The sequence below is a fragment of the Cupriavidus sp. UGS-1 genome, assembly GCF_021213615.1.
In the GTDB taxonomy this organism is placed as follows: domain Bacteria; phylum Pseudomonadota; class Gammaproteobacteria; order Burkholderiales; family Burkholderiaceae; genus Cupriavidus.
In genome coordinates this window covers 1-102,239 of the sequence record NZ_JAJQJF010000019.1, presented here as the reverse complement: position 1 = coordinate 102,239, position 102,239 = coordinate 1, and the positions used below count along the sequence as shown (strand labels likewise).

At 67.0% G+C, this 102,239-nt stretch carries 94 protein-coding genes and 1 pseudogene; 55 read left to right on the top strand and 40 right to left on the bottom strand.

The window, feature by feature from the left end; genetic code table 11:
- The 3 genes and pseudogenes from LRR16_RS20810 to map all read right to left on the bottom strand — a co-directional run.
- Positions 1–797: pseudogene (locus tag LRR16_RS20810) on the bottom strand (16S rRNA pseudouridylate synthase); the annotation flags it as partial.
- Between the two features lie 20 nt (positions 798–817).
- Positions 818–3,403: a [protein-PII] uridylyltransferase gene (locus LRR16_RS20805; RefSeq protein ID WP_232206977.1), complete on the bottom strand. Its 2,586-nt coding sequence runs from the start codon at positions 3,401–3,403 to the stop codon at positions 818–820.
- A 139-nt stretch (positions 3,404–3,542) separates the two neighbouring features.
- Positions 3,543–4,361: a type I methionyl aminopeptidase gene (map, locus tag LRR16_RS20800; protein WP_006578104.1), complete on the bottom strand. Its 819-nt coding sequence runs from the start codon at positions 4,359–4,361 to the stop codon at positions 3,543–3,545.
- Between the two features lie 304 nt (positions 4,362–4,665).
- Between map and rpsB the strand changes: the two genes are divergently transcribed.
- The 16 genes from rpsB (at position 4,666) to LRR16_RS20720 (ending at position 21,088) form a co-directional block, all read left to right on the top strand.
- Positions 4,666–5,409 (top strand): 30S ribosomal protein S2, encoded by a 744-nt coding sequence (gene rpsB, locus LRR16_RS20795; RefSeq protein ID WP_006578103.1) that lies wholly within the window; start codon positions 4,666–4,668, stop codon positions 5,407–5,409.
- Positions 5,410–5,699: 290 nt separating this feature from the next.
- Positions 5,700–6,578, top strand: a complete 879-nt coding sequence (gene tsf / locus LRR16_RS20790) for a translation elongation factor Ts (protein ID WP_232206976.1) — start codon at positions 5,700–5,702, stop codon at positions 6,576–6,578.
- Between the two features lie 318 nt (positions 6,579–6,896).
- On the top strand, positions 6,897–7,607 hold the full coding sequence (gene pyrH / locus LRR16_RS20785; protein WP_006578101.1) for a UMP kinase: 711 nt from the start codon (positions 6,897–6,899) through the stop codon (positions 7,605–7,607).
- 110 nt (positions 7,608–7,717) lie between these two features.
- On the top strand, positions 7,718–8,278 hold the full coding sequence (gene frr, locus LRR16_RS20780) for a ribosome recycling factor (protein WP_006578100.1): 561 nt from the start codon (positions 7,718–7,720) through the stop codon (positions 8,276–8,278).
- A 69-nt stretch (positions 8,279–8,347) separates the two neighbouring features.
- The gene (locus tag LRR16_RS20775) at positions 8,348–9,118 is read left to right on the top strand and encodes an isoprenyl transferase (RefSeq protein WP_006578099.1); all 771 of its coding nucleotides are present in this window, start codon (positions 8,348–8,350) and stop codon (positions 9,116–9,118) included.
- 44 nt (positions 9,119–9,162) lie between these two features.
- Entirely contained in the window at positions 9,163–9,984 is an 822-nt protein-coding gene (locus LRR16_RS20770) for a phosphatidate cytidylyltransferase (protein WP_232206975.1), read from the top strand.
- Between the two features lie 19 nt (positions 9,985–10,003).
- A complete protein-coding gene (gene ispC, locus LRR16_RS20765; RefSeq protein ID WP_232206974.1) occupies positions 10,004–11,218 on the top strand; it encodes a 1-deoxy-D-xylulose-5-phosphate reductoisomerase in 1,215 nt (404 codons plus the stop codon).
- A 14-nt stretch (positions 11,219–11,232) separates the two neighbouring features.
- The gene (gene rseP / locus LRR16_RS20760) at positions 11,233–12,648 is read left to right on the top strand and encodes an RIP metalloprotease RseP (RefSeq protein WP_232206973.1); all 1,416 of its coding nucleotides are present in this window, start codon (positions 11,233–11,235) and stop codon (positions 12,646–12,648) included.
- Between the two features lie 129 nt (positions 12,649–12,777).
- Entirely contained in the window at positions 12,778–15,078 is a 2,301-nt protein-coding gene (bamA, locus tag LRR16_RS20755; protein WP_043438778.1) for an outer membrane protein assembly factor BamA, read from the top strand.
- Positions 15,079–15,091: 13 nt separating this feature from the next.
- Complete coding sequence (locus LRR16_RS20750; protein ID WP_006577559.1) at positions 15,092–15,619, top strand: OmpH family outer membrane protein; 528 nt, start codon at positions 15,092–15,094, stop codon at positions 15,617–15,619.
- 34 nt (positions 15,620–15,653) lie between these two features.
- The gene (gene lpxD / locus LRR16_RS20745) at positions 15,654–16,760 is read left to right on the top strand and encodes a UDP-3-O-(3-hydroxymyristoyl)glucosamine N-acyltransferase (RefSeq protein ID WP_006577560.1); all 1,107 of its coding nucleotides are present in this window, start codon (positions 15,654–15,656) and stop codon (positions 16,758–16,760) included.
- Positions 16,757–17,209, top strand: coding sequence for a 3-hydroxyacyl-ACP dehydratase FabZ (gene fabZ / locus LRR16_RS20740; protein WP_006577561.1), 453 nt, complete (start codon positions 16,757–16,759; stop codon positions 17,207–17,209). The genes lpxD and fabZ overlap by 4 nt, the downstream gene beginning before the upstream one ends.
- A 96-nt stretch (positions 17,210–17,305) precedes the next feature.
- The gene (gene lpxA / locus LRR16_RS20735; RefSeq protein WP_023264058.1) at positions 17,306–18,109 is read left to right on the top strand and encodes an acyl-ACP--UDP-N-acetylglucosamine O-acyltransferase; all 804 of its coding nucleotides are present in this window, start codon (positions 17,306–17,308) and stop codon (positions 18,107–18,109) included.
- Positions 18,110–18,216: 107 nt separating this feature from the next.
- A complete protein-coding gene (lpxB, locus tag LRR16_RS20730; RefSeq protein WP_231906596.1) occupies positions 18,217–19,350 on the top strand; it encodes a lipid-A-disaccharide synthase in 1,134 nt (377 codons plus the stop codon).
- A gap of 158 nt (positions 19,351–19,508) precedes the next feature.
- On the top strand, positions 19,509–20,264 hold the full coding sequence (gene rnhB / locus LRR16_RS20725; protein ID WP_232206983.1) for a ribonuclease HII: 756 nt from the start codon (positions 19,509–19,511) through the stop codon (positions 20,262–20,264).
- Positions 20,265–20,308: 44 nt separating this feature from the next.
- A complete protein-coding gene (locus LRR16_RS20720; protein ID WP_006576532.1) occupies positions 20,309–21,088 on the top strand; it encodes an RNA methyltransferase in 780 nt (259 codons plus the stop codon).
- Positions 21,089–21,193: 105 nt separating this feature from the next.
- Here the strand turns inward: LRR16_RS20720 and LRR16_RS20715 are convergent, their stop codons facing one another.
- On the bottom strand, positions 21,194–22,045 hold the full coding sequence (locus LRR16_RS20715; RefSeq protein WP_064577108.1) for a pyruvate, water dikinase regulatory protein: 852 nt from the start codon (positions 22,043–22,045) through the stop codon (positions 21,194–21,196).
- A 259-nt stretch (positions 22,046–22,304) separates the two neighbouring features.
- Between LRR16_RS20715 and ppsA the strand changes: the two genes are divergently transcribed.
- The 3 genes from ppsA to LRR16_RS20700 all read left to right on the top strand — a co-directional run bounded on the left by ppsA (position 22,305) and on the right by LRR16_RS20700 (position 26,367).
- On the top strand, positions 22,305–24,689 hold the full coding sequence (gene ppsA, locus LRR16_RS20710) for a phosphoenolpyruvate synthase (protein WP_006576530.1): 2,385 nt from the start codon (positions 22,305–22,307) through the stop codon (positions 24,687–24,689).
- 190 nt (positions 24,690–24,879) lie between these two features.
- Complete coding sequence (locus LRR16_RS20705) at positions 24,880–25,305, top strand: NfeD family protein (RefSeq protein WP_064577107.1); 426 nt, start codon at positions 24,880–24,882, stop codon at positions 25,303–25,305.
- A 129-nt stretch (positions 25,306–25,434) separates the two neighbouring features.
- On the top strand, positions 25,435–26,367 hold the full coding sequence (locus tag LRR16_RS20700) for an SPFH domain-containing protein (protein WP_006579357.1): 933 nt from the start codon (positions 25,435–25,437) through the stop codon (positions 26,365–26,367).
- Between the two features lie 120 nt (positions 26,368–26,487).
- Here the strand turns inward: LRR16_RS20700 and smpB are convergent, their stop codons facing one another.
- A complete protein-coding gene (gene smpB / locus LRR16_RS20695) occupies positions 26,488–26,940 on the bottom strand; it encodes an SsrA-binding protein SmpB (RefSeq protein ID WP_006579356.1) in 453 nt (150 codons plus the stop codon).
- Positions 26,941–27,167: 227 nt separating this feature from the next.
- Between smpB and LRR16_RS20690 the strand changes: the two genes are divergently transcribed.
- Together LRR16_RS20690 and LRR16_RS20685 are read left to right on the top strand one after the other, a co-directional pair.
- Positions 27,168–27,605, top strand: coding sequence for a type II toxin-antitoxin system RatA family toxin (locus tag LRR16_RS20690; RefSeq protein ID WP_006579355.1), 438 nt, complete (start codon positions 27,168–27,170; stop codon positions 27,603–27,605).
- Positions 27,592–27,978 (top strand): RnfH family protein, encoded by a 387-nt coding sequence (locus LRR16_RS20685; RefSeq protein ID WP_232206972.1) that lies wholly within the window; start codon positions 27,592–27,594, stop codon positions 27,976–27,978. Before LRR16_RS20690 ends, LRR16_RS20685 begins: the two co-directional genes overlap by 14 nt.
- 16 nt (positions 27,979–27,994) lie before the next feature.
- On the opposite strand, the gene LRR16_RS20680 is transcribed toward LRR16_RS20685, so the two are convergent.
- The gene (locus LRR16_RS20680) at positions 27,995–29,053 is read right to left on the bottom strand and encodes a DMT family transporter (RefSeq protein WP_232206971.1); all 1,059 of its coding nucleotides are present in this window, start codon (positions 29,051–29,053) and stop codon (positions 27,995–27,997) included.
- Positions 29,054–29,189: 136 nt separating this feature from the next.
- On the opposite strand from LRR16_RS20680, the gene guaB reads away from it, so the two are divergent.
- From guaB to guaA, 3 genes are all read left to right on the top strand, one after another.
- A complete protein-coding gene (guaB, locus tag LRR16_RS20675; protein WP_006575929.1) occupies positions 29,190–30,653 on the top strand; it encodes an IMP dehydrogenase in 1,464 nt (487 codons plus the stop codon).
- A gap of 149 nt (positions 30,654–30,802) precedes the next feature.
- Positions 30,803–31,417, top strand: coding sequence for a hypothetical protein (locus tag LRR16_RS20670; RefSeq protein WP_232206970.1), 615 nt, complete (start codon positions 30,803–30,805; stop codon positions 31,415–31,417).
- Positions 31,392–33,011 (top strand): glutamine-hydrolyzing GMP synthase, encoded by a 1,620-nt coding sequence (guaA, locus tag LRR16_RS20665; protein ID WP_232206969.1) that lies wholly within the window; start codon positions 31,392–31,394, stop codon positions 33,009–33,011. The genes LRR16_RS20670 and guaA overlap by 26 nt, the downstream gene beginning before the upstream one ends.
- Positions 33,012–33,171: 160 nt before the next feature.
- Here guaA and LRR16_RS20660 read toward each other — a convergent pair whose 3' ends face one another.
- Entirely contained in the window at positions 33,172–33,894 is a 723-nt protein-coding gene (locus LRR16_RS20660) for a PA1136 family autoinducer-binding transcriptional regulator (protein ID WP_006575932.1), read from the bottom strand.
- Positions 33,894–34,736, bottom strand: coding sequence for a glyoxalase III HchA (gene hchA / locus LRR16_RS20655; RefSeq protein WP_006575933.1), 843 nt, complete (start codon positions 34,734–34,736; stop codon positions 33,894–33,896). The genes LRR16_RS20660 and hchA overlap by 1 nt, the downstream gene beginning before the upstream one ends.
- Before the next feature lie 271 nt (positions 34,737–35,007).
- Here hchA and LRR16_RS20650 point away from each other — a divergent pair, with 271 nt between their 5' ends.
- Positions 35,008–35,913, top strand: coding sequence for an arginase family protein (locus LRR16_RS20650; protein WP_232206968.1), 906 nt, complete (start codon positions 35,008–35,010; stop codon positions 35,911–35,913).
- Positions 35,914–35,955: 42 nt separating this feature from the next.
- Here LRR16_RS20650 and LRR16_RS20645 read toward each other — a convergent pair whose 3' ends face one another.
- The 5 genes from LRR16_RS20645 to LRR16_RS20625 form a co-directional block, all read right to left on the bottom strand.
- Positions 35,956–36,942, bottom strand: a complete 987-nt coding sequence (locus LRR16_RS20645; protein WP_006575935.1) for a tripartite tricarboxylate transporter substrate binding protein — start codon at positions 36,940–36,942, stop codon at positions 35,956–35,958.
- 88 nt (positions 36,943–37,030) lie between these two features.
- Complete coding sequence (locus tag LRR16_RS20640; RefSeq protein WP_232206982.1) at positions 37,031–37,858, bottom strand: enoyl-CoA hydratase-related protein; 828 nt, start codon at positions 37,856–37,858, stop codon at positions 37,031–37,033.
- Positions 37,859–37,896: 38 nt separating this feature from the next.
- The gene (locus tag LRR16_RS20635) at positions 37,897–39,114 is read right to left on the bottom strand and encodes a CaiB/BaiF CoA-transferase family protein (protein ID WP_232206967.1); all 1,218 of its coding nucleotides are present in this window, start codon (positions 39,112–39,114) and stop codon (positions 37,897–37,899) included.
- Positions 39,115–39,260: 146 nt separating this feature from the next.
- The gene (locus LRR16_RS20630; RefSeq protein ID WP_023264346.1) at positions 39,261–40,145 is read right to left on the bottom strand and encodes a LysR substrate-binding domain-containing protein; all 885 of its coding nucleotides are present in this window, start codon (positions 40,143–40,145) and stop codon (positions 39,261–39,263) included.
- A gap of 60 nt (positions 40,146–40,205) precedes the next feature.
- A complete protein-coding gene (locus LRR16_RS20625; protein WP_232206966.1) occupies positions 40,206–41,585 on the bottom strand; it encodes an NAD-dependent succinate-semialdehyde dehydrogenase in 1,380 nt (459 codons plus the stop codon).
- Positions 41,586–41,824: 239 nt separating this feature from the next.
- Between LRR16_RS20625 and LRR16_RS20620 the strand changes: the two genes are divergently transcribed.
- A complete protein-coding gene (locus LRR16_RS20620; protein WP_370646867.1) occupies positions 41,825–42,748 on the top strand; it encodes an AraC family transcriptional regulator N-terminal domain-containing protein in 924 nt (307 codons plus the stop codon).
- On the opposite strand, the gene LRR16_RS20615 is transcribed toward LRR16_RS20620, so the two are convergent.
- The 4 genes from LRR16_RS20615 to LRR16_RS20600 all read right to left on the bottom strand — a co-directional run bounded on the left by LRR16_RS20615 (position 42,737) and on the right by LRR16_RS20600 (position 45,404).
- Entirely contained in the window at positions 42,737–43,003 is a 267-nt protein-coding gene (locus tag LRR16_RS20615; protein ID WP_006575941.1) for a hypothetical protein, read from the bottom strand. The two genes, LRR16_RS20620 and LRR16_RS20615, sit on opposite strands and share 12 nt — an antisense overlap.
- An 82-nt stretch (positions 43,004–43,085) precedes the next feature.
- Entirely contained in the window at positions 43,086–43,589 is a 504-nt protein-coding gene (locus LRR16_RS20610) for a hypothetical protein (RefSeq protein WP_232206964.1), read from the bottom strand.
- A gap of 120 nt (positions 43,590–43,709) precedes the next feature.
- Positions 43,710–44,324, bottom strand: coding sequence for a TetR/AcrR family transcriptional regulator (locus LRR16_RS20605; RefSeq protein WP_232206963.1), 615 nt, complete (start codon positions 44,322–44,324; stop codon positions 43,710–43,712).
- Between the two features lie 138 nt (positions 44,325–44,462).
- A complete protein-coding gene (locus LRR16_RS20600; protein WP_232206962.1) occupies positions 44,463–45,404 on the bottom strand; it encodes a LysR family transcriptional regulator in 942 nt (313 codons plus the stop codon).
- A gap of 113 nt (positions 45,405–45,517) precedes the next feature.
- Here LRR16_RS20600 and LRR16_RS20595 point away from each other — a divergent pair, with 113 nt between their 5' ends.
- A complete protein-coding gene (locus LRR16_RS20595) occupies positions 45,518–45,838 on the top strand; it encodes a nuclear transport factor 2 family protein (RefSeq protein WP_232206961.1) in 321 nt (106 codons plus the stop codon).
- On the opposite strand, the gene LRR16_RS20590 is transcribed toward LRR16_RS20595, so the two are convergent.
- Positions 45,835–46,803, bottom strand: a complete 969-nt coding sequence (locus LRR16_RS20590; RefSeq protein WP_006575945.1) for a LysR family transcriptional regulator — start codon at positions 46,801–46,803, stop codon at positions 45,835–45,837. The two genes, LRR16_RS20595 and LRR16_RS20590, sit on opposite strands and share 4 nt — an antisense overlap.
- Before the next feature lie 137 nt (positions 46,804–46,940).
- On the opposite strand from LRR16_RS20590, the gene LRR16_RS20585 reads away from it, so the two are divergent.
- Together LRR16_RS20585 and LRR16_RS20580 are read left to right on the top strand one after the other, a co-directional pair.
- A complete protein-coding gene (locus tag LRR16_RS20585) occupies positions 46,941–48,131 on the top strand; it encodes a serine hydrolase (RefSeq protein WP_232206960.1) in 1,191 nt (396 codons plus the stop codon).
- Entirely contained in the window at positions 48,128–49,342 is a 1,215-nt protein-coding gene (locus LRR16_RS20580; protein ID WP_232206959.1) for an MFS transporter, read from the top strand. Before LRR16_RS20585 ends, LRR16_RS20580 begins: the two co-directional genes overlap by 4 nt.
- A gap of 15 nt (positions 49,343–49,357) precedes the next feature.
- On the opposite strand, the gene LRR16_RS20575 is transcribed toward LRR16_RS20580, so the two are convergent.
- Positions 49,358–49,804 carry a helix-turn-helix domain-containing protein gene (locus LRR16_RS20575; protein ID WP_232206958.1) on the bottom strand — a complete coding sequence of 149 codons (447 nt, stop codon included), beginning with the start codon at positions 49,802–49,804 and terminating at the stop codon, positions 49,358–49,360.
- A 183-nt stretch (positions 49,805–49,987) separates the two neighbouring features.
- On the opposite strand from LRR16_RS20575, the gene LRR16_RS20570 reads away from it, so the two are divergent.
- The gene (locus LRR16_RS20570) at positions 49,988–51,181 is read left to right on the top strand and encodes an MFS transporter (RefSeq protein ID WP_232206981.1); all 1,194 of its coding nucleotides are present in this window, start codon (positions 49,988–49,990) and stop codon (positions 51,179–51,181) included.
- A 43-nt stretch (positions 51,182–51,224) separates the two neighbouring features.
- Positions 51,225–51,494 carry a hypothetical protein gene (locus tag LRR16_RS20565; protein ID WP_232206957.1) on the top strand — a complete coding sequence of 90 codons (270 nt, stop codon included), beginning with the start codon at positions 51,225–51,227 and terminating at the stop codon, positions 51,492–51,494.
- A gap of 19 nt (positions 51,495–51,513) precedes the next feature.
- Here the strand turns inward: LRR16_RS20565 and LRR16_RS20560 are convergent, their stop codons facing one another.
- Positions 51,514–52,131 (bottom strand): LysE family translocator, encoded by a 618-nt coding sequence (locus tag LRR16_RS20560; RefSeq protein WP_232206956.1) that lies wholly within the window; start codon positions 52,129–52,131, stop codon positions 51,514–51,516.
- A gap of 79 nt (positions 52,132–52,210) precedes the next feature.
- On the opposite strand from LRR16_RS20560, the gene LRR16_RS20555 reads away from it, so the two are divergent.
- The gene (locus LRR16_RS20555) at positions 52,211–53,158 is read left to right on the top strand and encodes a LysR family transcriptional regulator (protein ID WP_232206980.1); all 948 of its coding nucleotides are present in this window, start codon (positions 52,211–52,213) and stop codon (positions 53,156–53,158) included.
- A 63-nt stretch (positions 53,159–53,221) separates the two neighbouring features.
- Positions 53,222–53,656 carry a nuclear transport factor 2 family protein gene (locus LRR16_RS20550; RefSeq protein ID WP_232206955.1) on the top strand — a complete coding sequence of 145 codons (435 nt, stop codon included), beginning with the start codon at positions 53,222–53,224 and terminating at the stop codon, positions 53,654–53,656.
- 40 nt (positions 53,657–53,696) lie between these two features.
- Here the strand turns inward: LRR16_RS20550 and LRR16_RS20545 are convergent, their stop codons facing one another.
- The 3 genes from LRR16_RS20545 to LRR16_RS20535 are packed head-to-tail and all read right to left on the bottom strand — an operon-like array spanning position 53,697 to position 55,323.
- The gene (locus LRR16_RS20545) at positions 53,697–54,350 is read right to left on the bottom strand and encodes an FMN-dependent NADH-azoreductase (protein WP_232206954.1); all 654 of its coding nucleotides are present in this window, start codon (positions 54,348–54,350) and stop codon (positions 53,697–53,699) included.
- Positions 54,350–54,823 (bottom strand): GNAT family N-acetyltransferase, encoded by a 474-nt coding sequence (locus tag LRR16_RS20540; RefSeq protein ID WP_232206953.1) that lies wholly within the window; start codon positions 54,821–54,823, stop codon positions 54,350–54,352. The genes LRR16_RS20545 and LRR16_RS20540 overlap by 1 nt, the downstream gene beginning before the upstream one ends.
- 20 nt (positions 54,824–54,843) lie before the next feature.
- On the bottom strand, positions 54,844–55,323 hold the full coding sequence (locus LRR16_RS20535; RefSeq protein ID WP_006579176.1) for a carboxymuconolactone decarboxylase family protein: 480 nt from the start codon (positions 55,321–55,323) through the stop codon (positions 54,844–54,846).
- Between the two features lie 67 nt (positions 55,324–55,390).
- Between LRR16_RS20535 and LRR16_RS20530 the strand changes: the two genes are divergently transcribed.
- On the top strand, positions 55,391–55,867 hold the full coding sequence (locus LRR16_RS20530) for a MarR family winged helix-turn-helix transcriptional regulator (RefSeq protein WP_006579175.1): 477 nt from the start codon (positions 55,391–55,393) through the stop codon (positions 55,865–55,867).
- A gap of 52 nt (positions 55,868–55,919) precedes the next feature.
- Here LRR16_RS20530 and LRR16_RS20525 read toward each other — a convergent pair whose 3' ends face one another.
- The 3 genes from LRR16_RS20525 to LRR16_RS20515 all read right to left on the bottom strand — a co-directional run bounded on the left by LRR16_RS20525 (position 55,920) and on the right by LRR16_RS20515 (position 57,654).
- Positions 55,920–56,489: an HD family hydrolase gene (locus tag LRR16_RS20525; protein WP_232206952.1), complete on the bottom strand. Its 570-nt coding sequence runs from the start codon at positions 56,487–56,489 to the stop codon at positions 55,920–55,922.
- Between the two features lie 139 nt (positions 56,490–56,628).
- Entirely contained in the window at positions 56,629–56,952 is a 324-nt protein-coding gene (locus tag LRR16_RS20520; RefSeq protein WP_006579173.1) for a multidrug efflux SMR transporter, read from the bottom strand.
- 3 nt (positions 56,953–56,955) lie between these two features.
- Positions 56,956–57,654, bottom strand: coding sequence for a glutathione S-transferase family protein (locus LRR16_RS20515; protein ID WP_232206951.1), 699 nt, complete (start codon positions 57,652–57,654; stop codon positions 56,956–56,958).
- 111 nt (positions 57,655–57,765) lie between these two features.
- Between LRR16_RS20515 and LRR16_RS20510 the strand changes: the two genes are divergently transcribed.
- Positions 57,766–58,941: a pyruvate dehydrogenase gene (locus tag LRR16_RS20510; RefSeq protein WP_232206950.1), complete on the top strand. Its 1,176-nt coding sequence runs from the start codon at positions 57,766–57,768 to the stop codon at positions 58,939–58,941.
- A gap of 16 nt (positions 58,942–58,957) precedes the next feature.
- Here the strand turns inward: LRR16_RS20510 and LRR16_RS20505 are convergent, their stop codons facing one another.
- On the bottom strand, positions 58,958–59,419 hold the full coding sequence (locus LRR16_RS20505; protein ID WP_232206949.1) for a MarR family winged helix-turn-helix transcriptional regulator: 462 nt from the start codon (positions 59,417–59,419) through the stop codon (positions 58,958–58,960).
- 167 nt (positions 59,420–59,586) lie between these two features.
- On the opposite strand from LRR16_RS20505, the gene aceE reads away from it, so the two are divergent.
- Positions 59,587–62,259 (top strand): pyruvate dehydrogenase (acetyl-transferring), homodimeric type, encoded by a 2,673-nt coding sequence (gene aceE, locus LRR16_RS20500; protein ID WP_232206948.1) that lies wholly within the window; start codon positions 59,587–59,589, stop codon positions 62,257–62,259.
- 48 nt (positions 62,260–62,307) lie between these two features.
- Here aceE and LRR16_RS20495 read toward each other — a convergent pair whose 3' ends face one another.
- On the bottom strand, positions 62,308–64,551 hold the full coding sequence (locus tag LRR16_RS20495; protein WP_232206947.1) for a TonB-dependent receptor: 2,244 nt from the start codon (positions 64,549–64,551) through the stop codon (positions 62,308–62,310).
- A gap of 122 nt (positions 64,552–64,673) precedes the next feature.
- Positions 64,674–65,585, bottom strand: a complete 912-nt coding sequence (locus LRR16_RS20490) for a LysR family transcriptional regulator (RefSeq protein WP_232206946.1) — start codon at positions 65,583–65,585, stop codon at positions 64,674–64,676.
- Between the two features lie 247 nt (positions 65,586–65,832).
- Between LRR16_RS20490 and LRR16_RS20485 the strand changes: the two genes are divergently transcribed.
- The gene (locus LRR16_RS20485; RefSeq protein WP_232206945.1) at positions 65,833–67,035 is read left to right on the top strand and encodes an MFS transporter; all 1,203 of its coding nucleotides are present in this window, start codon (positions 65,833–65,835) and stop codon (positions 67,033–67,035) included.
- A gap of 43 nt (positions 67,036–67,078) precedes the next feature.
- Here LRR16_RS20485 and LRR16_RS20480 read toward each other — a convergent pair whose 3' ends face one another.
- From LRR16_RS20480 to LRR16_RS20470, 3 genes are all read right to left on the bottom strand, one after another.
- Positions 67,079–68,125 (bottom strand): nucleotidyl transferase AbiEii/AbiGii toxin family protein, encoded by a 1,047-nt coding sequence (locus LRR16_RS20480; protein WP_064577074.1) that lies wholly within the window; start codon positions 68,123–68,125, stop codon positions 67,079–67,081.
- Between the two features lie 6 nt (positions 68,126–68,131).
- Positions 68,132–68,725, bottom strand: coding sequence for a DUF6088 family protein (locus LRR16_RS20475; protein WP_053821699.1), 594 nt, complete (start codon positions 68,723–68,725; stop codon positions 68,132–68,134).
- Positions 68,726–68,846: 121 nt separating this feature from the next.
- Positions 68,847–69,632 (bottom strand): TetR/AcrR family transcriptional regulator, encoded by a 786-nt coding sequence (locus tag LRR16_RS20470; RefSeq protein ID WP_232206944.1) that lies wholly within the window; start codon positions 69,630–69,632, stop codon positions 68,847–68,849.
- Between the two features lie 56 nt (positions 69,633–69,688).
- On the opposite strand from LRR16_RS20470, the gene LRR16_RS20465 reads away from it, so the two are divergent.
- The 6 genes from LRR16_RS20465 to LRR16_RS20440 all read left to right on the top strand — a co-directional run bounded on the left by LRR16_RS20465 (position 69,689) and on the right by LRR16_RS20440 (position 75,905).
- Positions 69,689–70,432 (top strand): SDR family NAD(P)-dependent oxidoreductase, encoded by a 744-nt coding sequence (locus LRR16_RS20465; RefSeq protein ID WP_006578675.1) that lies wholly within the window; start codon positions 69,689–69,691, stop codon positions 70,430–70,432.
- A gap of 316 nt (positions 70,433–70,748) precedes the next feature.
- On the top strand, positions 70,749–71,651 hold the full coding sequence (locus LRR16_RS20460; RefSeq protein WP_006578676.1) for an amidohydrolase family protein: 903 nt from the start codon (positions 70,749–70,751) through the stop codon (positions 71,649–71,651).
- A gap of 55 nt (positions 71,652–71,706) precedes the next feature.
- The gene (locus tag LRR16_RS20455; RefSeq protein ID WP_006578677.1) at positions 71,707–72,621 is read left to right on the top strand and encodes an amidohydrolase family protein; all 915 of its coding nucleotides are present in this window, start codon (positions 71,707–71,709) and stop codon (positions 72,619–72,621) included.
- 76 nt (positions 72,622–72,697) lie between these two features.
- Positions 72,698–74,146 carry a UbiD family decarboxylase gene (locus tag LRR16_RS20450; protein ID WP_232206943.1) on the top strand — a complete coding sequence of 483 codons (1,449 nt, stop codon included), beginning with the start codon at positions 72,698–72,700 and terminating at the stop codon, positions 74,144–74,146.
- Positions 74,143–74,766 carry a UbiX family flavin prenyltransferase gene (locus LRR16_RS20445; protein WP_006579564.1) on the top strand — a complete coding sequence of 208 codons (624 nt, stop codon included), beginning with the start codon at positions 74,143–74,145 and terminating at the stop codon, positions 74,764–74,766. The genes LRR16_RS20450 and LRR16_RS20445 overlap by 4 nt, the downstream gene beginning before the upstream one ends.
- Before the next feature lie 83 nt (positions 74,767–74,849).
- A complete protein-coding gene (locus LRR16_RS20440) occupies positions 74,850–75,905 on the top strand; it encodes a GTP-binding protein (protein WP_232206979.1) in 1,056 nt (351 codons plus the stop codon).
- 96 nt (positions 75,906–76,001) lie between these two features.
- On the opposite strand, the gene LRR16_RS20435 is transcribed toward LRR16_RS20440, so the two are convergent.
- Positions 76,002–77,051, bottom strand: a complete 1,050-nt coding sequence (locus tag LRR16_RS20435; RefSeq protein WP_006579566.1) for an AraC family transcriptional regulator — start codon at positions 77,049–77,051, stop codon at positions 76,002–76,004.
- A 383-nt stretch (positions 77,052–77,434) separates the two neighbouring features.
- Between LRR16_RS20435 and LRR16_RS20430 the strand changes: the two genes are divergently transcribed.
- Positions 77,435–78,781 carry a nucleobase:cation symporter-2 family protein gene (locus tag LRR16_RS20430; protein WP_232206942.1) on the top strand — a complete coding sequence of 449 codons (1,347 nt, stop codon included), beginning with the start codon at positions 77,435–77,437 and terminating at the stop codon, positions 78,779–78,781.
- Positions 78,782–78,864: 83 nt separating this feature from the next.
- Entirely contained in the window at positions 78,865–80,208 is a 1,344-nt protein-coding gene (locus LRR16_RS20425; protein ID WP_232206978.1) for an amidohydrolase family protein, read from the top strand.
- 63 nt (positions 80,209–80,271) lie between these two features.
- Here the strand turns inward: LRR16_RS20425 and LRR16_RS20420 are convergent, their stop codons facing one another.
- Both LRR16_RS20420 and LRR16_RS20415 read right to left on the bottom strand, forming a co-directional pair.
- Positions 80,272–80,772, bottom strand: coding sequence for a hypothetical protein (locus tag LRR16_RS20420; RefSeq protein WP_232206941.1), 501 nt, complete (start codon positions 80,770–80,772; stop codon positions 80,272–80,274).
- A 222-nt stretch (positions 80,773–80,994) separates the two neighbouring features.
- Positions 80,995–82,200 (bottom strand): MFS transporter, encoded by a 1,206-nt coding sequence (locus tag LRR16_RS20415; RefSeq protein ID WP_064577065.1) that lies wholly within the window; start codon positions 82,198–82,200, stop codon positions 80,995–80,997.
- Between the two features lie 183 nt (positions 82,201–82,383).
- Between LRR16_RS20415 and LRR16_RS20410 the strand changes: the two genes are divergently transcribed.
- The 8 genes from LRR16_RS20410 (at position 82,384) to LRR16_RS20375 (ending at position 92,580) form a co-directional block, all read left to right on the top strand.
- Positions 82,384–83,322 carry a LysR family transcriptional regulator gene (locus LRR16_RS20410; protein WP_023263505.1) on the top strand — a complete coding sequence of 313 codons (939 nt, stop codon included), beginning with the start codon at positions 82,384–82,386 and terminating at the stop codon, positions 83,320–83,322.
- A gap of 180 nt (positions 83,323–83,502) precedes the next feature.
- Complete coding sequence (queE, locus tag LRR16_RS20405; protein WP_232206940.1) at positions 83,503–84,138, top strand: 7-carboxy-7-deazaguanine synthase; 636 nt, start codon at positions 83,503–83,505, stop codon at positions 84,136–84,138.
- 33 nt (positions 84,139–84,171) lie between these two features.
- Positions 84,172–84,648, top strand: a complete 477-nt coding sequence (gene queD, locus LRR16_RS20400) for a 6-carboxytetrahydropterin synthase QueD (RefSeq protein WP_232206939.1) — start codon at positions 84,172–84,174, stop codon at positions 84,646–84,648.
- Positions 84,649–84,714: 66 nt separating this feature from the next.
- On the top strand, positions 84,715–85,344 hold the full coding sequence (tadA, locus tag LRR16_RS20395) for a tRNA adenosine(34) deaminase TadA (RefSeq protein WP_232206938.1): 630 nt from the start codon (positions 84,715–84,717) through the stop codon (positions 85,342–85,344).
- Positions 85,341–86,282, top strand: a complete 942-nt coding sequence (gene ldcA / locus LRR16_RS20390) for a muramoyltetrapeptide carboxypeptidase (protein ID WP_232206937.1) — start codon at positions 85,341–85,343, stop codon at positions 86,280–86,282. The genes tadA and ldcA overlap by 4 nt, the downstream gene beginning before the upstream one ends.
- Positions 86,283–86,573: 291 nt before the next feature.
- Complete coding sequence (locus LRR16_RS20385) at positions 86,574–88,196, top strand: ABC-F family ATPase (RefSeq protein ID WP_232206936.1); 1,623 nt, start codon at positions 86,574–86,576, stop codon at positions 88,194–88,196.
- Positions 88,197–88,503: 307 nt separating this feature from the next.
- Positions 88,504–89,937, top strand: a complete 1,434-nt coding sequence (locus tag LRR16_RS20380) for an aldehyde dehydrogenase family protein (RefSeq protein ID WP_006578737.1) — start codon at positions 88,504–88,506, stop codon at positions 89,935–89,937.
- A gap of 150 nt (positions 89,938–90,087) precedes the next feature.
- Positions 90,088–92,580, top strand: coding sequence for a penicillin acylase family protein (locus tag LRR16_RS20375; RefSeq protein ID WP_232206935.1), 2,493 nt, complete (start codon positions 90,088–90,090; stop codon positions 92,578–92,580).
- 23 nt (positions 92,581–92,603) lie between these two features.
- On the opposite strand, the gene LRR16_RS20370 is transcribed toward LRR16_RS20375, so the two are convergent.
- Entirely contained in the window at positions 92,604–92,873 is a 270-nt protein-coding gene (locus LRR16_RS20370) for a DUF1289 domain-containing protein (RefSeq protein ID WP_370646865.1), read from the bottom strand.
- Between the two features lie 186 nt (positions 92,874–93,059).
- Between LRR16_RS20370 and LRR16_RS20365 the strand changes: the two genes are divergently transcribed.
- Positions 93,060–93,530 (top strand): PaaI family thioesterase, encoded by a 471-nt coding sequence (locus tag LRR16_RS20365; protein WP_064577058.1) that lies wholly within the window; start codon positions 93,060–93,062, stop codon positions 93,528–93,530.
- A gap of 149 nt (positions 93,531–93,679) precedes the next feature.
- Here LRR16_RS20365 and prpF read toward each other — a convergent pair whose 3' ends face one another.
- The 4 genes from prpF to prpB all read right to left on the bottom strand — a co-directional run bounded on the left by prpF (position 93,680) and on the right by prpB (position 99,747).
- Complete coding sequence (gene prpF, locus LRR16_RS20360) at positions 93,680–94,879, bottom strand: 2-methylaconitate cis-trans isomerase PrpF (RefSeq protein WP_006578723.1); 1,200 nt, start codon at positions 94,877–94,879, stop codon at positions 93,680–93,682.
- A gap of 41 nt (positions 94,880–94,920) precedes the next feature.
- On the bottom strand, positions 94,921–97,542 hold the full coding sequence (gene acnD, locus LRR16_RS20355; RefSeq protein ID WP_064577057.1) for a Fe/S-dependent 2-methylisocitrate dehydratase AcnD: 2,622 nt from the start codon (positions 97,540–97,542) through the stop codon (positions 94,921–94,923).
- Between the two features lie 107 nt (positions 97,543–97,649).
- The gene (prpC, locus tag LRR16_RS20350) at positions 97,650–98,810 is read right to left on the bottom strand and encodes a 2-methylcitrate synthase (RefSeq protein WP_023263919.1); all 1,161 of its coding nucleotides are present in this window, start codon (positions 98,808–98,810) and stop codon (positions 97,650–97,652) included.
- 28 nt (positions 98,811–98,838) lie between these two features.
- Positions 98,839–99,747 carry a methylisocitrate lyase gene (gene prpB, locus LRR16_RS20345; RefSeq protein WP_043438308.1) on the bottom strand — a complete coding sequence of 303 codons (909 nt, stop codon included), beginning with the start codon at positions 99,745–99,747 and terminating at the stop codon, positions 98,839–98,841.
- A gap of 295 nt (positions 99,748–100,042) precedes the next feature.
- Between prpB and prpR the strand changes: the two genes are divergently transcribed.
- The gene (gene prpR / locus LRR16_RS20340) at positions 100,043–102,013 is read left to right on the top strand and encodes a propionate catabolism operon regulatory protein PrpR (RefSeq protein ID WP_232206934.1); all 1,971 of its coding nucleotides are present in this window, start codon (positions 100,043–100,045) and stop codon (positions 102,011–102,013) included.
- The last annotated feature ends 226 nt before the right edge of the window (positions 102,014–102,239 follow it).

Below are 102,239 nucleotides of genomic sequence, written 5' to 3'. Positions count from 1 at the left end.
CGGCGGGGACGATCGCGCGATTCGGCTGCGGCCAAGCGCGGCGGACGTTCGCCGCGCTCGCCCGGACGGGCACGCTGACCACGGCCGTCCCGCTCGGCGCCGAATTCGCGACGCGGGCCGGCGGCGCGCTCGGTACGCTCACCACGCTCGAAGCGCTGCGGCCGCTCGGTACGTTCGCTGCGCTCGAAGCGCTGCGGCCGCTCGGTACGCTCACCACGCTCGAAACGCTGCGGCCGCTCGGTACGTTCGCCGCGCTCGAAACGCGGTGGCCGTTCGGTGCGCTCGCCACGCTCGAAGCGCTGCGGCCGCTCGGTACGTTCGCCGCGCTCGAAACGCGGCGGCCGCTCGGTACGTTCGCCGCGCTCGAAACGCGGTGGCCGTTCGGTGCGCTCGCCGCGCTCGAAGCGCGGTGGCCGTTCGGTGCGCTCGCCACGCTCGAAACGCTGCGGCCGTTCGGTACGCTCCCCGCGCTCGCTGCGTTCTCCCCAACGTGCCGGCCGTTCGCGCGCTTCGTCGCCGAAACGGCGCGGGCCGCGTTCGTCGCCACCGGGCCGGCGCAGGCCGCGTCCTTCCGGCGTGGAGCGGCCGGCGCCTTCCTTGCGCGGCTTGCCGCCGGCCTCGGCGCGTTGCTGCGCGGCGCGCACGCCTTCGGCGACCGTCTGGACGCGGCGCCGGTTCAGATCGGACACGCGTACCGGCCGGGTGGCGCCGCTCTTGCGGGCCGCGCCGGTACCCGTGCCGGCCGCGGCGGATTTCAGTCCCAAGGTCTTGCGCTTGGGGGAGGGTTGATCGCTCATGGTTTCAATGGTGTCGCGGCTCAGATGTCGAGCGCCGCGAGCAGGTCCTGTTCAAGCTGGATTTCGAGCCGATTGTCGGCGGCGAGGCGGCTGCCGTCGACCAGGAACATGTCCTCGACCCGTTCGCCCAGCGTGTTGATGCGTGCGGTATGCACGGAGATATGGTGGCGGCCCAGCACGCGTGCGATCGCGTACAGCAGGCCGGTGCGGTCGTTGGCCGACAGCTCCAGCAGGAAGTACTGCCCGCGCTCGTCCGGCCGCAGGTCGACGCGCGGCTTGATCGGAAAGCTGCGCGACTGGCGCGACAGCCGGCCCTGGGTCGGCTCGGGCAGCGGCGCCTGATGCGTCAGCCGCTCGCACAGCTCGTGCTCGACCAGCGCGATGATGTCGCGATAGGTGTCGCGCCCGCCGCCGACGACGCCCGGATCGAAGACCTGGAAGGTATCCAGCGCGTAGCCATGCCGCGTGGTGTGGATCTTCGCCTCCTGGATCGAGAAGCCCTTGCGCTCGAAATAGCCGCAGATGCGCGCGAACAGGTCGGGCTGGTCCTTGGCGTAGACCGCGACCTGCAGCCCTTCGCCGGCCGGCGACACGCGCGCCTTGACCACCGGCTGCTCGCTGTCGACGCGGTGGGCGAGATGGCGTGTCAGCCAGGCGATGTCGCGCGCGTCGTGGCGCAGGAAGAAGGCCACGTCGAGCCGTTCCCACAGCGCCTCGGCGCGGGCCGGATCGAATGCCTGCAGCCGCAGCGCCGCGATCGTTTCGTCACGCCGCTGCGCCCACAGCGAATGCGGATCGACGCGGGCGCCGCCGAGCACGCGCAGCGTGATGCGGTACAGGTCCTCCAGCAGCTTGCCTTTCCACGCGTTCCAGACCTTGGGGCTGGTGCCGCGGATATCGGCCACGGTCAGCAGATACAGCGCGGTCAGGTAGCGCTCGTTGCCGACCACGCGGGCGAAGGCATGGACGACCTCGGGATCGGTCATGTCCTGCTTCTGCGCGACGTGGCTCATCGTCAGGTGGTGCTCGACCAGCCAGGCGATCAGGTTGGCATCCTCGCGCGCGATGCCGTGCTGGCGGCAGAAGCGGCGCGCATCGGCGGTGCCGAGCTTCGAGTGGTCGCCGCCGCGGCCCTTGGCGATATCGTGGAACAGCGCGGCCAGCCACAGCACCCACGGCTTGTCGAAGTTCGCCATCAGCTGGCTGCAGAACGGGAACTCGTGGGTGTGCTCGACGATCGCGAAACGGCGCATGTTGCGCACGACCATCAGGATGTGCTGGTCCACTGTATAGACGTGGAACAGGTCGTGCTGCATCTGCCCGACGATGCGGCGGAAGTTGATCAGGTAGCGGCCCAGCACGCTGGTCTGGTTCATCAGCCGCAGCGCATGCGTGATGCCCTGCGGCTCCTGGATGATGGCCAGGAACTGCTGGCGGTTGAGCGGGTCGTTGCGCCAGCGCGCGTCCATGACCGTGCGCGCGTTGTACAGCCCGCGCAGCGTGCGCGGCGACAGGCCCTTGACGCCCGGGGTGCGCTCGTACAGCAGGAACGTTTCGAGGATCGCGTGCGGATTGCGCTCGTACAGGTCGTCGCTGGTGATCTCGAGCATGCCCTGGCGCTCGACGAAACGCTCGTTCAGTACGCGCGTGACCTTCGACTCGCTGGGAAACAGCATCGCCTCGATATTGAGCAGCAGCACGCTGTTGAGCTGCGTCACGGCCTTGGCGGCCCAGTAGTAGCGCCGCATCAGCTGCTCGCTGGCGCGCTTGTTGGCGTTCTGCCGATAGCCGAAGGCCTCCGCCAGCGCGGTCTGCAGGTCGAACACCAGCACGTCCTGGCGGCGGCCGGCCAGCAGGTGCAGGCGCGCGCGGATGGTCTTGAGCAGGCGTTCGTTGCGCGTCAGCTCCTGTGCCTCGCGCTCGGTCAGCAGGCCCTTGTCGCGCAGCTCCTTCCAGCTGTCGCCGTAGCCCGCCGCCTGCGTCATCCACAGGATCACCTGCAAGTCGCGCAGGCCGCCCGGACTCTCCTTGCAGTTCGGCTCGAGCGCGTAGGGCGTGTCCTGGTACTTGGCGTGGCGCTGGCGCAGTTCGAGCAGCTTGGCCTGGAAGAAGGCGCGCGGGTCGAGCTCGGCGCGATAGCGTGCCTGCAGCTCGGCGAACAGCGTGCGGTTGCCGGTCACCAGCCGGGCCTCGAGCAGCGCGGTGCGGATCGTCACATCCGCGCGCGCCTCGCGCATGCAGTCGTCGACGGTGCGCACCGACGAGCCGATCTCCAGCCCCAGGTCCCAGCACAGGCCGATGAACTTCTCCATGCGGCCGACGGTGTCCGCGTCCGGCTCGGCCGGCAACAGCAGCAGCACGTCGACGTCCGAATGCGGGAACAGCTCGCCGCGGCCATAGCCGCCGACGGCCACCAGCGCCATGCCGGCCGGCAGGCCGAGCCCGCGCCAGCACTCGACCAGCGCGTGGTCGACCGCCTGGCGCAGCCGCGTCAGCAGCGAGCCGACCTGGCCGCCGCCGGTGAAGGCATCGAACAGCGCCTGCTTGTCGGCCTTGAGCCGGTCGCGCACGCGCGTGGCGAGCAGCAGTTCCGGAGTGGTATCCATGGCTGGGACGGGTTGGGTCGACATGAGGGGCAGGGTGGGCGGCGAGAAGCTGCGAGGGCTGCGAGGGTGCGTTCAGTCGGCGAACGGGCGCGATCGGCGCGGCCCCAAACGACAGGGGCGCCTCCCGGCGCCCCTGCGATCAGGCCGCGAGCGTGTCGGTGATGAAGGCGGGCGGCGCCTGCGTGCCGGCCGACACCGTCAGCACCTCGTAGCCGGTGTCGGTCACCAGCACCGTGTGTTCCCATTGCGCCGACAGGCTGCGGTCGCGCGTCTTGACGGTCCACTGGTCGGGCATCGTGCGGATGTCGCGCTTGCCCGCGTTGATCATCGGCTCGATCGTGAAGATCATGCCGGCCTGCAGCTCCATGCCGGTGCCGGGGCGGCCGTAGTGCAGGATCTGGGGATCCTCGTGGAAGTTCTTGCCGATGCCGTGGCCGCAGTATTCGCGCACCACGCTGTAGCCGGCCGCTTCCGCATGCTGCTGGATCACGTGGCCGATGTCGCCGAGCTTGGCGCCCGGGCGGACCTGGGCGATGCCCTTCCACATGCATTCGAAGGTCACCTGGGCCAGGCGCTTGGCCAGGATCGAGCCCTCGCCGACGATGAACATGCGGCTGGTGTCGCCGTAATAGCCTTCCTTGGTGATCACGGTGATGTCCAGGTTCACCGCGTCGCCGTTCTTCAGCACGCGGTCGCCCGGGATGCCGTGGCAGATCACGTCGTTGACCGAGGTGCAGATCGCGCCGGGGAAGGGTGGGTAACCCGGGGGCGCATAATTCAGCGGCGCAGGGACCGTGCCTTGTACGTCACGCATATAGGCGTGGCACAGACGGTCCAGCTCGCCGGTGGTGACGCCGGGCTTCACGAACGGCGTGATGTAGTCGAGGACTTCGCTGGCCAGCCGGCAGGCGACGCGCATCTGGGCGATGTCTTCGGCGGTCTTCAAATGGATGCTCATGCTGCGACGCGGAAAAAGTGTAACGGGCGGCACGTGGGGCCGGCGCCCGTTTCTGGATTGGCAAACCGGGATTATCGCACCATCGGCAGCCTGCCGCACCCCGCCGCGGCGACAAGCCCGCGCCGCACCGGGACGGTGCCCCCCGAACGGCCGGCCTGCGGCGGGCTTGAGCGATGGCCGGGATGTTGCTACAATCGCGGGCTCGCTTGGTTTTGCCTTGCGAAATCGCGAGTCCGCCCATCCGGGGTGTTCCTGTTCAGGAATGTCGGGGCGGACTTCAGACCGAACCCTTTTGGAGAATTCAATGTCCGTCACCATGCGTGAAATGCTGGAAGCCGGTTGCCACTTTGGCCACCAGACCCGCTTCTGGAACCCCAAGATGGCCCCGTTCATCTTCGGCCATCGCAACAAGATCCACATCATCAACCTGGAAAAGACGCTGCCGATGTTCCAGGACGCGCTGAAGTATGTGCGTCAGCTGGCAGCGAATCGCGGCACCATCCTGTTCGTCGGCACCAAGCGCCAGTCGCGCGAGATCCTGGCCGAGGAAGCGGGCCGCGCCGGCATGCCCTACGTCGACGCCCGCTGGCTCGGCGGCATGCTGACCAACTTCAAGACGGTCAAGATCTCGATCAAGCGCCTGAAGGACATGGAAGCCGCCAAGGAAGCCGGCGCGCTGGACACCATGAGCAAGAAGGAAGCGCTGATGTTCGAGCGCGAGATGGAAAAGCTCGAGAAGTCGATCGGCGGCATCAAGGACATGGGCGGCATTCCTGACGCGATCTTCGTGGTCGACGTCGGCTACCACAAGATTGCCGTGACCGAAGCCAACAAGCTGGGCATTCCGGTGATCGGCGTGGTCGATACCAACCACTCGCCGGACGGCATCGACTATGTGATCCCGGGTAACGACGACTCGAGCAAGGCGGTTGCGCTGTATGTGCGCGGCGTCGCCGACGCGATCCTGGAAGGCCGCGCCAACGCGGTGCAGGACGTGGTCGAAGCGGTCCGCGGCAGCGACGACTTCGTCGAAGTCGAGGAAGCCTGAGGCCAGCCCCGCCCGCAGGCGGGACGGCCCGGACGGCCCTGACAGACCCGTGGCGCGCGCCGGCATCGCCGGCCGCGTGACCACCAGAAAAGGGGGCGACATGGTACGCCCCCTTTTTTGAATGCGCGCGGTGCGCGCGCAGCAAGCAGAGAAGAAGCAAGCAGGAATGATTGTCATCCGATGTGGCTACGATCACGGCGGGTGAGTCTTTGAACACCACGCGGCTGGCCGCGGCGCGGGACACCCAGGTCCGGCGGGCGGCGGTGCGTGAACCAATCAAGGAGTGACAAATGGCGGCAATTACCGCAAGCATGGTGGCTGAACTGCGCGCGAAGACCGACGCGCCGATGATGGAGTGCAAGAAGGCCCTGACCGAAGCGGACGGCGACCTGGCCAAGGCCGAGGAGCTGCTGCGCGTCAAGCTGGGCAACAAGGCCAGCAAGGCCGCTTCGCGCGTGACCGCCGAAGGCGTGGTCGCCGCCTTCATCGACGGCACCACCGGCGCGCTGGTCGAGCTGAACTGCGAGACCGATTTCGTCTCGAAGAACGACGACTTCCTGGGCTTCTCGGCCAAGGTCGCCGAGCTCGTTGCCAAGCAGAACCCGGCCGACGTGGCCGCGCTGTCGGCGCTGCCGCTGGACGGCCAGACCGTCGACCAGGTCCGTGCCGCGCTGATCGGCAAGATCGGCGAGAACATGACGATCCGCCGTTTCGCCCGCTATGCCGGCGGCGGCAAGCTGGTCTCGTACCTGCACGGCACCCGCATCGGCGTGATGGTCGAGTTCGACGGCGATGAAGTCGCCGCCAAGGACGTCGCCATGCACATCGCCGCGATGAAGCCGGTGGCGCTGTCGTCGGCCGACGTGCCGGCCGAGCTGATCGCCAAGGAGCGCAGCATCGCCGAGCAGAAGGCCGCCGAGTCGGGCAAGCCGGCCGAGATCACCGCCAAGATGGTCGAAGGCTCGGTGCAGAAGTACCTGAAGGAAGTCTCGCTGCTGAACCAGCCGTTCGTGAAGAACGACAAGCAGACCGTCGAGCAGATGCTCAAGGCCGCCAACACCACGGTCAAGGGCTTCACGCTGTACGTGGTCGGCGAGGGCATCGAGAAGCGCCAGGACGACTTCGCCGCCGAAGTGGCCGCGCAGGTCGCCGCCGCGCAGAAGGGCTGATATCCCGGGCGGGAGGCAGGCGCCGGTCTGGCGCGATGACGGCCCGCCGTATAATCCCGAGGGGCACCGCGAGGTGCCCCTCGGCACAAGAAGAGAGAACAATGGCGCGTGCCGCCCGAACGGCCGGTGCATGCGTCCAGCGTGCCGGCCCGCGAGCCGGACGCGGAGCCCGTTTTCGCCGTCGCCCGTTTTGACTGGCATCGCCCTCCGGGCCCTGCCGACGCGCCCGGGCCACGGGGAAAGCCGGCTTGGTCCCGGCGGCATCCGCCCTCCGGGGCGAGGCCCAGATCGAAGACTCGAACCAGCCCGAGGGTGAATATGCCAGCCTACAAGCGCGTCCTTCTGAAACTGTCCGGTGAGGCCCTGATGGGCGACGATGCCTTCGGCATCAACCGGTCCACGATCGAAGGCATGGTCAATGATATTGCCGAGATCGTGAAGCTCGGCGTGCAGGTGGCAGTGGTGATCGGCGGCGGCAACATCTTCCGCGGCGTCGCCGGCGGCGCCGCCGGCATGGACCGCGCGACCGCCGACTACATGGGCATGCTGGCCACGATGATGAACGCGCTGGCGCTGCAGGACGCGATGCGGCACGCCAATATCGAAGGCCGGGTGCAATCGGCGCTGCGCATGGACCAGGTGGTCGAGCCCTATATCCGCCCGCGCGCGATCCGCCAGCTGGAAGAGGGCAAGGTCGTGATCTTCGCCGCCGGCACGGGCAACCCGTTCTTCACCACCGATACCGCGGCCGCGCTGCGCGGCTCCGAGATCGGCGCCGAGGTGGTGCTCAAGGCCACCAAGGTCGACGGCGTCTATACCGCCGATCCGAAGAAGGATCCCAGCGCCACGCGCTACACCACGATCAGCTTCGACGAGGCGATCTCCCGCAATCTGCAGGTGATGGACGCCACGGCCTTCGCGCTGTGCCGCGATCAGAAGCTGCCGATCAAGGTGTTCTCCATCGTCAAGCCGGGCGCGCTCAAGCGCGTGATCCTGGGCGAGGACGAGGGTACGCTGGTCCACGTTTGAGGCGCCGTGCGGGCCCGCCGCGAGGTGGCGCACGCAACGGCACAGAGTAGAATGATTCGTTTTCGGCCCCGTCCGCCGGGGTCATGGCAGCCAGTTTTCCGGAGGTTATGATGAGCGTCGCCGACATCAAGAAGAGCGCCGAGCAGAAGATGCAGAAGACCATCGAAGCGTTCAAGGCCGATCTGGCCAAGATCCGCACGGGTCGTGCGCACACCGGTCTGCTCGACCATGTCCAGGTCGAATACTATGGCTCGCCGGTGCCCATCAGCCAGGTCGCCAATATCGGCCTGGCCGATGCCCGCACCATCAGCGTGCAGCCGTGGGAAAAGAAGATGGTCGGCGCGGTCGAGAAGGCCATCCGCGACGCCGACCTGGGCCTGAACCCCGCCACCATCGGCGAGGTGATCCGCGTGCCGATGCCCCCGCTGACCGAGGAGCGCCGCAAGGAGCTGACCAAGGTGGTCAAGGGCGAGGGCGAGAGCGCCAAGGTGGCGGTGCGCAATCTGCGCCGCGACGCGAACGAACAGTTCAAGAAGCTGGTCAAGGACAAGAGCATCTCGGAAGACGACGAGCGTCGCGGACAGGACGAGGTGCAGAAGCTGACCGACCGCTATGTCGCCGAGATCGACAAGCTGGTCGCCGAGAAGGACAAGGAGATCATGACGGTCTGAGCCGCGGCGCCGCTCGCCGGTCCCGCTGCGGACTGGCGCGATGACGCCGCCGGGGACCCGTCCACCATCATGCACATCAGTTCCACACTCGCCATCCCCGAGACCGGTTACGTACCGGCCCACGTCGCCATCATCATGGATGGCAACGGGCGCTGGGCCACGCAGCGGCATCTGCCGCGGGTCGCCGGCCATAGCCGCGGCCTGGATGCGGTACGTACCGTGGTGGAGGCGTGCGCGGTGCGAGGGGTCAAGTACCTGACGCTGTTCGCCTTCAGTTCGGAGAACTGGCGGCGGCCGGCCGACGAGGTCACCTTCCTGATGCGGCTGTTCATGATGTCGCTGCGGCGCGAAGTGGTGAAGATGCACGCCAACAATATCCGCCTGAAGGTGGTCGGCGACCTGACCCGCTTCAGCCCGCGCATCCAGCAACTGATTGCCGACGCCGAACGCCGCACCGCGGGCAATACCGGCCTGACGGTGACCATCGCCGCCAACTATGGTGGCCGCTGGGACCTGCTGCAGGCGGTGCGCAAGATGCTGCTGCAGCAGCCGATGCTCGACCCCTCGACGATCGAGGAATCGACGCTGGCGCCGCACCTGGCGATGGCCTACGCGCCGGAGCCGGACCTGTTCATCCGCACCGGGGGTGAGCAGCGCATCAGCAATTTCCTGCTGTGGCAGCTCGCCTATTCCGAGCTCTATTTCACCGACGTGTTCTGGCCCGACTTCGACGCGGCCGAACTGGACAAGGCGTTCGCCTCGTACCGGCAGCGCGAACGGCGTTTCGGCCGCACCAGCGCGCAGGTCGTGGCGCCGTCCGGCCTGTCCGGCACCGCTTGAACGCGCCGGCCGCTCGCCATCGAACCAACCCGGACTCGCAGCGCATGCTTCTTACCCGTGTCATCACCGCCCTGTGCCTGTTGCTGCTGATCCTGCCGATCCTGTTCCTGGCGCCGCCCGCGGCGCTGGCCGGCCTGATGGCGGTGATCGTGGCGCTGGCCGCCTGGGAATTCGGCCGTCTGCTCGGCCTGCGCGGCGCGGGCCCGTGGATCTACGCGATCGCCTGCGTGGTCGCGATGATCGCCTGGCATGACCTGCCGGCGCGCGGCGCGATGCTGTGGCTGCTGCAGGCCTCGGTGGTCGCCTGGGGCGTCGCCATCGTGCTGCTGGCGCGCGGCGTGCGCAAGGCCACGCCGGCCTTCGCGATCGTCGCCGGCCTGGTCGGCCTGGTGATCCTGCCGGCGTTCGGCCACGCCGCGATGCTGCTGCGCGGCCTCGGCGTCGGCGTGCTGCTGTCCGCCGCGGCGCTGGTCTGGGCCGCCGATATCGGCGCCTATTTCGTCGGCAAGGCGATCGGCCGCCGCAAGCTGGCGCCCAGCATCAGCCCCGGCAAGTCGTGGGAAGGCGCGATCGGCGGCTGGCTGTTCGCGCTGGCCGTGGCGCTGTCGCTGGCGGCCACCCATGCGTTCGCGCCGACCTGGTTCGACCGGGTGGCGGACCGCAACGGCATGCTGATGGTGGCGCTGCTGACCACGCTGATGGTGATCGCCAGCGTGGTCGGCGACCTGTTCGAATCGCTGCTCAAGCGGCAGGTCGGCAAGAAGGACAGCAGCCGGCTGCTGCCCGGCCACGGCGGCGTGCTGGACCGCATCGATGCGCTGCTGCCGGTGTTGCCGCTGGCCGCGCTGCTGATCCTGTATCTCTGATTTTCCCCAGGCCTTTTTCATGCGTCGCATTACCGTCCTTGGCGCCACCGGCTCGATCGGCGACAGCACGCTGGACGTGATCCGGCGCCATCCCGAGCGCTATGCCGTGCATGCGCTGACCGCGCATCGCCAGATCGACAAGCTGGCCGAGCGCTGCGCCGAGTTCCGTCCGGCGCGGGCGGTGGTCGGCAGCGACAGCGCCGCGGCCGAGCTGCGCGAGCGGCTGCGCCTGGCCGGCGTCGGCACCGAGGTGCTGCACGGCGACGCCGCGCTGGCCGAGGTCGCCGCGGACGCCGAGGCCGATACGGTGATGGCGGCGATCGTCGGCGCCGCCGGACTGCGGCCGACGCTCGCCGCGGCGCAAGCCGGCAAGCGCGTGCTGCTGGCCAACAAGGAGGCGCTGGTGATGTCCGGCGCCATCTTCATGGACGCGGTGCGCGAGCACGGCGCGACGCTGCTGCCGATCGACAGCGAGCACAACGCGATCTTCCAGTGCCTGCCGTTCGACGATCCGCGCTATCGAGCCGGCGTCGCCCGCGTGGTGCTGACAGCGTCCGGCGGGCCGTTCCGCACGCGCGATCCGGCCTCGCTGCACGACATATCCCCGGACGAGGCCTGCGCCCATCCGAACTGGGTGATGGGGCGCAAGATCTCGGTCGATTCGGCCACGATGATGAACAAGGGCCTGGAGGTCATCGAGGCCCACTGGCTGTTCGGCGCGCCCGCCGAGCGCATCGACGTGCTGATCCACCCGCAGAGCATCGTCCATTCGATGGTCGCGTATGCCGACGGCTCGGTACTGGCGCAACTGGGCAATCCCGACATGCGCACGCCGATCGCTTACGGTCTCGCCTATCCCGAACGAATCGATGCCGGCGTCTCGCCGCTCGATCTGGTCGCGGCCGGCACGCTGGCCTTCGAGACGCCGGACCTGCAGCGCTTCCCGTGCCTGGCGCTCGCCTTCGACGCGCTGCGCGCCGGCGGCGTGGCGCCCGCGGTGCTGAATGCCGCCAACGAGATCGCGGTCGACAGCTTCCTGCACGGCGCGATCCGTTTCACCGATATCGCCAACGTGGTCGCGCGCGTGCTCGAGCAGGGCCCGCGCCATGCGGCCGACTCGCTCGACGCGGTGCTGCAGGCCGACCAGCAGGCCCGCGCGCTGGCCCGGACGCTGGTGCAAGCGGGCAGCCAGGCAAGCGCCGGCGCCAGCGCCGGCGCGGCCACGCCAAGCTGAACCTGACCGCCGCCATGCAGACCATTCTCGCCTTCATCGTTGCGCTCGGCATCCTGATCTACGTGCACGAGATGGGCCACTACCTGGCCGCGCGCGCGTGCGGCGTCAAGGTGCTGCGCTTTTCGATCGGCTTCGGCCGTCCGCTGCTGCGCTGGGTATCGCGCCACCGAGATCGCACCGAATGGACGCTCGCGGCGATTCCGCTGGGCGGCTATGTCAAGATGCTCGACGAGCGCGAACGCGATCCCGAGCGCGACCCTCCCTACGATCCCGCCGACCTGCCGCGCGCCTTCAACCGGCAGCCGGTCGGCAAGCGCATCGCCATCGTCGCCGCCGGGCCGGTCGCCAACTTCCTGCTGGCGATCGGGCTGTATTTCACGCTGTTCGCCGGCGGCATGCAGGAGCCAGCGCCGGTGCTGGCAACCCCGGTGGCCGGTACCGCCGCGGCCCAGGCCGGCGTGCGCGACGGCGACCGCGTGCTCTCGCTGACCGCCAACGACGAGACCGAGACGGTGCGCTCGTGGAACGACCTGCGCATGGCCGTGATGGCGCAGGGATTCGACGGCGCCGGCGCGGTGCTGCGCGTGCGCGGTGCCGACGGCGCGGAACGCGACCTGACCATCGCGCGGCTGCCCAGCACCGGCGGCGATCCCGAGCGCGATCCGCTGGCCACGCTGGGGCTCGCGCTCAAGGGCGGGCCGGTGACGATCCGCGAGGTACTGCCCGATTCGGCCGCCGAACGCGCGGGCCTGCGCGCCGGCGACCGCGTGCTGGCGTGGCAGGGCGAGCCGATCCGCCAGGCCGATCAGCTGATCCGCGCGGTGCGCGCCAATCCGGGCGCGCAGGCGACGCTGTCGATCGAGCGCGAAGGCAGCACGCTGCAGGTGCCGGTCAAGGTCGACGCGGTGCCGGACGACAGCGAAGGGGCGCAGCAGAAGACGAAGGAGGGCGGCGGCAAGGCGGCGACCGCCGGCAAGCTCGGCGCGGCGCTGACGCAGGCCGTGCAGATGGAGACCGTGCGCGATGCCCCGCTGCAGGCGCTGGCCCGTGCCGGACAGCAGGTATGGGACACCAGCGTGCTGTCGCTCAAGCTGCTCGGCCGCATGCTGATCGGCCAGGCTTCGCTGCAGAACCTCAGCGGTCCGCTGACCGTCGCCGATTACGCGGGCAAGGCCGCGAACCTCGGCTGGCAACCGTTCGTCGGCTTCCTGGCGCTGGTCAGCGTCAGCCTCGGCGTATTGAATTTGTTACCCATTCCGGTATTGGACGGGGGGCATTTGCTGTATTATTGCGTTGAATTTTTGACTGGCAGGCCCGTTCCAGACCACTGGCAGGCTGTGCTGCAGAAGGTCGGCATTGCCTGCATCTTGCTCCTGACTTCGCTCGCCTTGTTCAACGACGTCAGCCGCCTGTTTCTCGCGCGCAGCTAGAATCCGGTGCGCAACGACGTAGCGGCGTGCCGCGGCACCGGCCACGGCGACCGTTGCGGACCTCGTCGCGAGGCCGCTCGGCGAAGCATCAGAGCCCAATCCTGCATGGAATCAAAGAGGGGATCAAGATTGATCAGACATAAGCGCATCTCGCTTAGCATGCTGGCGAGTGCCATCATCGCGGCCTGGGCACCGGCGGGCTGGGCCGCGGATCCGTTTGTGGTCAGGGATATTCGGGTAGAAGGGCTGCAACGGGTCGAACCCGGTACGGTCTTCGGCTATCTGCCAGTCAAGGTAGGCGAGACCTTCACCGACGACAAGGGCGCCGACGCGATCCGCGCGCTCTACAACACCGGCTTCTTCAAGGACGTACAGATCCGCGCCGAGGACGGCGTGCTGGTCGTCCATGTCGAGGAACGCCCGGCCATCTCGCAGCTCGAGTTCGTTGGCATCAAGGAATTCGACAAGGACACGCTGCGCCGTTCGCTGCGGGCCGTCGGCGTGGCCGAGGCGCGCTACTACGACCGCGCGCTGATCGACAAGGCCGAGCAGGAACTGAAGCGCCAGTACGTCGCGCGCGGTTACTACGCGGCCGAGGTGCAGACGACGATCACGCCGGTGGACCGCAATCGCGTCTCCGTCGTGTTCAACGTCGACGAAGGCCCGATCGCCAAGATCCGGCAGATCAATATCGTCGGCAACAAGGCCTTCAAGGAAGGCACGCTGCGCGACGAGATGCAGCTGTCGACGCCGAACTGGCTGTCCTGGTACACCAAGAACGACCTGTACTCGAAGCAGAAGCTGACGGCCGACCTCGAGGCGCTGCGCTCGTTCTACCTGAACCGCGGCTATCTCGAGTTCGCGATCGAATCGACCCAGGTGTCGATCACGCCGGACAAGAAGGACATCTACCTGACGCTGAACATCAAGGAAGGCGACCAGTACAAGGTGTCGGACATCCGCCTGGCGGGCGAGCTGCTCGGCAAGCAGGAAGAAATGGAGAAGCTGCTGACCCTGAAGAAGGGCGACATCTTCTCGTCGGAAAAGCTGACGCAGAGCACCAAGGCCATCACCGACCTGATGGGCACCTACGGCTATGCGTTCACGACGATCAATCCGCAGCCGCAGATCGACCGCGAGAAGCGCGAGGTCGCGCTGACGCTGATGGTCGACCCGGGCCGCCGCGTCTACGTGCGCCGCGTCAACGTGGTCGGCAACAGCAAGACGCGTGACGAGGTGGTGCGCCGCGAGATGCGCCAGATGGAAAGCTCGTGGTTCGACAGCGAGAAGCTGACGCAATCGCAGGCCCGCATCAACCGCACCGGCTACTTCACCGACACCAACATCACCACCGAGGACGTGCCCGGCGCGCCCGACCAGGTCGATGTGAACGTCAACGTCACCGAGAAGCCGACCGGCCAGATCAGCCTGGGCATGGGCTTCTCGTCGACCGACAAGCTCGTGCTGCAGGCCGGCCTGCGCCAGGACAACGTGTTCGGTTCGGGTACCAGTCTGGGCCTGGACGTCAACACCGCGAAGTCGTTCCGCACGATTGCCCTGACGCAGTACGACCCGTATTTCACCGTCGACGGCATCAGCCGCTCCACCGACATCTACTACCGGACCTCGCGCCCGCTGTACTACATCGGCGACCAGGACTACCGGATCGTGTCGACCGGCGGCGGCTTCAAGTTCGGCGTGCCGTTCTCCGAGAACGACACGGTGTTCTTCGGCATCGGCTACGAGCGGACCGAGCTGACGGTGTCGAACAACACGCCGATCCAGTACCAGCGCTGGGTGCGCGAGAACGGCGACGTCACCAACAACTTCCCGTTCACGATCGGCTGGGCGCGCGACCGCCGCGACAGCGCGCTGATCCCGACCAAGGGCCCGTACACGCAGGCCAACCTTGAAGTCGGCCTGCCCGGCATCGGCGACACGCAGTACTACCGCGCCACGCTGCAGCAGCAGTACTACTATCCGCTGTCGAAGGCGTTCACGCTGGCGTTCAACGGCGAAATCGCCTACGGTCACGGCTATGCCGGCAAGGACTTCCCGGTCTTCAAGTACTTCTACGCCGGCGGTATCGGCTCGGTGCGCGGCTACCAGACCAGCACGCTGGGCCCGAAGGACCAGAACGGCAACCCGATCGGTGGCGCGTCGAAGGTGATCGGCAACGTCGAGTTCATCTTCCCGCTGCCGGGCTCCGGCGTGGACCGCACGCTGCGGCTCTTTACGTTCTTTGATTTCGGTAACGTGTACCAGGAAGGCGAGGCGCCGCGCTTCAGCGACCTGCGGTATTCGACCGGTCTCGGCCTGTCGTGGCTGTCGCCGATCGGTCCGCTGAAGGTCAGCGTGGGCTTCCCGCTCAAGCGCGAAGAGGGCGACCGCACCCAGCGCTTCCAGTTCCAGATCGGTACCGCGTTCTGACAGAGGTCGATTCATGAAAAATACAACCCGCATCATCCAGTCGTTCGCCGTCGCCGCCGCAGCGGCGGCCGCGCTGACGGTGGCCGCGCCCGCCGGCGCGCAGGAAACCCGCATTGCCGCCGTCAATTCCGAACGCATCCTGCGCGATTCGCAGCCGGCCAAGCAGGCCCAGGTCAAGCTGGAGCAGGAGTTCTCCAAGCGCGACCGCGAGCTGCAGGACATGGCCCAGAAGATCAAAGGCATGGCCGACCGGCTCGACAAGGACACCGCCGTGCTGGCGGACGCCGACCGCCAGCGCCGCCAGCGCGAGCTGGCCGACCTGGACCGCGAATTCCAGCGCAAGCAGCGCGAATTCCGCGAGGACCTGAACCAGCGCCGCAACGAGGAACTGGCGCAGGTGCTCGAGCGCGCCAACCGCGTGATCCGGCAACTGGCCGAGCAGCGCAAGTACGACCTGATCGTGCAGGAAGCCGTCTACGTCAATCCGCGCATCGACATCACCGACGATGTGATGAAGGCCCTGAACGCCGGCGGCAAGTAAGCCGTCCGCGTTCGTCGTTCCAGGAAGTACCGCGATGAAGACACCCACACTGGGTCAGCTCGCCACGGACACCGGCGCGCAAGTTGTGGGTGATCCCACGCTGGCCGTGCGCGGCCTCGCGCCGCTCGATCAGGCAGGGGAAGGGCAGCTGTCCTTTCTGTCCAATCCGCTGTATCTGCCGCAGGCGCTGACCTCGTCGGCCACCGCGGTGATCGTCTCGCCGGCCGACCTCGACCGCATTCGCGAGCAGGGCCGCGCCGACGGCCGCAACTGGCTGGTCGCGCGCAATCCCTATGTCTGCTTCGCGCGCATCGCGCAGCAATTCGACCGCGCCGCCAACCACGACCCGCGCACCGGCATCGATCCGCGCGCCAGCGTCGCGGATGATGCGGTGGTGCCCGCCTCCTGCTATATCGGCCCCAATGTCGTGATCGAAGCCGGCGCCCGGCTCGGCGAGCGCGTGCGCGTGCTGGCCAATACCTATATCGGCGCCGGCGCGCAGATCGGCGACGACACGCTGCTGTACGCCAACGTGTCGATCTACCACGGCTGCGTGGTCGGGCAGCGCTGCATCGTCCACAGCGGCGCGGTGATCGGGGCCGACGGTTTCGGTTTTGCGCCGGACATTCGCCCCGACGGCGTCGAATACGTCAAGATTCCGCAGACCGGCCGCGCCGTGCTCGGCGACGATGTCGAGATCGGCGCCAACACCGCGATCGACCGCGGCGCGATGGGCGATACCGTGGTCGAGGACGGCTGCAAGATCGATAATCAGGTCCAGATCGCGCATAACGTGCGCGTCGGCGCCCATACCGTGATCGCCGGCTGCGCCGCGATCGCGGGCAGCACCAAGGTAGGCCGCTTCTGCGTGATCGGCGGCTCGGCCAATTTCGCCGGCCATCTGCAGATCGCCGATCGCACCACGGTATCGGGCGGGACCTCGATCACCAAATCGATCGCGAAGCCGGGCCAGCATTTCACCAGCGTGTTTCCCTTCCTGCCGCATGGCGACTGGGAGCGCAACGCCGCCATCGTGCGGGGGCTATCCAAACTGCGCGAACGCGTGGTGCAACTGGAGAAGCGCCTGCGCGGGCAGGGCCCGGACGCCACGACAAAGAATACGGAAGAGAAATCATCATGACCGCCACCGACATCGACATCCGCCAGATCCTGAAGCTGTTGCCGCATCGCTATCCGATCCTGCTGGTGGATCGCGTGCTCGAATTCGAACCGCAGAAACGGATCAAGACGCTGAAGAACGTCACCATCAACGAGCCGTACTTCCAGGGGCATTTCCCCGGCGCGCCGGTGATGCCGGGCGTGATGATCCTGGAGGCGCTGGCGCAGTCGGCCGGCCTGCTGACCTTCGGCGCGGACATGGAGCGCAAGGAAGGCTCGCTGTACTACTTCGTCGGCATCGACGGCGCCCGCTTCAAGCAGGTCGTCTACCCCGGCGACCAGCTGCATATGCATGTCTCGGTCGAACGCTATATCCGCGGCATCTGGAAATTCAAGGCCCACGCGACCGTCGACGACAAGGTCGCCTGCGAGGCCGAGCTGATGTGCACCGTCAAGCAGGCCGACGCCTGACGCCACGGCGCCAGGCGCCGTCTTGACGCGGCGCCCGCGAACGTAGAGGCGAACGCGGGCGCGCCGCCCACCACAAGATCGATAGGACTTTCACGCATGACGCAAATCCATCCCACCGCCCTGGTCGACCCGAAGGCCGAACTGGCGGCCGACGTCAGCGTCGGACCGTTTTCCATCGTCGGTCCCCATGTACGGATCGGCAGCGGTACCGTGATCGGTTCGCACACCACGATCGAAGGCCACACCACCGTCGGCGCGGACAACCGCATCGGACCGTACGCGTCGGTCGGCGGCGCGCCGCAGGACATGAAGTACCGCGACGAGCCGACCCGGCTGGTGATCGGCGACCGCAACCGCATCCGCGAATTCACGACGATCCATACCGGCACGGTGCAGGACGAGGGCCTGACCAGCATCGGCAACGACAACTGGATCATGGCGTACGTGCATATCGCGCACGATTGCCGCGTCGGCAACCACACCGTGTTCTCGAGCAATGCGCAGATCGCCGGACACGTGCAGGTCGGCGACTGGGCCATCCTCGGCGGCATGAGCGGGGTGCACCAGTTCGTGCGCATCGGCGACCACGCGATGCTGGGCGGCGCCTCGGCGCTGGTGCAGGACGTGCCGCCGTTCGTGATCGCGGCCAGCGACAAGAACGGCAACAAGGCCACACCGCACGGCATCAACGTCGAAGGGCTGCGCCGGCGCGGTTTCGACGCCGGCCAGATCGCCGCGCTGCGCCAGGCCTACAAGCTGCTGTACAAGTCGGACCTGGGCTTTGACCAGGCTCAGGCCGAAATCGGCCAGATGCTGGCCCAGGCCGACGCGAGCACCGCCGTGCCGCTGCGCGCCTTCCTGGAATTCATCGCCGCGACCAAGCGCGGCATCGTGCGCTGAAGCCCGGCGTCGCCATGGCCGACGCGAAAATGCAGCCGATTCCGGTCATCGAACCCCAGGCCGCCGCCGCGCCGTCGGCGCTGCCCGGATTGCGTGGCGAGATCGCGATGGTGGCCGGCGAGGCCTCGGGCGATCTGCTGGCCTCGCTGCTGTTGTCGGGGCTGCAAGCGCGGCTCGGCGACGCGGTGTCCTACTCGGGCATCGGCGGGGCCCGCATGATGTCCCAGGGCTTTGTCTCGCATTGGCCGATGGAGACGCTGTCGGTCAACGGCTATGTCGAGGTGCTGGGCTCGCTGCGCGAGATTCTGGCGACGCGGCGCGCGATCCGCGACCGCCTGCTGGCCGATCCGCCGCTGTGCTTCATCGGCGTCGACGCGCCGGACTTCAACTTCGGCCTGGAAGTGCCGCTGCGCCGCGCCGGCATTCCGGTGGTCCACTTCGTCAGCCCCTCGATCTGGGCCTGGCGGGGCGGGCGTATCCGCACCATCGCGAAGGCCGTCGACCATATCCTCTGCCTGTTCCCGTTCGAGCCGGAGATCTACGCCAAGGCCGGCATTGCCGCGACCTATGTCGGCCACCCGCTGGCCGACGTGATTCCGATGGTGCCCGACGTCGAAGGCGCGCGCGCGAAGCTGGGCCTGCCGGCGGGGCGCCGCGTGGTCGCGGTGCTGCCGGGCAGCCGGCAGTCCGAAGTCCGGCACCTGGGCGCGACGTTCTTCGCCGCGATGGACCAGATGCGGCAGATGGACAACGCGCTGGCCTTCGTGGTGCCGGCGGCCAATGCGTCGCTGCGGGCTGTGATCGAATCGCATGCCAGCGAGTATCCTGAACTCGACGTGACCATCGTCGACGGCCAGTCGCATCTGGCGATGGAGGCGGCCGACGTGGTGCTGCTGGCCAGCGGCACCGCGACGCTGGAGGCGGCGCTGTACAAGAAGCCGATGGTGATCTCGTACAAGGTGCCCTGGCTGACCGCGCAGATCATGAAGCGGCAGGGCTATTTGCCCTACGTCGGGCTGCCGAATATCCTGTCGGGACGCTTCGTCGTTCCCGAGCTGCTGCAGGACGACGCCACGCCCGAGGCGCTGGCGCGCGAGACGCTGCTGCAGTTGAACGACCAGGACAACACCGCCTTCCTGTACGAGCACTTCACGCAGATGCACCAGACCCTGCGCCGCAATACCGCCGATATCGCCGCCGACGTGGTGGTCGATCTGCTGCGCAGCCGGAGGGCCGGCTGATGGCGCGGCTGCCTGCGCGCAAGCCCGCCACCGCCGCCGGTGTCGCCAGCGGGAAGGGCGGCAAGACGACGGCCGCCAAGGCGGGCAGGGCGGGCAAGGCCGCCCGCGCGGCCGCCGCCGAGGCGCAGCTGGGCCTGTCGCTGTCGCCTGCCGCCGCGATGGCGCAGCGGCTGTGCGGCGTCGACGAGGCCGGACGCGGGCCGCTGGCCGGCCCGGTGTTCGCCGCGGCGGTGGTGCTCGATCCGGCCCGGCCGATCGAGGGCCTGGCAGACTCCAAGATCCTGACCGCGGCCCGGCGCGAGGCGCTGTTCGACGAAATCTGTTCGCGCGCGCTGGCCTGGCATATCGCCTTCGCCACGGTCGAGGAAATCGACACGCTGAACATCCTGCACGCGACGATGCTGGCGATGCAGCGCGCGGTGCACGGCGTCGCCGCCTGCGGCATCGCACCGGACCTGGTGCAGGTCGACGGCAACCGCTGTCCGCACGTGCCGTATCCGGTCGAGGCGGTGATCAAGGGCGATGCCACCGTGCAGGCGATTTCCGCCGCATCGATCCTTGCCAAGGTCGCGCGCGATCGCGAGCTGGTCGCGTTGCACGCCCAATTTCCCGAGTACGGTTTCGACAGCCACGTCGGCTACGGCACGCCGCAGCATCTGCTGGCGCTGGCGCGCTTCGGCGCCACGCCGCATCACCGCCGCTCGTTCGCGCCGGTGCGCGAGGCGCTGGTGCGTGGACCGCTCGGGCCCGACGCGTTGCTGCCGGCCGGCGCGCTGGATGGCGCCGCGGCGGGCTTGGGGCCTTCGCCGGACGAGCTGGCCGAGACCATCGATGCCTTCGATGCGCTCGATGCGATCGATGCGATCGAGGACGCCATCGGCGCGGCCATCAGCCCCGGGCCGGCACTGTCCTGAGCCGCTGCATCCTTGCGGCATAACGTAGAACAACGTGGATTAACGTGAAGCACGTCAGCTCGCGCGACAACGCGCTGTTCAAGCATCTGAAGGCCCTGACCGGCTCGACCCATCAACGGCGCAAGGCCGGGCAATCGGTGCTCGACGGGGTCCATCTGGCCGACGCCTATCTGGCCGCGCTGGGCCAGCCGGTCAGCTGCGTGGTGTCGGAGCGCCACCTCGACCATCCCGAGGTCGCCGCGCTGCTGGCCCGCATCGACGATCAGCGCATCGTGGTGCTGGCCGACGCGCTGTTCGCGCAGATCACCGGCGTGGTCAACGGCATCGACCTGATGCTGGTGATCGATACCCCGGCGGGCCATCTGCCGGCCAGCATCGACACCGACTGCATCGTGCTGGACGGCGTGCAGGACGCCGGCAACGTCGGCTCCATCCTGCGCAGCGCCGCGGCGGCCGGCATCCAGCATGCGTTCCTCGGTACCGGCTGCGCGTTCGCGTGGTCGACCAAGACGCTGCGCGCCGCGATGGGCGCCAACTTCCACCTGAATATCGTCGAGCACTGCACGGTCGAGATGCTGGCGCCGCGGCTGGCGGTGCCGCTGCTGGCCACCTCGTCGCACGCGGATGCCGCGCTGTTCGACACGGACCTGCGTGGGCCGGTCGGCTGGGTGGTCGGCAACGAAGGGGCAGGGGTCAGCGCGGAATGGATGGCGCACGTGCAGCGCACGGTCGGCATTCCGCAGCCCGGCGGCCTCGAATCGCTGAACGTGGCCGCGGCTACCGCGGTGTGCCTGTTCGAGGCGGTACGGCAGCGGCGGGGGTAGGGCTCTCGCCCGCGACAGGTCTCGTAGACCGGCATCCCGCTCCCGTCTCCCGCCCGGCGGGAGAGGGGAGAAACCAGGGAGGGGAGCCAGCGAAGGAAACGCCCCTCAATAATTGTCCCGATCGACCTTGATCTCCTGCAGGATCGTCGTGGCGATTTCCTCGATCGACTTGTGCGTCGACGACAGCCATTTGATCCCTTCGCGCCGCATCATGATCTCCGCTTCATTGACCTCGTAGCGGCAATTTTCCAGCGACGCGTATTTGCTGCCGGGCCGGCGCTCATTGCGGATCTCGGACAGACGCTGCGGATCGATCGACAGGCCGAAGATCTTCGCCTTGAAATCGTACAGCGCCGACGGCAGCTTGCCGCGTTCGAAATCGTCCGGAATCAGCGGGTAATTGGCCGCCTTCAGCCCATATTGCATCGCCAGGTACAGGCTGGTCGGCGTCTTGCCGCTGCGCGACACGCCCACCAGGATCACGTCGGCCTCGGCCAGATTCTTGTGCGACTGGCCGTCGTCGTGGGCCAGCGAGAAATTGATCGCCTCGATGCGGTTCTTGTACGCCTCGGTATCCGCATTCTGGTGAAAGCGTCCGATCGCATGGGTCGATTTCAGCCCCAATTCCTTTTCGAGCGGCTCGATAAAGGTCTGGAACATGTCCAGGATCATGCCCTTGGCGCGGCGCAGCGCCTTGTTCGACTCGGCATTGACCAGCGTGGTGAAGACGATCGGCGGGACCCCTTCGGCATAGAAGGCCTCGTTGATCTTGCCGACCGCCATATGCGCCTTTTCCGGCGTATCGATAAAGGGCATTCGCACCTTGCGAAAGCGCATCTCGAACTGGGCCAGGATCGAATGACTGAAGGTTTCGGCGGTGATCCCGGTGCCGTCCGAGACGATAAATACGGTGCGGACGGCCGGCTTGTCGGCGCGCGGCGCGGCGGGGGAATCCATGTCTGAACAATTATTTTGGGGCCTGCCGCACGCGAAAGTGCGGTGCGGCACGGTAGAATAGCGGCGATCTTTTCGCTAAGCAATTGCACGGCGCGCCACGCGCGGGACGATTCGGCGCGGGATTGTCGACAAATGGGCTCGACAGCATTCCGCCATTCCCAGGCGCCCGGATTGTTTAGCAAAGCGATCCGCCCGGTAGCAGAACTCCAACGACATTCCGGCGTGAGCGACAGGTTTCCTACTTTGTTTTGAGGCTTTTATGACCAACCTGGCAAATGACGGCGCCTACGTGCTGCCGTTCGAGCAGCTGCGCATGGCGGATGTGGAAGTGGTGGGGGGCAAGAATTCGTCGCTCGGCGAAATGATCTCCCAGCTGGCAGGCGCCGGCGTGCGCGTGCCCGGCGGCTTCGCCACCACCGCGCTGGCCTTCCGCGACTTCATCGCCCACAACAACCTGACGCAACGCATCTCCGACCGCCTGAAGGCGCTCGACGTCGACGACGTCAAGGCGCTGGCCGAGGCCGGCGCCGAGATCCGCAACTGGGTCGCCACCGCACCGTTCCAGCCGCGCCTGGAGCAGGAGATCCGCGAACACTACGCCCGTGTTGCCGAGCGCGAGGGCGCCGAGGCGTCCTTCGCGGTGCGCTCGTCGGCGACCGCCGAAGACCTGCCCGACGCCTCGTTCGCCGGCCAGCAGGAGTCCTACCTGAACGTCAGCGGCATCGACGACGTGCTCGACAAGATCAAGCACGTGTTCGCCTCGCTGTACAACGACCGCGCGATCTCGTACCGCGTGCACAAGGGCTTCGCCCACGACGTGGTGGCGCTGTCGGCCGGCGTGCAGCGCATGGTCCGTTCGGACCTGGCCGCGTCGGGCGTGATGTTCACGATCGACACCGAATCGGGCTTCCCTGACGTGGTCTTCATCACCTCCAGCTATGGCCTGGGCGAAACGGTGGTGCAGGGCGCGGTCAATCCGGACGAGTTCTACGTATTCAAGCCGACGCTGCAGGCCGGCAAATATCCGATCATCCGCCGCTCGATCGGCTCGAAGCTGATCAAGATGGAATTCACCGCGCCGGGCGAAGCCGGCCGCGTCAAGACCGTCGACGTGCCGAGCGAACTGCGCAACCGCTACTCGATCACCGACGAGGACGTCAGCGAGCTGGCGCGCTACGCGATGATCATCGAGAAGCATTACGGCCGCCCGATGGACATCGAGTGGGGCAAGGACGGCAAGGACGGCAAGATCTACATCCTGCAGGCGCGTCCCGAGACCGTGAAGAGCCAGTCGGCCGGCAAGGCAGAGCAGCGCTTCAAGCTCAAGGGCACGTCCGCGGTGCTGGCCACCGGCCGCGCGATCGGCCAGAAGATCGGCACCGGTCCGGTCCGCGTGATCAACGACCCCAGCGAGATGGAGCGCGTGCAGCCCGGCGACGTGCTGGTCGCCGACATGACCGACCCGAACTGGGAACCGGTGATGAAGCGCGCCTCGGCCATCGTGACCAACCGCGGCGGCCGCACCTGCCACGCGGCGATCATCGCGCGTGAGCTGGGCGTGCCGGCCGTGGTCGGCTGCGGCGACGCCACCGATGTGCTGAAGGACGGCACGCTGGTCACCGTCTCGTGCGCCGAGGGCGACGAGGGCCGCATCTACGATGGCCTGCTGGAGACCGAGGTCACCGAGGTGCAGCGCGGCGAGATGCCGGAGCTCGACGTCAAGATCATGATGAACGTCGGCAATCCGCAGCTGGCCTTCGACTTCGCGCAGATCCCGAACAGCGGCGTGGGTCTGGCCCGTCTCGAATTCATCATCAACAACAACATCGGCGTCCACCCGAAGGCCATCCTCGACTATCCGCAGGTCGACTCCGACCTGAAGAAGGCGGTCGAGAGCGTGGCCCGCGGCCATGCCAGCCCGCGCGCGTTCTACATCGACAAGCTGGCCGAGGGCATCGCCACGATCGGTGCCGCCTTCTATCCGAAGCCGGTGATCGTGCGCCTGTCGGACTTCAAGTCCAACGAGTACAAGAAGCTGATCGGCGGTTCGCGCTACGAGCCGGACGAGGAAAACCCGATGCTGGGTTTCCGCGGCGCCTCGCGCTATATCGCCGAGGACTTCGCCGAAGCGTTCGAGATGGAATGCAAGGCCATGAAGCGCGTGCGCGACGAAATGGGCCTGACCAACGTCGAGATCATGGTGCCGTTCGTGCGCACGCTGGGCCAGGCCGAGAAGGTCATCGACCTGCTGGCCAAGCACGGCCTGAAGCGCGGCGAGAATGGCCTGCGCGTGATCATGATGTGCGAGGTGCCGTCCAACGCGATCCTGGCCGAGGAGTTCCTGCAGTACTTCGACGGCTTCTCGATCGGCTCGAACGACCTGACGCAGCTGACGCTGGGCCTGGACCGCGATTCGGGCATGGAACTGCTTGCCAAGGACTTCGACGAGCGCGACCCCGCGGTGCGCTTCATGCTGTCGCGCGCGATCTCGACCGCGCTGCGGCTGAACAAGTATGTCGGCATCTGCGGCCAGGGCCCGTCGGACCATCCGGACTTCGCCGCGTGGCTGGCCAAGGAAGGCATCAAGTCGATCTCGCTGAATCCCGATTCGGTGATCGACACGTGGCGGCAGCTGGCGTCGTAATTTGAAACGACGACAGGCTCGGTGCCGTCCGCTGCGCCCTACCTCGGTAGGGCGCGGCCATGCCCCCGCAGGTGCTCCGGCGCCGCGGGGGTTTTTCGCTTTGGCAGGGCGCGGCCGCGGTCGACACAAGAGGCCCGCGCCTGTGGATCAGAACTAAAACAGCAACAACGAGATCGAGGGGTGAATCGCCATGGCGGACTACCACATCTGGTTCGGCCTTGCGGTACTGCTGGTCATCGCCGAACTGGCCAGCCTGACGCTGTATCTGCTGATGGTCGCGCTGGCGGCCGTCGCCGCGGGCATCGCGGCGCTGTCGGGGTTGGGTATCGCGGCGCAATTCGGCGTCGCGGCGGTGATCGCGCTGGTGGGCTTCGCGGCGCTGCGGCGCTCGCGCTATGGCCGCGCGCGGCGGGGTGCGGCTGCCACCGATCCGAACGTCAACCTCGATATCGGCCAGGAGCTCGATGTTCCGGCCTGGGGCGCCGATCGCCGCGCGCGTGTGCCGTACCGGGGCGCGCAGTGGCAGGTCGAACTGGGCGCGCCCGGCGAGGCCTTGCCGGGCCGCTATCGCATCGTCGAGGTCCGCGGTAACACGCTGGTCGTGGTGCCGCGCTAGCCTGTCGCCGGCGCGGAGCCGCGCCGCCTCGTGCAGGCCGTGGCACGGCCTGCCGTGGGCGCAAAGCCGCGCGCGGCTTCCTTCCTTTGTCCTTCTGTCCTTTTCCCTGCAACAACCGATGGAGTCCCCATGCTAGATGTCGCCGGCAGCGTGCTGCCTCTCCTGGTCCTGATCGCCGTGATCGTGCTGCTCGCGCAGAGCTTCAAGATCGTGCCGCAGCAGCACGCCTGGGTGCTGGAGCGCCTGGGCAAATACCGCGCGACGCTGACGCCCGGGCTCAACGTGGTGCTGCCGTTCATCGACCGCGTGGCCTACAAGCACATCCTGAAGGAAATCCCGCTCGACGTGCCCAGCCAGGTCTGCATCACCAAGGACAACACGCAGCTGCAGGTCGACGGCGTGCTGTACTTCCAGGTCACCGACCCGATGAAAGCGTCGTACGGCTCGAGCAACTTCGTCGTCGCGATCACGCAGCTGGCGCAGACCACGCTGCGCTCGGTGATCGGCAAGCTGGAACTCGACAAGACCTTCGAGGAGCGCGAGTTCATCAATCACAGCATCGTCAATGCGCTGGACGAGGCGGCGTCGAACTGGGGCGTCAAGGTGCTGCGCTACGAGATCAAGGACCTGACCCCGCCGAAGGAAATCCTGCACGCGATGCAGGCGCAGATCACGGCCGAGCGCGAGAAGCGGGCGCTGATCGCGGCCTCCGAAGGCCGCCGGCAGGAACAGATCAACCTGGCCTCGGGCGCGCGCGAGGCGGCGATCCAGCAATCCGAGGGTGAACGCCAGGCCGCGATCAACAAGGCGCAGGGCGAGGCCGCGGCGATCCTGGCGGTGGCCGAGGCCAATGCGCAGGCGATCGAGAAGATCGGGCGCGCGATTCGCGCCGAGGGCGGTGTCGAAGCGGTCAATCTGAAGGTCGCCGAGGAATATGTCGGCGCCTTCGGCAATCTGGCCAAGACCGGCAATACGCTGATCGTGCCGGGCAATCTGGGCGAAATGAGCTCGATGGTCGCGTCGGCGCTGCAGATCGTCAAAAGCCAGAAAAGCGCGGGCTGAGCGATCGCGCTTGGTGTCCCGTCGTCCCCGCGGAGGCGGGGACCCAGCGGCTTTGAACCACCCCTGAAAGACGCTGGATTCCCGCATTCGCGGGAATGACAACCTGGCGCAACGGGGGCGTTATTCCTTGCCGCCGCTCTTGATGATCCGCGCCTTCTCGCGCTGCCAGTCGCGGTCCTTCTCGGTCTCGCGCTTGTCGAACAGCTTCTTGCCCTTGGCCAGGCCAATCTCGCATTTGACGCGGCCGCGCGTGTAATGCAGGTTCAGCGGCACCAGCGTATAGCCGCGCTGCTCGACCTTGCCGATCAGCTTGCGGATCTCGTCGGCCTTGAGCAGCAGCTTGCGCGTGCGCACGGGGTCGGGCTTGACGTGCGTGGAGGCGCTCTGCAGCGGGCTGATATGCGCGCCGATCAGGAACAGCTCGGCGTCGCGCACCACCACATAGCCTTCCTTGATCTGCACGCGCCCGGCGCGAATCGCCTTGACCTCCCAGCCTTCGAGCACGATCCCGGCTTCGTATCGCTCCTCGATGAAATAGTCGAAGAAGGCCTTCTTGTTGTCTGCGATGGTCATGCGTGGTGGTGGATGGTAGGGTGCGGCGGCGCCGTCGTGCGGGCCCCGCCGGTTCGGCGGACGCCGTTGGCGGCCGCTGGTACGATGACTGGCGCCGGGCTAGATGCCGGCGTCCCGGCCGGAGCGTGCGCCAGGGCAGGCGCGCGTCGGCTAAAATCCGGATTCTAGCAAACAGACCGGCCCCGGTTGTCGCCCGTGGACAGCCATCGGCCCAGAATCGTCAACTCATGGCAGACGTCCATAAAACCGTGCTGCTCGGTTATTCGGCCGAGCGAATGTACGACCTGGTCACGCGCGTCGAGGACTACCCCAAGTTCCTGCCCTGGTGCGGCGGCGTGGAAGTGTTCGAGCAGACCGAGACGTTGCTCGACGCCAAGCTGCATATCCATTTCAACGGCATCAAGCAGTATTTCCATACCCGCAATACGCAGCATCGGCCGACCCGCATCGACATGAACTTCGCCGATGGTCCGTTCAAGACCTTCAACGGCTACTGGAATTTCATTCCGCTGCGCGAGGACGCCTGCAAGATCGAATTCCATCTGCATTACGAGTTCTCCAGCATCATCCTCGAGAAGATCATCGGGCCGGTGTTCAGCATGATCGCGAATACCTTCGTCGACGCCTTCGTCAAGCGCGCCGAGGTCGTCTATGGCAACAGCTGAAACAGCTGAAACGGCTGGGCAGGAGGTGGCCACCGTGCGCGTGGCCGTCTGCCACGCGAAGCCGGACACGGTCTTCCTGAAGGAAATCGAACTGCCCGCCGGCGCCACGATCGCCGCGGCGATCGAGGCCAGCGGCGTGCTGTCGGCCCATCCGGAGCTCGATCCGGCGACGCTGCGCGTCGGCATCTTCGGCAAGCTGAAGACGCTGGAGACGGTGGTGCGCGAGGGTGACCGCATCGAGCTCTACCGGCCGCTGGTGGCCGATCCCAAGACCGCGCGGCGCCGCCGCGTGCAGAAGGCGCGCGAGGCCGGCACGCGCGAAGGGCAGAAGTGGATGCGCGGCGGCGGCGACAGCGAGGCCGGGGACCGCTGAGCCGTCGATCGGCGCGTCAGGCCGGCCGCTGGCCCGCCTGGCCAGGCTCGGTGGCCGCGGTGGCTGCGGTCGCTTCGATGGCTTCCGCGTTCGCCGGCTCGTCCGCCGCTGGCGCCGCGCGCTTGTCGCCGGCATGCAGCCGCACCGACCAAGCCACGCCGATCATCAGCAGCACGATGGCCGCCAGTTCGAGGCCGCGCGGCCAGCGCTGCTCGTAGAGGAAGCCGTAGGCCAGCGCGAACAGCGTCTCGAACACGATCATCTGGCCCGACAGCGTCAGCGGCAGCCGCCGGCTGGCGATATTCCACAGGTTGTTGCCGATCAGCGAGGCGCCCAGCGCCACCGCCGCATTGACCCACCAGAACCATTGCCAGTCGCGCCCGCTGCCCGGCGCGGTCAGCACGTCGCGGAACAGCAGCCAGCCGATCAGCGCCAGCAGCGCGGAGACGATGCCGGTCGACAGCCCGTACAGCGCCGACCATTCGTTGCCGCTGTATTGCGGATTGCGCTGCAGGTAGCGGGCGTTGTCGACTGCGTACAGCGTCCAGCAGACCAGCGCGCCCGCCGCGCAGACCACGCCGGCCAGCTTCTGCCAGACCGGCCGCGCTGCTTCGGCGGCGGCCGCGCCGTGGGCGCCGTGCCCGCCGCCGGCGAACAGGTCCAGGTTGATGCAGGCGATGCCGACCGCGACCACCAGCAGCGGCAGCAGCAGCCGCGACAGCGGCACCGCGCCGTGGTCGCGCCGGCCCATCACCGTGACGGAAATCGGCAGGATGCCGATGATCAGCGAGGTCGGTCCGACCCCGGCCAGCTGCACGCCGAAGGCCAGCAGCACGTAGTACAGCAGGTTGCCGGTGAAGGCCTGGCGCAGCAGGGCGATGCAGTCGGCGCGGGTCAGCTTGCGGGCGATGCGGCGCATCAGCGGCGCCGCGGCGATCGCGGCGACCAGCCCGTAGGCCAGGTAGCGGCCGATCGCCAGCTCCCACGGCGAAAACACCGGCAGCAGCTTGGGCGCGATGAACACCATGCCCCAGAACGCGCCGGCCAGCAGGCCGCACAGTACGCCGATCCCCATCCGTTTTGCCGCGCTGGACGCGCCTCCGCTCAGAAAAGCCTCAAAGCATAGCATTGGCCCGGCAGATTCCGAGCACGCGCCCATCATGAAAGGGGCGGTTCCTGTATAATTCGATTTTGCGCCTAGAGGAATCGCTATGCGTCTTGTCCAGAAAGCACTCACGTTCGATGATGTGCTGCTCGTCCCGGCCTATTCGGCCGTCCTCCCCCGGGATGTCTCCCTCCGCACCCGCCTGACCCGCTCGATCGAATTGAACATTCCGCTGGTTTCCGCCGCCATGGATACCGTGACGGAGGCGCGTCTGGCCATCGCCATGGCACAGGCGGGCGGCATCGGCATCGTTCACAAGAACCTGAAGCCGGCCGACCAGGCGCGGGAAGTGGCGCGCGTCAAGCGCTACGAATCGGGCGTGCTGCGTGATCCGATCACCATTTCGCCGGACATGAAGATCCGCGACGTGATCGCGCTGTCGCAGCAACACGGCATTTCGGGCTTCCCGGTGCTGGAAGGCAAGACCGTCGTCGGCATCATCACGAACCGCGACCTGCGCTTCGAGGAAGAACTCGACGCCCCGGTGCGCGCCAAGATGACGCCGCGCGAGAAGCTGGTCACGGTGGCCGAGGGCGCCAGCCTGGACGAGGCCAAGCGCCTGATGAACCGCCACCGCCTGGAGCGCGTGCTGGTCGTCAACGAAGCCTTCGAACTGCGCGGCCTGATCACCGTCAAGGACATCCAGAAGGCGGTCGAACACCCGCTGGCGAGCAAGGACGACCACGGCCAGCTGCGCGTCGGCGCGGCGGTCGGCGTCGGCCCGGACAACGACGAGCGTGTCGAGCTGCTGGTCAAGGCCGGCGTCGACGTGATCGTGGTCGACACCGCCCACGGTCATAGCCAGGGCGTGCTGAACCGCGTGCGCTGGGTCAAGGACAACTTCCCGCACGTGCAGGTGATCGGCGGCAACATCGCCACCGGCGAAGCCGCCCGCGCGCTGGTCGAGCACGGCGCCGACGGCGTCAAGGTCGGCATCGGCCCGGGCTCGATCTGCACCACGCGTATCGTCGCCGGCGTCGGCGTGCCGCAGATCACCGCGGTGTCGAACGTGGCGGAGGCGCTGGCCGGTACCGGCGTGCCCCTGATCGCCGATGGCGGCGTGCGCTATTCCGGCGATATCGCCAAGGCGCTGGCCGCCGGCGCGCATACCGTGATGATGGGCGGCATGTTCTCGGGCACCGAGGAAGCGCCGGGCGAAGTGTTCCTGTATCAGGGCCGCTCGTTCAAGAGCTACCGCGGCATGGGTTCGGTCGGCGCGATGAAGGACGGCGCGGCGGACCGCTACTTCCAGGAAGACAACACCGCCAACGTCGACAAGCTGGTCCCCGAAGGCATCGAAGGCCGCGTGCCCTACAAGGGCTCGGTGATGGCCATCATCCACCAGCTGACCGGCGGCGTGCGCGCGTCGATGGGTTATTGCGGCAGCAGCTCGATCGCCGAATGGCACGAGACCGCGCAGTTCGTGCAGATCACCGCCGCCGGCATGCGCGAGTCGCATGTCCACGACGTGCAGATCACCAAGGAAGCACCGAACTACCATATCGACTAACGTCAGCGACGGACCGGCGAGCGCCGCGCCATGCGCGATGCCGGTGATGCGCGGCTGCACGGCTTCAGGGCGGTGCGGCCGCGCTTCATATCGGGGCCGCGTATCGGCTCCGGCCGTCGGTGCACCCCTGAGTCCGCCAAGGAGATTCGATGAAGGTCCTGCTCCGCGCCGTGTTGTTCTTCGACGCCCTGTTCGATCTTGCGCTCGGCGCCGTGCTGCTGCTCGCGCCGTTCGCCACCTTCTATGCCGCGCTGCAATTGCCGCAGCCGCAGCCGGCGCTGTACGGCCAGCTGCTAGGCTTCACGCTGCTCGGCGTGGCCTGGCTGCTCGCTCAGGCCGCTTTCCGCGGTCAGCTGACCGTACCGGTGGCCCGCATGGCGGGGCCCGTCAATCTGGCGTGCGCGTTGCTGATCGCCGCGTGGCTGATCTTCTTCGATCTGCCGGCGCAGGGCGCCGGCAGGATCTGGCTCGGGCTGCTGGCGGCGATGCTGGCCTTCTTCGCACTGGTGCAGATTCCGCTGGCCAAGCGCATCCGCAATCGCGAGCGCGAGGAACTGCTGCGCCGCGAGTCCGAGCTGGCCGCGGCCAACCTTCCGGTTCCCGCTGCGCCGACCGTTCACCCATCCCCATCCCCCGAAGTCCGGCGCGAGCCGGTCATCACGCCGCCGCCCGGCTACGGTCCCGGCACCGAAGTGGTGACCGATGTCGAACCGGTCGACACGTCAATCGCTCCCCATCATGCACGACAAAATCCTCATCCTTGATTTCGGCTCGCAAGTTACGCAGCTGATCGCGCGACGCGTCCGCGAGGCGCACGTCTATTGCGAGATCCATCCGAACGACGTGTCGGACGAATTCGTGCGCGAGTTCGCGCCGAAGGGCATCATCCTGTCGGGCAGCCACGCCAGCACCTATGAAGACCATCAGCTGCGCGCGCCGCAAGCGGTGTGGGATCTGGGCGTGCCGGTGCTCGGCATCTGCTATGGCATGCAGACGATGGCCGTGCAGCTGGGCGGCAAGGTCGAGTGGAGCGACTCCCGCGAATTCGGCTACGCCGAGGTGCGCGCGCACGGCCATACCGAGCTGCTGAAGGACGTGCAGGATTTCGTCACGCCGGAAGGCCACGGCATGCTGAAGGTCTGGATGAGCCACGGCGACAAGGTCACCGAACTGCCGCCGGGCTTCAAGCTGATGGCTTCGACGCCAAGCTGCCCGATCGCCGGCATGGCCGACGAAGCGCGCGGCTACTACGCGGTGCAGTTTCACCCCGAGGTCACGCACACGGTCAAGGGCCGCGACATGCTGGAGCGCTTCGTGCTGAAGATCGCCGGTGCGCGCCCGGACTGGGTGATGCGCAATCATATCGACGAGGCCGTCGCGAAGATCCGCGAGCAGGTCGGTGACGAAGAGGTAATCCTGGGCCTGTCCGGCGGCGTCGACTCGTCGGTCGCCGCGGCGCTGATCCATCGCGCGATCGGCGATCAGCTGACCTGCGTGTTCGTCGACCACGGCCTGCTGCGCCAGGACGAGGGCAAGCTGGTGATGGAAATGTTCGCCGGCCGCCTGCATGCCAAGGTCGTGCATATCGATGCCTCGGAGCAGTTCCTCGGCCATCTGGCCGGCGTCACCGATCCCGAACAGAAGCGCAAGATCATCGGCCGCGAATTCGTCGAGGTGTTCCAGGCCGAGGCGAAGAAGCTGACCCGCGCCAAGTGGCTGGCCCAGGGCACCATCTACCCGGACGTGGTCGAGTCGGGCGGCACCAAGACCAAGAAGCAGACCACGATCAAGAGCCACCACAACGTCGGCGGCCTGCCCGAGACGCTGGGCCTGAAGCTGCTCGAGCCGCTGCGCGACCTGTTCAAGGACGAAGTGCGCGAACTCGGCGTCGAACTCGGCCTGCCGCCCGAAATGGTCTACCGCCACCCGTTCCCGGGCCCGGGCCTGGGCGTGCGGATCCTCGGCGAGGTCAAGCGCGAATACGCCGACCTGCTGCGCCGCGCCGACGCGATCTTCATCGAAGAACTGCGCGGCACGATCGCCACGGCGCAGGACGCGGCTGCGGGCCTGTGCAGCGAAGACCAGGTCGGCAAGAGCTGGTACGACCTGACCAGCCAGGCCTTCGCGGTCTTCCTGCCGGTCAAGTCGGTCGGCGTGATGGGCGACGGCCGCACCTACGACTACGTCGTCGCGCTGCGCGCGGTGCAGACCACCGACTTCATGACGGCGCACTGGGCGCACCTGCCGTATGCGCTGCTGGGTCGCTGCTCGAATCGGATCATCAATGAAGTGCGGGGTTTGAACCGCGTCGTCTATGACGTTTCGGGCAAGCCGCCGGCGACGATTGAGTGGGAGTGATTTGGTATCTGGCACCGGCAGGTGCCAGGTAGCACCAGGACCAGCTAGGCCCGCGTCACTGCGGGCTTTTTTCTTGCCGAGAAACGAGGCCAACGCGAACCCGGCCGTTGCGCCGGTGCAGAGAGCGGTCTTGCCCAGCGCGATTGCCCGAACAAGATGCTTACGCGACGATCTCGCCGTTTCGGATCGCCACTCGGATCGCCTGCGCTGTCGTTGCGACGCCGAGGCGTTTGCGTATGCGGCGCAGATGGTTCTCCACCGTGCGTTCGGAAAGACCGAGGGTCGCGGCGATGTCGACCTGCCGTCGGCCGGCAGCCGTCCACGCGAGCACTTCGCGTTCACGGTCGGACAGCGATCTGTTGCCATGATCTTGGGGCAGCTCCAGCAGTCTACGCGCTGCCAGAAACGCCGATTCGGCAATGAGCCTGAAGGCGAGACGCGCCAGCGGTGAAGCATCGATCCGCTCCCCGCCAAGGCTCATCGCGCCTTCCAGGCCCAACGGGCCGAATATTGGAACCTGTAGTCCGTGAATGCCACGGCCCATGGGCGTACGGACAACCCGATAGCGTTCGCCTTCTCTTCCTGTCGTCTTGGTCCAGAAGAATGGCTCGTTGGTATCAAGAATGTGACGCGTCACCGGACAGCGCCGCACATAGGTCTCGGCATTGATCGGCTCACCGGTGCCGAACCAGTCGCCTTCCACCCAATAGATGCGGTCGACAATCTCATCCCGCGCGGCGGACGCCGAGAACAGCATGAAACGGTCGTAACCGAGCGGACCGCCAAGCGCGCGAACCTCGTTCTTGATCGCCGCAAGGGATCTGGCGCCCTCGATGGTCAGGGCGCTCCGGAAGGCCGCTTCCATCACGACCGTATTGGCCATCAGGCCGTGACTTCGTTGAGCAACGTCTGCGCTGCGAGCTTGCCCAGGTTGTTGCCCGCCAGCGGGCTGTCACCGGTCAGCAGCTTGCGATCCCTGTGCACTGCACCCGAGATGTTGTCATTGATGATTTCGAAGCCGAGGGCTTTCAGCTTCTCGCCGAACTTCCAGGTCAGGTGGCCAGGCATGTACCCGATATCCGGTGTCTGCGCGTCCATGGCATCAGGGAACGCGCAGATCTTGTAGCCCCTATAGATGTCGCTGTCACCGACCGCGAGAAAGCCTGCTGGGCCGTGGCAGAGCGAGATCACGAACTTGTCGTTCGCTGCCGCCCACTTCAACGCGTCGCCAACGTCCTTGCTCTCCGGAATGCCGATCAGCGCACCATGCCCGCCAGGAATGAAGATCGCCGCATAGGTATCAAGCCCGCCGGCGACCACATCGGCTAGCTTGAGGGGCTTCTGGAATTGGGGGCGGTACTTGTCGAAAAAGCCGTTCACCGCCTCGTCCTCGGACGGCATCGCCCAGAACTCGAACTTGACCGGATTGCCCGAAACGGTCGCCACATCGAAGGCGAAGCCTGCCTTGTCAAGGTGATACATCGGCAGCAGCGTTTCTACCGGATGGTTGCCGGTCGAGAAGAAGGTGCCGTTGTCGGTCAGCAGGTAGCGCTCGTCGGCACCGATCATCAGGATCTTCTGGCCGCCCGTGTAGGGCGTGGGGTAATCGGCCCCGCTCAGATCGGACTTCGGCGAAGTGAATTGGCTCAGAGAAAAGCTCGAGGGAAAGAATGCATTCCTCTCCGCTGGATCGGGTTGCGGCTTCCTGGCGGTTTGATCGGACATGTCGAATCTCCTTGTTCGTTTGTTGACAAGCTCAAAAATAGCTTCTCCAGAAAGCCCGATGCAATGAGGGATTTCCGTCAACGCCATACGCAATCCAGGTACTGTAGATACCGGCGCGGTGGCCGACCGTCGGTGTGTCCCCGCTGAACCAGCTTGTCCAGGACCGGGGTCAACCGCCCGGTATCGGCTGCGTGCGGGCCGGACGTTAAGGCAGCCGTCCAGGACCGCGCGACCTCGCTGCTCATCGCGATCAACCCGGACGGAGGCCCCCATGCCGACCTTTCCCTATGCAATTCTCGATGCCCCTTCCACGTTGGGCCTGGCGACGGACGGCGTGGAGCGCTTGCCCGATCGGCTGCTGGATCACGGTCTTGCGCAGCGCATCCATGCGCGCCGCGCCGGCCGGCTGGCGGTGCCTCCGAAGGATCCGGCGCGCGATCCCGAGACAGGCATCCTGAATGCCGCCGCTATTGCCGCATGGTCACCCAGGCTCGCCGATGCGGTGGAAGCGGTCCTTGATGCGGGCCAATTTCCGGTAGTCCTCGGCGGCGATTGCACGATCGTGCTGGGGTCGATGCTCGCGTTGCGACGGCGCGGCCGCTATGGCCTGCTTTTCATCGACGGCAACGCCGATTTCTTCCAGCCGGAGGCGGAACCCAATGGGGAAGGCGCTTCGATGGACCTGGCCCTGGTGACCGGCCACGGTCCGTCGCTGCTGACCGACCTCGAAGGCCGCGGTCCTCTGGTCCGTCCCGAGGATGCTGTCGCGTTCGCCTATCGGGATCACGAAGATCAGCAAGAGTACGGAAGCCGGCCGCTTCCCAAGACGCTCAGGGCGATTGACCTTCCCGCCGTGCGGGCGATGGGCATCGAGGCCGCCGCGCGCGCAGCGGTCGACCACCTGACCCGAGAGGAACTGGACGGCTTCTTCATCCATGTGGACGCCGACTGCCTCGACGACGCGATCATGCCGGCTGTCGATTTCCGCGTACCGGGCGGGTTATCGCGGGACGAGCTGGGGACCGCGCTGCGGGTAGCGCTGGCGAGCGGCAAGGCCGTCGGCATCGAGATCACCATCTACAACCCGCGCCTTGACGAGGACGGCAGCGCCGGTCGCGGGCTGGCCGACGTGCTGTCCAACGAACTGGCCGCGGCGCGCGGAACAGCAGCGCCCTGATACGGGCGCAACTGCTTTTCAGCGTGACTGTTGCTCCGGCTGTCACTCCGGCTCAATCCCGGCCCCCTTGACGACACGGCCCCATTTCTGGATTTCGGCGTTCTGGAATGCCCGTAGCTCCGAGGGCGTCGTAGTCCAGGCCTGTGTCGCGGAATTGCGGTAGAAGGCGCGGGCTCCCGGGCTGTCGACCGCGGCAATCAGTAGCTGTCGCAGCCTGGCAGCCGCCGGGGCGGGCGTTCCTGCCGGCACGTAGGCGGCGAACCAATACCCCATGTCGTAGCCTCTGATGCCGGCCTCATCCAGGGTCGGGACGTCCGGAAGCTCGGGCAGCCTTTCCCTGGTGGACGCGCCTAGCGCGCGGAGCTTGCCCGATTTGATCTGCGACAGGCCGGTGACCGTGTCGATGACCATCATGTCGATGTGGCCGCCAAGCAGATCGTTAAGGGCGTTCGGATTGCTGTTGTATCCGACCCAGACGATGTCCGTACCGGTCAGTTGCTTGAGCATTTCGCCGGCGATTCGGCTGGACGAATTCCCGCTGCCGAAGCTCAGTTTTCCTTTCGCCTTCCTGGCGGCCTGCACCAGATCATCGACGGTGCGGAAAGGAGAGTCGGCGCGCACGACGAGCACCTGACCGCCACGCCCCAATGCTGTCAACGGCAGGAAATCCGTGATGGGGTCGTAGTGCAGTTTCTTGAACAGGTGCGGATTGGCGGCTTGCGTCGTGTTCGTGGTAATCAGCACGGTGTAGCCGTCCGCAGCGGCCCGGGCCACATGCTGCGCGGCGATCATGCCGCTGGCACCTGGGCGGTTTTCGACGACGACGGCCTTCCCGGTCTGCTGTGCCATCGACGCCGACAGCGCGCGCGCGAGCAGATCGGTCGCGCTGCCCGCGCCGAACGGCACGACAAAGGTGATTGGCTTTTCCGGAAAACCTGCCGCCGGTGCCGATATGGCCCAGATCAGGCCAATGACGGCCGATGCCATCGCCGCTGCCAGACGGGCGATGCGCGTTGTAGTTCCGATCATGGTGTTTGTCTCCTGTTTTATGGGGACGTGGCGTCAAGCGGCTTCACTGGCCATGCCACCGTCCCGGGCGAGCGCTGTGGCCGCGCCTTCAGCCGGGTTGGGCCTGGAAGTCGCGTCGCGCGCGGCGCTCCAGAAAATGGCGCACGGCAGCCTTGTGTTCGTCCCCGCAAAGCAGGATCGCCTGCATGGCGGCCGCAGTCTCCAGCGCCACGGGCAACGTCGTCTCGGCCGCGTCCAATACCAGGCGCTTGGCCATGCGCAGGGCCTCGGGCGGGCTGGAGGCGATCCGGCGCGCCAAGGCGGTACTTGTTTCGTCCAGTGCCTCGGGCGAAACGACACGGGACACCATGCCGAGCTGCAACGCGGTGGCGGCATCGATAAATTCGCTGGTCAGCGTCAGTTCCAGTGCCTTTGCCGTTCCGACGAGCCGGGTCAGGAACCATGCGCCGCCGATGCCGGACACTAGCCCCAGGCGTAGAAAGCTCTCGGCGAAGGTGGCCTGCTCGCTCGCGATGCGCAGATCGCACATCAGTGCCAGGTCGCAGCCGGCGCCGATCGCAGCCCCATTGACTGCGGCAATTGACGGCACCTGCAGTGCCAGCAGGGCATGAGTAATTCGGTGCAATGTTGTCTTCAGCCGAACCCGTACCTGTGCCGCGGAACCCTGCATCAGATCCGATCCGCTCTCCATGTCCTTGACGTTACCGCCGGTGCAGAAGTACTTGCCGGTGGAGCGCAGCAATACGCAATGGACGTCTGGCAGGCGATTGGCCCTCTCCAGTGCCTCGGCTAGCGCCTCGGCCATGGACACCGACATGGCATTGCCCGTGCCCGGGTCATTGAGGCTCAACGTGAGGACGCCTTCGACGATGTCTTGTCGGACCAGCGTGTCAGGCTGGTCAGTGGCGGGGCGCATTGCGCCGGCTTCATCAGGTTTCATCGACGTATCCTGGGTCAGGTAGATGAGTTTGGAGGAACGACGAGGACGCCGCGTTCGAGCATGGCGTCGATTTGCGGCCGGCTATAGCCGAATTCCTCAAGGACTTCGCGGCCGTGCTGGCCCAACGCAGGCGCGGGCATATCGCGATCCTGCGCACTCGTCGCGTGAGTCGGTCCGGGTGCGAAGCCTGGCATGCGCACCTTTCCGGCGAGCGGATGGTCAACCCAGCTGTCGATGCCGCTGGCCGTGTACTGCGGGGATCGGAGGACATCCTGGTAGCTGGCAATGGGCGCGCACAGGATGTCGTGCGCAGCCAGCCGCTGTATCCACGCTTCGGTGGAGCGCTGTTGGAACAACGGCGTCAGTGCCTGGCGCAGCGCGTCGCGATGGGCGACGCGGTCGGCGTTGCGGGCGAAGCGCGGATCGTGCTCCAGGTCCGGTGCACCCAGCACGGCGCATAGCGCTTGCCAACGCTTCGGCTGGTAGGCAGCTACCATGAGCCAGCCATCACGCGTCTGGTACGCTTCATTGGGCGCGGCGTACGGGGCTGCGCTGCCGGTCCTGGCAGGCACGGCATTGGTGGCGAAGTAGGACGCGTAGCCGATCTGCTGCAGCATCAGCGTGGCGTTGTACAGACTGATGTCCAGGTACTCGCCTTGTCCGCTTTGCCGAGCGGCGTTGGCCGCGGCAAGGATCGCAATCGTCGCCAGATAGCCGGCCACCATATCCGCGACCGGAATCGCGACTTTGATGGGCTCGCTGTGCGCTGTGCCAAGCGTACTCATCAGGCCGCTGGCTGCCTGGATGATGCCGTCCACACCGGCGCGCTCGCGCATCGGCCCGGTTTGGCCATAGGCGGAGATGGAGCAATACACCAGCTTGCGATTGCTGCCAGCCAGCGTGTCATAGTCCAGGCCCAATGTCCGCATGACGCCTGGCCTGAAATTCTCGACCACGACGTCCGCATCCTGAATCAGTCGACGGGCGACTTCGCGGCCGTCCGCGCATTTCAGATTCAATGCGATGCCGCGCTTGTTGCGGTTGACGCTCAGGTACACCGCGCTTTCGCCCGCGATCCACGGCGGGCCGATCTGCCGCGCCAATTCGCCATCGGGCGGTTCGACCTTGATGACATCGGCACCCATGTCCGCAAGCATCATGGTGCAAACGGGCCCCGCGAGTACATGCGAAAAATCGATTACCCGCAGTCCTCTCAAGCTGCGCTTCAACATATTCCGGCTCCCGGATGACGCGGCTTCGCTGGTGGCCGCGATCACTTGTCATGGGCGCAGAATAGGCAGGGGCACCCGAGCCGGCAATCGACTTTATGGGCCGTACGCTTTGACTTTTTGTAAAAGGGATCGATCGCTCGAGCGGATCAGATCGCGACTAGCGTCGATAGCCAATCGCGAAATGCGCGCAATGCGCTTGACTGCGGTTTGCCTGTCGGCCATGCGAAGTAGTATGTGTATTCGCCGCGATCGAGCGTCGGACCGAGGGGCGCCACCAGCGTCTGGTCCGCCAGTTCCTTTTCGATCAATGCTTTCTGCGCGATGGCGACGCCATGCCCCTCGATCGCCGCTTGATAGGCAAGCAACGATGTTTCGTATTTCATGCCATCGGTGGGACTGACATTGCGCAAGCCTGCTGCGCGCAGCCAAAGCATCCAGTCGTCGGGGCGCGCCATCGAATGCAGCAAGGTTTGCGTGGCGAGCTGCTTCTTGTGTGTCAGGTGCACGGCAGGCGAGGCCACGGGCACAAGCTCGTTGCGAACGAGCTGCAACGTTCGCATTCCCGGCCAACGGCCATCGCCCAGCTGTATGCCTGCGTCAATATCCTCGTGCTCGAAGTCCAGCGGCGCGAACGAGGTCATGACCTGAACGTCGATGTCCTTATGCAACCGGTGAAAGCTCGCCAGCCGGGGGATGAGCCACCGTACGGCGAACGTGGCGGGCGATCGTAATCGCAAGGTGTTTCGGCCGGGGCTGCTGTTGGTCACCGCCAGGGTGGCTTCCCGCAATGTCTCGAACAGGGGGATCAAGTCGGAAAGGTAACGCGCGCCGGCCGGGGTCAGCTCCAGGCCGCCGTGTGCGCGGACGAACAGCGGCGTTCCCAGGTAGCTCTCCAGCGCGCGCACCTGCCGGCTGACCGCGGCGGGCGTGACGCACAACTCATCGGCGGCCTTCGAAATGCTGAGCAGCCGCCCGGTCGCTTCGAATGCTCGGGCGGGATTGAGTGGGGGGAGTAGGGCGCGACGCACCATGGCAATAACAGAAGGCGTAGGCTGGGTGGACGTCGCCATGATGCCCTATCTCCCATGGAGTCAGCGTGCCAAGCCCCCCATCAGTACGTACTTGACCTCGACATACTCCTCGATCCCGTAGTAGCTGCCTTCGCGCCCGTAGCCCGAATGCTTGACCCCGCCGAATGGCACCGAGGCGGTGCCGACTGAACCGGAATTCAGGATCACCATGCCCGCCTCGATATCGCGGGACAAGCGAAACGCTCGGCCAAGATCGCGCGTGTAGGCGTAAGCCACCAGTCCATATTCGGTGTCGTTGGCCCTGTTGACGACTTCGGCTTCATCACGGAAGCGGTAGAACGCGAAGACCGGCCCGAAGATTTCGGTATGGGCGATCGGCATATCGTCATCGAGGTCGGCGAGGACGGTCGGTTCGTAGAACAGTCCGCCTTTCTCGTGCGGTTTGCCTCCGAGCAACACGCTCCCGCCGCGCTGCTTCGTGTCTTCGACGAGGTGAACGACCTTGTCGAAGCCCGCTTGATTGATCAGCGGCCCCACGACGAATCCGGGCTGCAGTCCCTGGTCCACGCGAAATTCGGAGACCCGTTCAACGACGGCCCGGACAAGGCGATCGTAAATCCCATCCTGCACGTAGATGCGGTTGGGCGAAATGCAGACCTGGCCGGAATTTCGCAGCTTGGCGGCCACCAGGCCGGTGACGGCCTGATCGAAATCGGCATCATCGAACACGATGAACGGGGCATTGCCTCCCAATTCCAGTGTCATCTTTTTCAGCGCGCGTCCGCTGGCTTCGGCCAGCAGTTTGCCGACGGCGGTGGAGCCGGTGAACGAGATCTTCCGGATCCGATCGTCGCCGGTAAAGAGCGCACCGATCTGTTGTGGGTTGCCGGTGACCATCTCGAACACGCCCTCGGGAATGCCTGCCCGGCGCGCGTACTCGAGCAGCTTGTACGCGGTCAGCGGCGTCTCTTCGGATGGCTTGATGACCATGGTGCAACCGGCCGCCAGTGCGGTCGCGACTTTGCGCGTGATCATCATGAAGGGGAAGTTCCAGGGCGTGATGGCCGCAGTCGGTCCAACGGGCTCCTTGACGACGATCACGGCGGCATGATCTGCGTGGGACGGGATGGTGTCGCCATAGACCCGCCTGGCTTCCTCGGCATACCACTCGATAAAGCCAAGCCCGTAGTCGATTTCGCCCAGCGCTTCGGCCAGGCACTTGCCGTTTTCCTTGACCATCAGTTCGGCAAAGACCTGCTTGTCGTCTCTGACGAGTTCGAACCAGCGGCGGAGCAACTCGCTGCGTTCCTTGGCGAGCTTTCGCGACCATGCCGGAAATGCGTTGCAGGTTCTGTCTATCGCCGCTTTCACCTGGGCTTCGTTCATCTGGGGCGCCGCCCCGATGCGCGATCCGTCTGCAGGGTTCAGTACGTCAATCATGGATATTTACCGCTCCAGTTGGGTGCAATGCGCGCCGTGTCACCACGACAGGGCTTTGCGCTGCGGATTGAATAATGGAATCCAATCCTGCATGCCACCATGGCAACGGGTCTCAAATGATTGCCTGATCCTATGAGCAGCAAGAGCTCCGGTAATGGTGCTGGTAAGCTATGCCGCAGTGCAGACAAGAGGGCTCGGCCATGACTCGATCTGGCAAAAACGAGGCGCCAAGCCAGGCGATGCTGGCGCGGCGCATGGTGTCCATGCTGGCAGCGTTGGCGCCGCGCGAGGGATATAACTTGTCGGCGTTGCCCGATGTCAGATTCCTGCGTTCGAATCGCCCGTTGAAAGCGGTGCCGGTGCTCTACGATCCCGGCATCGTGATCGTTTGCCAGGGCAGGAAACGTGGGTACTTCGGCGATCAGATTTACCTGTACGACGACCGGCATTACCTCGCGGTTTCGGTGCCCGTGCCATTCACCATGGAAACGGACGCCAGCGAATCCGAGCCGCTGCTGGCCATTTACATGCACCTCGATTTCAAGCTCGCTGCCGATCTGATGCTGCAGATCGACCAGCATGGCGGCATGGAGCCGACCGGGCCGCGCGGCATGATGTCCACCCCGATGGACAGCCGGCTATGCGAATCGCTGGTTCGATTTCTGGAGGCGATGAGCCGCCCTGTGGAAGCCCGGATTCTTGGCCCGGCGCTCGTGCGGGAAATCTACTTCCATGTTCTGACGGGCGAGCAAGGGGCATCGATGCGCGCCGCGCTCGCCATGCATGGGCAGTTCGGCAAGATCGCGCGCGCGTTGCGCCGGATCCATGCGTCCTTTCATGTCGACGTCAGTGTCGAACAGCTGGCGCGCGAAGCCGGGATGAGTGTGCCGAGCTTCCACGCCCACTTCAAGGCCGTCACCAAGACCTCGCCGGTGCAGTACCTGAAGTCGATACGGTTGCATCAGGCACGCCTGCATATGGTCCGTCACGGCATGACCGCGGCCGCCGCAAGCGCGGAAGTTGGCTATGACAGCCCCTCGCAGTTCAGCCGGGAATTCAAGCGCCTTTTCGGGCGAAGCCCGATCGAAGAGGTCAAGCGGATGAAGGCGGAATTTGCCGTGCCGCCTCCGCATGCCGCCTCGCCGTTCGTGTCATCGCACTGACGCCACTGATCGCCCTTGTTTGGGCGCCACCAGCGCCGAGCGCGCATGGCGGACCAGGCGTAGCAGCCAACCGGCCGACGTTTCGATCGTCGCGCCGCCTGCAAGGTCCTGTCCGCGCGGGCCGGCATGAATCGTCAGTTGCTGTCGGCTGAGCCAGGCCTCGATGCCCTCCAGGGCTTCATCGTCGGCCAGCATGCTCTCCAGATCCTCGACGCTCGATTCTGTTTCGGAAAAAGTGTCCAGCGGGAATGCCATGCTCCATCTCTCCTGATTTGAACAGTGATGCCGAGGCGGGCCAGCGCGGCCCACGCGACATCCGCGGGCCGCGTACCCGGAATCAGGGGAGGGGCGCGCGCCGCCGTTGCAAATGCATCCACCGGGCCTGCAATGCGGAGCCGAGCAGAAAGACGACCAGCCACGCGGCAAGCGTGCCGCGTACCACAGGCGATTGCGGGCCATCGGCGACAGGATGGGCCACGGGCAATCGTGTCAGCGTTTCGTTGATTCCGGGGACGAGCAGCAGGAAAAAGCTGAACGTGAATCCGAACTGGGACAGGTAGGGTTGGGCGCGGGGAAAGACCGGAATCCGGGGCAGCACCAGCGCGCCGAAGATGGCAAGGAGCGCCACGATGCCGAGCGCATGGCCGACGTTGAAGCCCCCGCTGCTGGACAGCCCGAATGACGTCAGCACCGACAACAGCAGCCCACCGAGGTAAATCCGGCCGGCATGCGTGTCGCTGTCGATCCTGAAGTAGCGCGCAAAGCTATAGACGCCCGCGATGACGGGGACGATGCTGATCAGGGTGTGCCCAGATCCCAGAGCGGAAATCGGATGTGGCATAGGACGATGGCTCCTTCAAACCATGGGTTGAAACACGGGATTTCACATGCTGGACAACCAACTAGTTGGTCGGTATCCCCGGTGAAAAAATAGCCGGCTCGCGGCCGGTAAAAAAAGCGATTAGTTCGACCCGGTCAGCCGTCTGATCGCCGCTTGCGAGATGGAGGCAAATGCCTCGGGATTGTCGAAAGCCCGTGCGGTCAACATTGCGCCGTGCACCGTGGACATGAAGGTCTGTGCCTCGACAAGCGCCGTATCGCGCAGTTGCAGTTGTCCTTTCGCGGCACCTGCCTCCAGGACCGTGGCCAGCCATGCGGTCAGGTCCTCGAAGTAGGCTCGAACCTCGTTCGCGATCTCTTGCGGGATGATCGGCAATTCGGCAGCCAGCATCGCGCAAATACACATCGACGACGTGCCGTCGCGTATGCACCGCGACCAGTAATCGATATAGGCCGTCAGCCGCGCCAACGGATCGCCGATCTGGCCATCGAGAGCGGCCAGGCCTTGCCGCGTCTGCGCGCGGTGTAGCGCGACCACGGTCAGGACCAGGTCCGCCTTGCTCGGAAAATGATGATGGATGCTCGGCTTGCCGATACGCACGCGCTCGGACAGATCCGCATAACTGAATCCGTGATAACCGCCAGCGGCCAGCAACAGCTTCGTATGCTCGGCGATTTCGGCCGCGCGGGGGGAAAGTTCCATAGGTATCAATAAGCGGGATTGCGGCACACGCATGCAAGACACCGCTCGTGCACTGCCGGGATGCCGCGCGTGGCATTCAATACGTTGACCAATCTACTAGTTGGTTGGTTGTGTTGTCAAGAATTTCCGCTTGCGACATGGCATCACGCATTCGGCAACGCGATCGGCTGCTCAATGCCGACGGCGGTTTCGTCCGGCCGGCGATTGGCGGTCCGGCTCCCGCTCGGCCACCTCACGGGCCAACGCGAGGAATGCCTTCATTCCGGCAGAGTGGTGGCGCCGGCCCGGGTAATAGAGGCAGAGCCCGGGCAAAGGCGGTGTCCAATCCGCCAGCACGCGAACCAGGCGTCCTGCCTCGATATCGGGCAGCACGTCCTGCTCCATGAAATAGCCCAGGCCGATATTCCCGATCACGGCGGCCCGCGCCAGGCTCGCTTCGTCGAGCGTGATCGGGCCGCGCACGTCGATCTGCGCTGTGTCGCCGGCCTTCTCGAATTGCCACCGATACAGCGTCCCGTCGGGCAGGCGGACACGCACGCACTGGTGCTTCAGCAGATCGGGCGGGACGCGAGGCTTCCGATGGTTCTCGAAATACAAGGGCGATCCCACGACGGCATAGCGTTGGGGCCGGCCGAGCGGCACGGCGATCATGTCGCTGGGAACAAGGTCGGCGATTCGAACGCCGAGATCGAAACCCTCGGCGACGATATCGACCAGCCGTCCTTCGGTCACCAGGTCGACATTCATGTCCGGGTAGCGGCGCAGGAATTCGAGCACCAGCGGGGACATGATGTCTCGCGCCGCAAATGCCGCGGCATTGATCCGCAGTGTTCCGGATGGCGTTTTCTGCTGCGACCGCACTGCCTCCAATGCGCCGTGAATATCGTGAAGCGCGGGCCCGACCTGCTCGACAAACTGTCGACCGGCATCGGTCAGCGAGACACTGCGCGTCGTGCGATTGAACAGGCGGATGCCAAGATTGGTCTCGAGCTTGCCAATGGCATGGCTCAGGGCCGTGGTCGACATCCCGAGATCGATCGCCGCTGCGCGGAACGTTCCACGGCGGGCAATCGCGATGACGGCTTCGAGGTCGTGAAGGGAGGTTTTTTCCATTGTCCTGTTTTTTTCATCGACACATCCAGCGTTATCGTGTTTATCACAACAATGGTCAAGCCTAAACTTGCGCTGCAACATTGACAGGCAAGCACAGATCAGGAGCAGAAGGAATGGATATTCCGACCGTTGTGGACGCGTATTTCGAAGCGGACAAGGGCGACGATGCCGATGCGCTTGTTTCGCTTTTTCTCCCCAATGCCGGGGTCAACGACGAGAGTGCGCGGCATCAGGGAAGGGAGGCGATACGCGCGTGGTGGCAGGCGGCCAAGGAAAAATACCGCCACGTCGCCGAGCCAGTCGAAGCCGCTGGCAACGACACCGAGGTCCGTGTTCGCGCCAGGGTGAGCGGGCAGTTCCCGAATAGTGCTGTCACGCTGCAATTTGTCTTCACGATCGAGAAAGGCAAGATCGCCGAATTGAGCATCCATTAAGCGCGGCGAACGTGCGATTGCGCCTGGCGCCGCGGGCCTTTCGCCGGCCGCTGGCGCTTCGCGGCACGCCGTGTTTCCGCCGAAGGAAATACGCGCGCACTAAGAAAATCGACAAATGCGCGCACCTTGGGAGAGGGGTGCTTGCTGGCCGGCCACAGCACGTAGAACGGGTTTTCCCACTCCAGATGGCTGTCCAGCACGCGTGTCAATTGACCGCTGGCGACCAGGTCCGTGACCGAAAAGTCCGGCACGAACGCGACGCCCAAGCCTTGCAGCGCAAAGCAAACGCGCGTCTCGATGTTGTTGCAGATCATCGATGTTGGAAGCTGCAATTCCGGTTGGCCTGGCGCGCGACGGAGCGGCCACGGTTCCAGCTTGCCGCTGTTGGGGAAGCGATAGTGCAGGCAGGCATGGTCCAGCAGATCGGCGGGTACTTTGGGTGTGCCGCGTCGCCCCAGATAGTCTGGTGAGGCCACCAGCATCCCTTCGAAGATGCCGAGCCGGCGGGCTGACAGGCGGGAATCGGTCGGTTCGCCGGTTCTGACCACCGCGTCGAAGCCTTCCTCGATCACGTCAACCATCCGGTCGGTGAAATCCAGATCGAGCTCGATGTCGGGGTAGTCGCGCATGAAGTCCGCAAGCACCGGCAGCAGCAGCGAACTGACCAGCGGCAGGCTGACGCGTAGCCGGCCTCGCGGCGCCTTCGTCGCTTCTGACAACTCCGATTGCGCGGCTTCGATCTCGGCGAGGATGCGGCGGCTGCGTTCGAGGAACCGTGTGCCTTCGGCCGTCAGCGTGATACTGCGCGTGCTGCGGTGGAACAGGCGTACTCCAAGCTTGTTTTCCAGCCTGGCCACGGTTTTGCCGATGGCGGAAGCGGATACGCCGAGCATTCGCCCGGCCGCGACAAAGCTGCGCGTTTCGGCGACCTGCACGAAGACCATGAAGCCGTTCAGACTGTCCATGTCGCGATCTCCATCCTTATCCTGATCTTCATCCGATTGCGGACATATTTGTCCGCATAAACCGGAAATCTACCCCACTTTTTCTTCAATGCGGGGCTCTCTATCGTGACAGCGTCATTCCTCCAAGGAGAATTGCGTTGTCCGATTCCACACTTGCATGGCGCCAGGAGGCTGGTGCAGCGTGCCTTTCCGAATGCGTCGACACGGTTGTCCAGCAGGCGCTGGACGAACGCCGCCTAGTTGGTGCTGTCGTGCTGGTCGCCAGAGACGGCGAGCTCGTCTACCGCAAGGCGGCTGGCCTGGCCGATCGTGAAGGCCAGCGGCCGATGGCGGTCGATACGGTGTTCCGCCTGGCTTCTGTCAGCAAGCCCATTGTTTCCGCCGCAGCGCTGGTCCTGGTCGCGCGTGGGCAGATCGACTTCGATGCGAGTCTCGACCGCTGGCTGCCGGAATTCCGGCCACGCCTGGCCGATGGACGCGTGCCGCGGATCTCGATCCGCCAGTTGTTGAGCCACACCGCGGGCCTGGGCTACCGCTTTCTCGAGGCTGATGACGATGGGCCGTATGCGCGGGCTGGCGTATCGGATGGCATGGACGAAGCGGGCATCGATCTGGACGAGAGCCTGCGGCGCATTGCCAGCGTGCCGCTGCTGTACGAACCCGGCACGGGTTGGGGCTACTCGGTGGCGATCGACGTGCTCGGCGCCGTCATCGAGCGGGCCCATGGCGCTGCGCTTGGCGAGGCGGTGCGTCAGCTCGTGACAGGGCCGCTCGGCATGGTCGATACCGACTTCGTCGTCCGCGATGCGCAGCGGCTTGCCACCGCCTATGTCAACGACCGCCCGCGGCCGCATCGCCTACGCGAAGGCGAGATCGCGCCGGTCTTCGACGGTACGGTCGGCATTCGGTACAGCCCCGCGCGCATCTTCGACTCACAGGCCTTTCCGTCGGGCGGTGCCGGCATGGCGGGCACCGCGGAAGACCTGATGCGCTTGCTCGAGGCGTTGCGTCAGCGGAACGGCAAGCTATTGCCTGCCGAGCTGGTTGCCGAAATGGCCCGCGACCAGACCGGTGGTTGCGAACTGCCTGGCGCGCCGGGGTTCGGCTTTGGACTCGGCTTCTCGGTCCTGCGCGATCCGGCGCGCGCGGCGTCTCCGGAATCGGCGGGGACGTGGCGCTGGGGAGGCGCCTATGGTCACGCGTGGTTTGTCGATCCGCTACAGCGGCTCAGCGTGGTGGCATTGACCAATACGCTGTACGAGGGCATGACAGGCCGATTCGTCAACGATTTGCGCGACGCGATCTATGGCGCGCTGGAGTCCGTATGAGCGCGCATGGCGAAGGCCTTTCTCTCGATGCGGGCGCGGCCACGGTGCGTGCGAGCGAGAAATTACCGCTGGGCGCGCTGTTGGCGCTTGCGATGGCGGCGTTCATCACCATCCTGACCGAGGCGCTGCCGGCCGGACTGTTGCCGCAAATGGCCGGGAGCCTGGCGGTTTCCGAAGCCATGGTCGGGCAACTCGTCACGGCCTATGCGGTGGGCTCGCTGGTCGCCGCGATGCCGCTGACCGCCGCCACGCAAGGGGTTCGGCGCCGGCCGCTGTTGTTGTTCGCCATTGCGGGCTTCGCCGCCGCCAATACGGTCACGACCTTCTCGGCAAGCTATGCATTGACGATGGTGGCGCGGTTCCTGGCCGGCGTGTCTGCGGGGCTGCTATGGGCGCTGTTGGCAAGCCATGCGGCGCGCATGGTGCCCGAGTCCCAGAAAGGACGCGCCATTGCGGTCGCGATGGTTGGTACGCCATTGGCGCTGTCGCTCGGCGTCCCGGCCGGCACCTTGCTCGGCACGCTGGTGGGATGGCGCGTCTGCTTCGGCATCATGAGCCTGTCGGCCTTGATCCTGATGATCTGGGTGCGGTTCAAGGTCCCGGACTTCGCCGGGCAGGCCAGCGGCAAGCGCTTGCCGCTGGCAGCCGTGATTGCAATCCCGGGCGTTGGCGCCGTGTTGATCGTGGTGCTGGCGTTCGTGCTGGCGCACAACATCCTCTACACCTATATCGCACCATTTCTCGCCACGGCCGGCATGGTGGCGAGCACCGGCCGCGTGCTGCTGGTGTTCGGCATTGCGTCGCTGATCAGCATCTGGATCGTGGGTGTTCTGATCGACCGTCATCTGCGCGCGCTGACGCTTGCCAGCACGCTGCTTTTCGGTCTGGCTGCAGCGGTGCTCGGCGCGGCCGGACAGACGCCGCTCGTGGTGTATGCCGCGGTCGGTGTCTGGGGACTCGCGTTCGGCGGCGCAGCGACGCTGTTTCAGACCGCGTTGGCAAAGACGGCCGACGACGCGGTCAACGTAGCGCAGTCGATGTTGGTGACCGCGTGGAATGCAGCGATCGCGGGGGGCGGCCTCATCGGTGGCGTGCTGCTCGACCGGTTTGGCACCGGCGCTTTCTCGGCCGCCTTGCTGGTGCTGCTCGGTACCGCGCTGACGGTGACGTGGAGGGCCAGGGAGCGGGGCTTTCCGGCATCGGTGAACTGATGCGCGAAGACCGGCTTACCGCGGCAGCTTCACCGTGGTCTCCCATGGCCGCACGACCTTGCCGTCGGCGGAGCGGGGCTCCATCACCGTGAGCGGTTTTCCGGAGCCCTTGTCCACCAGCACCGAATGCGCGTCCCGCGGACCGAACAGATGCTGCTCGCCCCATTGCCGGAAGGCCACGATCACGGGAAACAGCCGCTCTCCCTTGGGCGTCAGCACATATTCCTGATACGACGTGCCGTCCGATGCCGGGCTGATCTCGAAGATGCCGGCTTCGACCAGCAGGCGCAGGCGGTCGGCCAGGATACTGCGGGCCACGCCCAGGCGCCGCTGGAATTCGCTGAAGCGGCGCACGCCATCGAAAGCATCCCGCACGATCAGCAGGCACCAGCGGTCGCCGATCAGGTCGAGCGAGCGGGCGACCGGACAGGTTTCCGTCTCGTTGTCGCGACGTTTTGCCATCAATGCTCCTTTGGTAAAGGCATGAGCCAGATGTGGGTTTGTCTTGGTGGTTTCATTTTAAGACTAGTTTGCCTACAATCAAACCGGTCTTGATTTGAAACTACTTTGATGAAGGGAAAATCCATGCCAGGCGAATCATCGACAGGGCCCTTGCCCAAGTACCCAACGCCGTCCGCGGGCTCGATGCCAGGCGCACTGGTCGCGCTGTTCGCCTGCGCCTGCGGGCTCAGCGTGGCGAACGTCTACTACGCGCAGCCCTTGCTCGACGCGCTCGGCGGGGAGTTCGCGCTGGATCATGCCGCGGTAGGGGGCGTGATCACGGCCACGCAGGTCGGCTGCGCGCTGGCCTTGCTGCTGCTGGTGCCGCTGGGCGACCGCATCGATCGGCGGCGCCTGATGCTGTGGCAGGCGGCTGCACTGGTGGGGGCGCTGATTGCCGTGGCCGCGGCCGCGTCGGCGGCGGCCTTGCTGGTTGGCATGCTGGCCGTCGGTCTGCTCGGTACAGCGATGACGCAGGGACTAATCGCCTACGCGGCGACCGCCGGCGCGCCATCGGAGCGCGGACGGGTGGTCGGTGCCGCGCAGGGCGGCGTGGTCATCGGCCTGCTGCTGGCGCGCGTGCTGGCCGGTCTGATTGCCGATATGGCCGGATGGCGCGGCGTGTATCTGTTCTCGGCGCTGGCGATGCTGGTGCTGTCGCTGATCCTGTGGCGCCGTCTGCCGGCGCAGGCCCCAGCGAGTTCACGGCTGAGCTATCCGAAGCTGATCCTGTCGATGCTGACGCTACTGCGGCAGCAACGCGTGCTGCAGATCCGCGGCACGATCGCGATGCTGATGTTCGCGGCGTTCAGCGTGTTCTGGAGCGCGCTGGTGCTGCCGTTGAGCGCGCCGCCGTACGCGTTCTCGCACACGGCGATCGGGGCATTCGGGCTGGTCGGCGTGGTCGGCGCCTTGGCGGCCGCGCGCGCCGGGCGGCTGGCCGACCGCGGCCTGGGGCAGCGGGTCACCGGCGGCGCGCTGCTGGTGCTGCTGGCCTCGTGGCTGCCGCTGTGGTGGTTCGATGCGCACGGGCTATGGTGGCTGGTGATCGGCATCATCGCGCTGGACCTCGGCGGCCAGGCCATCCATGTCGCCAACCAGAGCATGATTTTCGCGGCGCAGCGCGATGCGCACAGCCGGCTGGTGGGTTGCTACATGCTGTTCTATTCGGTGGGCAGCGGGATGGGCGCCATCGCGTCGACATGGGTCTATGCGCTGGCCGGATGGCAGGCGGTCTGCCTGCTCGGCGCCGGCATCAGTGCCGCCGCGCTGGCGTTCTGGGCGCTGACCCTTCGCCATATGCCGAAGATCTCCGCAGCTTGCGCGCAGCCCGCCTAAGCTGAAGGTTTCGACAAAGCCAACCGACACGCAGGAGGGCACCATGGACGACGACGTCGACACGATGAGCCGCGACCAGCTGATCGAAGAAGTGAAGCGCTTGCGCGCCGGCATCCGCCGCCATCGGGATGCGTCGGGCCACGATCTGTGCTGGCATCACCCGGACCTGTGGGCCTTGCTGCCCGACGCGGCCACGCACACGCCGGCGGTGCCGGACTGGCCGCAGTTTCTGCGCGGCTGCGTCAAGTATCGGGAGTCGCTGGATCGGCAGTGTCCGCAGGCGCCGCGCATCCAGCAGGAATTCGGCGAGTAGTCCGGCGCAGGATTGCGCCTCAACGCGCGCCGCGCGCCGCCGCCAGCAACACGCCAAACGAGACCAGCAGCCCGCCGAAAATCCGATCGATCCAGTGCCGCACCGACAGCAGCCGCTCGCGTACGGCGCCCGTCGACAGGCACACCGCGACCAGGCTGAACCAGCCGATATGGGCGGCTGCGATGAAGGCGCCGTAGCCGATCTGCGTGGCCAGCGGCGTATCGGGGCGCACTACTTGCATGAACAGGCTGACGATAAAGACGGTGGTCTTCGGGTTCAGCGCATTGGTCAGCAGGCCGGTGCGCAATGCGGCGAGATCCGACAGCGGGGCGGTGCGGCCTTCGGCCAGCGAGCCGCCCGGCCTGGCGCGCAGCATGACGATACCCAAATAGACCAGATAGATCGCGGCAATCCATTTGGCCGTGTGGAACAGCCATAGCGACTGCTGGATCAGCACGCCGACGCCGAGGATGGTGTAGCTGACGTGGATCAGTACGCCAAGCCCGATCCCCAGTGCCGTCAGCACGCCGGCGCGGCGCGACAGCACCAGGCTGTTGCGGGTCACCATGGCAAAGTCCGGTCCAGGGCTGATCACGGCGAGCAGCGTGATGGTGATCACGGCTAACAGTTCGGTCATGGTTTACTCTGTCGATTCCTGTGGCAAGCACCACGAATGGTTGCCCTATGTTAGGGGACCTGACGATCGACGAATAGCGATGTTTACTGACCACCATGGTGAGTCCCACTCACCATCGGGCGACGCCCGTCTGCCTTCACTGCTGGCACTGCGCTGCTTCGAGGCGGCGGCGCGGCTCGAGAACTTCAGCCGCGCCGCCGACGAATTGCACCTGACGCATGGCGCGGTCAGCCGCGCGGTGCGTACGCTTGAGGACGACCTTGGTGTGGCGCTGTTCGAACGGCGCAGCCGCCGCGTCTTCCTGACCGATGCAGGGCGCAGGCTCGCGCAGGCGGTGCGCGATGGCCTCGGCGTGATTCGACAGGCCACACGCGAGCTACGCGCCAGTGCGAGGCAAGCGCGGCAATGGGTGCTGTCGTGCGAGCCGACGTTGCTGATGCGCTGGCTGATTCCGCGCTGGCCCGATTTCAAGGCGCGGCATCCCGAATTCGACGTGCACCTCGTTGCCGGCGGCGGGCCGGTCGAATTCGACAGCGGCATCGATCTCGCGCTTCGGCGCGATGACTTCGCCTGGCCCGACAGCGTCCACGCGGTGCCCTTGTTCGTCGAACGGATCGGTCCGGTGTGCCGGCCGGACCAGGCCGGCGCGTGGTTTGCGGCACGCAAGGGCAAGGCATCCCTGCGTCCTTCCGCACCGCGCCTGCATACGCGGACAAGGCCGAACGCCTGGCGGACCTGGGCCGACATCACGGGACAGACGCTATCGCGCGCGCCGGAGCAGAGCTTCGAGCATTTCTACTTCAGCCTGCAGGCGGCGGTCGCGGGCCTTGGCGTCGCCATCGGGCCCTGGCATCTGGTGCAGGACGATATCGCCAACGGCATGCTGGCCGCGCCGATGGGCTTTGTCGAGGACGGTTCACGCTATTGTCTGTTGTCTCCGGTGCATATCCAGGCCGGCACGCCCGCTGCCGCGGTGCTCGAGTGGCTGAAGACAACGGCGGCGCTCGACCGGTTGCGTGCGGGTTGAGCCGGGTTTGACTATCTTGTCCGAAGGGAATGGGGAGGGAAGCACGCATCGAGGAGCAGACCCATGCAGCAGCACATCGAGCAGCTATTCCAACGGTACCAGCAATGCTTCGTCCAAGGCATCCAAGACGAGGCCGATCTGGAGACGGTCGCCGGCTTCTTTGCCGAGAGCTTCATCACCGCCTGGCCCGGCGGCGTGATGACCGGCAACAACGACGACCAACTGCGCGGCGTGATGGGCAAGGGCTTCGAGCACTATCGCGCGATGGGCATGCGCGATATGGCCGTCGACCATGTGGCGGTCCACCCGATCGACCCGATGCATTGCGTTGCCAGCGTGGCCTGGGCGTCCACCTTCGAGCGCTCCGGCGAGGCCGCGCGCGTGGTGCGGTTCACCGTCCACTACCTGATCCAGCTACGCGAAGGCAGCGCCAGGATATTCGGCTGGATCGCTGGCGACGAGGAAGCGGAACTGCGCGCGCAGGGGATCATGTCGTAGTGCGTCTCGGCTGAGCCGACCCCTTGCCGTGGGCCGACGCTCACGCTTCGACCGGCGCCGCTGAGCCGGGCGATTGCTGCGACAGCGCGGCGATCTGGTGCGCGATCCACGCATCGGCCAAAGCATGCGCGCGCTCGAGATACGCCGGTCCGCGCCGCAGATTGTCGAGCCGCAACACCGACAGGTCGTGAAGACCCGCGGTGGCCAGCGCGTGACGCAGATAGGGCGTCAGAAAGTCCGGCTGGCCCATGCCGTCATCGCCGAGCGGTCCGCCGCTGCCGACGATCAGGTAGACGGGGCGGCTGGCCAGCAGCCCCTTCTTGCCTTCCGGCGTGCGCGCGAACGTGCGGCCGGGGCGCAGGATCTGATCGATCCACGCCTTCAGCGTTGCCGGCACCGTGAAGTTGTGCATCGGCGTCGAAACCACGATGCGGTCCGCGGTTTCCAGTTCGGCGATCAGCGAGGCCGACAACGCGAGCACGCCCGTGTCGCCGGCAGCGTCGGCCGATTCGGCCGCAAGGCTGGCGTGCGCGAACGCCTCGTCGACGAGCGGCGGCGGCCGGCGCGCCAGGTCTCGGTCGATCACGCGCAGCGCTTCGCGCTGGCCCATCCGTTCGATCAGCGCGGCGGCCGTGCGCCGGCTGTTCGAGGCCTCCCCATTGGGACTGGCGCTGATATGGAGTACGGTTTTCATCATAGCTCCCGCTGCCCTGCGTCCGCGATCGGCAGATTGAATCGAAGCGCCGTTGCCAGCAGCCCTTGCCGATAGTAGAAGCGGTGGCCCAGCGTATTGGTCAGTGGCGTATCGAGGATCAGTTTGGCGCAGCCGAGGACGCGCGCTTCCTCGCTCAGTCGCTCCATCAGGCGTTGGCCGTAGCCGCTGCCGCGCAGCGCCTGATCGGTGACCAGATCGTCGACATAGAGATGCACGCCGTGCATCAGATTGTCCTGCACGCGAAAGCCGGCCAGTGCCACCGGCCGATCCTGCCGCCACAGCGCCAGCAGCCGGTACCCGACGGCGGTCTGCCGCCGCCAGCGCGTGATGAATTCCCGCTCCCCATCCAGATGTGGACGGAGCTGATGCATCAGCGGATAGCAGGCGCGGGCGTCCGCTTCAGTTTCGACAGCGCGCAGCTCCTCGATGTCGTGTGCATCGGACGGCTGCATGCCGATTCCATGGTCGCCCATCACAGCTTGCCCTGCGAGGCCGGGAAACGCAGGCTTCCCGCGATGCGGTTCCACGCGTTGATGGTGCCGATCGTCACGGTCAGTTGCACGGCTTCTTCTTCGGAGAACTGCTCGCGCAGCGCCGCGTAGGCGTCGTCGGGAATCGGGGCCTGTGCCATCCGGGTCAGATGCTCGGCCCACGCCAGCGCCGCCACGTCGCGCGGCGAGAATTCGCCCGCGTCGCGCCATGCCGCCAGCAGATCCAGCTGGACCTGCGGCACACCAGCCTTGCGCGCGATATTGGCATGCAGCGCGGTACAGAACGCGCAGCCATTGAGCTGAGAGACGCGCAGCTTGACCAGCTCGGTCAGCCGCTTGTCGAGGCCCGTGGCGTCGACCGACTTGCCGATTCCAAGCAGATGAGCGTGCGCATCGGCGGCGAGTCCGCGGAAGGCGGGATAGTCCGGCGGTACGGGGTGGTGATCGCGTCTGTCCGACATGGTCGCGGCTCCTGAGAAGTGGAATGATAAGATCAGAGTTCGAACAATATATCAGAGTGCTGATAATATGAGCAAAACCCCCAAGGGAACCGCCTTGCCGAAGGCGGGCGAAGGCAAGCGCGGGGAAGCCGGCTATCTCGGCTACCTGCTGCGTCAGGCGGCCAGCGCCTGGCGCAATCGCGCCGAACGCGCCCTCGGCGATATCGGCGTGACCCAGCCGCAGTTTTCGGTGCTGACGATGCTTGCCGCCTATCCCGGCAGCTCGAACGCCGATCTGGCGCGCATGGCGGTGCTGACGCCGCAGACGGTCAATGTGATCGTCGCCAACCTGGAAAAGGCGGGCGCCGTTACCCGTAGCCCGCACGCGGTACACGGCCGCATCCAGCAGATCGAACTGACCGAGCATGGGCGCTCGCTGCTGGCGCAGGCGCGGACGCGGATCCAGACGCTGGAACGGGAACTGAGGAAGGGGCTGTCCGCGGACGACGAGCGGGCGGTGCGGTCGTGGCTGGTGGCGGTCGCGGCCGAAGCGGAGCGGGATTGACGGGAAGGACCGTGAGCCTGCCATGGCTTTCGCCTATGCGAGTGCCTGGGCGTTACGCATCGCCGATGCGAGCGCGCGTGTCTTCGTCGATCAGATCGCGCATCGCCCGGAACAGCGCATGCGTATCGGTGTGCCGCTTGCCGTAGTCAAGGTTGAAGCGATAGTCGAAGTCCGGCGGATTGTTACCCTGGTTGTGCTGGAGCAGCGTTTCCAGCTTGTCGAGCGCCTTGACGGCCTTGGCTTCCGGCGATGCCGCGGCTTCGTATTCGTCCCAGAGTGACAGGATGCTGTCCCGCATCGAGGCATCGAGCACGCACGTCAGCGCCAGCAGATCGTGCCGTTCCTGTTCGCTCTTGCCGGGGCTCGCCGACTGTTCGGTGGCGGGAATGTCCCCGTGGATCGCCTCGCCAAGGTCGTGGACGATGCAGAGCTTCAGTACCTTCAGCCAGTCGAGTTCGGGAAGCTGATCGGCGAACACCATGGCCATCAGGCATAGCCGCCAACTATGTTCGGCGGTGCTTTCCGGGCGGCCCGACGACGTGCGCGCGCTGCGCAGCACGTCCTTCAGCCGTTCGGCCTCGCGCAGGAAGTCGAGCCTGCCCTCGATCAGTGCGGTATCCATCTGTTGCGGTGTCCTGATGCAGTGTCCTGATGCAGTGCCGGCGGTCAGCGTAAGGGGAGCCCGTGGCGCGGTCTGCGCATCCATTATGCGTCGTGCCTACTATAGCGCCATGGCCTGGCCGCGTGACCGTAGCCCTTCGTCAGCCCACCGCCTCCGAAAACCGCAGCCCGATGATGCCGACCACCGTCAACGTCAGGAACAGCAGCCGCTGCCACTGCACGCCTTCGCCGAAGCTGACGATACCGATGGCGACGAGGCCCAGCGTGCCGATGCCGGTCCAGATCGCATACGCGGTGCCGACCGGCAGGTTGCGCAGCGCCTTGGCCAGCAGGTAGATGCTGGCCAGTCCGGCGGCCACCGCCACCACGCTGGGCAGCAGCCGTGTCCAGCCCTGGTTCAGCTTCAGCGCGACGCCCATGACGATCTCCAGCGCGGCGGCGATAAAGAGAAAGGTCCAGGCCATCGCTCAAGCCTCCGCCGCGTCCTGCGTGGCGTCCTGCCTCGCACCCAACGGCGGACGCAAGGCCGCCAGACCGCGCTGCACCGCCGGACGCTCCGCGATGCGATCGAGCCAGCGCAGCACGTGCCGGTATTCGGCGATGTCGAGCTGCAGTTCGTCATGGGTACGCACCCAGGGAAACGCGGCGATGTCGGCAATGGTGTAGCGGTCCAGCGCCAGGTATGCCGATCGGGACAGCTGGCGCTCGACCACGCCGTAGAGCCGATGCGCCTCCTTGGCATAGCGTTCGATTGCCTCGCGATTGCCGCTGCGCGAGCCATGCCGGAACCACCATAGCTGCCCCAGCATCGGCCCAATGCCGCCGATCTGGAAATGCAGCCATTGCTGGATCTGCCATTGCTCGCGAGCGTCCGCCGGATGCAGCGCGCCGTAGCGGCTGGACAGATAGCTGAGGATGGCCCCGGATTCGAACACCGTGATGTTTTCGCTGTGATCGACCAGCGCCGGGATCTTGCCGTTCGGGTTGATCGCCAGATATTCCGGGCGCTTCTGCTCGCCCTTGTTCAGGTCGATGTCGACCTGCCGGTAAGGCAGCCCCGCTTCCTGCAGATAGATGCTGACCTTCTGGCCATTGGGGGTATTGGCCGTATAGAAGGTCAGGGTGGGGCTGGCGGTGTCGTTCGCGTTGGCTGATTCGGCTGACATGATGGATTCCCTCCGATAGAATGCCGATGAATTGCAATTGCAATCGTTGCTGTTGCAACTCTAATCGACGGCGCGGCATTCGGCAAGCGCCGCCATTACTGGAGCGAATCCATGGGCCATTCAAGGACGCCGGCCGCCTTTGGTTCCATCGCCGCGACGCGAGCGGCGGCGATGGCCTGCATCACACGGATCGAAGCGGAAAGTGGGGCGAAGGCGGGTGCTTCGCCCGCCGCGACGGTCGCTCAAATTGCTGGCCAGCTGGCCGAGGCCGCGGCGGCCACGACCGGCGCGGCTTCGCTCGCATGGGTCGTGCGCAGGCCCGACGCTATCGACATCGGCGATGCCGGCGAACGCAGCGCGGACGGGACAGGCGGCGGCCGCTACGCGGCCAGTGCCTGGCGCTACTGGCTCGGCGCGCGGCGCCAGGCCGCACAATGGCCGCTGTTGTACCTGCTGCGCAGCGGCCGCGCGGATGCCGTACGGGCATCGGCTCTGGAAACAGGGGAACGCGGCATCTTCTGCAACGACATCGAAACGCTGCCGTCGCCGTGGCCCAAGGGCGCAAGGCCTGAGCTGCCGCTATGGCTGGCGTCGCACGGCCGCTGCCTGCCCTATGACCCGGCTTCGGGCGAGGAGGCGAGGGCCATCGTGCTGCAAGCGCTGCGCAGCCTGTATCTGCAGGGGCGTTCCGGCTTCGTCTACCTGAGCGCGCACGGCGAGGAGTGGCCGGCATGGCCGCAACTCGATCGCCGTCGCGCGGTGGCTGCGGCCAAAGGGATGTATCTCCTCGAGACGGCACGTGAGCGGCAGGGGCCGTGCGTTCGGCTGCTTGGCGCCGGCAAGGCCTTGCGCGCGATGTCGGAAGCGGCGCAGCGCTTGCGGGCAGACTGGCACGTCGACGTCGAACTATGGAGCTGTCCGAGCTATACCCGGCTGGCACGCGACGCCGAGGCGGCGGCACGCTGGAACCGGCTGCATCCGCTCGCTCGGCCGCGATCGAGCCATCTGCAGCGTTGCCTGGCGGCGGGCGGCGGTCCGATCGTCGCGCTGACCGGCTATGGCGCGCCGATTGCGCAGCAGATCGGCCCCTATCTTGCGGATCGCTTCATCGCGCTCGGCGTGGAGGCGGGGACCGGGGCCAGGACTAACCATCACGCCGGCGCCGTCGACGTACAGGATCCGCGCTGGATCGCGGTGATCGCATTGAAGGCGCTGGCCGACGAACAGGTGTTGCGGGCCAGCGTGGTGGCGGAAGCGATGCGGCGGTATCGGCTGGTCGGCGATTGAAGCGAGGGCCGCGGCGTCAGAACGGCCGTGGCGCCGCGGCGGCCTGGCGCACCGCCTGCGCGGCGCGATCGAGCGCGTCGGCGAAGCGCTGCTCGTCGGCCGGGTCGAACTGGGTCAGGAACAGGTCGGCGATCGTGGCCTGATAGACCTTCCACATCTTCTTGCGCAGCGCGCGGCCCTCGCGCGTGATCGTGACGAAGGCGGCGCGGCCGTCGTCCGCCGATCGCGTGCGCGTGACCAGGCCCTCGCTCTCGAGCCGATCGACCAGGCGCGTCAGGTTGTACCGCTCGATCGCCAGCGCATCGGCCAGCTCGTGCATGCGGCGAGCGCCGCCCGGGCCGCTCTCGAGGCCCCATAGCACGTCGTACCAGGCGTAGCTCGGCAGCCCGGCGTCGGCCAGCCGCCGTTCCACCTCGCGAATCATCAGCCGATGCGCTCGCACGAACGAGAACCAAAGGTCTGGTGCGTCCGTCGTCATGGTCTTCTCCGAATTCGTTGCAGTTGCAATTATGCCGGCGATCGCTACAATGCGCCAGATACGATTGCAATTGCAACTAACGGCTACGAGTGCCGATGCAATCCGCCGCGCGGCACGCCCGCGATCCCGCCCCTCTGACTCGCACCTATCTGACCTGGAGCCACGCCATGCCAACCTCTTCCTTACTCCAAGACGTCGATCCGCTCGAAACGCGCGAATGGCTCGAATCGTTGCAGGCCGTCGTGCGGGTCGAGGGCCGGCCACGCGCTCACTATCTGATCGACCAGCTGCTCGACTTCGATGGTTCGATGCATGGCGACTTCCACGGCCGCGTCAATACGCCGTACGTCAACACGATCCCCGCCGAGCGCGAGTTGCCGTATCCGGGCGACGCTGTACTGGAGCGCGAATTGAATGCGCTGATCCGCTGGAACGCGATGGCGATGGTGCTGCGCGCCGGCAAGCATTCGAACGTGGGCGGGCATATCGCCACCTATGCCTCCGCGGCGGTGCTGTACGACGTCGGCTTCGATCATTTCTTCCGCGGCCGCACCGATACATTCGCCGGCGACATGGTGTATATCCAGGGCCATTCGGCGCCGGGCATCTATGCGCGCGCCTATCTGGAGGGCCGTATCGACGAAGCGCAGCTCGACAATTTCCGCAGGGAAGCGGGGCGCCGCGGCCTGTCGTCGTATCCGCATCCGCGCCTGATGCCGGACTTCTGGCAATTCCCCACCGTGTCGATGGGGCTCGGGCCCATCATGGCGGCCTATCAGGGCCGCTTCCTGCGCTATCTGGAAAATCGGGGCCTGCAGCAGCACCAGGGCCGCAAGGTCTGGGCCTTCCTCGGCGATGGGGAAATGGACCAGCCGGAGTCGCTGGCCGCGATCTCGATGGCGGGGCGCGAGAAGCTCGACAATCTGATCTTCGTCGTCAACTGCAATCTGCAACGGCTCGATGGTCCGGTGCGCGGCAACGCGAAGGTGATCCAGGAATTCGAGGCGCTCTATCGCGCCGCGGGCTGGAACGTCATCAAGGTGATCTGGGGCGGCGGGTGGGACCGGCTGCTGGCCAGGGACCATACCGGGCTGCTGCGCCAGCGGATGATGGAGTGCGTCGACGGCGAATACCAGACCTACAAGTCGCAGAACGGCGCCTATGTGCGCCAGCATTTCTTCGGCAAATATCCGGCGCTGCTCGAGATGGTGGCCGACATGAGCGACGACGAGATCTGGGCGCTGTCGCGCGGGGGCCATGATCCGGTCAAGGTCTACAACGCCTATGCCGCCGCAGTGCGGCACACCGGTCAGCCAACCGTGATCCTCGCCAAGACCGTCAAGGGCTTCGGCATGGGCGAGGCCGGCGAGGGCCAGAACATCAATCACCAGCTCAAGAAGCTGAACGCGGACGCGGTACGGGCTTTCCGCGACCGCTTTGCGCTGGATCTGCCCGACGCGCGCCTCGACGAGATGCCGTACCTGAAGCCGGCGCCGGACAGCGAGGCGGCGCGCTATTTCGCGTCGAGGCGCCGGGCGCTGGGCGGCCATGTGCCGGCGCGCTTCGGCGATTGCGCGCCGTTGCCGGCGCCGCCGCTGTCGACCTTCGCGACGCAGCTGCAGGACTCCGGCGAGCGGGAGTATTCCACCACGATGGCCTTTGTGCGCATGCTTGGCGCGCTGCTGAAGGTGCCGGAGATCGGCAAGCGTATCGTGCCGATCGTGCCGGACGAGTCCCGCACGTTCGGCATGGAAGGGCTGTTCCGCCAGATCGGCATCTATTCGCATGTGGGGCAGCTGTACACGCCGCAGGACGCGGGCCAGTTGAGCTACTACAAGGAGAGCCGGGACGGCCAGATCCTGCAGGAAGGGCTGAACGAAGCCGGCGCGACCTCATCGTGGATCGCGGCCGGCACCTCGTACAGCAATCACGGCGTGATGACGGTGCCGTTCTACATCTTCTATTCGATGTTCGGCTTCCAGCGGATTGGCGATCTGGCGTGGGCCGCTGGCGATGCCCGCACGCGGGGCTTCCTGCTGGGCGCGACCTCCGGGCGCACGACGCTGATGGGCGAGGGATTACAGCACGATGATGGGCACAGCCATGTGCTGTCGTCGGTGATCCCGTGCTGCGTGTCGTACGACCCCACCTTTGCCTACGAGCTGGCGGTGATCGTGCAGGACGGCATGCGCCGGATGTTCACCGAGCAGCAGGACATCTTCTACTACATCACGCTGCTCAACGAGAACTATCCCCATCCGGCGCTGCCGGCCGGGGCGGAGCAGGGCATCCTGAAGGGCTTCTATCGGCTGAAGGCGGTCGGCGAGGCCAGCCAGCGCATGCCGAGCGTGCAGCTGGCCGGCAGCGGCGCGATCCTGAACGAGGTGATTGCCGCCGCCGAGCTGCTGGCGGACGATTTCGGCATCGCCAGCGAGATCTGGAGCGCGACGAGCCTGACGGAGCTGCGCCGCGACGGGTTGGCTGCCGAACGCTGGAACACGCTGCATCCGGGGAGCGAGCCGCGCGTGCCCTACGTCCAGCAATGCCTGGCCGGACACCAGGGCCCGCTCGTCGTGGCGACCGATTACATGAAGATCGTCGCCGACCAGATCCGGCCCTTCGTGACGGACCGCCGGCTGGTTGCGCTGGGCACCGACGGTTTCGGCCGTTCGGACACGCGTGAATCGTTGCGGCGCTTCTTCGAGGTCGATCGGCACTTCATCGCGGTCGCCGCGCTGAAGGCGCTGGCCGACGATGGTGCGTTGCCGGTCGCCAGGGTCGCCGAGGCCATCGCGCGCTACGGCATCGACGCGGACGGCGCGGACCCGGCCGCGGCTTGATCGAGTGGCAGGCGCCGCGGGAACGCACGCTCCCGCGGGCCGCGCGGCTTACCAGCGGTGCTGGTACATCGCCGTCAGCGTGATGCCCGCCGCCGGCAGCCGGCTGGTATTGCTGCTGTTGCGCAGCAGCTGGCTGTACAAGGGGTAGTAGTCGCGATTGAGCAGGTTCTCGATGCCGATCGTGATCGTGTCCTTGCGCGTCAGCTGGTAGCGGCTGATCAGATCGAGCGTCGTATAGCTGCCGGTATCGCGCCGGCCGAAGCTGTTCTGGCCGTTCAGGCGGTAGTCGCGCCCGGCGTAATAGCTGACCTGCAGGCGGTTGGTCCATTGGCTGATCGGCCGGTATTGCAGGTAGCCGGTCAGCTTCAGCGGCGGAATGCGGTAGCCCGTCATGTTCTGGAAGCTGCTGCTGCCTTGCGGCTGCTCGCGGCCGCGCATCCAGGTGAAGGTCCCGCCGACGCCCCATTTCTCGTCGTCGGTCAGATAGTCGGCCGCCGCCTCGACGCCGAAGATACGCTCCTTGGTGCGGGTCAGGATCAGCCCGTTGTTGAAGCTCTGCACGTCGCCGAGCTTCGAGGTGGTGTAGAACACCGCCACGTTGGCCAGCGTGTTGCTGCCCAGCGCACCGCGCCAGCCGAGCTCGTAGTTGTTGGTCTTGACCGGCTCCAGGCTCGACGAGTTGATGTCGAACCCCGGCCGCGCATTGCGGATCTGCAGGCCGATGTCGGGCAGCTGGAAGCCCTGGCTGAAGGCGCCATAGAACTCCTGGCCCTTGACCGGCGCAAACGCGGCGCCGATGTTGAACAGCCAGGCGCCGTAGTCGACGGTGCCGCCCTTGACGCCGACCGGGTTGGCGACCTTCGACTGCGACAGCGGCACGAAGTCGTCGAAGCTGGCGCTGGCGCGCTCGTAGCGCGCGCCGCCTTCCATCGACCAGCGCTCGTCGAACTTGTGCTGCAGCTGGCCGAACACGCCGCCGCTGCGCGTGGTCAGCGGCGGCATATAGGTCAGCTCGCCGGTGCGCTGGAACACCAGGCCGCCGCTGGCGTCGTAGCGCGCGGCGTCGAACACGTCGAGCGGCATGTCGCTGCGTTCCTGGTTGTAGTCGGCGCCCCACAGCAGCTTGGTCTGCTTGCTGGCGCCCAGCGGCGTGCCGACGGTCAGCCGGCCACCGAAGACGCTGCTGTTCTGGCTGATCTGGTCGACGTTACCGCCGCGCGTGGCCACCGCGCGCGCGTCGAACGGGGGAAAGCGCGTGAAATAGTCGCGATAGTAGAACTGCGTCGATACGGTGCTGCCGTAGAAGTCCTGGTGCTGGTAGTCCAGGTTCAGCACCGTGTTGCGCAGCTCGTTCTGGTTTTCCAGCTGCAGGCCGCGAATCGCGCGCGCCGTGGCCGAACCCGGAGGCAGCCGTCCGACCGACGGGTCGGAGGCGTAGTCGGTGTTCTGCCTGGCGTGGTAGCGGCTCAGGCTCAGCTGCACGCGCTGCTGGCCGTCGATGCGCCAGCCGAGCTTGCCGCTGATGTTGTAGACGTTGGAATCGAACAGATCGCCCTGGCTCGGCTCGGGCGCGATCCGATGACCGTGCGCGTCGTAGGGGCTGCCGATGCGCTGCGCGCCGACATGGAAGGCGTAGTCGATCGGCCCCTGGCTGCCCGAGAAATGCTGCTGCACGTTGGCGCTGAGGCCTTCCTTGCTGAGCCGCGTCAGCGGCGTGCCCAGCGTCACCGTGGTGTCGGCGCTCGGCGGACCGCCCGCGGTGCGGGTCGTGATCGAGATGATGCCGCCGCTCGCGCCGGCGCCGTAGAGCGCGCTGCTGCCGCGCAGCACTTCGATCCGCTCGATGTTGCTCGGATCGATCGTCGCCAGGTTGCGGGCGGAATCGCGATTGGTATTGAGCGGAATGCCGTCGACCAGCACCAGCGCGCTGCGTCCGCGCAGCGTCTGGCCGAAGTCCGTCACGGTGCGGCTCGAATCGGCCATGCCCGGAATCAGCTTGCTCAGCATCGTCGCCAGATTGGTCGAGCCGGTCTTCAGCTCCTCGATCTGCTCGCGCTCGATCACGGTGACCTGCCGCGTCGGATTGACCAGATCGCTCTTGATCCGGTCGACCCGCACCTCGACGGTACTGAGCTCATGCGCGGGCGCCGTGCCCTGGGTGGCGGATGACGCCTGCTGCGCCAGCGTGGAAAGCGGGGCGCCGCCAGCGATGGCGGCGAGGATCAATGCCGACGGCGTCAGGGCCGGCGGCGTCGGCCGCGACGGTTGCGAACAGGCTGGTTTTTGTCTCATGGCGCGTGGCTCGGGCTCTCTCGTAATCTGCGGTTACAAAAAACCGTCAATCTTATTGATAACCATTCCTGTTTGCAACATAACGCGCGCTTCATTGGCGCTTCGCAACATAACGAGCGGGGTCAGCCTTGCGCGGCGATGCGTGTCAGCGCTTCCCGGAACGCCTGCGCGGCCGGACCGAACGGCTGGTCGACGCGATAGGCCAGGTAGGCCTCGTACAGAACGCGCGCATCGCGGCCCAGTGAGGGTGTGGCGACGCGCACCAGCCTGCCTTCGCGCAGATCGCGTTCGACCAGCCAGCGCGGCAGTCGGCCCCAGCCGAGGCCGGACAGGATCAGTGCGTACTTGATGTCCTGGGTGTTGACGCGGCACGTCTGCGGCGACAGCACGCCGAAGTCGCGGCCGGCGGACAGCGGCGTGGGATCGGACTGCACGATCTGCAGGTGATCGGCGAGGTCGGCCACGCCCAGTGGCGGGCCGCGCCGCCGCGATGCCAGCGGATGGCGCGCGGACACGACCGCCACCACCTCGGTCGACGACAGCGCCTGCAGCGCGACACGCGGATCGCGAAAACCCTCGCCGACCATCACCGCCAGCGTGGCGCGTTGCTCCAGCAGGGCTGCCAGCGGCCCGCCCAGCGGTTCGACCGCGACGCGGATCGCCACCGACGGATAGCGGCCCCGCATCGCTTCCAGCGCGGCGCTGATCTGCGCCAGCGGAAACAGCGTATCGACGATCACCGACAGTTCGAGCTCCAGTTGCTGGCCAAGGCCGCGGGCGCGCGCCCGCATCGCATCGACGCGCAGCAGGATGTCGCGCGCGTTGACCAGCAGGGCCTGGCCCTCGGGCGTCAATACCGGACGCCGCCGGGTGCGGTCGAACAGCGCGACGCCGAGCTGCGCCTCCAGATTGGCGATCGCGTGGCTGACCGCCGATTGCACGCGGCCGAGCTTGGCCGCTGCCGCGCGGAAACTGCCGGCGTCCGCGACGGTGGCGAAGGTGCGCAGCTGGTCGAGGGTCAGGGCGTCGAGCATGAGTTGGGTAGCCGGAAGCCGTCGCTCCAATGATCTATTGGATCGATCGTTTGGATCGAACTTATATCACTTCCGTCGATGCCCCGCCGATGCGATCCTGTGCCCCATTTCGAGGGTTCCAGGGCAGGAGAACGAGATGACCGATTGTGCGAACGGGCGGCGGGGGTGGTCCGCCCGCAGAGGACAGGCAGTGGTACCGCGGACGCCCACGACACTGACGACGTCCGCGCCTTCCGGTAATGCTGCGATGTGGCTGACGGTGGCGGTCGTGGTCGGCGCCGGCGTCGTCGCGGCGCTGCAGGTCGGCAAGGCCGCGATCGCGACGCCGATGCTGCGAGCAGACCTTGGCGCGAGCCTGGCGCAGGCGGGCTGGCTGATGGCGATCGTCGCGGTGCTCGGCTCGCTCGGCGGGATTCCGGCCGGTGCCCTGGTTACCGCCTTCGGCGACCGGCGTGTGCTGCTTGGCGGTCTGCTCGCGGTGGTGGCCGGCGCTGGCGCCGGCGCGCTGGCGCCGACGCTGCCGGCGCTGATGGCGTCGCGTTTCGTCGAAGGACTCGGCTTCCTGCTGATCGCGGTGGCGGGGCCCGCGGTGCTGCAGCGCGTCGTGCCGCCGCAGCGGCGCGATATCGCCTTTGCGCTGTGGAGTTGCTTCATGCCGGCCGGCATGGCGCTGGCGATGGTCGCCGGTCCGCTGTTCGGCACCTGGCGCGGACTATGGTGGGGCAGCGCGGCGCTGGCCGTCGTCGCGACAGTGGCGACGCGGCTGGCGATACCGGCTGCGGCGCAGCGGCCGGCATCGCCGCGGCCGTCCTCGCGAGCGCACGGCGTCGCGGGCGCTGCCGCAACCATGCGCGCCGATATCGTGTCCGTGCTGCGCGCCTCGCAGCCGCTGCGGCTCGCCGCCTGCTTCGCGCTGTACAGCCTGATGTTCTTTGCGTTGTTCAGCTTCCTGCCGGTGCTGCTGATCGAACGGATCGGCGTCTCCCACCGCATGGTCGGGCTGCTGACGGCGCTCGCGATCGCCGCCAACATGATCGGCAATCTGGCCGCCGGCTATCTGCTGGCGCGCGGCGTATCGCGGTCCCTGGTGGTGGGCGCTACCTGCCTGACCATGGGACTGGCCGCGCTTGGCATCTTCCTGCCGCTCTTCGGCGATGTGCCGACCTTCCTGCTGTGCCTGTTGTTCTCGGCGGTGGGCGGGCTGATTCCCGCGACCTTGCTGTCGAGCGCGTCCATCGTCGCTCCCACGGCGGGGCTGTTGCCGGTCGTGATCGGCCTGCTGATGCAGGGCAGCAATCTTGGGCAGGTGGTCGGACCCGTTACCGTCGGCGCGGCCATCGAGGCCTGGGGCTGGCACGCCGCCGCGGCCGTCGTGGCGCTATCGGCGTTGGCCGCCATGCTGCTGGCGCGCGGCATGCGGTTTGGGGCCGAGCAGTGTGAATCGGCGTGAACCGGAGCTTTGAACCGCCCTTCGCCATAGCGCGAGCCGCGGATCAGAACGTCTTTTCGGGCAGTGGTTCTGTACCTCGGGCCAAGTCGTTCGCTCTGCGTTCGATGGTGGCGCAGCGCTCCAGCAGTATTTCAAAGGGCTCGCCATCGTCAAGCAGCAGGCCGTCGTCGATCATGTGCTGATAGTCGGAGGCCAATGCGCTAAGCGCCTTGTCGTCAGGGACCAATCGCAACCCTCCGGACACCGCCACGCCATAGTCGATCGGTTCGCCGCCAGGAAATTTCTCGGCGAAGAAAATCCCCTTGTGCTTCGCGACGGCGTGGGCAAGACCGCGATCGGCAAGGGCGGCATCGGCGAGTCCGACGTCGTCGAGGCGCACCAGATCGTGCCAATGCCGGGCGAAACGCGCGCTGCCACGGAACTCACCCTGTGCGCAGTAGACATGAATCGCCGTGGCCTTTTCCCAGAACGTGCGTTCGGCGCGCATGACGCGCGCGGTAGTGTCTGGAAACGCGATCTCGCGAAGATGCGCGGCCGCATCGCAGTGGATCCGGCGCAGATGACTTGGCTCGCCCGTACATCGGGCACCGAACTCGAGCATGACGACCGGGGAAACGTAGCCGGTTCCACAGGACAGCGGCTCGTACGCAATTAAGACCTTGTCACCGTCCACGCTGGCGGCCGCCGGCAGCCGTTGCCTCCCCAATTCGTCTTGAATCGACGGAAGCATCTCGGTCATGACCCAAGCCGACAGGCGCGTGCGGATGGCCTTGGTCCATCGCTTCTCCTGACTACGGTTAGGCGGCAGCGGTTCGCCGGTGTCCCCGATCAGGTCGCCGGCGATCGCCCTGATGTCATAGGTCAGGTCGATGTCTTCTGAGAAGCGGCGGATCGCGCCATACGCCTTGGACAGAGAAGTACCGCCCTTGAAGACCAGATGATCGGCATGAGGGCCGGCAAAGAGATGGCGCAGCGACCATACCACCCATAGATCCTTTTCGAGCAGATGCGGCGGCCGGCCGGATCGCGTCGCGACCACTTCGAGAGCATCCCGTTGTTCCGCCCGGGACAGGCTGAAGAACTCGGTCACGTTGCGTCAATGCTGCAGCAAGGTACTCACTTCCTTGGCCATCCACGTGGGCAGCTGACCGCGTGAAGACGCGACTTCGGCAAGGTCGGATGCCGAGAGCCGGGCGCGCAGTTTTGCGATCGCTTCGTTGGCATGTTGGGGGCCGAGCCATGTCAGCGCGCGCAGGACCTTTCCGGCGTGGCGGCCGGCCAATGCCAACTGCCATCGCGGTGCGTGCCGGAACTCAATCACTTGAGCGCCCAGCGTAAGCAGGCGGCTGCGGCCGGAGGTCAAATACACGGCGCGCACGGGAACTTGCGTCGTCAGCCCCAGTTCGTTGGCCGCCGCGGCACCATGAGGCACGACGGTTTCCCCACGCTGCCGGGCAAGACCCTCGATCAATGCCGAGGCGGCCGGCGCCCGGTTGCCGAAGCGGGTAGGCACGGGAACGGCATAAATACCGCGTTCGATGCGAAGCAATGCGCCACGGCGCGCCATACGGCTGAGCGCCTGGTCGACGGCGGCGCGATTTCCCAGATGCAGCAAGCCCTTGGCGACCAAGGGCGTGCCTTCCGGTAGTCCGGCTGCGTATTCGGTGATCTGTTGGGCAAGGGTTCGCATCGTTCCTCCTTGGACTGTCGGAAGTTTATATCGATTTCTGACACAAAGCAACGACGGTGGCATCCGGCGACCTGCATCGCGCTCGTTTGGTCGTCAGGGAAGAAGGTCTTGAAGAGGCGTATCAGGCACTACGCTGCCGCGCGGGGCGTTTCTGCGGCTCGCCGGATAAGCTATCCCACACCCGCATCGCGCAGTCCACCACCCGGTGCAGCCGCTGGCGCGAAGCCCCGGTGCGGGCCTGGATCGACAAGCCCTGCAGCACCGTCTCGAAGTAAGCCGCGAGGGCGCCGATGTCCGTGTCGGCCGGCAGTTCGCCGGCCTCGACGCCTTGCTTCAGGCGCTGGCGCACCGATTCGCCGACCGTGCGCAGCTTGCTCGACAGCATCGTCTTCATCTCGCTGTCGTCGTCGGGACAGGCGGCGGCGATCGACACCACCAGGCAGCCGCGCGGCGTCGTCGGGTCGCAATAGGCGTCGACGTTGTCACGCAGCATCGCCTCGATCGCCGCGCGCGCGGCCGGACGGGCCAGCGCCGGCGTGGTGAAGTTCATCGTGCGCTGATACAGCGCCATCGCTTCCTGAAACAGCTGCGCCTTGTCGCCGAAGGCGGCATAGAGGCTGGGGCGGTTGATCCCCATCGCGGCGGTCAGCTCGCTCAGCGACGCCTGTTCGTAGCCGCGCTCCCAGAACACGCGCATGGCCGCCTGCAGGGCGGTGTCGCGGTCGAAGGCGCGGGGTCTTCCTCGTTGGCTCATGGATGGAACGGTGAATTCTGTACTGACCGGATAGTAAATCCCTTGACCGTCGGCGACAACGTGCCAATAATGCCATTCAAATTTGTACCGACCGGTATGAATTGCGGGCGCGGCGATCGATACCGGCAACACCTGTGTGGCAACCCGGTTCAAACCACGCCGAACGACGCGTTGAAACCACGTTGAATACCAACTTCAAGGAGCAAGACATGGCATCCCTGCAAGGAAAAACGGCCCTGGTCACGGGCGGCAGCCGCGGCATCGGCGCCGCGATCGCTCGCCGGCTGGCCGCCGATGGCGCGGACGTTGCACTGACCTACGCCAGTTCGGAGCAGCAGGCCGAAGAGGTTGCCGCCCAGGTGCGGGCGCATGGCCGGCAGGCACTGGCAATCCGGGCCGACAACAGCGATCCGGCGGCGGTGGCCGATGCGGTCGCGCGGGCCGCGGCGGCGTTCGGCAAGATCGACATCCTGGTGAACAACGCCGGCATTTTCCGCGCGGGTTCGCCGACGGAAGCGACCGTCGAGGACTTCGACGTGACGATGGCCGTCAACGTCCGTGCCGCCTTCGTTGCGATCAAGGCGGTGGCAGCGGTCATGCCCGATGGCGGCCGCATTATCTCGATCGGCAGCAACCTCGCGGTGCGCGTGCCGGGGCAGGGAATGGCGATCTATAGCGCGAGCAAGGCGGCGCTGGTCGGCATGACGCAGGGCCTGGCGCGCGATTTCGGTCCGCGCGGCATTACCGTCAATGTGGTGCACCCCGGCTCGACCGCCACCGACATGAACCCGCCCGATGGGCCGCATTCCGACTGGCAGCGCTCGCTGATGGCAGGGCAGCAGCGTTACGCCTCGCCGGACGAGGTGGCCGCCGTGGTGGCGCTGCTGGCCTCGCCGGAGGCGCAAGCGGTGACCGGCGCCGCATGGACCATCGATAACGGCACCAACGCCTGATCGCACGCCGCATCGATGGATCCGAGCGCGGGAGCGTGGGCACCGCAACATCGGCGTCCACGCTTCCCGCTTGACATCCCAATTTCCACGGCGGTATAAAGGCGCCGTGGGTAGAAGCGGTCGATTGAACAAGCAGCGGCGCAATGCCGCGATCGTTCAACTGGAGATTGCTCACTGACGGAGTACCGTCGGTGGCGCATTCTTCCAACGCTCCCCCTCGACAGTGCTCCCGAACGCAACGCGCGCCTGGCCCGTCCGCAACGACCGGCCCGGTCCCGCATGCCTTCAACCTGCAGCATTGCGAGGAGACACCCGCATGATCATCGACACCAGTTGCTATCCGACCAATCTGGTCGATCTGGCATGGCGGCACGATGGCGAGCCCTTTACCGGCGAGCGCCTGATCCAGATGATGGATGGCCCATTCCTGATCAACGGCAAGCCGCGCCGCATCGATCGCGCCTTCATCCAGCCGCCGCAAGGCAACACCATCTACACGTGGACCGACGGCACCAGGTCGGGCAGCGAATCGATCGACGCCTATATGGCCTACACGGTCGAGATGGTGCGCAAATATCCCGACCGCTTCATCGGCTGCTTCGTCTACAACCCGCGTTGCGGCGTCGAAAACGGCGTCAATGCGATCGACCATTACGTGCGCAAGCTCGGTTTCAAGATGGTCCAGTTCCAGGCCAACATGCACGCCTATCGGCCCGACCGCGCGCTCGACTGGCTGCGTCCGGCGCTGCAGAAATGCGCGGAACTGGGCGTGCTGGTCAAGCTGCATACCGGCGACGGCCCCTACAGCATCCCGACCGAATGGGTGCCGATGATCAAGGAATTCCCGACGGTCAATTTCATCATGGCCCACTTCGGCGTGCAAACCGGCGGCGTCTATTGCTTCGAGCCGTTCCAGATGGCGATGGACATGCCGAACGTCTATTGCGAATCGGGCTGGTGCCTGCAATCGCGCATCGTCGAATTTGCCAAGGTCTTGCCCAGGCACAAGATCCTGTTCGGGTCCGATACGCCGCCGAACGAGCCGGGCATGTGGCTGCGCCTGCTGGAGGTGCTGTGTTTCGAGCCGCCGCAGGGGCTCAATCTGGACGAGGACACGCTGGAGGACTACCTCGGCAACAACGTCGCGCGGATGATCGGGCTCGAACCGACGCCGGTGCCGCGCACGGTCGAAGAGGCCCGCGCCAGGCTCGCCGCCTGAGCCGCGCCGCCCACGACCGCTTCCAGACAACGCAGCCCTGCACGGAGCCACTGCAATGATCATCGACACCCATCTGCATCCCACCAACCTCGTCGACGAGGCCTGGCGCCATACCGGCGAACCGTTCACCGGCGAGCGCCTGCTCAAGATGATGGACGGCCCCTACATCATCAACGGCAAGCCGCGCCGCATCGACATGGGCTTCATCCAGCCGCCGCCCGGCAATACCGGCTATCGCGACGGCAATCGCCGCGGCCGCGAAGGCGTGCGCGACTACATGGCCTATGTGGCCGAGCTGTGCCAGAAATATCCGGACCGCTTCATCGGCAATTTCACCTTCAATCCGCGCTGGGGTCCGGAAGAGGGCGCGCTCGAGCTCGAATACCACGTCAAGGAATACGGCTTCAAGATGATGAAGCTGCATGCCAACATGCACGGCTATCGCCCCGACCGCGCGCTCGACTGGCTGCGGCCCGCATTGAAGATGTGTGCCAAGTACAACGTCGTGGTGCTGATCCACACCGGCGACGGGCCGTACACGATTCCGACGATGTTCTATCCGATCATCCGCGAATTCCCGATGGTCAATTTCATCATTGGCCATTTCGGCATCCAGACCGGCGGCAATTATTCGTTCGAGGCGTTCTGGATGGCGATGGACACGCCGAACGTCTATTGCGAATCGGGCTGGTGCTTCCAGTCGCGCATCGTCGAATTCGCCCGCCAGTTGCCGCGCAACAAGATCGTGTTCGGCACCGACACGCCGCCGAACGAGCCGGGCATGTGGCTGCGCGAGCTGGAGATGCTGTGCGGCCCTGCGCCGCAGGGGATGGATCTGGACGAGGACGGGCTGGAGGACTACATGGGCAACAACATTGCCCGCCTGATCGGCCTGGAGACCACGCCGCCGCCGCGCACGATGGAAGAGGCGCAGGCCAGGCTGACCGATACCTACGCCGGTCTTCGCTGAACCGCCCCACACGGCGGCCGGCCGGGCCCGGCACGTTCGCGTGCCGCGGCCCGGCCGGCGTGACAAGGAGAGAACGATGACATCGTCGCTCAATTCGGGGCGCCATTCGGGACGCGATTCAGGGTGCGATTCGGGGCGCGATTCGGGGCGCTACTCGTCGTCGCAGGATTTCCGCGACTTTCTGTCGGCCTATCGGGCCGCGCATCCCGATGATGTGCTGGTGATCGGCGACGAGGTCGGCGCCGATCAGGATGCGACCGCCGTGGTCTGGCAACTGGCCGCGCAGGGGCGCCATCCGATGCTGGTGTTCGAGCGCGTGCGGGGTTTGGGGACGCCGCTGGTGACCAATGTGTTCGCCTCGCGCGAGCGCGTCGGCCGGTTGCTTGGCGTCGGCGCCGACGGCATCCACGCCGAATATCAGGCGCGCAGCCGCCGCCTGGTGCCGCCGCGCGAGGTCGACAACGGGCCGGTGCTCGAGGTCGTGCAGAGCGAGGGCATCGACCTGCGGACGATCCCGGCGATCCGGCATTTCGCCACCGATCGCGGGCCCTATATCACCAACGCGATCCTGATCGCGCAGGACCCCGAGACCGGCATCGGCAATGCCAGCTACCACCGCTCGATGGTGCACTCGCCGACCGGCATCGCCACCAGCCTGCATTCGCGCGGCCACCTGTGGCGCATGCAGCAGCAGGCCGCCGTGCGCGGGCAGCCGTTGCCGGTGGCGATGGTGATCGGCGCGCATCCGCTCTTCATGCTGGCGGGCGCGGCACGGCTGCCGTACGGCATCGACGAGCGCCACGTTGCCGGCGGGCTGTTCGGCGCGCCGCTGGAGGTCGTGCGCACGCCGCGCCATGGCATCGCGGTGCCGGCCAGCGCGGAGATCGTGCTGGAAGGGGTCATCGATCCGGAAGCGCGTGTCGACGAGGGGCCGTTCGGCGAGTTCACCGGCTATTCGTCGGACCGCTCGACCAACAATCTGCTGCGCGTCGAGACGATCCTGCGCCGGCGCGACGCGATGCTGATCGACGTGGTCGGCGGCAATTCGGCCGAGCACCTCAATCTCGGACGGATTCCGCGCGAGTCGGAGATGGTCGAGAAGCTGAAGGAGCGTTTTCCCAGCGTCACCGCCGTGCACTACCCGAGTTCGGGCACGCACTTCCATGCCTATGTCGCGCTCAAGCCAATGCGTGCCGGCGAGGCGCGCCAGGTCATGCTGGGACTGCTCGGCTGGGATCCGTACCTGAAGACGGTGATCGCGGTCGACGAGGATGTCGATATCACGCGCGATGAAGAGGTGCTGTGGGCCGTCGCCACGCATCTGCAGCCGCATCTGGACGTGGTGGTCGTCGACGGCCTGCCCGGCAGCGCGCTCGATCCGTCGGCATCCGGCGTCGGTACGACGTCGCGCATGGGGCTCGATGCGACACGCGGCCCGCAGTTCGATGGCATCCGCGCGCGCATCGGCGACGACGCGATGGCGCGGGCCGCGCGGCTGCTCGGCGATGTGCTGGGGCGCCCATGAGCCGCCGCCTCGTGGTCGCCATCACCGGCGCCAGCGGCGCGATCTACGGCGTGCGCCTGCTGCAGTGGCTGGCGCAGCAGCCGGACTGGCGCACCGACCTGGTGGTGACGCCGTCCGGCTGGCTGACGATCCGGCACGAGCTCGGCCTGTGCCGCGCCGAGGTCGAGGCGCTGGCCGACGTCGCCCACAACGTCCGCGATATCGGCGCCACCATCGCCAGCGGCTCCTATCGCTGCGCCGGGATGGTGGTGGCGCCGTGTTCGATGCGGACGCTGGCGGCGATCGCGCATGGCCTCGCCGACAACCTGGTCACGCGCGCCGCCGACGTGATGCTGAAGGAAAGGCGCCGGCTGGTGCTGCTGCCGCGCGAGACGCCGCTGCATCTGGGCCATCTGCGCAACCTGACCGCGGTCACCGAGATGGGCGCGATCGTGCTGCCCCCGGTGCCGGCGTTCTACCACCGGCCAGGCTCCATCGACGATCTGGTCAACCATACCGTCGGGCGTACGCTCGACCTGTTCGATATCGACCATGCCGGTCTGGTCGCGCGTTGGCAGGGGATGCGTCCCGTGCCGGCCGACGCGATGCCGACTGCCATGGCGGAGGAGGAGACACGATGAATGCCCTTACGTCCCTTACCCATGAAGCGATACGTTCGACTACGGTCCAGCCAGCCGCCGGAGATCATGCCGAGCGCGCCGCAGTGCCGGTCCCCGTGACGATCCTGACCGGCTTTCTCGGCGCCGGAAAGACCACGCTGCTGAACTACATCCTGACCGAGCGGCACGGCCATCGCATCGCGGTGATCGAGAACGAGTTCGGCGAGGTCGATGTCGATTCGGACCTGGTGCTGAGCTCGGACGAAGAGATCTACCAGATGACCAACGGCTGCATCTGCTGCGTGGTCGACGTGCGTACCGATCTGGTCCGCATCCTGCAGAAGCTGCTGGCGCAGCCCGAACGCTTCGACCATATCATCGTCGAGACCAGCGGCCTCGCCGACCCGACCCCGGTCGCGGCGACCTTCTTCATGGACCACGAGGTGGCGCGGGAGGTCGCGCTCGACGGCGTAGTCACGCTGGTCGACGCGCTGCATATCGAAAGCCATCTGGACGATCCGCGGCTGCGCGGCTTCGACAATCAGGCGGTCGACCAGATCGTCGCAGCCGACCGCATCGTCATCAACAAGACCGACCTGGCCGACCCGGCGGCGGTGGACGCGCTGGAGGCGCGGCTGCGCCGGCTCAACGAGGGCGCGCAGATCCTGCGTTCGAACTATGCACGCGTCGATCTGCGGAACATTCTGGGAATCGGCGGGTTTACGCCGGGGCTGGCGGTGCTGGACGACAGCGGGGACGAGCACGATCACGGCCACGGTGATGATCACGGCGAAGGGCACGTCTGCGACGAGCACTGCGGACACGACCATGACCATGATCGTGAGCATGCCCACCGTCACGATCCGTCGGTCTCGTCGGTCTCGCTGGTATTCGACCGGCCGTTTGACGGAGACCGCCTCGCCAGCGCGATCCGGGCCTTGCTGGCGGCGCAGGGCGACGACCTGTTCCGCATCAAGGGCATCGTCGCCGTTACCGGCAGCGAGCGGCGCCATGTGCTGCAGGCCGTGCACCGGCAGCTCGACCTGCATGCGGGCGATCCATGGCTGGGCGCGCCGCGCGACAGCAAGCTCGTCTTTATCGGCCGCAATCTGGACCGCGGCCGATTGCAGACAATGCTGGGGATCTGCCTGGCACGTTGAGGCGGAGGGCGCAGCGTCGCATCGGCGCCGTGGCGACGGGGAGGCGGGGCGGACGACCCGCGCCGCCACGGCTGGGATCGCTGGATAAAACTGCCGCTATCCTTCGCGCCGCTGCGCGCGGCGCAACGTGTCCGACGGCAGTTCGCCGAATTCGCGCCGGTATTCCCGCGAGAACATGCTCAGATGCGCGAATCCGTGCCGCAGCGCGATCGCGGTGACCGCGCCGGGCTGCTGCGGCGCGCGCAGCAGGCTGTCGCGCGCGCCCTGCAGCCGCAGCAGCCGCAGATATTCCATCGGTGTCGCGTTCTTGCTGCGCCGGAAACCGACCTGCAGCGAGCGCTCCGACACGCCGCAATGGTCGGCGAGTTCGCGCATCGTGATCGGACGATCGAGATTGCGCCGCAGATACTGGATGGCCCTGCGCACATAGGTCGGCAGCGTCGGCTGGAAGCGCCGCGGCAGCGTGGCGCCGTCGCCGGAGAACTGGTCGAACAGCAGCGTCGACACCACCATATGCTCGATGCTGGCGTCGATGGTCGGATTGGCGGTGCCGGCCCGGCGCGTGCGCATCTCCGCGCGCAGATAGCCGACCAGCGCCTGCCAGCGCTCGGCCACACCATTCAACGCATTGGACCCATTCAACGCATTGCCGCTGGCCAGCCGTGGCGCAAACGCGATCGGCGCCGGCGGCTCGAAGCCGAAGTGCTCGCGGAACGCGTGTTCGATCGCGCGCCGGCGCAGCACCACGCAGAAGCGTTGGCAAGCCGCATCCAGCAGCAGCCGCGTGCGCAGTGTCGGCGAGGCAATCAGCGTGCTGCCGTGCGGGAACTGCTGCAACTGGCCATCGGTGAACGCCTCGCAATGGCCAGCCACCGTGGTTTGAATCACGTACTCGTCCTTGCCGGGCCGCGGCTCGATCTCCATCGCGGTGCTGTAGCGGATATCGACCAGCGACAGCTGGCCGATATGGCATTGCTCCACCTCGACATGCAGCGGCGCCGCGGCGTCGAGCGGCCGCACGCGCGTGGGCCCGAACAGCCGCGTGCACAGCGTCTGCACATGCGGCAATTCGCTGGCATGGAATCGATGGACGGCGCCGAGGGCCGGCGTTGAAACGTCCGCGGGAACGTCGGAAAGCGGCTGCATGGAAGCGCGGAGCTGAGAATGCGATGGCAGGCACCCGGAACGGCGGTGCGCGCGCTATCGTAAGGGCCGCCATTGCCGACGGCAAAGCCGGGACAAACCCGCAGCGCCGCTGCGATCGCCATCGGCATCGCGAACGTTCGCACGACCACCGCACGACCACCGCACGACCACCGCACGACCACCGCACGGCCACCGCACGGCCACCGCACGACCATCGCACGACCATCGCACGACCACCGCAAGACCACCGCACCGCGCGTCTCACATCGCTGCGCTTTGCGCCTATCGCCTTCGCAATTGCGCTATGACGGCGCCGGCGCGGCCGCTACTGTGGCTGCAGGCGCCGCCTCGAGCGCCCTTCAGCCACCACCAAGGAGACGACGATGGCTTCGCCCCAACACCCGGTCGACGCGGTGCTGCCGCCGCGCGCCATGCTCACGCTGGGCTTCCAGCACATGCTGGTCAGTTATCTGGGCGCGATCACGGTGCCGATGATCGTCGCCGCCGCGTTGAAGATGACCCCGGCGCAGACGACGCTGCTGATCAGCACCGCGCTGTTCACCTCGGGCATCGCCACGCTGCTGCAGACCGTCGGCTTCTGGAAGTTCGGCGTGCGGCTGCCGATCATGCAGGGCGTCGCGTTCAGCTCGGTCGGTCCGGTGATCGCGATCGGCACCGATCCGTCGCTGGGTTTCCAGGGCGTATGCGGTGCCATCATCGGCGCGGGCGTGATCACGCTGCTGCTGGCGCCGGTGATCGGCCGACTGCGGCAATTCTTCCCGCCCGTGGTGACCGGCTGCATCGTCACCGCGATCGGCCTGTCGCTGTTCCCGGTCGCCTATCAATGGCTGGGCGGCGGGCGCGGTGCGCCCCAGTTCGGGGCGCCGGTGTTCTTTGCGGTCGCGATCGGCGTGGTCGCGCTGATCCTGGCGATCAACCGCTACGGCAGCGAGTTCCTGCGCAACCTGTCGGTATTGATCGGCCTGCTGGCCGGCGCGGCGGTCGCGACCGCGCTCGGCATGGGCGACTTCGCCGAGGTGCGTCGCGCGCCGTGGTTCACGATGGTGCAGCCATTCGCCTTCGGCCTGCCGGTGTTCGATATCGGGGCGATCGTCACGATGACGATCGTGATGCTGGTGCAGATGGTCGAGTCGATGGGGCTGTTCATCGCGATCGGCGATCTGGTCAAGCGCCCGGTCAGCGAACGCGAGGCGACCAACGGCCTGCGCGCCAACGGCCTGGCCAGCGCGATCGGCGGCATGTTCGCGGCCTTTCCGTATATCGCGTTCATGGAGAACGTGGGGCTGGTGATCGTGACGGGCGTGCGCAGCCGCTGGGTCGTGGCGAGCTGCGGCCTGATGCTGTGCGCGGTCGCGCTGGTGCCGAAGATCGGCGCGCTCTTTGCTTCGATTCCGGCCGCGGCGCTCGGCGGCGCCGCGCTGGTGATGTTCGGCGTGGTCGGCGCGGCGGGCATCAAGACGCTGGGCCAGGTCGATTACGAGAACAACCGCTCGAACCTGACCATCGTCGCCATCACGCTGGCCTGCGCGCTGATGCCGGTGATCATGCCGTCCGTGCTAGAGAAGCTGCCCGAAGCGCTGCAGCCATTCGTGCACAGCAGCGTGATCATCGCCTGCGTGGTGTCCGTCTTCCTGAACCTGCTGCTCAACGGCGTGCCGCGCCGTGAGGCACCGCTGGCGCACGCCGGCGAACATGCCCCGGAGATCTGATCTTGACCGAAGTCCAATGCAACAACGAAGACTCGCGGGACAACCCGCGCGAGAACCTGCTGATCCGCGGCGCCGCTGCGGTCATGACGGGCCTGGCCGGTCCGGCGGCGCGCGCCGGCGCGGCCGATATCCGCATCCGCGACGGCCACATCGCCGAGATCGCGCCAGGGCTCGCGCCGCTGCCCGGCGAACGCGTGCTCGACGTCCAGGGCGCCGTGGTGTATCCCGGCTGGATCAATACGCACCACCATCTGTTCCAGAACCTGCTGAAGGCCGTGCCGGCCGGCATCAACGCCGATCTGCAGGCCTGGCTCGCGGCGGTGCCGTATCCGCGCCTGGCGGCCTTCACGCCCGAGGTACTGCGCGCCGCGGTGCGGCTCGGCATGGCAGAGCTGCTGTTGTCGGGCACCACCACCTGCGCCGATCATCACTACCTCTATCACCACGGCCATGGCGCCGAGACCGGCGACCTGCTGTTCGAGACGGCCGCGGAAATGGGGCTGCGGCTGGTGCTGTGCCGCGGCGGCGCGATCCAGTCGGCGGCCGACCATCCCGGCATGTCCAAGACCGCGCTGGTGCCGGAGACGCTCGACGAGATGGTGGCCGACATCGAACGGCTGAAGACGCGTTATCACGACCCCGCCGGCGATGCGATGCGCCGCGTCGCGGTGGCACCGACGACGCCGACGTTCTCGCTGCCGCCCGCGATGCTGCGCGAGCTGGCGGAGTTCGGCCGCGGTCTCGGCCTGCGCCTGCATACGCATCTGTCGGAGACCGACAACTACGTGCGCTTCTGCCGCGAGAAATATCGCTGCACGCCGGTGGAATTCGTCGGCGAGCACGGCTGGCTGGGCCCGGACGTCTGGTTCGCGCATCTGGTCACGTTGTCGCCGGACGAGATCCGCATGCTGGCCGCGACCGGTACCGGCATGGCGCACTGTCCGGTCAGCAACGCGCGGCTGGGCAGCGGCGTGGCGCCGGTGCGCGCGCTGGCCGATGCCGGCGTGCGCATCTCGCTCGGGGTGGACGGCGTCGCCTCCAATGAGTCCGGCAGCATGGTCCACGAGGCCAACTTCGCCTGGCTGGTGCACCGCGCGGTCGGCGGCGCCGCGCAGACGACGGTGGAGGAGGTGATTCACTGGGGCACGGCCGGGGGTGCCGCGGTGCTGGACCTGCCGCGGATCGGCACGCTGGCGCCGGGCCAGTCGGCCGACCTGGCGATCTACGACGTCAGCGGCCTGCGCTTCCACGGCTTTCACGACGTCGCCGCCGCGCCGGTGGCGGCGGGCGAACCGACGCCGGTGCGCCACGTCTTCGTGCGCGGACGCCAGGTCGTGCAGGACGGTGCGATCGTGGGACTGGATCTCGAGGCGCTGCGCCGCGAGGCGGCCGAGGCGATGCGGGTGTTGCAGCTGGCCGCGGCCTGAGCGAGACCTGAGCGCGGCCCAAGGACAAGCCAGCGCGCCGTTGCCGGCGCGCTGGCGCCTGGCTTAGCGGCCGCCGGAGCCGCCGCTGGTCCCGCCCGAGCCGCCCGCGCCGCCGGAACCCATGCCGCCGGTGCCAAGCCCGCCGCTACCGGTACCGGTACCGCCCGAGCCCGAGGTGCCCGTGCTGCCGGAACTGCCGGGGCTTCCCGGGCTGCCGGAGCCCGTTCCTGAGCCGGTGCCGGTGCCACCGGTCCCACCGCTGCCGCTGCCGGAACGCCCGCGCGGGGCACTGGCGCCGCTCTTGCTGCCCGAACCGCCGCCGGACTGATAACCCGAGGTGCCACCGCTGCCGCTGGTGCTGCCCGAGCCTGTGGCGCTGGTCCCCGTGCCGGGGGTCGTGCTCGGTCCGGCGCCGGCACTGCCGCCACCGCTGCTGCTGCCGCCGCTGCCGCCGCCACTGCCGCCGCCACTGCCGCTTCCCGCCCCGCCGCCTTGCGCGAGGGCCGCGCCGGTCGCGAGCGCCAGGCAAGCAGCAAGCGCTGCTGCCAAGGTCGTTGCTTTCATGCTGTCTCTCCAGGATGTGTGATATCGCCGGGCGTCGCCCGGCGTTCGTTCTGTCTTTGCGCGCAGACGGGCTAGCGCGACGCAAGTTGCATGCCGTGATGGCATGCGTCACATCCGCGGGGAAGGGTAGAAGAGGCTTGCAGCATTGGCCGGGAAGCGGTGCAGATTTGGCGTGTGCGGCGGCGTTTCGATTGGCGCCGCCCCGCCAGTTCGCGCGGCCGGTCAGTGCGACATCGCACCGGCGGTGCCGCCGCCGCGATGGACCACGCCATCGGCGCGATCGAGGCGGCCGCTCCAGACCGTCAGGCCCAGCGCGACCAGCACCACCAGCGCGCCGATCCACGGCGTATGCATCAGGCCCAGGTGCGTCACGATCAGGCCGCCGGCCCACGCCGCGCCGGCGATGCCGAGATTGAACGCGGCGATATTGAGGCCGGAGGCGACGTCGACCGCCTGCGGCGTGAAACGCTCGGCCTGCTTGACGACATAGACCTGCAGGCCCGGCACGTTGCCGAACGCAACCGCGCCCCAGGCCAGCACCGTCGCCACCACCAGCCAGCGGTGCGGCGCGGTGAAGTTCAGCACCAGCAGGACCGCGGCCAGCAGCACGAACATCGTCTTCAGCGCCGGAATCGGACCGTGGCGGTCGGCCAGGCGGCCGCCCCAGATATTGCCCGCGGCGACCGACAGGCCGTACACCAGCATCACCAGGCTGACCGCGCCCGCGTCAAAGCCGGACACGTCCTGCAGGATCGGTGCGAGGAACGTGAAGGGGATGAACGAGCCGCCGTAGCCGATCGCGGTCTTCGCATAGACCAGCAAAAGCCGCGGTTCAGCCAGCACGCGGGCCTGCTGCATCAGCGACGCCGGCGGCGTATGGCGGATGCCGGACGGGACGAACAGCAGGCTGCCGACGAAGGCGACGACACCGAGCGCGGAGACGGCGAGGAAGGTCTCGCGCCAGCCGAAATGCTGGCCGATGAAGGTGCCCAGCGGCACGCCGGTCACCAGCGCGACGGTCAGGCCGGTAAACATGATTGCAATCGCGCTGGCGGCCTTCTCGCGCGGCACCAGTCCGGTCGCGATGGTCGAGCCGATCGAAAAGAACACGCCGTGGGCGAGGCCGGTCAGCACGCGGGCCAGCACCAGCGAGCCGTAGCCCGGCGCCTGCCATGCCAGCAGATTGCCGAGCGTGAACAGCGCCATCAGCGACAGCAACAAGGTCTTGCGCGGCAGGCGGCCGGTCAGCGCGGTCAGCAGTGGGGCGCCGACGGCGACGCCGAGCGCGTACAGGCTGACCAGCAGGCCGGCGGAAGGCAGCGACACGTGCAGGTCGGCCGCGACGGTGGGAATCAGGCCGACGATGACGAACTCCGTCGTGCCGATGGCGAATGCGCTGATCGTCAGCGCCAACAGGGCAAGGGGCATGATGGCCTCCAGGTATCAGGGATCGGGTATGGGGGAGTGGAATGGCCCGCATTGTGACCCTCGCCGGCTTGCCGATTAATCCGTTAATATGCAGAAAATATTTGATCGGTAGTCAATAATCGCGGCAAACCCGGATCGGCCCGGCTGGGAGCGGGTGCGATTCGATCCCGCAGGAAACCCGACATGAAAATGACCCTGGAAGAATTGCTGGCCTTCGTCACCGTGGTCGACAGCGGTTCGATCACCGCCGCGGCCGACCAGCTCGGCCAGACCGTCTCGGGCGTCAGCCGGGCGCTGGCCCGGCTCGAGGACAAGCTGGCCACCGCGCTGCTGCGGCGGACCACGCGCCGGCTGGAGCTGACCGAGGAGGGCGCCGCGTTGCTGGCGCATGCCCGCGCGATCCTCGGCGCGGTGGACCAGGCCGAGGACCAGATCGCGCTGCGGCGGCAGAAGCCGGCTGGCAAGCTGCGCATCAACGCCGCCTCGCCGTTCATGCTCCATGTGGTGGTGCCGCTGGTCGACGACTTCCGCCGCGCCTATCCCGAGATCGAGCTGGAGCTGCACAGCAGCGACCAGATCATCGATCTGCTGGAGCACCGCACCGATGTCGCGATCCGCATCGGCGCGCTGCGCGATTCGACGCTGCACGCGCGGCCGCTGTGCCACAGCCGCTTGCGGGTGCTGGCCAGCCCCGCCTACCTGAAGGCGCACGGGCGGCCGCGCTCGGTGGGCGAGCTGGCCGGCCACAGCCTGCTCGGCTTCACGCAGCCCGACAGCCTGAACCGCTGGCCGCTGCGCGACGAGGCCGGCAACGATGTCGAGATCACGCCGGCGGTGTCCGCCTCCAGCGGCGAGACGCTGCGGCAGCTGGCGCTGGCCGGCCAGGGCGTGGTGTGCCTGGCCGATTTCATGACGGCGCAGGATCGGGCCCGCGGCGACCTGGTGCAGCTGTTTCCGCGCGAGACCCTCGACGTGCGCCAGCCCATCCATGCGGTCTACTATCTGAACACCCAGCTGTCGGCGCGGATTGCCTGCTTTCTGGACTTTCTGGCGGCGCGGATGCGGGACGAAGCCCCGCGCCAGACCTCGGATCGCCCACCAGCCAGGCGCCTGCGGCATTGAGATGTCTTTGGTATACTGTCGCGTTTCCCTGCGCGACCGGAAACGCCTCCGCCAGGGCCAGCCGCACCGGCATCCGCCCCTGCATGGCAGCAGAAGGGCTGGCATAGCCAGGGCACGATCCGACGCCACCATCCAGTTCGAACCCATCGGTCGAACAGACAGGTCGAAACGACCCCGAGCATGACTTACGCCGTCAAGGAAATCTTCTACACGCTGCAGGGCGAGGGCGCCAACGCGGGCCGCGCCGCCGTGTTCTGCCGCTTCGCCGGCTGCAATCTGTGGACCGGCCGCGAGCAGGACCGCGAGCAGGCGATCTGCCGCTTCTGCGATACCGATTTCGTCGGCACCGATGGCACGCTGGGCGGCAAATACCGCAGCGCCGAGGAACTGGCCGCGCAGGTGGCCTCGCAGTGGCCGCAAGGCGCGGGCGGCCGCCCGCTGGTGGTCTGCACCGGCGGCGAGCCGCTGCTGCAGCTCGATGCGCCGCTGATCGACGCGCTGCACGCGCAGGGCTTCGAGATCGCGATCGAGACCAACGGCACGATCGCGGTGCCGGACGGCATCGACTGGATCTGCGTCAGCCCGAAGATGGGCGCCGAACTGGTGGTGACACGCGGCGACGAGCTCAAGGTCGTGATCCCGCAGCCCGGCCAGGACTTCGCGGCATACGAGGCGCTGGATTTCCGCTATTTCCTCGTACAGCCGATGGATGGCCCGCTGGCGCGCGAGAATACCGCCATCGCGGTCGATTTCTGCCAGCGCCATCCGCGCTGGCGCCTTTCGCTGCAAACCCACAAGCTGCTGGGCATCCGCTAGGCGTCTGCCGCCCGGGTCCCGGCACCGGCCTTCATGAACAAGCAAGTCTCGATCACGCGCCGCCTCGAATTCGACGCCGGCCACCGCATCCCCAACCATGGCGGCCAATGCCGCAATATCCATGGCCACCGATATCGGCTCGACCTGACGCTGTCGGGGGAGGTGCTGCATCGCGAGGGCGCGGCCGACGAAGGCATGATCCTGGATTTCAGCGACATCAAGGCGCTGGCCAACCGGCATCTGGTCGACAAGTGGGACCACGCCTTCCTGATCCATCGCGGCGACACCGCGCTGCTCGAATTCCTGCGCGGCATGGAGGGGCACAAGACGGTGGTGCTCGACGCGATTCCGACCGTCGAGAACCTGGCGCAGATCGCCTTCGACATGCTGGCGCCGGTGTTCAAGGACTGCTTCGGCCACCATCTGCAGCTGACCCGCCTGGTGCTGTTCGAAACGCCGAACTGCTGGGCCGAGGTCACCGCGCCCGCCGTCGCGCCGGCGCAGGATTGATCCGGCTCGATCCGACCGCCTAGGTGCCGACAACCGACTCGACGATGACCCGCCGATGACCCGCCGATGACAGACACGCCGCCGCCATCGCCTATCGCCGCTACCGGAGCCATCGCCACGCCGCCGTTCGAGGGCCCGCTGGCCGATGCGCGCGACCAGCGCTTCATGCGCGCCGCGCTGGAGGAGGCCCGCCTGGCCGAGGCGGCCGGCGAGGTGCCGGTGGGCGCGGTGGTGGTCTGGAACGACGCGATCATCGCTCGCGGCCACAACCTGCCGATCCGTTCGCGCGATCCGTCTGCCCATGCTGAAATGCAGGCGCTGCGCGCGGCCGCGCAGGTGGTCGGCAATTACCGGATGCCGGAGTGCGAGCTGTACGTGACGCTCGAACCGTGCGCGATGTGCAGCGGGGCAATGCTGCACGCGCGGCTGCGTCACGTCGTGTTCGGCGCCACCGATCCGAAGACCGGCGCCGCCGGTAGCGTGCTCGACCTGTTCGCCGAGGCGCGGCTCAATCACCAGACCACGATCCGCGGCGGCGTGCTGGCCGACGAGTGCGGCCAGCTGCTGCGCGATTTCTTCCGGGCGCGGCGGCGCGCGCAGAAGGCAGACCGCGCCGGCGGGCAGGCTGTCACCGAGCCTGGCACCGGCTCCGCCACCGAACCGTCATCCGATCCGCAGGGAACGCCCGACGCATGAACGCGCCCATCGAAGTCCGCCTGATCGCACCCTCCGGCTATCCCCACGACATGGCCGTTGCCGCCCGCGGCTGCGGTTGGCTGCAGGCGCACGGCTACCGCATCGCCAACCCGGAGGTGCTGGACCGCCGCCATCAGCGTTTCGGCGGCACCGACGACGAGCGGCTGTCCGACCTGCATGGCATCGGTACCGGGGCTTCCGGCGCGCTGACGCTGGCGGTGCGGGGCGGCTACGGCCTGGCGCGTCTGCTGCCGCGCATCGATTTCGACCGCATCGCCGCGCAGGCGCGCCGCGCGGCCACGCCGATCGTCGGCCACAGCGATTTCACGGCATTCCAGCTGGCGTATCTCGCCAAGGCGGGCGGCATCAGCCTGGCCGGTCCGATGCTGCTGGCCGACTTCGGCGCCGACCCGGTCGATGCCTTCATGTGGCGGCATTTCGACGGCCTGCTGCGCGCGTCGTCCTATACCGTCGACATCGACGCGCCGCAGGACGGCGGCCAGCCGTTCTCCGGCGAGGTCGCGGGCACGCTGTGGGGCGGCAATCTGGCGATGCTGTGCAGCCTGCTGGGCACGCCGTACCTGCCGCAGGTCGATGGCGGCATCCTGTTCCTCGAGGACGTCAACGAGCCGCCGTACCGCGTCGAGCGCATGCTGCTGCAGCTGGAGCAGGCCGGCGTGCTCGCCGCGCAGCGCGCGATCCTGCTGGGCGATTTCTCCAGTTACCGCGTCAGCGACTACGACAATGGCTACGACCTGCCGGCCGTGGTGGCCTATCTGCGCGAGCGCCTGCCGGTGCCGATCGTCACCGGGCTGCCGTTCGGCCACTGCCCGCGCAAGCTGACGCTGCCGGTCGGCGGGCTGGGCGCGCTGCGGGCCACGGCGGATGGCTTCACGCTGACGATGTCGGGGCACCCGTTGCTGGCCCGTCCGGCCTGAGCGTCCCGCCGAGCGCCCGCAGCATCGCACCCGGCACCCGGCCCGGGTCGCAGGCTCCCACCGCAGCCCGGCTTCCCCACTCGCCGCCGTCCTCGCGCCCGATTGCGCGAGGAATGGTAAAATCTCCGATTCTTCGCGAGGTGAAGGGCCCAGGCCTGTCCGGCCACGCGCCACGGTCGCTCCGTTGGCCCAGCCCGCCGCGCCATGCGGCACGCCGTCGGCTGCTTCGCCGATTTGCCGCCTTCACCGGCCGCCATCACCGCTACACCGCATTCCAAAAGGTTCTTCGACGTGCTATCTACCGCAAACATCACCATGCAGTTCGGCCCCAAGCCCTTGTTCGAGAATATCTCGGTCAAGTTCGGCGAGGGCAACCGCTACGGCCTGATCGGCGCGAACGGCTGCGGCAAGTCCACCTTCATGAAGATCCTCGGCGGCGACCTGGAGCCGAGCGCCGGCAACGTGATGCTGGAACCGGGCGTGCGCCTGGGCAAGCTGCGCCAGGACCAGTTCGCCTATGAAGACATGCGCGTGCTCGACGTGGTGATGATGGGCCATACCGAGATGTGGGCCGCGGCGCAGGAGCGCGACGCGATCTACGCGAACCCGGAAGCGACCGACGAAGACTACATGAAGGCCGCCGAGCTCGAGGCCAAGTACGCCGAATACGACGGCTACACGGCCGAAGCGCGCGCCGGCGAGCTGCTGCTGGGCGTCGGCATCCCGACCGACCAGCATCAGGGCACGATGAGCAATATCGCGCCGGGCTGGAAGCTGCGCGTGCTGCTCGCGCAGGCGCTGTTCTCGAATCCGGACGTGCTGCTGCTGGACGAGCCGACCAACAACCTGGACATCAACACGATCCGTTGGCTGGAACACGTGCTCAACGAGCGCAATTCCACCATGATCATCATTTCGCACGATCGCCACTTCCTGAACTCGGTCTGTACGCACATGGCCGACATGGACTACGGCACGCTGAAGGTCTACCCGGGCAACTACGACGACTACATGGAAGCGTCGATGCAGGCCCGCGAGCGCCAGATGGCGGCCAACGCGCGCGCCAAGGAGCGCATCACCGAGCTGCAGGACTTCGTGCGCCGCTTCTCGGCCAACAAGTCCAAGGCCCGCCAGGCCACCTCGCGCCTGAAGCAGATCGACAAGATCAAGGTCGAGGACATCAAGCCGTCGTCGCGCCAGAACCCGTTCATCCGCTTCGAGTTCGAGAAGAAGCTGCACAACCTGGCGGTGACCGCGGAGAACATCAGCAAGGCCTACGACCGCCAGATCCTGAACAATCTGTCGCTGTCGATCCAGGCCGGCGAGCGCGTCGCGATCATCGGCGAGAACGGCGCGGGCAAGACCACGCTGCTGCGCTGCCTGCTGGACGGCGCGGTGCAGACCGGCGTGCAGCGCGGCATCGAGGTCGACCACGGCAGCGTCAAGTGGGCGGAGAACGCCAACGTCGGCTACATGCCGCAGGACACCTACGAGGAATTCCCGGAAGACACCAACCTGATGGACTGGATGACCCAGTGGACGCAGGCCGGCGACGACGACCAGTCGCTGCGCGGCACGCTGGGCCGGCTGCTGTTCTCCGCCGACGACATCAAGAAGTCGGTCAAGGTGCTGTCCGGCGGCGAGAAGGGCCGCATGATCTGGGGCAAGCTGATGCTGGGCCGCCATAACGTGCTGGCGCTCGACGAGCCGACCAACCACATGGACATGGAGTCGATCGAGTCGCTGCAGATCGCGCTGGACAAGTTCACCGGCACGCTGATCTTCGTGTCGCACGACCGGGAATTCGTCAGTGCGCTGGCCACCCGGATCATCGAGATCCGCACCGACGGCACGGTGACCGATTATCTGGGCACCTACGACGAATACCTGGAGTCGCAGGGTATCGCCGGCTGATCGGGCTTCCGTTTCTGCCAGCGAGCCGATGAAGGCCGCAACGCGATTGATGCGTTGCGGCCTTTTTTCATGGCCGGGTTGCCGGGGCGGTGGCCTGGCCCGAGTCCTGAGCGCGCGCGATGATCGGCGGCATATTGGCGCGCGCCTGGCGAACGCGATGCGGCGAAGCGATATCGGCCGACAAAATCGGTTTTACAATGGCGGCACAGAAAAAATCGATAACAACGGCAAAGGCCCTGAAACGCCTGAATCAGGTTGGAAACACCGAAGGGCAATACGCCTGACGGCTCACCGAGGAATTGTGGCTATGCAGCAACGAGACAAACTGTTTATCAACGGCGCATGGGTGACCCCGCACGGCACCGGGCAGATCGACGTCATCCACTCGACCACCGAAGAGGTGATGGGCCGGATTCCCGAGGGCCATGCGCGCGATGCCGAGGACGCGATCCAGGCCGCCCGTGCCGCCTTCGACGGCTGGGCCGCGACGCCGCCGCAGCAGCGCGCCGACTATATCCGCAAGATCGCCGAGGGCCTGAAGGCGCGCACCGAGGAGCTGGCGCAGCTGATCGCGGCCGAGGTCGGCATGCCGATCAAGCTGGCCCGCGCGATCCAGGTCGGCGGCCCGGTCTTCAACTGGAGCCAGGCCGCCAAGCTGGTCGAGTCCTTCACCTTCGAGGAGGAGGTCGGCAATTCGCTGGTGGTGCGCGAGCCGGTCGGCGTGGTCGCCGCCATCACGCCGTGGAACTACCCGCTGAACCAGATCACGCTGAAGGTCGCGCCGGCGCTGGCCGCCGGCTGCACCGTGGTGCTCAAGCCGTCTGAAGTGGCGCCGCTGAACGCCTTCGTGCTGGCCGAGGTCATCGAGGCCGCCGGCCTGCCGCCGGGCGTGTTCAACCTGGTGACCGGCTACGGCCCGGTGGTCGGCGAGGTGCTGGCCAGCCATCGCGAGGTCGACATGGTGTCGTTCACCGGCTCGACCCGCGCCGGCAAGCGCGTGTCCGAGCTGGCCGCGCAGACCGTCAAGCGGGTCGCGCTGGAACTGGGCGGCAAGTCCGCCTCGGTGATCCTGGACGACGCTGACCTGCCGGCCGCCGTCAAGGGCACGATCAACGCCTGTTTCCTGAACTCCGGCCAGACCTGCTCGGCGCATACGCGGATGCTGGTGCCGCGGGCCCGCTATGACGAGGTCAAGGAAATCGTCAAGAAGGTGGTGGCGGGCTTTACCGTCGGCGATCCGCTGCAGGAAACCACCAGGCTGGGTCCGCTGATCTCGGCCGCGCAGAAGGACCGCGTGACCGGCTACATCCAGCGCGGGCTCAACGAGGGCGCCGAGCTGGTGGCGGGCGGCACCGAGCCGCCGGCCGGGCTGGACAAGGGCTTCTTCGTGCAGCCGACGGTGCTGGGCAACGTCGATCCGAAGGCGACCGTCGCGCAGGAGGAGATCTTCGGCCCGGTGCTGTCGATCATCTGCTACGACACCGAGGAGGACGCGGTGCGCATCGCCAACGACAGCGTCTATGGTCTCGGCGGTGGCGTGTGGTCGGGCGACGAGGCGCGGGCGATCCGCGTCGCGCGCCGCATCCGTACCGGCCAGGTCGACATCAATGGCGGCCCGTTCAACATGATGGCGCCGTTCGGCGGCTACAAGCAGTCGGGCAATGGACGCGAGGCCGGCAAGTACGGCCTCGAGGAGTTCCTCGAGTACAAGGCGCTGCAGCTGAAGAAGCCCGCGGCCTGAGCGCCGACCGCTTTGGAAATGCCCGGCCTGTCCGGGCATTTTTGCGTCGGCGATAATCAAGGGCAGCACGTCGGCAACTGCGCTTCATCAACGGCACGTCGACAACAATACGACACCGCAACGAACGGTTGGACGGGGGAGGGACAGGCGATGCATTGGCTCAAGCGGCTGGCATGGCTGACGGTGATCCTGGCGGGTCTGGTACTGGCCGCGGCGATCGGCGGCTATGCCTGGTATCGGCAGGCGTCGCAGCCGGCGGTGGCGGGCACCGTCGCGCTGGCGGGTTTGCATGGGCGCGTCACGATCGTGCGCGACCGCCACGCGATTCCGCGCATCGAAGCGGGCGATCCGCTCGACGCCTATTTCGGACTCGGCTTCGTCCATGCGCAGGACCGGCTGTGGCAGATGCAGATGAACAAGCGCATCGCGTCGGGCCGGCTGGCGGAGATCCTCGGGGCCAGCGCGCTCCCGACCGATCGCTTCCTGCGCACCATCGGCGTACGCCGCAACGCCGAGGCCGCCTTCGCCGCCAGCACCCCGGAGACCCGCGCCGCGCTGCAGGCCTATGCCGACGGCGTCAATGCCGGCATCGCCAGCCACAAGGGCCCGCTGCCGCCCGAATTCGCGATCCTGCGCACGGTGCCGGAGCGCTGGGAGCCGGCCGATACGCTGGCCTGGCAGACGATGATGGCCTGGGACCTGAGCGCCAACTGGAGCCGCGAGGTGCTGCGCATGCGGCTGGCGCAGACGCTGCCGCTGTCGCGCATCAACGAACTGCTGGCGCCGTATCCGGGCGAGCAGCCGTTGCGCACGACCGACTATCCGGCGCTGTATCGGCAGCTGGCGCCGTTGACCACGGCGATGGCGAGCGTCGAGGCCGCGGCGCCGCCGGGGCTGGTCGAGGGCATGGGCTCGAACAACTGGGTGGTATCCGGCGCCCATACGCGCTCGGGCAAGCCGCTGCTGGCCAACGACCTGCATCTGGGCCTGCAGGCGCCGGCGTTGTGGTATTTCGCGACGCTGCGCGCGCCGGGACTCGACGTGACCGGCGCCACGCTGCCGGGCATGCCGGTGGTCGTGATCGGCCATACGCCGCGCATCGCCTGGGGCTTCACCAATACCGCGCCGGATCTGCAGGACCTGTATATCGAACGGCTGCGTCCCGGCCGGCCCGAGCAGTACCAGACGCCCGATGGCTGGGCCGATTTCGCGGTGCGCGAGGAGACCATCCGGGTCAAGGACCAGCCCGACGTGACGATCCGCGTCCGCTCGACGCGCCACGGGCCGGTGATCTCCGATGTCGCCGACCCGCTGGCCGCCGCCGTCGCGCCGCTCGGTGCGCAGTATGTGGTGTCGTTCCAATGGGTGGCCCTGCGGCCCGACGATCGCACCGTGCAGGCCGGCCTGAAGCTGAACCGCGCGCACGACTGGGCCAGCTTTACGGAGGCGCTGCGCGACTTCCACACGCCGCAGCAGAGCGCGGTCTATGCCGATGTCGACGGCAATATCGGCTTCCTCGCGCCGGGCCGCGTGCCGCTGCGCAACGCCGCCAACGATCTGAAGGGGCTGGCGCCGGCGCCGGGCTGGGACGCGCGCTACGACTGGAGCGGCTTCATCCCGTTCGAAAAGCTGCCGCGCAGCCTCAATCCGCTCGGCGGCGTGGTCGTGACCGCGAACCAGAAGATCGTGCCGGACGACTATCCGTTCTTCCTGACCAGCGAATGGACGGTGCCGTATCGGCACGACCGCATCCGCGCCTTGCTGGCCGCGCGGCGGCCGCACACGCTCGACACGTTCGCGGCGATCCAGAAGGACGAGTTGTCGCTGGCGGTCAAGGACGCGTTGCCGCTGCTGCTCGGCGCCTCGATCGCCGCCGACGACTCGCGTCCGGCCCGAGAGCGCGAGCTGTTTGCCGCGCTGGCACGCTGGGACGGCACGATGGCGGCGGACCGCACCGAGCCGCTGGTCGCCACCGCGTGGCTGCGCGAGCTGTCGCGCGGCATGTTCGAGGGCAAGGTCGGCGACGGCGTGTTCGCGCGCATGTGGGAGCAGCGCAATGTGCAACAGGCGATGCTGAACATCCTGCGCAGCTCGCGCGGTCTCGGCCGCTTCTGGTGCGACGATCCGAAGACGCCGGCCCCGGAGGACTGCAACGACCAGATGGGCGCGGCGTGGAAACGTGCGATCGCCGATCTGCAGCAGCGCTATGGCGACGACCCGCGGCGCTGGCGCTGGGGCCAGGCCCACGCGGCCCGCGCCGAACACCGGCCGTTCGCCAGGGTGCCGTCGCTGGCAGGGTTCTTCAACGTCAAGGTGCCGACCGGCGGGGATACCTATACGGTCAATGCCGGGCGCCACAATATCGGCGACGAGCAGGCGCCTTTCGAGAACGTGCATGGCGCCAGCGTGCGCGCGATCTACGACCTGGCCGATCTGTCCGCCTCGCGCTTCATCACGCCGACCGGGCAGTCCGGCAACGTGTTGTCGCCGCACTATCGCGACTGGACCGAGCAATGGGCACGCGGTGAGTACGTGACGATCCGGGGTGCCGGGCATCCGGCTGGAGCAAAAGCGTTCGAGACGCTGGTGCTGACGCCCGCGGCGGGCGATGGCGGCCGCCGGACCAGCGGGGCGAGCCGGTGAGGGCGCTTCGACGCGTCTGGCGCTCAGTCGCGCTGGAAACGGCGCGCGGTGCCTTCGCGCGTGATGCGCTCCCACACCGCCTGCTTTTCCGCGTCGCTCATGAAGACCCAGTTGCTGACCTCCATCGCGGTGCGGCCGCAGCCCTGGCAGACCTCGTCGAACAGCGTCGAGCAGATGCCGATGCAGGGGCTGTCGGGACGGTCGAACAGGCTGTCGTCGGTGGTGCCGGTGGTGTCGGCGGTGTCCGGCAGGGCGAGCGGGTTTGACGCGGTGTCGGGGCGGGTAGGCGGCATGGCGGCTGGGCGAGGCAAAGGCGGCCATTATAAGCGGCGGGGTGAGGCGGTGCCGGCGCGCTGGGCTGCGATTCAGTCGGGCGCGTCGTCCAGCGGATTACCTGTCGGGTAATTGAACGTGCGCCGCGCCGGCTGCCATCATCGACTCACCACGACAGGCCAACGATTTTCTTTTCAGGAGCCCGCATGATGTCTTCGCTGCCCCCACTCTCCGCTGCCGGGACCTACGCCGAGGTCGCCCCCCGCGTTCGCGCGATGGTCGAGGAAATCCTGATCGGCTCGCCGGTCGCCCGCACGCTCGGCGTCGCGCTCGACGTGCTGGCGCCCGAGCATGTCGAACTGGTGCTGCCGTTCAGCCCGGGCAATGTCACGGTCGGCAGGACGGTGCATGGCGGCGTCATTGCGACGCTGATCGATATCGCCGGCGCGGCGGCCGCGGCGTCCGGCGCGGACCCGGACAAGGTCCGCGGCGGGGCGACCAGCGCGCTGTCGATCCAGTATGTCGCGCCGGCCGAGGCGGCCGCGTTGCGCGCCGTCGCGACCGTGGTGCGCCGCGGCCAGCGGCAGATCGCCACGGAAATCACCGTCTATGCCGAGCAGCCCGAAGCGGGCACCGTGGTGGCCAAGGCGTTGATGAACAGCGTGCTGTTTGGTTGAGTCCTGCGAGGTCTGGGCAGGCGTGGTTTGCCGCTATGGCGATGGACGCCCGCCTGCCGGTCATCCCAATGAAACGCAATTAACGGCCAGGATATGGCTTGCCACCCATGACATGCCGGGGCCGGCCAGCGGCCCCGGCATTACTGCGATCAGGCAACAGGGTTCCAGTCGCCCGGCACGCGTACCCAACCTTCCATCAGGATCCGCGCGCTGCGGCTCATGATGGCTTTCTTCACGACCCATTCGCCGTCGACCTGGGCCGCTTCGGCGCCGACGCGCAGCGTGCCCGACGGGTGGCCGAAGCGCACCGCCTGCCGTTTGCCGCCACCGGCCGCCAGATTGACCAGCGTGCCGGGAATGGCCGCCGCGGTGCCGATCGCCACGGCCGCCGTGCCCATCATCGCGTGGTGCAGCTTGCCCATCGACAGCGCGCGTACCAGCAGGTCGATGTCTTCGGCGTGCACCGGCTTGCCGCTCGACGCGGTATAGCTGGCCGGCGAGGCGACGAAGGCCACCTTGGGCGTGTGCTGGCGCCGCGCGGCCTCGTCGACGTTCTGGATCAGGCCCATGCGCACGGCCCCGTAGGCGCGGATGGTCTCGAACATCGCCAGCGCCTTCGGATCGCCGTTGATCGCTTCCTGCAGCTCGGTGCCGGTGTAGCCGATCGCATCGGCGTCGATAAAGATGGTCGGAATGCCGGCGTTGATCATCGTCGCCTTCAACGTGCCGACGCCCGGCACCTCGAGGTCGTCGACCAGGTTGCCGGTCGGGAACATCGCGCCGCCGCCGCCTTCCTCTTCGGCCGCCGGGTCCATGAACTCGAGCATGATCTCGGCGGCGGGGAAGGTCACGCCGTCCAGCTCGAAGTCGCCGGTTTCCTTGACCATGCCGTCGACGATCGGCACATGCGAGACGATGGTCTTGCCGATATTGGCCTGCCAGATGCGCACGGTCACGACGCCCTCGCGCGGGATGCGCGCGGGGTCGACCAGCCCGGCGGCGATCGCGAAGGGGCCTACCGCGGCCGACAGATTGCCGCAGTTGCCGCTCCAGTCCACGAAGGGCTGGTCGATCGCGACCTGGCCGAACAGGTAATCGACGTCGTGGTCGGGCCGGGTGCTGGGCGACACGATCACCGTCTTGCTGGTGCTCGAGGTGGCCGCGCCCATGCCGTCGATCTGCTTGCCGTAGGGGTCGGGGCTGCCGATCACACGCATCAGCAGCGCATCGCGGGCGGGCCCTGGCGACTGCGCGGCCTCGGGCAAGTCCTGCAGCCGGAAGAACACGCCCTTGCTGGTGCCGCCACGCATATAGGTGGCGGGGATGCGGATCTGGGGAAGGGAAACCATGGGTACCTCGTGCTGATTCAGGGTGGGGCGCCGAGCCGCGTTCATGCCGCCGATGCGGCGGACGCCGCCTGGGCCGCCTTGGTCGAGTCCAGGAAGTCCTGCGCGAAGCGCTGCAGCACGCCGCCGGCCTCGTAGATCGACACCTCCTCGGCGGTATCGAGCCGGCAGGTCACCGCGGTCTCGACGCGCTCGCCGTTCCTGCGGTGGATGACCAGCGTCAGGTCCGCACGCGGCTTGCGTTCGCCGATCACGTCGAAGGTCTCGGTGCCGTCGATCTGGAGCGTCAGCCGGTTGGTGCCGGGCTTGAACTCCAGCGGCAGCACGCCCATGCCGATCAGGTTCGTGCGGTGAATCCGCTCGAAGCCTTCGGCGACGATCGCCTCGACGCCGGCCAGCCGCACGCCCTTGGCCGCCCAGTCGCGCGACGAGCCCTGGCCGTAGTCGGCGCCGGCGACGATGATCAGCGGCTGCTTGCGCTCCATATAGGTCTCGATCGCTTCCCACATGCGCACGACCTTGCCGTCCGGCTCGATGCGTGCCAGCGAACCCTTCTTGACCTTGCCGTCGACCACCGCCATTTCATTGACCAGCGTCGGGTTGGCGAAGGTCGCGCGCTGCGCGGTCAGGTGGTCGCCGCGGTGCGTCGCGTACGAGTTGAAGTCTTCCTCGGGCAGGCCCATCTTCGCCAGGTATTCGCCGGCGGCGCTGTCGGGCAGGATCGCGTTGGACGGCGACAGATGGTCGGTGGTGATGTTGTCGCCGAGCACCGCGAGCGGACGCAGGCCCTTGAGCGTGCGCTCGCCGGCCAGCGCGCCTTCCCAGTACGGCGGGCGGCGGATATAGGTGCTCTGTGGCCGCCAGTCGTACAGCGGACTGATGGTCTCGGCGTTGCCGGCCTGCACCGCGAACATCGGCTCGTAGACCTTGCGGAACTGCTCGGGCTTGACGCTTTGCGCGACGATCGCGTCGATCTCCTCGTCGCTCGGCCAGATGTCCTTCAGCGTCACCGGTTGGCCGTTCTGGTCGTGGCCCAGCACGTCGCGCTCGATATCGAAGCGGATGGTGCCCGCGATCGCGTAGGCCACCACCAGCGGCGGCGAGGCCAGGAAGGCCTGCTTGGCGTAAGGGTGGATGCGGCCGTCGAAATTGCGGTTGCCCGACAGCACCGCGGTCGCATACAGATCGCGTTCGACGATCTCCTGCTGGATCGCCGGGTCGAGCGCGCCGGACATGCCGTTGCAGGTCGTGCAGGCGAACGCGACGATGCCGAAGCCCAGCTGCTCGAGCTCGGGCAGCAGGCCGGCTTCCTCCAGATACAGCTGCACGACCTTGGAGCCCGGTGCGAGCGAGGACTTGACCCACGGCTTGCGCGTCAGGCCGCGCGCGTTGGCGTTGCGCGCCAGCAGGCCGGCGGCGATCACGTTGCGCGGATTGCTGGTGTTGGTGCAGCTGGTGATGGCGGCAATGATCACGGCGCCGTCGGGCATCTGCCCCGGCACCGCTTCCCACCTGGCGGCGATGCCGCGTTCGGCGAGCGCGGTGGTCGGCAGGCGCTTGTGCGGGTTCGATGGGCCGGCCATGTTGCGGACCACGGTCGACAGGTCGAACTCCAGCGTGCGCTCGTATTCGGCGTGCTGCAGCGTATCGGCCCACAGGCCGGCGGTCTTCGCGTAGCTCTCGACCAGGCGCACCTGCTCGTCGCTGCGCCCGGTCAGCCGCAGATAGTCGGTGGTCTGGCCGTCGATGAAGAACATCGCCGCGGTGGCGCCGTATTCGGGCGCCATGTTCGAGATCGTCGCGCGATCGCCCAGTGTCAGGCTGGCCGCGCCTTCGCCGCGGAATTCGAGATAGGCGCCGACCACGCGCTGGCTGCGCAGGAATTCGGTCAGCGCCAGCACGATATCGGTCGCGGTGATGCCCGGCTGCGGTTTGCCGCGCAGCTCGACGCCGACGATATCGGGCAGCCGCATCCACGAGGCGCGGCCCAGCATCACGTTCTCGGCCTCGAGGCCGCCCACGCCGATGGCGATCACGCCCAGCGCGTCGACATGGGGCGTGTGGCTGTCGGTGCCGACCAGCGTGTCGGGGTAGGCGACGCCGTCGACCGCATGGATCACCGGGGACATCCGTTCCAGATTGATCTGGTGCATGATGCCGTTGCCCGGCGGGATCACGTCGACGTTCTTGAACGCCTTCTTTGTCCACTCGATGAAGTGGAAGCGGTCCTCGTTGCGGCGCTCCTCGATCGCGCGGTTCTTGGCGAAGGCGTCCTTGTCGAAACCGCCATGCTCGACCGCCAGCGAATGGTCGACGATCAGCTGGACCGGCACCACCGGATTGACCTGGGCCGGATCGCCGCCCTGGTCCGCGATCGCATCGCGCAGGCCGGCGAGATCCACCAGCGCGGTCTGGCCGAGGATGTCGTGGCAGACCACGCGCGCGGGGAACCACGGGAAGTCCAGTTCGCGCTTGCGTTCGATCAGCTGCGTCAGCGCGGCGGTCAGCAGCGACGGGTCGCAGCGGCGCACCAGGTTTTCGGCGAGCACGCGCGAGGTGTAGGGCAGCTTGTCATAGGCGCCAGGCTGGATCGCATCGACCGCGGCGCGTGCGTCGAAATAGTCCAGGCCCGTGCCGGGCAGCGGTTTGCGGAAGGCAGTATTCATGGGGAGGGGATCGATACGGGGTCGTGCTCGGCGCGCCGTGGAATGTCTCGGGGACTGCGGGACGGAAGCGGCGCGTGGCGCGGCCGCTTCCGTTTGGGTCTGCCGGATCAGCGGCGCTTCTCGATCGGCACGAACTTCAGGTTGTCCGGGCCGATGTAGTTGGCGCTCGGGCGGATGATCTTGTTGTCGATGCGTTGCTCGATGATGTGCGCGGCCCAGCCGGAGGTCCGCGCGATCACGAACAGCGGCGTGAACATCGCGGTCGGCACGCCCATCATGTGGTAGCTGACCGCGCTGAACCAGTCGAGATTGGGGAACATCTTCTTGATGTCCCACATCGTCGTCTCCAGCCGCTCGGCGATGTCGAACATCTTCATCGAACCGGCGTCCTTCGACAGGCGGCGCGCGACTTCCTTGATCACCTGGTTGCGCGGATCGCCGGTCGTGTAGACCGGATGGCCGAAGCCGATCACGACCTCCTTGTTCTCGACGCGGCGGGTGATGTCGGCCTGGGCCTCGTCGGGCGTGTCGTAGCGCTTCTGGATCTCGAACGCGACCTCGTTGGCGCCGCCGTGCTTCGGGCCGCGCAGCGCGCCGATCGCGCCGCAGATCGCCGAGTAGATGTCGGAACCGGTGCCGGCGATCACGCGGCCGGTGAAGGTCGACGCGTTGAATTCGTGCTCGGCGTACAGGTTCAGCGAGGTGTGCATCGCGCGCTCCCACAGCTCGCTCGGCTTGCGGCCGTGCAGCAGATGCAGGAAGTGGCCGCCGATCGAATCGTCGTCGGTCTCGACCTCGATGCGCCGGCCGTTATGGCTGTAGTGGTACCAGTACAGCAGCATCGAGCCGAGCGAGGCCATCAGGCGGTCGGCGATGTCGCGCGCGCCCGGCAGATTGTGGTCTTCCTTCTCGGGCAACACCGTACCCAGCACCGACACGCCGGTACGCATCACGTCCATCGGGTGGGCCGAGGCCGGGACCCATTCGAGCGCCGCCTTGACGTTGGCGGGCAGCCCGCGCAGCGCGCGCAGCTTGGCCTTGTAGCCGGTCAGTTCGGCCTGGGTCGGCAGCTTGCCGTGCACCAGCAGATAGGCGATCTCTTCGAACTCGCAGGTCTCGGCGACGTCGAGGATGTCGTAGCCGCGATAGTGCAGGTCGTTGCCGCTGCGGCCGACCGTGCACAGTGCGGTATTGCCGGCGACGACGCCGGACAGCGCGACGGATTTCTTGGGCTTCGGGGTGGCTTGCGCCGGAGTGGCTTCGGACATGTCGTCTCCTTGCTTCGCTCTGTTCTGGTTACTTGGCCTTGGCTTGCGCGAACAGCGCATCCAGCTTCTGTTCGTACGCATGGTAGCCGATGCTCTCGTAGAGCTCGGCGCGCGTCTGCATGGTGTCCAGCACGTTCTGCTGCGTGCCGTCGCGGCGGATCGCCGCGTAGACGTTCTCCGCGGCCTTGTTCATCGCCCGGAACGCCGACAGCGGGTAGAGGATCATCGCGACGCCGGCGCCGGCCAGCTCGTCGCGCGTAAACAGCGGCGTGGCGCCGAACTCGGTGATGTTGGCCAGCACCGGGACCTTCACCGCGTCGACGAACTTGCGGTACATCGACAGGTCGGTCATCGCCTCGGGGAAGATCGCATCGGCGCCGGCCTCGACGCAGGCCACCGCGCGTTCGATCGCCTTGTCCAGCCCCTCGACCGCCAGCGCATCGGTGCGCGCCATGATGACGAAATGCTCGTCGGTACGGGCATCGACCGCGGCCTTGATGCGGTCGACCATCTCGTCCTGCGAGACGATCTCCTTGTTGGGCCGGTGGCCGCAGCGCTTGGCGCCGACCTGGTCCTCGATGTGCATCGCGGCCGCGCCGAACTTGATCAGCGAGCGGGTGGTACGGGCCACGTTGAACGCCGAGGCGCCGAAGCCCGTGTCGACATCGACCAGCAGCGGCACGTCGCAGACGTCGGTGATGCGGCGGATGTCGGTCAGCACGTCGTCGAGGTTCGAGATGCCGAGGTCGGGCAGGCCCAGCGAGCCGGCCGCGACGCCGCCGCCGGACAGATAGATCGCGCGGTAGCCGGCGCGCTTGGCCAGCAGGGCGTGGTTGGCGTTGATGGTGCCGACGACCTGCAGGGGCTGCTCGTCGGCCAGGGCCTGGCGGAAACGGGCGCCCGCCGAGCGGGCCAGGTCTTGGGAAGTCAGGGTCATGGTGGCGTCCTGGTGAGCGGAATGCCGGCAGCGCGCAAGCGGCGTGCCAGCAGGGCGGCGCGGTGCGGGATGGCCTGGTCGGGCCAGTCCGGACAAGGGATTGTGGGAAGTCTGGTCGATACAGGTGGCGTTATGGGCGCTTGCGTTGCATTTCAATGTTGAAATTCATGGTCGCCGATTGAAATGCAACGCCGGGCGGCGCAGAATGCCTCGTTGGCGCGTCAACGTCCTATTGTGGCCGCTTTTGTTCGTCCGCTCGCTACGGCTTGCGGCATTCGCCTTCATCTTTCGATCGATGACTTCCGCTACCCCCGCCACCCCGATCCCGCCTGGCCGGCCTCGCATCTGGGCGGTCGGCATCAGCCGGCTGTCGCGCGCCTTTGCCGATCTGATCCCTTCCTATGCGGCGCAGGCCGACTTTCGGCTGGTCGGCAAGGGCTATGAGGCGGCCGCCACCGCGATCACGCGGGAGGCCAGGGAAGGGCGGCTCGACGCGGTGGTCGCCGCGGGGTCGAATGGGGCCTATCTGCGGCAGCATGTGGACGTGCCGGTCACGCTGGTCAAGGTGACGGGGTTCGACGTGCTCAGCGCGCTGGCCACGGCGCGGCGCATCTCGCCGCGGGTCGCGCTGGTGACGCACGCCGCGACCTACCCGGAAGTCGACGAGTTTGCCCGCGCATTTGACCTTCCGATTCCGTCGTATACGTATCTGACCGAGGACGACGCCACTGTCCGCGTCAAGGCGCTGCGGCAGGAGGGCGTGGAGGTCGTGGTCGGACCCGGGCTCGTGACGGAGCTCGCGGATCGGCTCGGGTTGACGGGGGTGTTCCTGTATTCGGGGCAGTCGGTCAAGCTCGCGCTAGAGGACGCGATCGAGGCGGCGCGGCTGCGGCGCATCGAGTCGAGCCGGCGCGAGTACGTCAATACGATCCTCGCGCATCTGAACGAAGGCGTCGCCGCCGTCGATGCCGACGGGCGGATCCAGTCGTTCAATCCGGCGATGGAGCGCTTTCTGGGTACGCCGGCCGGCGATGCGGTTGGCCGCAAGCTGCAGGGGCTCGCTCCCGATCTGTCGCTCGACAGCGTGATGCGGACCGGGACCAAGGAACTCGAGGCGATCCACAAGCTGGGCGATCGCATGGTCGTGGTCAACCGGATACCGATCGTGACGGAGGGCGGTCCCGCGGGCGCGGTGCTGACGATCCAGGATGCCAACGCGATCCAGCGGGTCGACCGCCATCTGCGCCGGCGCGCCAGTGCGCGCACGACCGGCGTTCGCTATCGGCTCGACGATCTCGCGGGCGAGTCGCCGGCAATGCGGCAGCTGCGCGAGTTGGCGCGGCGCTACGCGGCCGTCGATTCGACCGTGCTGATCAGCGGCGAGAGCGGTACCGGCAAGGAGGTGCTGGCGCAGGGCATGCACGACGCCAGTCCGCGCCGCGCGTTTCCATTCGTGGCGATCAATTGCGCGGCATTTCCGGAGGCGCTGCTCGAGAGCGAGCTGTTCGGCTACGAGGAGGGGGCGTTTACCGGCGCCCGGCGCGGCGGCAAGGCAGGCCTGTTCGAGTCCGCGCACAACGGCACGCTGTTCCTGGACGAGGTCGGCGACATGCCGCCCGCGCTGCAGACCCGGCTGCTGCGCGTGCTGCAGGAAAAGCAGGTGCTGCCGATCGGCGGCGTGGATGCGGTGCCGGTCAACGTGCGCGTGATCGCCGCCACCCATCGGGATCTTGCCGCGCTCGTGCGCGACGGCGCGTTCCGCCAGGACCTCTATTACCGGTTGAATATCCTGCGTATCGCCATGCCGCCATTGCGCGAGCGCAAGGCGGACCTGCCGGAACTGGCCGAGCTGTTGTACCGGCGCGCGCAGCAGCGGCTCGGGTGGCCGCGCCCGGAGAGCCTGCCGGAGGCCGCGCGCAGCCGGCTGATGGCGTATGGCTGGCCGGGCAACATCCGCGAGCTGGAAAACGTGGTCGAGCGGATTGCCGTGCTGCTGGCGGGGCGGGCGCTGGAAGAGCAGGCGTTGCTGCGCGAATTGCGGACGACGGTACCCGAGTTGTTCGGCAGCGAGGGGATGGAGGCGACGTCCCCCACCGTAGTCAACGCGCGCTCGGGCAACCGTTCGCTGGCTGGTGTGGCGCGTTCATCGCAGGCGGAACATATTCGCCGGGTGCTGGACGAATGCGGAGGGGATCGCGCGGCGGCGTGCCACCTGTTGGGCATCAGTCCGACCACCTTGTGGCGGCGTCTCAAGGAGGCGGCGTAGTGTCGAGACGGCGGGCACATCGATGGCCCCGCAAAAAAGGGCTTGCCACGGCTGTCACGCTCCCTTAATATTCGCCCCCTCGCAGCCGAACGGCGGCGGGGTTGGCGGGGAAGGCGAAGGCGCTGCGGTGCTGGAGCGGCAGCAAAAAAGTGCTGACAACCTGTTGACGAGAAGCGAAATGTTCTGCATAATCTCGTTTCTCTGCTGCTGACAACGCAGCGACGCG

Bases quoted from the DNA above. Each gene is read 5' to 3' on its own strand.
- LRR16_RS20805 (WP_232206977.1), bottom strand. From the start codon at position 3,403: ATGGATACCACTCCGGAACTGCTGCTCGCCACGCGCGTGCGCGACCGG.
- map (WP_006578104.1), bottom strand. From the start codon at position 4,361: ATGAGCATCCATTTGAAGACCGCCGAAGACATCGCCCAGATGCGCGTC.
- rpsB (WP_006578103.1), top strand. From the start codon at position 4,666: ATGTCCGTCACCATGCGTGAAATGCTGGAAGCCGGTTGCCACTTTGGC.
- tsf (WP_232206976.1), top strand. From the start codon at position 5,700: ATGGCGGCAATTACCGCAAGCATGGTGGCTGAACTGCGCGCGAAGACC.
- pyrH (WP_006578101.1), top strand. From the start codon at position 6,897: ATGCCAGCCTACAAGCGCGTCCTTCTGAAACTGTCCGGTGAGGCCCTG.
- frr (WP_006578100.1), top strand. From the start codon at position 7,718: ATGAGCGTCGCCGACATCAAGAAGAGCGCCGAGCAGAAGATGCAGAAG.
- LRR16_RS20775 (WP_006578099.1), top strand. From the start codon at position 8,348: ATGCACATCAGTTCCACACTCGCCATCCCCGAGACCGGTTACGTACCG.
- LRR16_RS20770 (WP_232206975.1), top strand. From the start codon at position 9,163: ATGCTTCTTACCCGTGTCATCACCGCCCTGTGCCTGTTGCTGCTGATC.
- ispC (WP_232206974.1), top strand. From the start codon at position 10,004: ATGCGTCGCATTACCGTCCTTGGCGCCACCGGCTCGATCGGCGACAGC.
- rseP (WP_232206973.1), top strand. From the start codon at position 11,233: ATGCAGACCATTCTCGCCTTCATCGTTGCGCTCGGCATCCTGATCTAC.
- LRR16_RS20750 (WP_006577559.1), top strand. From the start codon at position 15,092: ATGAAAAATACAACCCGCATCATCCAGTCGTTCGCCGTCGCCGCCGCA.
- lpxD (WP_006577560.1), top strand. From the start codon at position 15,654: ATGAAGACACCCACACTGGGTCAGCTCGCCACGGACACCGGCGCGCAA.
- fabZ (WP_006577561.1), top strand. From the start codon at position 16,757: ATGACCGCCACCGACATCGACATCCGCCAGATCCTGAAGCTGTTGCCG.
- lpxA (WP_023264058.1), top strand. From the start codon at position 17,306: ATGACGCAAATCCATCCCACCGCCCTGGTCGACCCGAAGGCCGAACTG.
- lpxB (WP_231906596.1), top strand. From the start codon at position 18,217: ATGGTGGCCGGCGAGGCCTCGGGCGATCTGCTGGCCTCGCTGCTGTTG.
- rnhB (WP_232206983.1), top strand. From the start codon at position 19,509: ATGGCGCAGCGGCTGTGCGGCGTCGACGAGGCCGGACGCGGGCCGCTG.
- LRR16_RS20715 (WP_064577108.1), bottom strand. From the start codon at position 22,045: ATGGATTCCCCCGCCGCGCCGCGCGCCGACAAGCCGGCCGTCCGCACC.
- ppsA (WP_006576530.1), top strand. From the start codon at position 22,305: ATGACCAACCTGGCAAATGACGGCGCCTACGTGCTGCCGTTCGAGCAG.
- LRR16_RS20705 (WP_064577107.1), top strand. From the start codon at position 24,880: ATGGCGGACTACCACATCTGGTTCGGCCTTGCGGTACTGCTGGTCATC.
- LRR16_RS20700 (WP_006579357.1), top strand. From the start codon at position 25,435: ATGCTAGATGTCGCCGGCAGCGTGCTGCCTCTCCTGGTCCTGATCGCC.
- smpB (WP_006579356.1), bottom strand. From the start codon at position 26,940: ATGACCATCGCAGACAACAAGAAGGCCTTCTTCGACTATTTCATCGAG.
- LRR16_RS20690 (WP_006579355.1), top strand. From the start codon at position 27,168: ATGGCAGACGTCCATAAAACCGTGCTGCTCGGTTATTCGGCCGAGCGA.
- LRR16_RS20685 (WP_232206972.1), top strand. From the start codon at position 27,592: ATGGCAACAGCTGAAACAGCTGAAACGGCTGGGCAGGAGGTGGCCACC.
- LRR16_RS20680 (WP_232206971.1), bottom strand. From the start codon at position 29,053: ATGGGGATCGGCGTACTGTGCGGCCTGCTGGCCGGCGCGTTCTGGGGC.
- guaB (WP_006575929.1), top strand. From the start codon at position 29,190: ATGCGTCTTGTCCAGAAAGCACTCACGTTCGATGATGTGCTGCTCGTC.
- LRR16_RS20670 (WP_232206970.1), top strand. From the start codon at position 30,803: ATGAAGGTCCTGCTCCGCGCCGTGTTGTTCTTCGACGCCCTGTTCGAT.
- guaA (WP_232206969.1), top strand. From the start codon at position 31,392: ATGCACGACAAAATCCTCATCCTTGATTTCGGCTCGCAAGTTACGCAG.
- LRR16_RS20660 (WP_006575932.1), bottom strand. From the start codon at position 33,894: ATGGCCAATACGGTCGTGATGGAAGCGGCCTTCCGGAGCGCCCTGACC.
- hchA (WP_006575933.1), bottom strand. From the start codon at position 34,736: ATGTCCGATCAAACCGCCAGGAAGCCGCAACCCGATCCAGCGGAGAGG.
- LRR16_RS20650 (WP_232206968.1), top strand. From the start codon at position 35,008: ATGCCGACCTTTCCCTATGCAATTCTCGATGCCCCTTCCACGTTGGGC.
- LRR16_RS20645 (WP_006575935.1), bottom strand. From the start codon at position 36,942: ATGATCGGAACTACAACGCGCATCGCCCGTCTGGCAGCGGCGATGGCA.
- LRR16_RS20640 (WP_232206982.1), bottom strand. From the start codon at position 37,858: ATGCGCCCCGCCACTGACCAGCCTGACACGCTGGTCCGACAAGACATC.
- LRR16_RS20635 (WP_232206967.1), bottom strand. From the start codon at position 39,114: ATGTTGAAGCGCAGCTTGAGAGGACTGCGGGTAATCGATTTTTCGCAT.
- LRR16_RS20630 (WP_023264346.1), bottom strand. From the start codon at position 40,145: ATGGTGCGTCGCGCCCTACTCCCCCCACTCAATCCCGCCCGAGCATTC.
- LRR16_RS20625 (WP_232206966.1), bottom strand. From the start codon at position 41,585: ATGATTGACGTACTGAACCCTGCAGACGGATCGCGCATCGGGGCGGCG.
- LRR16_RS20620 (WP_370646867.1), top strand. From the start codon at position 41,825: ATGCTGGCGCGGCGCATGGTGTCCATGCTGGCAGCGTTGGCGCCGCGC.
- LRR16_RS20615 (WP_006575941.1), bottom strand. From the start codon at position 43,003: ATGGCATTCCCGCTGGACACTTTTTCCGAAACAGAATCGAGCGTCGAG.
- LRR16_RS20610 (WP_232206964.1), bottom strand. From the start codon at position 43,589: ATGCCACATCCGATTTCCGCTCTGGGATCTGGGCACACCCTGATCAGC.
- LRR16_RS20605 (WP_232206963.1), bottom strand. From the start codon at position 44,324: ATGCGTGTGCCGCAATCCCGCTTATTGATACCTATGGAACTTTCCCCC.
- LRR16_RS20600 (WP_232206962.1), bottom strand. From the start codon at position 45,404: ATGGAAAAAACCTCCCTTCACGACCTCGAAGCCGTCATCGCGATTGCC.
- LRR16_RS20595 (WP_232206961.1), top strand. From the start codon at position 45,518: ATGGATATTCCGACCGTTGTGGACGCGTATTTCGAAGCGGACAAGGGC.
- LRR16_RS20590 (WP_006575945.1), bottom strand. From the start codon at position 46,803: ATGGACAGTCTGAACGGCTTCATGGTCTTCGTGCAGGTCGCCGAAACG.
- LRR16_RS20580 (WP_232206959.1), top strand. From the start codon at position 48,128: ATGAGCGCGCATGGCGAAGGCCTTTCTCTCGATGCGGGCGCGGCCACG.
- LRR16_RS20575 (WP_232206958.1), bottom strand. From the start codon at position 49,804: ATGGCAAAACGTCGCGACAACGAGACGGAAACCTGTCCGGTCGCCCGC.
- LRR16_RS20570 (WP_232206981.1), top strand. From the start codon at position 49,988: ATGCCAGGCGCACTGGTCGCGCTGTTCGCCTGCGCCTGCGGGCTCAGC.
- LRR16_RS20565 (WP_232206957.1), top strand. From the start codon at position 51,225: ATGGACGACGACGTCGACACGATGAGCCGCGACCAGCTGATCGAAGAA.
- LRR16_RS20560 (WP_232206956.1), bottom strand. From the start codon at position 52,131: ATGACCGAACTGTTAGCCGTGATCACCATCACGCTGCTCGCCGTGATC.
- LRR16_RS20555 (WP_232206980.1), top strand. From the start codon at position 52,211: ATGTTTACTGACCACCATGGTGAGTCCCACTCACCATCGGGCGACGCC.
- LRR16_RS20550 (WP_232206955.1), top strand. From the start codon at position 53,222: ATGCAGCAGCACATCGAGCAGCTATTCCAACGGTACCAGCAATGCTTC.
- LRR16_RS20545 (WP_232206954.1), bottom strand. From the start codon at position 54,350: ATGAAAACCGTACTCCATATCAGCGCCAGTCCCAATGGGGAGGCCTCG.
- LRR16_RS20540 (WP_232206953.1), bottom strand. From the start codon at position 54,823: ATGCAGCCGTCCGATGCACACGACATCGAGGAGCTGCGCGCTGTCGAA.
- LRR16_RS20535 (WP_006579176.1), bottom strand. From the start codon at position 55,323: ATGTCGGACAGACGCGATCACCACCCCGTACCGCCGGACTATCCCGCC.
- LRR16_RS20530 (WP_006579175.1), top strand. From the start codon at position 55,391: ATGAGCAAAACCCCCAAGGGAACCGCCTTGCCGAAGGCGGGCGAAGGC.
- LRR16_RS20525 (WP_232206952.1), bottom strand. From the start codon at position 56,489: ATGGATACCGCACTGATCGAGGGCAGGCTCGACTTCCTGCGCGAGGCC.
- LRR16_RS20520 (WP_006579173.1), bottom strand. From the start codon at position 56,952: ATGGCCTGGACCTTTCTCTTTATCGCCGCCGCGCTGGAGATCGTCATG.
- LRR16_RS20515 (WP_232206951.1), bottom strand. From the start codon at position 57,654: ATGTCAGCCGAATCAGCCAACGCGAACGACACCGCCAGCCCCACCCTG.
- LRR16_RS20510 (WP_232206950.1), top strand. From the start codon at position 57,766: ATGGGCCATTCAAGGACGCCGGCCGCCTTTGGTTCCATCGCCGCGACG.
- LRR16_RS20505 (WP_232206949.1), bottom strand. From the start codon at position 59,419: ATGACGACGGACGCACCAGACCTTTGGTTCTCGTTCGTGCGAGCGCAT.
- aceE (WP_232206948.1), top strand. From the start codon at position 59,587: ATGCCAACCTCTTCCTTACTCCAAGACGTCGATCCGCTCGAAACGCGC.
- LRR16_RS20495 (WP_232206947.1), bottom strand. From the start codon at position 64,551: ATGAGACAAAAACCAGCCTGTTCGCAACCGTCGCGGCCGACGCCGCCG.
- LRR16_RS20490 (WP_232206946.1), bottom strand. From the start codon at position 65,585: ATGCTCGACGCCCTGACCCTCGACCAGCTGCGCACCTTCGCCACCGTC.
- LRR16_RS20485 (WP_232206945.1), top strand. From the start codon at position 65,833: ATGTGGCTGACGGTGGCGGTCGTGGTCGGCGCCGGCGTCGTCGCGGCG.
- LRR16_RS20475 (WP_053821699.1), bottom strand. From the start codon at position 68,725: ATGCGAACCCTTGCCCAACAGATCACCGAATACGCAGCCGGACTACCG.
- LRR16_RS20465 (WP_006578675.1), top strand. From the start codon at position 69,689: ATGGCATCCCTGCAAGGAAAAACGGCCCTGGTCACGGGCGGCAGCCGC.
- LRR16_RS20460 (WP_006578676.1), top strand. From the start codon at position 70,749: ATGATCATCGACACCAGTTGCTATCCGACCAATCTGGTCGATCTGGCA.
- LRR16_RS20455 (WP_006578677.1), top strand. From the start codon at position 71,707: ATGATCATCGACACCCATCTGCATCCCACCAACCTCGTCGACGAGGCC.
- LRR16_RS20450 (WP_232206943.1), top strand. From the start codon at position 72,698: ATGACATCGTCGCTCAATTCGGGGCGCCATTCGGGACGCGATTCAGGG.
- LRR16_RS20445 (WP_006579564.1), top strand. From the start codon at position 74,143: ATGAGCCGCCGCCTCGTGGTCGCCATCACCGGCGCCAGCGGCGCGATC.
- LRR16_RS20435 (WP_006579566.1), bottom strand. From the start codon at position 77,051: ATGCAGCCGCTTTCCGACGTTCCCGCGGACGTTTCAACGCCGGCCCTC.
- LRR16_RS20430 (WP_232206942.1), top strand. From the start codon at position 77,435: ATGGCTTCGCCCCAACACCCGGTCGACGCGGTGCTGCCGCCGCGCGCC.
- LRR16_RS20425 (WP_232206978.1), top strand. From the start codon at position 78,865: ATGACGGGCCTGGCCGGTCCGGCGGCGCGCGCCGGCGCGGCCGATATC.
- LRR16_RS20420 (WP_232206941.1), bottom strand. From the start codon at position 80,772: ATGAAAGCAACGACCTTGGCAGCAGCGCTTGCTGCTTGCCTGGCGCTC.
- LRR16_RS20415 (WP_064577065.1), bottom strand. From the start codon at position 82,200: ATGCCCCTTGCCCTGTTGGCGCTGACGATCAGCGCATTCGCCATCGGC.
- LRR16_RS20410 (WP_023263505.1), top strand. From the start codon at position 82,384: ATGAAAATGACCCTGGAAGAATTGCTGGCCTTCGTCACCGTGGTCGAC.
- queE (WP_232206940.1), top strand. From the start codon at position 83,503: ATGACTTACGCCGTCAAGGAAATCTTCTACACGCTGCAGGGCGAGGGC.
- queD (WP_232206939.1), top strand. From the start codon at position 84,172: ATGAACAAGCAAGTCTCGATCACGCGCCGCCTCGAATTCGACGCCGGC.
- tadA (WP_232206938.1), top strand. From the start codon at position 84,715: ATGACAGACACGCCGCCGCCATCGCCTATCGCCGCTACCGGAGCCATC.
- ldcA (WP_232206937.1), top strand. From the start codon at position 85,341: ATGAACGCGCCCATCGAAGTCCGCCTGATCGCACCCTCCGGCTATCCC.
- LRR16_RS20380 (WP_006578737.1), top strand. From the start codon at position 88,504: ATGCAGCAACGAGACAAACTGTTTATCAACGGCGCATGGGTGACCCCG.
- LRR16_RS20375 (WP_232206935.1), top strand. From the start codon at position 90,088: ATGCATTGGCTCAAGCGGCTGGCATGGCTGACGGTGATCCTGGCGGGT.
- LRR16_RS20370 (WP_370646865.1), bottom strand. From the start codon at position 92,873: ATGCCGCCTACCCGCCCCGACACCGCGTCAAACCCGCTCGCCCTGCCG.
- LRR16_RS20365 (WP_064577058.1), top strand. From the start codon at position 93,060: ATGATGTCTTCGCTGCCCCCACTCTCCGCTGCCGGGACCTACGCCGAG.
- prpF (WP_006578723.1), bottom strand. From the start codon at position 94,879: ATGGTTTCCCTTCCCCAGATCCGCATCCCCGCCACCTATATGCGTGGC.
- acnD (WP_064577057.1), bottom strand. From the start codon at position 97,542: ATGAATACTGCCTTCCGCAAACCGCTGCCCGGCACGGGCCTGGACTAT.
- prpC (WP_023263919.1), bottom strand. From the start codon at position 98,810: ATGTCCGAAGCCACTCCGGCGCAAGCCACCCCGAAGCCCAAGAAATCC.
- prpB (WP_043438308.1), bottom strand. From the start codon at position 99,747: ATGACCCTGACTTCCCAAGACCTGGCCCGCTCGGCGGGCGCCCGTTTC.
- prpR (WP_232206934.1), top strand. From the start codon at position 100,043: ATGACTTCCGCTACCCCCGCCACCCCGATCCCGCCTGGCCGGCCTCGC.